Annotated in this window: 95 protein-coding genes, 1 tRNA gene and 1 pseudogene (2 of these 97 only partly in view); 65 read left to right on the top strand and 32 right to left on the bottom strand. The window is 68.3% G+C overall.

The window, feature by feature from the left end:
• Positions 1–253, bottom strand: a protein-coding gene (prfB, locus tag ACW4E8_RS07835; RefSeq protein WP_456803985.1) for a peptide chain release factor 2 whose coding sequence is annotated in 2 segments (ribosomal slippage) — positions 1–171 and positions 173–253 — 1,104 coding nt in all; it reaches 852 nt to the left of the window's first position. Because the reading frame shifts where the segments join, the coding sequence is not laid out codon by codon here.
• 192 nt (positions 254–445) lie between these two features.
• On the opposite strand from prfB, the gene ACW4E8_RS07830 reads away from it, so the two are divergent.
• Entirely contained in the window at positions 446–1,156 is a 711-nt protein-coding gene (locus ACW4E8_RS07830; protein ID WP_456803984.1) for a peptidoglycan DD-metalloendopeptidase family protein, read from the top strand.
• A 26-nt stretch (positions 1,157–1,182) separates the two neighbouring features.
• On the opposite strand, the gene recJ is transcribed toward ACW4E8_RS07830, so the two are convergent.
• Entirely contained in the window at positions 1,183–2,880 is a 1,698-nt protein-coding gene (recJ, locus tag ACW4E8_RS07825; protein WP_456803983.1) for a single-stranded-DNA-specific exonuclease RecJ, read from the bottom strand.
• Between the two features lie 51 nt (positions 2,881–2,931).
• Positions 2,932–4,041: a hypothetical protein gene (locus ACW4E8_RS07820; RefSeq protein WP_456803982.1), complete on the bottom strand. Its 1,110-nt coding sequence runs from the start codon at positions 4,039–4,041 to the stop codon at positions 2,932–2,934.
• A 136-nt stretch (positions 4,042–4,177) separates the two neighbouring features.
• Between ACW4E8_RS07820 and ACW4E8_RS07815 the strand changes: the two genes are divergently transcribed.
• The 4 genes from ACW4E8_RS07815 to ACW4E8_RS07800 all read left to right on the top strand — a co-directional run bounded on the left by ACW4E8_RS07815 (position 4,178) and on the right by ACW4E8_RS07800 (position 9,522).
• Positions 4,178–5,428: a lipoprotein-releasing ABC transporter permease subunit gene (locus ACW4E8_RS07815; protein ID WP_456803981.1), complete on the top strand. Its 1,251-nt coding sequence runs from the start codon at positions 4,178–4,180 to the stop codon at positions 5,426–5,428.
• A complete protein-coding gene (gene lolD / locus ACW4E8_RS07810) occupies positions 5,421–6,161 on the top strand; it encodes a lipoprotein-releasing ABC transporter ATP-binding protein LolD (protein WP_010809010.1) in 741 nt (246 codons plus the stop codon). Before ACW4E8_RS07815 ends, lolD begins: the two co-directional genes overlap by 8 nt.
• Positions 6,162–6,174: 13 nt before the next feature.
• Positions 6,175–7,035 (top strand): TatD family hydrolase, encoded by an 861-nt coding sequence (locus ACW4E8_RS07805; RefSeq protein WP_456803980.1) that lies wholly within the window; start codon positions 6,175–6,177, stop codon positions 7,033–7,035.
• A gap of 72 nt (positions 7,036–7,107) precedes the next feature.
• Positions 7,108–9,522 (top strand): DNA internalization-related competence protein ComEC/Rec2, encoded by a 2,415-nt coding sequence (locus ACW4E8_RS07800; RefSeq protein WP_456803979.1) that lies wholly within the window; start codon positions 7,108–7,110, stop codon positions 9,520–9,522.
• Positions 9,523–9,533: 11 nt separating this feature from the next.
• Here ACW4E8_RS07800 and ACW4E8_RS07795 read toward each other — a convergent pair whose 3' ends face one another.
• Positions 9,534–10,460 carry a MurR/RpiR family transcriptional regulator gene (locus ACW4E8_RS07795; protein ID WP_456803978.1) on the bottom strand — a complete coding sequence of 309 codons (927 nt, stop codon included), beginning with the start codon at positions 10,458–10,460 and terminating at the stop codon, positions 9,534–9,536.
• A gap of 254 nt (positions 10,461–10,714) precedes the next feature.
• Between ACW4E8_RS07795 and edd the strand changes: the two genes are divergently transcribed.
• The 12 genes from edd to ftsB all read left to right on the top strand — a co-directional run bounded on the left by edd (position 10,715) and on the right by ftsB (position 23,735).
• Entirely contained in the window at positions 10,715–12,610 is a 1,896-nt protein-coding gene (gene edd, locus ACW4E8_RS07790) for a phosphogluconate dehydratase (RefSeq protein WP_456803977.1), read from the top strand.
• Between the two features lie 149 nt (positions 12,611–12,759).
• The gene (locus ACW4E8_RS07785) at positions 12,760–13,266 is read left to right on the top strand and encodes a gluconokinase (RefSeq protein WP_456804108.1); all 507 of its coding nucleotides are present in this window, start codon (positions 12,760–12,762) and stop codon (positions 13,264–13,266) included.
• 333 nt (positions 13,267–13,599) lie between these two features.
• On the top strand, positions 13,600–15,075 hold the full coding sequence (locus tag ACW4E8_RS07780; RefSeq protein WP_456803976.1) for a circularly permuted type 2 ATP-grasp protein: 1,476 nt from the start codon (positions 13,600–13,602) through the stop codon (positions 15,073–15,075).
• Between the two features lie 67 nt (positions 15,076–15,142).
• Positions 15,143–16,096: an alpha-E domain-containing protein gene (locus ACW4E8_RS07775; RefSeq protein ID WP_340520102.1), complete on the top strand. Its 954-nt coding sequence runs from the start codon at positions 15,143–15,145 to the stop codon at positions 16,094–16,096.
• Between the two features lie 47 nt (positions 16,097–16,143).
• Positions 16,144–16,983 carry a transglutaminase family protein gene (locus tag ACW4E8_RS07770; protein ID WP_456803975.1) on the top strand — a complete coding sequence of 280 codons (840 nt, stop codon included), beginning with the start codon at positions 16,144–16,146 and terminating at the stop codon, positions 16,981–16,983.
• Positions 16,984–17,098: 115 nt separating this feature from the next.
• Entirely contained in the window at positions 17,099–17,920 is an 822-nt protein-coding gene (locus tag ACW4E8_RS07765; RefSeq protein WP_340520106.1) for a peptidase, read from the top strand.
• Between the two features lie 22 nt (positions 17,921–17,942).
• Positions 17,943–18,749, top strand: coding sequence for an alpha/beta fold hydrolase (locus ACW4E8_RS07760; protein WP_035822894.1), 807 nt, complete (start codon positions 17,943–17,945; stop codon positions 18,747–18,749).
• A 161-nt stretch (positions 18,750–18,910) separates the two neighbouring features.
• Positions 18,911–20,563: a CTP synthase gene (locus tag ACW4E8_RS07755; RefSeq protein WP_456803974.1), complete on the top strand. Its 1,653-nt coding sequence runs from the start codon at positions 18,911–18,913 to the stop codon at positions 20,561–20,563.
• 28 nt (positions 20,564–20,591) lie between these two features.
• Positions 20,592–21,461 (top strand): 3-deoxy-8-phosphooctulonate synthase, encoded by an 870-nt coding sequence (gene kdsA / locus ACW4E8_RS07750; protein WP_456803973.1) that lies wholly within the window; start codon positions 20,592–20,594, stop codon positions 21,459–21,461.
• Positions 21,462–21,553: 92 nt separating this feature from the next.
• A complete protein-coding gene (locus ACW4E8_RS07745; RefSeq protein ID WP_456803972.1) occupies positions 21,554–21,847 on the top strand; it encodes a DUF1330 domain-containing protein in 294 nt (97 codons plus the stop codon).
• Between the two features lie 88 nt (positions 21,848–21,935).
• Positions 21,936–23,225, top strand: coding sequence for a phosphopyruvate hydratase (eno, locus tag ACW4E8_RS07740; protein ID WP_456803971.1), 1,290 nt, complete (start codon positions 21,936–21,938; stop codon positions 23,223–23,225).
• A 168-nt stretch (positions 23,226–23,393) separates the two neighbouring features.
• Entirely contained in the window at positions 23,394–23,735 is a 342-nt protein-coding gene (gene ftsB, locus ACW4E8_RS07735) for a cell division protein FtsB (protein WP_456803970.1), read from the top strand.
• A gap of 55 nt (positions 23,736–23,790) precedes the next feature.
• On the opposite strand, the gene ACW4E8_RS07730 is transcribed toward ftsB, so the two are convergent.
• The 3 genes from ACW4E8_RS07730 to ACW4E8_RS07720 all read right to left on the bottom strand — a co-directional run bounded on the left by ACW4E8_RS07730 (position 23,791) and on the right by ACW4E8_RS07720 (position 25,883).
• Positions 23,791–24,213, bottom strand: coding sequence for a hypothetical protein (locus ACW4E8_RS07730; RefSeq protein ID WP_456803969.1), 423 nt, complete (start codon positions 24,211–24,213; stop codon positions 23,791–23,793).
• Between the two features lie 104 nt (positions 24,214–24,317).
• On the bottom strand, positions 24,318–25,319 hold the full coding sequence (gene hslO / locus ACW4E8_RS07725; RefSeq protein WP_456803968.1) for an Hsp33 family molecular chaperone HslO: 1,002 nt from the start codon (positions 25,317–25,319) through the stop codon (positions 24,318–24,320).
• Positions 25,320–25,358: 39 nt separating this feature from the next.
• Positions 25,359–25,883, bottom strand: coding sequence for a gamma carbonic anhydrase family protein (locus ACW4E8_RS07720; protein WP_010808992.1), 525 nt, complete (start codon positions 25,881–25,883; stop codon positions 25,359–25,361).
• Positions 25,884–26,020: 137 nt separating this feature from the next.
• On the opposite strand from ACW4E8_RS07720, the gene ACW4E8_RS07715 reads away from it, so the two are divergent.
• A complete protein-coding gene (locus ACW4E8_RS07715) occupies positions 26,021–26,902 on the top strand; it encodes a ferritin-like domain-containing protein (RefSeq protein WP_456803967.1) in 882 nt (293 codons plus the stop codon).
• Between the two features lie 17 nt (positions 26,903–26,919).
• Here the strand turns inward: ACW4E8_RS07715 and ACW4E8_RS07710 are convergent, their stop codons facing one another.
• Together ACW4E8_RS07710 and ACW4E8_RS07705 are read right to left on the bottom strand one after the other, a co-directional pair.
• The gene (locus ACW4E8_RS07710; RefSeq protein WP_456803966.1) at positions 26,920–28,125 is read right to left on the bottom strand and encodes an MFS transporter; all 1,206 of its coding nucleotides are present in this window, start codon (positions 28,123–28,125) and stop codon (positions 26,920–26,922) included.
• 39 nt (positions 28,126–28,164) lie between these two features.
• Positions 28,165–29,417 (bottom strand): annotated as a pseudogene (locus ACW4E8_RS07705) (serine hydrolase domain-containing protein).
• Positions 29,418–29,480: 63 nt separating this feature from the next.
• On the opposite strand from ACW4E8_RS07705, the gene ACW4E8_RS07700 reads away from it, so the two are divergent.
• Positions 29,481–30,404 (top strand): LysR family transcriptional regulator, encoded by a 924-nt coding sequence (locus tag ACW4E8_RS07700; protein ID WP_456803965.1) that lies wholly within the window; start codon positions 29,481–29,483, stop codon positions 30,402–30,404.
• Here ACW4E8_RS07700 and ACW4E8_RS07695 read toward each other — a convergent pair.
• A complete protein-coding gene (locus tag ACW4E8_RS07695) occupies positions 30,401–32,131 on the bottom strand; it encodes an acyl-CoA synthetase (RefSeq protein WP_456803964.1) in 1,731 nt (576 codons plus the stop codon). The genes ACW4E8_RS07700 and ACW4E8_RS07695 overlap by 4 nt on opposite strands.
• A gap of 168 nt (positions 32,132–32,299) precedes the next feature.
• Between ACW4E8_RS07695 and ACW4E8_RS07690 the strand changes: the two genes are divergently transcribed.
• The gene (locus tag ACW4E8_RS07690; RefSeq protein ID WP_456803963.1) at positions 32,300–33,199 is read left to right on the top strand and encodes an alpha/beta fold hydrolase; all 900 of its coding nucleotides are present in this window, start codon (positions 32,300–32,302) and stop codon (positions 33,197–33,199) included.
• A 16-nt stretch (positions 33,200–33,215) separates the two neighbouring features.
• Here ACW4E8_RS07690 and ACW4E8_RS07685 read toward each other — a convergent pair whose 3' ends face one another.
• Positions 33,216–34,301 carry an NAD(P)/FAD-dependent oxidoreductase gene (locus ACW4E8_RS07685; RefSeq protein WP_456803962.1) on the bottom strand — a complete coding sequence of 362 codons (1,086 nt, stop codon included), beginning with the start codon at positions 34,299–34,301 and terminating at the stop codon, positions 33,216–33,218.
• A 171-nt stretch (positions 34,302–34,472) separates the two neighbouring features.
• Between ACW4E8_RS07685 and ACW4E8_RS07680 the strand changes: the two genes are divergently transcribed.
• From ACW4E8_RS07680 to ACW4E8_RS07650, 7 genes are all read left to right on the top strand, one after another.
• The gene (locus ACW4E8_RS07680; RefSeq protein WP_456803961.1) at positions 34,473–35,318 is read left to right on the top strand and encodes a 3',5'-nucleoside bisphosphate phosphatase; all 846 of its coding nucleotides are present in this window, start codon (positions 34,473–34,475) and stop codon (positions 35,316–35,318) included.
• A gap of 71 nt (positions 35,319–35,389) precedes the next feature.
• Positions 35,390–36,013, top strand: a complete 624-nt coding sequence (locus ACW4E8_RS07675; protein ID WP_456803960.1) for an L-threonylcarbamoyladenylate synthase — start codon at positions 35,390–35,392, stop codon at positions 36,011–36,013.
• A gap of 79 nt (positions 36,014–36,092) precedes the next feature.
• A complete protein-coding gene (locus tag ACW4E8_RS07670) occupies positions 36,093–36,758 on the top strand; it encodes a site-2 protease family protein (RefSeq protein WP_013956158.1) in 666 nt (221 codons plus the stop codon).
• Between the two features lie 16 nt (positions 36,759–36,774).
• Positions 36,775–37,353: a class I SAM-dependent methyltransferase gene (locus ACW4E8_RS07665; protein WP_456803959.1), complete on the top strand. Its 579-nt coding sequence runs from the start codon at positions 36,775–36,777 to the stop codon at positions 37,351–37,353.
• A gap of 137 nt (positions 37,354–37,490) precedes the next feature.
• On the top strand, positions 37,491–38,375 hold the full coding sequence (dapA, locus tag ACW4E8_RS07660; protein ID WP_456803958.1) for a 4-hydroxy-tetrahydrodipicolinate synthase: 885 nt from the start codon (positions 37,491–37,493) through the stop codon (positions 38,373–38,375).
• A gap of 48 nt (positions 38,376–38,423) precedes the next feature.
• Positions 38,424–39,659 carry an outer membrane protein assembly factor BamC gene (gene bamC, locus ACW4E8_RS07655; RefSeq protein WP_456803957.1) on the top strand — a complete coding sequence of 412 codons (1,236 nt, stop codon included), beginning with the start codon at positions 38,424–38,426 and terminating at the stop codon, positions 39,657–39,659.
• A 67-nt stretch (positions 39,660–39,726) separates the two neighbouring features.
• On the top strand, positions 39,727–40,515 hold the full coding sequence (locus tag ACW4E8_RS07650) for an MBL fold metallo-hydrolase (protein WP_456803956.1): 789 nt from the start codon (positions 39,727–39,729) through the stop codon (positions 40,513–40,515).
• A 93-nt stretch (positions 40,516–40,608) separates the two neighbouring features.
• On the opposite strand, the gene ACW4E8_RS07645 is transcribed toward ACW4E8_RS07650, so the two are convergent.
• Positions 40,609–40,854, bottom strand: coding sequence for a hypothetical protein (locus ACW4E8_RS07645; protein ID WP_456803955.1), 246 nt, complete (start codon positions 40,852–40,854; stop codon positions 40,609–40,611).
• A 199-nt stretch (positions 40,855–41,053) separates the two neighbouring features.
• A complete protein-coding gene (locus ACW4E8_RS07640; RefSeq protein ID WP_456803954.1) occupies positions 41,054–42,259 on the bottom strand; it encodes a ribosomal protein uL16 3-hydroxylase in 1,206 nt (401 codons plus the stop codon).
• Between the two features lie 11 nt (positions 42,260–42,270).
• On the opposite strand from ACW4E8_RS07640, the gene ACW4E8_RS07635 reads away from it, so the two are divergent.
• Entirely contained in the window at positions 42,271–42,798 is a 528-nt protein-coding gene (locus ACW4E8_RS07635; RefSeq protein WP_456803953.1) for an FKBP-type peptidyl-prolyl cis-trans isomerase, read from the top strand.
• Positions 42,799–42,868: 70 nt separating this feature from the next.
• On the opposite strand, the gene ACW4E8_RS07630 is transcribed toward ACW4E8_RS07635, so the two are convergent.
• The 6 genes from ACW4E8_RS07630 to ACW4E8_RS07605 all read right to left on the bottom strand — a co-directional run bounded on the left by ACW4E8_RS07630 (position 42,869) and on the right by ACW4E8_RS07605 (position 49,711).
• The gene (locus ACW4E8_RS07630) at positions 42,869–43,909 is read right to left on the bottom strand and encodes a hypothetical protein (protein WP_456803952.1); all 1,041 of its coding nucleotides are present in this window, start codon (positions 43,907–43,909) and stop codon (positions 42,869–42,871) included.
• Positions 43,906–46,605, bottom strand: coding sequence for a DNA mismatch repair protein MutS (gene mutS, locus ACW4E8_RS07625; protein ID WP_456804107.1), 2,700 nt, complete (start codon positions 46,603–46,605; stop codon positions 43,906–43,908). Before mutS ends, ACW4E8_RS07630 begins: the two co-directional genes overlap by 4 nt.
• 234 nt (positions 46,606–46,839) lie before the next feature.
• Positions 46,840–47,274 (bottom strand): universal stress protein, encoded by a 435-nt coding sequence (locus tag ACW4E8_RS07620; RefSeq protein ID WP_456803951.1) that lies wholly within the window; start codon positions 47,272–47,274, stop codon positions 46,840–46,842.
• 51 nt (positions 47,275–47,325) lie between these two features.
• Positions 47,326–48,438: a polyphosphate kinase 2 gene (gene ppk2, locus ACW4E8_RS07615; protein WP_456803950.1), complete on the bottom strand. Its 1,113-nt coding sequence runs from the start codon at positions 48,436–48,438 to the stop codon at positions 47,326–47,328.
• A 13-nt stretch (positions 48,439–48,451) separates the two neighbouring features.
• Positions 48,452–48,667, bottom strand: coding sequence for a YdcH family protein (locus ACW4E8_RS07610; protein WP_456803949.1), 216 nt, complete (start codon positions 48,665–48,667; stop codon positions 48,452–48,454).
• A 225-nt stretch (positions 48,668–48,892) separates the two neighbouring features.
• Positions 48,893–49,711: an inositol monophosphatase family protein gene (locus ACW4E8_RS07605; protein ID WP_456803948.1), complete on the bottom strand. Its 819-nt coding sequence runs from the start codon at positions 49,709–49,711 to the stop codon at positions 48,893–48,895.
• A gap of 191 nt (positions 49,712–49,902) precedes the next feature.
• On the opposite strand from ACW4E8_RS07605, the gene ACW4E8_RS07600 reads away from it, so the two are divergent.
• A complete protein-coding gene (locus tag ACW4E8_RS07600) occupies positions 49,903–50,745 on the top strand; it encodes an RNA methyltransferase (protein WP_456803947.1) in 843 nt (280 codons plus the stop codon).
• Positions 50,746–51,050: 305 nt separating this feature from the next.
• Positions 51,051–51,794, top strand: coding sequence for a serine O-acetyltransferase (cysE, locus tag ACW4E8_RS07595; protein WP_456803946.1), 744 nt, complete (start codon positions 51,051–51,053; stop codon positions 51,792–51,794).
• Between the two features lie 30 nt (positions 51,795–51,824).
• Here cysE and ACW4E8_RS07590 read toward each other — a convergent pair whose 3' ends face one another.
• The 4 genes from ACW4E8_RS07590 to ACW4E8_RS07575 form a co-directional block, all read right to left on the bottom strand.
• Entirely contained in the window at positions 51,825–52,622 is a 798-nt protein-coding gene (locus tag ACW4E8_RS07590; RefSeq protein ID WP_456803945.1) for a UDP-2,3-diacylglucosamine diphosphatase, read from the bottom strand.
• Between the two features lie 66 nt (positions 52,623–52,688).
• Positions 52,689–53,189 (bottom strand): peptidylprolyl isomerase, encoded by a 501-nt coding sequence (locus tag ACW4E8_RS07585; protein WP_456803944.1) that lies wholly within the window; start codon positions 53,187–53,189, stop codon positions 52,689–52,691.
• Positions 53,190–53,212: 23 nt separating this feature from the next.
• Complete coding sequence (locus ACW4E8_RS07580; RefSeq protein ID WP_456803943.1) at positions 53,213–53,797, bottom strand: peptidylprolyl isomerase; 585 nt, start codon at positions 53,795–53,797, stop codon at positions 53,213–53,215.
• 71 nt (positions 53,798–53,868) lie between these two features.
• Entirely contained in the window at positions 53,869–54,588 is a 720-nt protein-coding gene (locus ACW4E8_RS07575) for a tetratricopeptide repeat protein (protein WP_456803942.1), read from the bottom strand.
• A 284-nt stretch (positions 54,589–54,872) separates the two neighbouring features.
• Here ACW4E8_RS07575 and cysS point away from each other — a divergent pair, with 284 nt between their 5' ends.
• From cysS to ACW4E8_RS07530, 9 genes are all read left to right on the top strand, one after another.
• The gene (gene cysS / locus ACW4E8_RS07570) at positions 54,873–56,261 is read left to right on the top strand and encodes a cysteine--tRNA ligase (RefSeq protein WP_456803941.1); all 1,389 of its coding nucleotides are present in this window, start codon (positions 54,873–54,875) and stop codon (positions 56,259–56,261) included.
• Positions 56,258–57,097, top strand: a complete 840-nt coding sequence (locus tag ACW4E8_RS07565) for a DNA-3-methyladenine glycosylase family protein (protein ID WP_456803940.1) — start codon at positions 56,258–56,260, stop codon at positions 57,095–57,097. The genes cysS and ACW4E8_RS07565 overlap by 4 nt, the downstream gene beginning before the upstream one ends.
• Before the next feature lie 115 nt (positions 57,098–57,212).
• Positions 57,213–58,184 carry an acetyl-CoA carboxylase carboxyltransferase subunit alpha gene (locus tag ACW4E8_RS07560; RefSeq protein ID WP_456803939.1) on the top strand — a complete coding sequence of 324 codons (972 nt, stop codon included), beginning with the start codon at positions 57,213–57,215 and terminating at the stop codon, positions 58,182–58,184.
• Positions 58,150–59,601 (top strand): tRNA lysidine(34) synthetase TilS, encoded by a 1,452-nt coding sequence (gene tilS, locus ACW4E8_RS07555; protein WP_456803938.1) that lies wholly within the window; start codon positions 58,150–58,152, stop codon positions 59,599–59,601. Before ACW4E8_RS07560 ends, tilS begins: the two co-directional genes overlap by 35 nt.
• 123 nt (positions 59,602–59,724) lie before the next feature.
• Positions 59,725–60,975, top strand: a complete 1,251-nt coding sequence (locus ACW4E8_RS07550; protein WP_316149028.1) for an aspartate kinase — start codon at positions 59,725–59,727, stop codon at positions 60,973–60,975.
• A 129-nt stretch (positions 60,976–61,104) separates the two neighbouring features.
• A tRNA-Ser gene (locus ACW4E8_RS07545) sits at positions 61,105–61,198 on the top strand.
• A gap of 514 nt (positions 61,199–61,712) precedes the next feature.
• Positions 61,713–65,087: a bifunctional diguanylate cyclase/phosphodiesterase gene (locus ACW4E8_RS07540; RefSeq protein ID WP_456803937.1), complete on the top strand. Its 3,375-nt coding sequence runs from the start codon at positions 61,713–61,715 to the stop codon at positions 65,085–65,087.
• A 52-nt stretch (positions 65,088–65,139) separates the two neighbouring features.
• Positions 65,140–65,787 (top strand): glycine-rich domain-containing protein, encoded by a 648-nt coding sequence (locus tag ACW4E8_RS07535; protein WP_456803936.1) that lies wholly within the window; start codon positions 65,140–65,142, stop codon positions 65,785–65,787.
• A gap of 627 nt (positions 65,788–66,414) precedes the next feature.
• Positions 66,415–69,918, top strand: coding sequence for a pyruvate carboxylase (locus tag ACW4E8_RS07530; protein ID WP_456803935.1), 3,504 nt, complete (start codon positions 66,415–66,417; stop codon positions 69,916–69,918).
• 85 nt (positions 69,919–70,003) lie between these two features.
• On the opposite strand, the gene ACW4E8_RS07525 is transcribed toward ACW4E8_RS07530, so the two are convergent.
• Positions 70,004–70,354: a hypothetical protein gene (locus ACW4E8_RS07525; RefSeq protein WP_456804106.1), complete on the bottom strand. Its 351-nt coding sequence runs from the start codon at positions 70,352–70,354 to the stop codon at positions 70,004–70,006.
• 290 nt (positions 70,355–70,644) lie between these two features.
• Between ACW4E8_RS07525 and ACW4E8_RS07520 the strand changes: the two genes are divergently transcribed.
• The gene (locus ACW4E8_RS07520; protein ID WP_456803934.1) at positions 70,645–72,375 is read left to right on the top strand and encodes a SulP family inorganic anion transporter; all 1,731 of its coding nucleotides are present in this window, start codon (positions 70,645–70,647) and stop codon (positions 72,373–72,375) included.
• Between the two features lie 42 nt (positions 72,376–72,417).
• Here the strand turns inward: ACW4E8_RS07520 and ACW4E8_RS07515 are convergent, their stop codons facing one another.
• The 6 genes from ACW4E8_RS07515 to ACW4E8_RS07490 all read right to left on the bottom strand — a co-directional run bounded on the left by ACW4E8_RS07515 (position 72,418) and on the right by ACW4E8_RS07490 (position 80,319).
• Complete coding sequence (locus tag ACW4E8_RS07515; protein ID WP_456803933.1) at positions 72,418–73,398, bottom strand: tripartite tricarboxylate transporter substrate binding protein; 981 nt, start codon at positions 73,396–73,398, stop codon at positions 72,418–72,420.
• A gap of 71 nt (positions 73,399–73,469) precedes the next feature.
• A complete protein-coding gene (locus tag ACW4E8_RS07510; protein ID WP_456803932.1) occupies positions 73,470–77,036 on the bottom strand; it encodes an indolepyruvate ferredoxin oxidoreductase family protein in 3,567 nt (1,188 codons plus the stop codon).
• Between the two features lie 90 nt (positions 77,037–77,126).
• Complete coding sequence (locus tag ACW4E8_RS07505) at positions 77,127–78,161, bottom strand: Ldh family oxidoreductase (RefSeq protein ID WP_456803931.1); 1,035 nt, start codon at positions 78,159–78,161, stop codon at positions 77,127–77,129.
• Entirely contained in the window at positions 78,158–78,862 is a 705-nt protein-coding gene (locus tag ACW4E8_RS07500) for a GntR family transcriptional regulator (protein WP_022534325.1), read from the bottom strand. The genes ACW4E8_RS07505 and ACW4E8_RS07500 overlap by 4 nt, the downstream gene beginning before the upstream one ends.
• Before the next feature lie 6 nt (positions 78,863–78,868).
• The gene (locus tag ACW4E8_RS07495) at positions 78,869–80,023 is read right to left on the bottom strand and encodes a UxaA family hydrolase (RefSeq protein ID WP_456803930.1); all 1,155 of its coding nucleotides are present in this window, start codon (positions 80,021–80,023) and stop codon (positions 78,869–78,871) included.
• A gap of 5 nt (positions 80,024–80,028) precedes the next feature.
• Complete coding sequence (locus tag ACW4E8_RS07490) at positions 80,029–80,319, bottom strand: UxaA family hydrolase (RefSeq protein ID WP_456803929.1); 291 nt, start codon at positions 80,317–80,319, stop codon at positions 80,029–80,031.
• Between the two features lie 216 nt (positions 80,320–80,535).
• On the opposite strand from ACW4E8_RS07490, the gene ACW4E8_RS07485 reads away from it, so the two are divergent.
• The 11 genes from ACW4E8_RS07485 (at position 80,536) to ACW4E8_RS07435 (ending at position 89,112) form a co-directional block, all read left to right on the top strand.
• Positions 80,536–80,997 (top strand): hypothetical protein, encoded by a 462-nt coding sequence (locus ACW4E8_RS07485; RefSeq protein WP_456803928.1) that lies wholly within the window; start codon positions 80,536–80,538, stop codon positions 80,995–80,997.
• On the top strand, positions 80,987–81,352 hold the full coding sequence (locus tag ACW4E8_RS07480; protein WP_456803927.1) for a hypothetical protein: 366 nt from the start codon (positions 80,987–80,989) through the stop codon (positions 81,350–81,352). Before ACW4E8_RS07485 ends, ACW4E8_RS07480 begins: the two co-directional genes overlap by 11 nt.
• Before the next feature lie 52 nt (positions 81,353–81,404).
• Entirely contained in the window at positions 81,405–82,376 is a 972-nt protein-coding gene (locus ACW4E8_RS07475) for a zinc-binding dehydrogenase (RefSeq protein WP_456803926.1), read from the top strand.
• A gap of 34 nt (positions 82,377–82,410) precedes the next feature.
• Positions 82,411–83,205 (top strand): TauD/TfdA dioxygenase family protein, encoded by a 795-nt coding sequence (locus ACW4E8_RS07470; protein ID WP_456803925.1) that lies wholly within the window; start codon positions 82,411–82,413, stop codon positions 83,203–83,205.
• 103 nt (positions 83,206–83,308) lie between these two features.
• Positions 83,309–84,427 carry a Re/Si-specific NAD(P)(+) transhydrogenase subunit alpha gene (locus ACW4E8_RS07465; RefSeq protein WP_456803924.1) on the top strand — a complete coding sequence of 373 codons (1,119 nt, stop codon included), beginning with the start codon at positions 83,309–83,311 and terminating at the stop codon, positions 84,425–84,427.
• Between the two features lie 22 nt (positions 84,428–84,449).
• Entirely contained in the window at positions 84,450–84,800 is a 351-nt protein-coding gene (locus ACW4E8_RS07460) for an NAD(P) transhydrogenase subunit alpha (RefSeq protein WP_456803923.1), read from the top strand.
• Positions 84,797–86,266, top strand: coding sequence for an NAD(P)(+) transhydrogenase (Re/Si-specific) subunit beta (locus tag ACW4E8_RS07455; protein WP_456803922.1), 1,470 nt, complete (start codon positions 84,797–84,799; stop codon positions 86,264–86,266). Before ACW4E8_RS07460 ends, ACW4E8_RS07455 begins: the two co-directional genes overlap by 4 nt.
• A gap of 23 nt (positions 86,267–86,289) precedes the next feature.
• Positions 86,290–87,078 carry an SDR family NAD(P)-dependent oxidoreductase gene (locus tag ACW4E8_RS07450; protein WP_456803921.1) on the top strand — a complete coding sequence of 263 codons (789 nt, stop codon included), beginning with the start codon at positions 86,290–86,292 and terminating at the stop codon, positions 87,076–87,078.
• Between the two features lie 29 nt (positions 87,079–87,107).
• The gene (locus ACW4E8_RS07445) at positions 87,108–88,169 is read left to right on the top strand and encodes a phosphotransferase family protein (protein WP_456803920.1); all 1,062 of its coding nucleotides are present in this window, start codon (positions 87,108–87,110) and stop codon (positions 88,167–88,169) included.
• A gap of 203 nt (positions 88,170–88,372) precedes the next feature.
• Complete coding sequence (locus tag ACW4E8_RS07440; protein ID WP_456803919.1) at positions 88,373–88,627, top strand: RNA-binding protein; 255 nt, start codon at positions 88,373–88,375, stop codon at positions 88,625–88,627.
• 83 nt (positions 88,628–88,710) lie between these two features.
• A complete protein-coding gene (locus ACW4E8_RS07435) occupies positions 88,711–89,112 on the top strand; it encodes a hypothetical protein (protein ID WP_456803918.1) in 402 nt (133 codons plus the stop codon).
• A gap of 15 nt (positions 89,113–89,127) precedes the next feature.
• Here ACW4E8_RS07435 and ppk2 (ACW4E8_RS07430) read toward each other — a convergent pair whose 3' ends face one another.
• On the bottom strand, positions 89,128–90,012 hold the full coding sequence (ppk2, locus tag ACW4E8_RS07430) for a polyphosphate kinase 2 (RefSeq protein WP_456803917.1): 885 nt from the start codon (positions 90,010–90,012) through the stop codon (positions 89,128–89,130).
• A 354-nt stretch (positions 90,013–90,366) separates the two neighbouring features.
• Here ppk2 (ACW4E8_RS07430) and ACW4E8_RS07425 point away from each other — a divergent pair, with 354 nt between their 5' ends.
• Genes ACW4E8_RS07425 through ACW4E8_RS07415 form a run of 3 tightly spaced genes read left to right on the top strand, consistent with a single transcriptional unit; the run spans position 90,367 to position 93,043 of the window.
• The gene (locus ACW4E8_RS07425) at positions 90,367–91,740 is read left to right on the top strand and encodes a DUF3300 domain-containing protein (protein ID WP_456803916.1); all 1,374 of its coding nucleotides are present in this window, start codon (positions 90,367–90,369) and stop codon (positions 91,738–91,740) included.
• A 20-nt stretch (positions 91,741–91,760) separates the two neighbouring features.
• Positions 91,761–92,678, top strand: a complete 918-nt coding sequence (locus ACW4E8_RS07420; protein WP_456803915.1) for a DUF2950 domain-containing protein — start codon at positions 91,761–91,763, stop codon at positions 92,676–92,678.
• The gene (locus ACW4E8_RS07415; protein ID WP_456803914.1) at positions 92,675–93,043 is read left to right on the top strand and encodes a hypothetical protein; all 369 of its coding nucleotides are present in this window, start codon (positions 92,675–92,677) and stop codon (positions 93,041–93,043) included. Before ACW4E8_RS07420 ends, ACW4E8_RS07415 begins: the two co-directional genes overlap by 4 nt.
• 31 nt (positions 93,044–93,074) lie before the next feature.
• On the opposite strand, the gene ACW4E8_RS07410 is transcribed toward ACW4E8_RS07415, so the two are convergent.
• The gene (locus ACW4E8_RS07410; protein ID WP_456803913.1) at positions 93,075–93,428 is read right to left on the bottom strand and encodes a hypothetical protein; all 354 of its coding nucleotides are present in this window, start codon (positions 93,426–93,428) and stop codon (positions 93,075–93,077) included.
• Between the two features lie 327 nt (positions 93,429–93,755).
• Between ACW4E8_RS07410 and ACW4E8_RS07405 the strand changes: the two genes are divergently transcribed.
• The 11 genes from ACW4E8_RS07405 to ACW4E8_RS07355 all read left to right on the top strand — a co-directional run.
• Positions 93,756–95,405 (top strand): ShlB/FhaC/HecB family hemolysin secretion/activation protein, encoded by a 1,650-nt coding sequence (locus tag ACW4E8_RS07405; RefSeq protein WP_456803912.1) that lies wholly within the window; start codon positions 93,756–93,758, stop codon positions 95,403–95,405.
• A gap of 67 nt (positions 95,406–95,472) precedes the next feature.
• Complete coding sequence (locus ACW4E8_RS07400; protein WP_456803911.1) at positions 95,473–97,233, top strand: DUF2341 domain-containing protein; 1,761 nt, start codon at positions 95,473–95,475, stop codon at positions 97,231–97,233.
• Between the two features lie 15 nt (positions 97,234–97,248).
• Positions 97,249–97,659 carry an ExbD/TolR family protein gene (locus ACW4E8_RS07395; RefSeq protein WP_035824108.1) on the top strand — a complete coding sequence of 137 codons (411 nt, stop codon included), beginning with the start codon at positions 97,249–97,251 and terminating at the stop codon, positions 97,657–97,659.
• An 11-nt stretch (positions 97,660–97,670) separates the two neighbouring features.
• Complete coding sequence (locus ACW4E8_RS07390; protein ID WP_456803910.1) at positions 97,671–98,375, top strand: energy transducer TonB family protein; 705 nt, start codon at positions 97,671–97,673, stop codon at positions 98,373–98,375.
• Positions 98,376–98,445: 70 nt separating this feature from the next.
• On the top strand, positions 98,446–100,230 hold the full coding sequence (locus ACW4E8_RS07385; protein ID WP_456803909.1) for a putative porin: 1,785 nt from the start codon (positions 98,446–98,448) through the stop codon (positions 100,228–100,230).
• 10 nt (positions 100,231–100,240) lie between these two features.
• Positions 100,241–100,984 (top strand): hypothetical protein, encoded by a 744-nt coding sequence (locus ACW4E8_RS07380; protein ID WP_456803908.1) that lies wholly within the window; start codon positions 100,241–100,243, stop codon positions 100,982–100,984.
• Between the two features lie 60 nt (positions 100,985–101,044).
• Positions 101,045–101,581, top strand: coding sequence for a YbjN domain-containing protein (locus ACW4E8_RS07375; RefSeq protein ID WP_456803907.1), 537 nt, complete (start codon positions 101,045–101,047; stop codon positions 101,579–101,581).
• A 231-nt stretch (positions 101,582–101,812) separates the two neighbouring features.
• Entirely contained in the window at positions 101,813–102,508 is a 696-nt protein-coding gene (locus ACW4E8_RS07370) for an STN domain-containing protein (protein WP_456803906.1), read from the top strand.
• Entirely contained in the window at positions 102,505–103,020 is a 516-nt protein-coding gene (locus ACW4E8_RS07365; RefSeq protein ID WP_456803905.1) for an RNA polymerase sigma factor, read from the top strand. The genes ACW4E8_RS07370 and ACW4E8_RS07365 overlap by 4 nt, the downstream gene beginning before the upstream one ends.
• Positions 103,021–103,107: 87 nt before the next feature.
• Positions 103,108–104,115 carry a FecR family protein gene (locus tag ACW4E8_RS07360; RefSeq protein ID WP_456803904.1) on the top strand — a complete coding sequence of 336 codons (1,008 nt, stop codon included), beginning with the start codon at positions 103,108–103,110 and terminating at the stop codon, positions 104,113–104,115.
• A gap of 190 nt (positions 104,116–104,305) precedes the next feature.
• Positions 104,306–115,343, top strand: partial view of a filamentous haemagglutinin family protein gene (locus ACW4E8_RS07355; RefSeq protein ID WP_456803903.1) — the 5' portion only. It continues 2,627 nt past the right edge of the window; the window shows 11,038 of its 13,665 coding nt (coding positions 1–11,038); the start codon lies at positions 104,306–104,308; the stop codon falls past the right edge of the window.

Raw genomic sequence — 115,343 nt, 5'->3', positions numbered from 1 at the left:
CTCGTCGGCGCCGCTGAGGTCGTCGGTGAGCTTGCTGAGCACGCTTACCACGCCCTCGATTGCCTTCTTTTCCTTGCCGAGGTCCTGGGCCCGCTTGGGGTTGTTCCAGACGTCGGGGTCTTCCAGCAAACCGTTGACTTCGTCCAGCCTTCCTACTTTGACATCGTAGTCAAAGATACCCCCGTAGATCTTCCGTCCGGGAACGGAGATCGGAGATGGCACCGGAGATGGCGTTGAGGCGTTCTGCTTCCATGATGTTCCTGCGCTTCGAAAACCTCGAATTATAGCGGATCGGCGCGGCAACCCGGGGCTTCCGGGCCGCCTCGGGCGGGCCGCGGACCGAACGGATTGGCCGCCGCGCGGTCTATCCGCCGGTGCCGGGCGACGCACGCGGCGATAATACGGGTCGCAAGCCGCTCCCCGGCGAGACAAAGAACAGGGACGAATGACGCAAACCAGACATGACATCGAGCCAGGCCGGCGCCGCGCGCTGGGCCTGCTGCTGGCCGCCGCGGCCGCGGTCGCGGCCGGCTGCGGCACCACGGGCGGGCCCGTGCCGGACGGCTACTACCGCGTTGAGCGCGGCGACACGCTGTATTCAATCGCGCGCAAGCACCGCCGCAGCGTGCGCGACCTGACCCGCTGGAACAGCGACATCACCAGCCCCAGCCAGATCGAGGTGGGCCAGCTGGTCCGCGTGCGGCCGCCGGGTGGCAGCGCCCCGGCCTCCACCGGCACCGACCAGACCGTGACCGATACGCCGCGCGTCGACAGCGGCTCGTCCAGGCCGCCCGCCAGCGGCATCCGCCTGCAGTGGCCGGCCGATGGCCGCGTCACCGGAGGCTACGCGCCGCCGGCCAGCAAGGGCCTGCGCATTGCCGTGCCGGCCAATGGCACCGTGCGCGCCGCCGCCGCGGGGCGCACCATCCATGTGGGCAACTTGCGTGGCTACGGCATGCTGGTGATCGTCAAGCACAACGACGACTGGCTGACCGTCTACGGCAACCTCGACCAGCCGCTGGTCACCGAGGGCGCCTCGGTCGTGGCCGGACAGGACGTGGGCCGCATGGGCGCCAGCGCGAGCGAGCTGCATTTCGAGGTGCGCGGCAACGGCAAGCCGGTCGACCCGATGGCCTACCTGCCGTCGCGCGGCTAAACGGGGGTAACGCCCCCCGGAGCACGCTACTGCGCGTGCTCGATCACCAACTGCACGCGGGTGACGCCGTTGAAGGTGTTGTTGTCGAGCCGGTAGGCCACCTGCGCGCTGGCGCCGAGCGAGTCGGCATGGTTGAACCAGATCGCGTCGAAGCGCTGGCTGCCGCGCCCGAGCTGCAGCTTCAGGTGCTTGCCCTTGAGCACGCTCTGGCGCAGCACGTCGAACTCGCCGCAGAAGGTCGGCGCCGGGAAGCCCTGGCCCCACACCTGCTGCTCCAGCAGGGTGACGAATTCCGGGCTGAAGCACTGGTCCTCGATATCGCCGTCGGTCTCGATCACGCGCGCCAGCTGGTCATCGGTCAGCCATTCGCGGCCGACCGCCTCGAAGGCTTCCTGGAACTCGGCAAAGCGCTCGGCGCGCACGGTCAGCCCGGCCGCCATGGCGTGGCCGCCGAACTTGAGCAGCATGCCGGGATGGCGCTTGGACACCAGGTCCAGCGCATCGCGCAGGTGGAAGCCCGGGATCGACCGGCCCGAGCCCTTGACGGTGGTCTCGTCGCCGGGGGCGAAGGTGATGGTGGGGCGGTGGAACTTGTCCTTGAGCCGCGACGCCACGATGCCGATCACGCCCTGGTGCCAGGTGTCGTTGAACACGCTTACGGTGAAGCGCGCCGACGGGTCCGGGCCGGCCAGCGGCTGCTCCAGGATCTGCAGCGCCTCCTGCTGCATGCCGGCCTCGATGTCGCGCCGCTCGCGGTTCATGCTGTCCAGCTCCTGCGCGATCTCCCAGGCGCGGTTGGCATCTTCGGTCAGCAGGCATTCAATGCCCAGCGACATGTCCGCCAGCCGGCCGGCCGCGTTCAGGCGCGGACCCAGCCCGAAGCCCAGGTCGAAGGTATTGGCGCGCGCCGCCTCGCGCCCGGCGGCGCGGAACAGCGCCGCCACGCCCGGCTGCATCCGTCCGGCGCGCATGCGGCGCAGGCCCTGCGCCACCAGGATGCGGTTGTTGGTGTCCAGCTTGACCACGTCGGCCACCGTGCCCAGCGCCACCAGGTCCAGCAGCGTCTGCAGCGGCGGCTGCGTGGCCGGGGTATAGACGCCGCGCTGGCGCAGTTCGGCGCGCAGCGCCAGCAGCACGTAGAACATTACGCCCACGCCCGCCAGGTTCTTGCTGGGGAATTCGCAGCCCGGCTGGTTCGGGTTGACGATCACCGCGGCCTGCGGCAGCTCCGACCCCGGCAGGTGGTGGTCGGTCACCACCACGTCGATGCCCAGCGCATTGGCCGCGGCCACCCCGTCGACGCTGGCGATGCCGTTGTCGACCGTGACGATCACGTCCGGCTGCTGCTTGGCCGCCAGCGCCACGATTTCTGGGGTCAGGCCGTAGCCGTACTCGAAGCGGTTCGGCACGATGTACTCCACCCGTGCGCCCAGCATGCGCAGCCCGCGCACGCCCACCGCGCAGGCGGTGGCGCCGTCGCAGTCATAGTCGGCCACGATCAGCAGGCGCTTGCCAGCGGCGATGGCGTCGGCCAGGTAGGCCGCGGCGTGGCCGATGCCCTTCATGGCCGCGGGCGGCACCAGTTCGGGCAGGTCGGTGGCCAGTTCGGCGGCGCGGGCCACGCCGCGCGCGGCCAGGATGCGGGCCAGCGTGGGGTGCAGGCCGGCGGCGGCTAGCGAGCTGGCGTGTTCGGGAGAGTATTGGCGGATGGCGATCCGGGTCATGGGCGGGGCGGCAGGTGATGTTTCGGTAGGGGCGGCGCTTGTCAGGCGGCTCTATGCGGCATAGGCGAGGTCGGAAAGCAGCGCGCGCCAGTCGCCGCGCTGGCCCATGCCGCGCCAGAACTTGCGCAGGTCGGCGCGCCGCACGGTGAACTCGGCAAAGTGGTTCTCGCCGCCCAGCACCAGCGTGATGGCGCCGACCTGACCGGCCACCAGCGCTTCCAGCGCCGGCGCGAACCAGTCGGCATCCAGCGCATGCATGCGGTCCAGCCACAGGCCCCAGTCTTCGGCGATATGCGCTTCGGTGGCGCTGTCGAGCATGGCCAGCACCGTGCCCTCCACCCCGGTGGCGCCAGCCAGGCCGGCCGGCACCGGCAGCACGCGGCTGCCGGCGGCCAACGCCAGCCCGCTCAGGAAGGGATCGTTGCTCAGCACCGTGTCGGCCAGCCGCGGCACCGGCTGCAGCGCGCCGCCGCCGTACAGCCAGACCGAATTGACTGGCGCCTCGCCGGCGGCCTCGCGGGCCTGGTTGACGCGGTGCTCATGCCAGGTCATCTGGATCTCGTTCTGCAGGCGGCGCCAGTCGCGGGCGCGCTCGCCGGCCTGCATCCAGATATCGATATTGCGGCCCGCCGCGCGCAGCGGCGTGGTCGCTTCCAGCGGGCCGAATGCGGCCTCGGGCAGGTACCAGCGCTGCGCGCAGGGCGATTCCAGCGCGATGCCGGATTCCAGCAGCAGTTCGTCGATGGCGGCGCGCAGGACCGTGGCTTCCTGCGGCCGGATGCCCAGCTGGGCGGGCGGCATCAGCACCAGGTGATCGCGCGCGGCGTGGATGTGCACCGGCTGCAGGCAGGTCCAGGACTGGCCATCGGAGCTGGCGGGGACGGCGCCGCCACTATCGGCCAGCCGCATATAGGGCGCCAGCGGCACCCGGACCGGGTCCAGCCCCGCCTTGCCGGCCAGCCAGCGCTCCTGCGGCAGGCTGCGCAGGAAGGGGTCGTCATGCTGCTCGCGCGGGCCGGGCTCGGCCCGGGTCAGCAACTTTCCGAGCGCCGGCAGCTCCAATTGCCGCAGCAGCGCGCCGGGAACGACATCGTCCCGGCCGTCGTCGCCGGCGCCCGGCGGGACGGAAAAGGGCACAATCAGGGTCAGGTGCGTCATCATGGTGGCGAGATTGTAAACTCCCGGCTGGCCGGCGCCAGTCTTGCGAGAGGCAGGCGGCGCACCCGACGGCCCGCATGCGTGCCGCCGGCGCCCCTCCACCGGGCACCGGCGCTTTCCCGAAACAACAGGAATCCTCTTGAACTTTCCCTACGAGTGGCAGATCGGCTGGCGATATACCCGCGCAAGCAAGCGCGCCAGCCGCAACACCTTCATTTCGTTCATCTCGATGATCTCGATGTTCGGGATCGCCCTTGGCGTGGCCGCGCTGATCGTGGTGCTGTCGGTGATGAACGGGTTCCAGAAGGAAGTGCGCGACCGCATGCTGTCGGTGCTGGCGCATATCGAAGTGATCGGTCCGTCGGCGCTGCCGGACTGGCAGAAGACCGCGGCCGAGGCCTTGCAGAACAAAGAAGTGGTCGGCGCCGCGCCCTATGTCGCGGCCCAGGCCATGCTGACCCGCGACGACGCCGTGCGCGGCGTGCTGCTGCGCGGCGTGGAGCCGTCGCAGGAGCCCAAGGTGTCGGATATCGGCAACCAGTTCCGGGCGGGCAGCATGACGGCGCTGGCGCCGGGCGGCTTCGGCATCGCGCTGGGCAACGAGCTGGCCAACGCCATGGGCGTTCAGGTCGGCGACAAGGTCACGTTGGTGGCGCCGCAGGGCACCATCACGCCGGCGGGCGTGCTGCCGCGGCTCAAGCAGTTCACCGTGGTGGGCGTGTTCTCGTCCGGGCATTTCGAGTTCGACAGCGCGCTGGCGCTGGTCAACATGCATGACGCCGAGACCCTGTTCCGCCTGAGCGGACCCACCGGCGTGCGCCTGAAGCTGCAGGACATGCAGCGCGCGCCGCAGGTGGCCAACGAGCTGGCCGGCACCATGTCGGGCGAGCTTTACTTGCGCGACTGGTCCAAGCAGAACCGCAACTGGTTTGCCGCGGTGCAGACCGAGAAGCGCATGATGTTCATCATCCTGACGCTGATCATCGCGGTGGCCGCGTTCAACCTGGTGTCCACGCTGGTGATGACCGTCACCGACAAGCAGGCCGATATCGCCATCCTGCGCACCATGGGCGCGCAGCCCGGCTCGATCATGAAGATCTTTATCGTGCAGGGCGTGGCCATCGGCTTTATCGGCACCATCCTGGGCGTGGCCGGCGGCACGCTGATCGCCACCAATATCGACGTGATCGTGCCTTTCATCGAGCGGCTGCTGCACGTGCAGTTCCTGCCGCGCGACATCTATTTCATCAGCGAATTGCCTTCGGATCCCCGCGTGAACGACATCGCCACCATCGGCATCATTTCCTTTGTGCTGGCCACGCTGGCCACGCTCTATCCCAGCTGGCGTGCCGCCCGCGTCAACCCGGCGGAGGCGCTGCGCTATGAGTGAAGCCGTGTTGCACGCCGATACCCCCACGCCCGCCGCGGACCAGCCGCGCACCGGCTCGCCGGTGCTGGTGGCCGAGGGCCTGACCAAGCGTTTCCGCCAGGGCGAACTCGACGTGGACGTGCTGCGCGGCGTCGATGTGCGCGTCGATGCGGGCGAGAAGGTTGCCATCGTCGGCGCCTCGGGCTCGGGCAAGAGCACGCTGCTGCATGTGCTGGGCGGGCTGGATGAGCCCGACTCCGGCCGCGTCGCGCTGCTCGGCAAGCCGTTCACGGCGCTGCGCGAGCGTGAGCGCAACGTGGTGCGCAACCGCCAGTTGGGCTTCGTCTACCAGTTCCATCACCTGCTGCCGGAATTCACCGCGCTGGACAACGTGGCGATGCCGATGCGCATCCGCGGCCTGACCCAGCATGACGCGCGTGGCGTGGCGCAGGCCATGCTGGAGCGCGTGGGCCTGGGCGGGCGCGCGAAGCACCGCCCGGGCGAGCTGTCCGGCGGCGAGCGCCAGCGCGTGGCCATCGCGCGCGCGCTGGTGGGGCAGCCGGCCTGCGTGCTGGCCGACGAACCCACCGGCAACCTCGACGACCACACCGCCGGCGGCGTCTATGACCTGATGCTGGAACTGTCGCGCACGCTCGGCACCAGCTTCATCATCGTCACCCACGACCTGGACCTGGCCGGACGCTGCGACCGCGTGCTGCGGCTGCGCGACGGGCACCTGCACCAGGAACGCTGAACCGGGCCGGCCCATGTGGATCGACACCCATTGCCACCTCGACGCCAGCGAGTTCGACGCTGACCGCCAGCAGGTGGCCGACTCGGCCGAGGCCGCCGGCGTGCGCGGCATCGTGGTACCCGCGGTGGCGGTGTGGAACTTCGATGCCGTGCGCGCGCTGGCGCGCCACGATGCGCGCTGCGTCTATGCGCTCGGCATCCATCCGCTGTGCTCGCCCGGCGCCGGCCAGGCCGACCTTGACACGCTGCGGCGCGAGGTGGCGGCCAGCATGGGCGACCCGCGCTTTGTCGGCATCGGCGAGATCGGGCTCGACTTCTTCGTCGCGGGGCTGGATGCGGAGCACCAGACCTGGCTCTACGCGGAGCAGCTGAAGATCGCGCGCGAATTTGACCTGCCGGTGCTGCTGCATGTGCGCAAGTCGCAGGACCAGGTCGGCGCGCAGCTGCGCAAGCTGGGCGTGAAGCGCGGCATTGCCCACGCCTTCAACGGCAGCAATGAACAGGCGCGGCGCTTGGTCGAGCAGGGCCTGAAGCTCGGCTTCGGCGGCAACGTCACCTTCAGCCGCGCGCGGCAGATCCGCCGGCTGGCGACGGAGCTGCCGCTGGAGGCGCTGGTGCTGGAAACCGACGCACCCGACATGGCGCCGGCGTGGCTGTCTGACGACCAGTTCGGCGAACAGCACAAGGCGCGCAACACGCCCGCGGAGGTGGCGGGCGTGGCGCGTGTGATGGCTGAATTGCGGGAAATCGATGCGATGACGCTGGCGCAGGCGACATGGCGCAATGCCGTGGATGCGATGCCGCGGCTGGCAGCGTTTGCGGACACCATGGCGCCCCCGGTTTCCGCCGGACACACAACTTCCAATTCTTCTTGACGGGCTGACAAGCTCGGCGCGCCCCGGCGCGGGTACAACTCCGGCTATGCAAGATCAGCCGGGGGAGGTGCCGTGCGTCGGTTCGTGGTGGCATTCGTCGCGGGATGCTGGATGCTGCAGCAGCAGTCAACGCTGCCGCAGCAGGATGGCTTGCGCCTGGGCGCCGTGGTGCTGGCGTTGGTCGCGCTCGGCATGGTCTTGTGGGGCAGGCGGCTGCATGTCGCGGCGCATGGCCTGGCGCTTGCCGGGCTGGCGTTCGGCGCCGCCTTCTGCTGGGCGGCCTGGCGGGCCGAACTGCGCATGCGCGACTGGCTGCCGGCCACGCTGGAGGCGCGCGACCTCGACGTGCGCGGCGTGGTGTCGGGGCTGCCGGCGGATGCCGCCACCGGGACGCGCTTTGCTTTGACTGTGGAGCAGGGGGAAGCGGGCCAGCCTCTGCCGCGCCGCGTGATCCTCAACTGGCGTGGTGCGCCGCCCGACCTGCGTCCCGGGCAGCGCCTCTCGCTGACCCTGCGCCTGCGGCGTCCGCGCGGGCTCGCCAATCCTTTCGGTTCTGACTACGCCTATTGGCTGCTGGCGCAGGGCTATGGCGCCACCGGCTATGTGCGCCGCGCACAAGGGCCGCCGCAGGACGCGTCCGCGGAGCGGCTGGCATGGCGCATTGAGGCCTGGCGCGCCGCCGTGCGCGATCACCTGCGCGCGGCGCTGCCGGCCGATGCGCGCTTCGGTGCGGTGCTGATCGCGCTGGTCATTGGCGACCAGCGCGGCATCGATGCGGACGACTGGCAACTGTTCCGGCGCACCGGCGTCAGCCACCTGGTTGCGATCTCCGGGCTGCATATCACCATGATCGCCGGCATGGCGGCGTCGCTTGCCGGGCTGCTGTGGCGGCATTCGTTCGGACTCGGCCACTGGCTGCGCCGGCCGTTGCCGCTGTGGCTGCCTGCCCGGCAGGCTGCGCTGGGGGCGGCCGTGGCCAGTGCGCTGGCTTACGGCTTGCTGGCCGGCATGCAGATCCCGGCGCTGCGCACCGTGGCCATGCTCTGCGTGGCGGCCATTGCGGTGTGGGGTGCGCGTGCGCCGCCCGCCTCGGTGGTGCTGGCCTGGGCGGCGCTGGTGGCATTGCTGCTGGATCCGTGGGCGGTGATGTTGCCCGGCTTCTGGCTGTCCTTCGGCGCGGTGGCGGTGATCTTCTTCGCGGCCCGGCCCGGCCGGGATGCTTCGACGGAAGGGCGTTGGCAACGCCTGCGGCCCACGCTCGCCGCCGGGGTGCGCACGCAGTGGGCCGTGACCATCGGGCTGGTGCCGCTGACCTTGCTGCTGTTCGGCCAGGTATCGGTGGTGTCGCCGTTGGCCAATGCGGTGGCGATTCCGGTCGTCAGCCTGCTGGTGACGCCGCTGGCATTGCTCGGCGCGGCCTTGCCCATGGTGCTGGCCGGGCCGGTGCTGGCGCTGGCCCACCTGGCCATGGTGGCGCTGTCCGCCGTGCTGGACTGGCTTTCCGCGCTGCCATGGGCGATGTGGGAAGCGGCCAGCGCGGGGCCGTTGGGGCTGGTGCTGGCCGCGCTCGGTGTCGGGCTGCTGGTCGCGCCGGTCGCCACCGCGCGCGTGCGCCTGCACGGCGGGCTGCTGATGCTGCCGATGCTGCTGGCGCGCGGCCCACCGGTTGCGCATGGCGAGTTCCGCGCCGTGATGCTGGACGTAGGGCAGGGCACGGCGGTGCTGGTGCGGACGCGTGCGCATGCGCTGCTGTACGACGCCGGGCCGGCCTACGCGTCGGGGTCCAGCGCCGGTGCGCAGGTGGTGGTGCCGTTGCTGCGGGGCGAGGGGATCGGCCGGCTCGACCACCTGATGGTCAGCCATGAGGACACCGACCATGCCGGTGGCGTGGCGGACATTGCGGCAGCGGTGGCCGTGGCCGCGCGCAGCACCGGAGCGCCAGTCGGTCACGTTCTGCTTGGGTCGGCGGCAAATGACTGGTCGCCATGCGCGGCGGGCCAGCAATGGGAGTGGGACGGTGTGCGCTTTACCGTGCTGCATCCGCTCGCGGAGCAGGCGCAGCAGGGCGCCATTGCCAGCAATGCGCGCAGCTGCGTGCTGCGCGTGGATGCGGCGGCGCACAGCCTGTTGCTGACCGGCGATATCGGCGTGGCGCAGGAGCGTGCGTTGATCGACAGGTTGCCGGCCGAGGCGCTGCGTGCCGACGTGCTGGTGGTGGCCCACCATGGCAGCGGCAGCTCGTCCGGCGCAGCCTGGCTGGAGGCGGTGCGCCCGTCGGCGGCGGTGTTCCAGCTGGGTTATGCCAACCACTATCGCCACCCGAGTGGCGAGGTGTGGGAGCGCTACGGCCGCGCCGGCGTCCTGCGCTACCGGACCGATGAAACCGGCGCGGTGACCATGGCCACCGTGCCTTCGGGATACACGTTGTCGATGTTCCGGCAGGCGCAGCCGCGCTACTGGCGGACGCGGCCGCCGGCGCCGCGCTAGGACACTAGGGGTCAGTTGACCTTGCGGCGGCGCGTGCGCGTGGCTGGCTCCGCCGCGGGCTTCGGGCGGCTTCGTGCCGGCGGGACTGGCCGCGCCGGCTCCGCACCGGCAATGCGCCGTTCGCGCAGATGCGCCTTGGCGCGCTGCAGGCGGGGGGCGACGGTGTCGGCGCGCGCCAGCGCCACGCCGGCGGCCAGGACGTCGCCCAGTACCAGGTGGCTGATGCGCGAGGTCATCGGCGTGTAGACCTCGCTGTCTTCCTCGACGTCGGAGAACACGCAGACGTCGGCCAGCCGCGCCAGCGGCGAGCCGCTGTGCGTGATCGCCAGCACGCTGGCGCCGCTGCTGCGCGCCAGCGTGGCGGCGGTCAGCATGTCCCAGGTGCGGCCGCTGTTGGAGACCAGCACGGCCACGTCGCCACGGGCGAGCAGCGCGGCCGACATGCTGAACACATGCGGGTCGGAATACGCAACGGTCGGCATGCCGAGTCGGAAGAACTTGTGCTGGATATCCAGCGCGACGATGCCGGAGTTGCCGCAGCCGTAGAACTCGATGCGCCGCGCGCCGGCGAGTAGCTGGATGCCATGCTCGATCTGGTCGGCGGAGAGCGCATTGCGCACGCTCATCAGCGTGGCAATGGTGCGGTCGAAGACCTTGCCGGCGATGTCCGCGGGGCGGTCGTCGGCCGCGACGTCCTGGTGCACGAAGGGCGTGCCGCCGCCGACGTTCTGTGCGAACTGCAGCTTGAATTCGCGGAAGCCGTCGTAGCCCAGCGCCGCGCAGAAGCGCGCGATGGTGGGCTGCGACACGCCGGCGCGCTCAGCCAGCTCGGGCATCGACAGCCGGATCACGGCGGCGCCATGCTGGGCGACATAGTCGGCCAGGCGGCGTTCAGAAGGGCGGAGCGTGTCGTAGACGGCTTGGATTCGGTCGCGCATGGCGGCGGGCGGCAGTGTCGGGGGTTGCGGGTATGTAGAGATTCTACATCGGATGGCGCCGCATCTTGCCCGAAATGGTGCGTCGCCCGCCCTCGGGGTTTGCCCTGATTCCGGGAATTTCTGCGCAATTGTGCTGCATGAGCGGGTCGACGGCGCGCTCATGCTCGGTATAATGGTGGCGATTTGTAGAAAATCTACATGCGATGGCGCGGCATTACCGCGCCGCCACCAAGCCCACAAGGAACGTCTCCGCCATGCCTTCTGCCGTCCATGCCGAGCTTCTTGCCGTCACCGAGCGCATCGTTGCGCGCAGCCGCGCCAGCCGCGCCGCCTACCTTGCCCGCTGCGAGCGCGCGCAGGCTGAACTGGGGCCGCTGCGCGGCATGTCCTGCGCCAACCTGGCGCACGGCTTTGCCGCACTGCCGGCCAACGACAAGCTGAAGCTGCGCGTCGACCATGCCCCCAACCTGGGCATCGTCACCGCGTACAACGACATGCTGTCGGCGCACCAGCCGTACGAGCGCTACCCCGCCGTGATCCGCGAGGCCGCGCGCGCGGTGGGCGCGGTGGCGCAGGTGGCGGGCGGCGTGCCGGCGATGTGCGACGGCATCACGCAGGGCAACCCGGGCATGGAGCTGTCGCTGTTCTCGCGCGATGCGATTGCCATGGGCACCGCGGTGGCGCTGTCGCACAACACCTTTGATGCGGCGCTGATGCTGGGCGTGTGCGACAAGATCGTGCCGGGCCTGCTGATGGGCGCGCTGCAGTTCGGCCACCTGCCGATGGTGTTCGTGCCGGCGGGCCCGATGGCCAGCGGGCTGCCCAACAAGGAGAAGGCGCGCGTGCGCCAGCTCTACGCCACCGGCCAGGTCGGGCGCGATGCGCTGCTCGAGGCCGAATGCCAGGCCTACCACGGCGCCGGCACCTGCACCTTCTACGGCACCGCCAACAGCAACCAGTTCCTGATGGAGATCATGGGCCTGCACCTGCCCGGCGCGGCCTTCGTGCACCCGGACAGCGGCCTGCGCGATGCGCTGACCGCGGCGGCCGCGCAACGCGCGATCGCCCTGCGCGCGCGCGGCGACGAATACCTGCCGCTGGCGCGCATCGTTGACGAACGCGCCATTGCCAACGCCATGGTCGGCCTGCTGGCGACCGGCGGCTCCACCAACCACACCATCCACCTGGTGGCGATGGCGCGCGCCGCGGGCATCGTCATCGACTGGAATGATTTCGACCTGCTGTCGCGCATCACGCCGCTGCTGGCGCGCGTCTACCCGAATGGCTCGGCCGATGTGAACCACTTCCATGCCGCGGGCGGCGCCGGCTTCGTCATCCGCGAACTGCTGCAGGCCGGTCTGCTGCACGAGGACGTGCAGACCGTGGTCGGCCCCGGGCTGGCCCGCTATGCGCAGGAGCCGGTGATGACCGACGGCGTGCTGCGCTGGCGCGACGGCGCGGCGCACAGCGGCGACGCGCAGGTGCTGGCGACGGCCGCGGAGCCTTTCTCTGCCGAGGGCGGGCTGCGGCTGATGCAGGGCAACCTGGGCCGCGGCGTGATCAAGGTCTCGGCGGTGGCGCCGGAGCACCGCGTGGTCGAAGCCCCGGTGCGGGTGTTCGATGCGCAGGAGGCGCTGCAGGCTGCCTTCGATGCGGGCGAGCTGACTGGCGACCTGGTCGCGGTGGTGCGTTTCCAGGGGCCGAACGCCAACGGCATGCCTGAGCTGCACCGCCTGACCCCGGTGCTGGGCGCGCTGCAGGACGCCGGCCACAAGGTGGCGCTGGTGACCGACGGCCGCATGTCCGGCGCGTCGGGCAAGGTGCCGGCGGTGATCCACGTCGGCCCCGAGGCGCTGGCCGGCGGCGCGCTGGCGCGCGTGCGCGATGGCGACCGCATCCGTGTCGATGCCGTCGCCGGCACGCTGCAATGGCTGGGCGACGAAGGCGAATTCGCGGCGCGCGAGCTGGCCGCGGCGCCGGACGACGATTTCGCGCAATTCAGCCTGGGGCGCGGCCTGTTCGGCCTGTTCCGGCGCCATGCGCGCATCGCGGAAGAGGGCGGCAGCGCACTTGACCTGTCCGAGGCGGATGCCGAAGCCGGAGCAGGCGGGCGCCAACGTACCGCAGCGGCGCAATCCGTCGCACAATAGCCAGGCCTGAGGCCGATTTTCCCCTGAAGTTCCCTGCGGGGCGGCAGCGCCCCCGGACGTCTTTGCGCCGCCGCAAGGACGTCCAGCTGGACCGATAAGGACAGACAAGGATGGCGACACCATCCGATACCAAGACCGACGGAGCAGACATGATCTATATCCTGATGGGCGTTTCCGGCAGCGGCAAGACCACGGTCGGCCAGTTGCTGGCGCAGCGACTGGGCTGCGGCTTCCATGACGCCGATGCATTCCACAGCGACGCCAACAAGGCCAAGATGCACGCGGGCATCCCGCTGACCGACGAAGACCGCTGGCCGTGGCTGGCGGCCATGCGCGCCGCCATCGACGCGGCCCGGGCCGAAGCCCGCACCCATGTCTTCACCTGCTCGGCACTGCGCCAGGCCTACCGCGACCGGCTGACCCCGCCCGACGGCGGCGTGACCTTCGTCTTCATGAGGGGCGATGCGTCGCTGATCGGCATGCGCCTGTCCGCGCGCACGGAACACTTCTTCAACCCCGACCTGCTGCAAAGCCAGTTCGATACGCTGGAAGAGCCCAGCGACGCGCTGGTGCTCGACATCCGCCAGTCCCCCGAGGCGCTGGTCGCCACCATCCTGCAGGCCACGGTGCCGCAGGGCGCCGGCGCGGCGCGCTGACCGGCTGACCGCGCCGACCGTTCCGGCCGGCCCGTTCCCGCGCAGCCCGCAAGCGGCCGCCAGCCTGGCTGGCGGCCGTTTTTGCGTGCGCTGGCAGACATCTTGCTAGTTCACTTTCCGTGCCGGCCGGCACCCGCCAGCTTGCGGGTTTCGCCGGTACGGGTATGCTGAAAGGGCCAGTGACTCGACAGTATCGCCGTGAGCGCCCCGAACGGGCAGGCGCGGCGGGCTGGGGACAGGAAAGCCAGGGCAAAACCAGGGCAGCCGGTAGCGACCCCGAAGTCGCAGTGAAGCGGTAGCACCGGAAGCCCGCGACATGGAGGAACGGCCATCATGGCGGGGCGGTATTTCGACGAGATGCTGGACTGGCGCACGGACGGGGCGCAATGGGTCATCCAGGCGGGGCAGGCATTGCCTGAAGGCGCGGTGCGCCCGCATTACCGGCATTTCGCTGACTGGCTGGCGCGGCAGTCTGAAAGCACGATGGGCAACAAGCGCGCCGAGGCCGACCTGATCTTCCGGCGCGTGGGCATTACCTTTGCCGTCTACGGCGACAAGGATGAAGCCAACAGCGGCACCGAACGCACCATTCCGTTCGACGTGATCCCGCGCATCTTCCCGGCCAGCGAATGGGCGCTGCTGGAAAAAGGCCTGCGCCAGCGCGTGGCCGCGCTCAACCGCTTTGTCCACGACATCTACCACGGCCAGGACATCATCCGCGCCGGCGTGATCCCGCCCGACCAGATCTACAACAACGCCCAGTACCGGCCCGAGATGCTCGGCGTCAACGTGCCGCACGACATCTATGCGCACGTGGCCGGCATCGACGTGGTGCGCGCCGGCGAGGGCGAGTTCTACGTGCTGGAAGACAACCTGCGCGTGCCCTCGGGCGTGTCGTACATGCTGGAAAACCGCAAGATGATGATGCGGTTGTTCCCGGACCTGTTCGCGCGCAACCGGGTGGCGCCGGTGGCCCACTATCCTGACCTGTTGCTCGACATGCTGCGCGGGGTGTCGCCGCAGGCCATTGCCGATCCCACCGTGGTGGTGCTGACGCCGGGCATGTACAACTCGGCGTACTTCGAGCATGCCTTCCTGGCGCAGCAGATGGGCGTGGAGCTGGTCGAAGGCAGCGATCTCTTCGTCGAGGACGATCACCTGTTCATGCGCACCACGCAGGGCCCGCAGCGCATCGACGTGATCTACCGCCGCGTCGACGACGACTTCCTCGACCCGCTGGTGTTCCGCCACGATTCCTCGCTGGGCGCGGCCGGCCTGCTGTCGGTCTACCGCGCCGGCAACGTGACCATCTGCAACGCCATCGGCACCGGCGTGGCCGACGACAAGTCGATCTATCCGTACGTGCCCGACATGATCCGCTTCTACCTGGGCGAAGAGGCGATCCTGAGCAACGTGCCGACCTATATGTGCCGGCGCCCGGACGACCTGCAGTACGTGCTGGACCATATGGAAGCGCTGGTAGTCAAGGAGACCCACGGCGCCGGCGGCTACGGCATGCTGGTCGGCCCGGCCGCGACGCGGGCCGAGATCGATGCCTTCCGCGAAGTGGTGAAGGCGCGCCCGGAGCAGTACATCGCGCAGCCGACGCTGGCGCTGTCGACCTGCCCGACCTATGTGGAGTCGGGCATCGCGCCGCGCCATATCGACCTGCGCCCGTTCGTGCTGTCAGGCAAGGAGGTGCGCATGGTGCCTGGCGGGCTGACCCGCGTGGCGCTGCGCGAAGGCTCGCTGGTGGTGAATTCCTCGCAAGGGGGCGGCACCAAGGACACCTGGGTGCTGGAACGATGAACGCGACCCCCTTGATGACCGCCGCAATGACCGCCATGGCGACCGCCGCCACGCCAGGAGAGCCCACATGCTGAGCCGCACCGCCGACCACCTGTTCTGGATGGCCCGCTACACCGAGCGCGCGGAGAACACCGCGCGCATGCTCGACGTCAACTACCAGACCTCGCTCCTGCCGCAATCGGCCGAAGTGGCCGAGCAGGGCTGGTGGGCCATGCTCGATATCTCCGAGCTGACCGAGGTCTTCGACCACAAGTACGGACTGCTGTCGCGCGATGATGTGATCGACTTCATGGTGCGCGACATGACCAACGCCTCGTCCATCATGAGCTGCCTGCGCGCGGCGCGCGAGAATGCGCGCGCGGTGCGCGGCTCGCTGACCACCGAGGTCTGGGAGACCGTCAACACCACCTGGCTGGAGGTGCAGCGCCTGATCGCCGACGGCGTGCTGAAGGAAGACCCGTCGCGCTTCTTCGAATGGGTCAAGTTCCGCTCGCACCTGGCGCGCGGGGTCCAGTTCGGCACCATGCTCAAGGACGATGCCTTCCACTTCATGCGGCTGGGCACGTTCCTGGAGCGCGCCGACAACACCGCGCGGATCCTCGACGTCAAGTTCCAGGCATCGGGCAGCGACGAGAGCGATGCCAACCGCGACCAGAATGATTTCTATCACTGGGCCGCGGTGCTGCGCTCGGTATCGGGCTTCGAGGTCTACCGCAAGGTCTATCGCGCGGTCATTACGCCGCAGCGCGTGGCCGAGCTGCTGATCCTGCGGCCCGACATGCCGCGTTCGCTGGTGTCGAGCATGGACGAGGTGGTGGCCATCCTCCACACGGTGCGCAACCAGCAATCGGCGGAAACTGAGCGCCAGGCTGGTAAACTCCACGCCGACCTGAAGTACGCGCGCATCGACGACATTTTCGCTGTCGGCCTGCACGCGTACCTGACCAGCTTCCTGGAGCGCATCGGCGATCTCGGCAATGGCATCAGCCGGGACTTCCTCGTGCCGCTGCTGGCTGCCTGAGATGGGCCGCCGGCAGCCTCCATGTGCCGCCGCCGCGCCCTGATACCGTGAAATACAAGATCCACCACCATACTGTCTACCGCTACGCCGAGCCGGTGCGCCGCAGCGTGCACGAAGTGCGGCTCGAGCCGCGTTCGGGCCCGCTGCAGACCGTGCACCGCTGGCAACTGGTCGCGCCTGGCAATCCGTCGGCGGCGCACGACGGCTTCGGCAACATCGTGCACAACTTCACGGTGGCCGGACCGACCAGCACCATCTCGATCGAAGCCAGCGGGGAGGTGGAAGTGCTGCCGCCGCATGGCGACCTCGACCGGGACGGCCACCATGCGTTCTGCGACGCCCCGCCCCCCGGCGAATCCCGGGTGTCGCCGCTGTACTTCCTCGGCAGCACGCCACTGACCTCGGCGCCGCCGGAGATGCAGGCGTTTGCCGCACCGTTCCTGGCGGCCGGGCACGAGATTCCGGCGCTGCTGGCGCTGGCCCAGGGGATTGCGGAGCGGGTGCGCTACAAGCCCAACACCACTGACGTCGGCACCTCGGCGGCCGAGGCCTTCAGCCTGGGCAGCGGCGTGTGCCAGGACCAGGCGCAGGTGATGGTGGCGGCGTGCCGGGCGCTGGGCATCCCGGCACGCTATGTGAGCGGATACTTCTACGATCCGGCCGCGATCGAAATGGCCAGCCATGCCTGGGCCGACGTATGCCTGGACCCGGCGCGCGAGGTGTGGTGCAGCGTCGACATCACCCACGGCTGCCTTACCGACGAGCGCCATATACGCCTCGCGGTGGGGCGCGATTACGCGTCGGCCGCACCAGTCAGGGGCATCCTGGAAGGGGGTTCCGGCGAGACGCTCGAAGTCGATGTGAGCATCACGCCGCTTTTCACCTGATTAGGTGCCTGATTCCAGACGGGGCGCGGTGCCGCGGTACGGGCGCTAGAATCCGGGGTATGCAGGCCATCGGCTGGCCACTTCCGGCTGCCGCAAAGCACACCAAAACAAGACCATGACTTACTGTGTAGCCATGCGGCTGGATGCCGGCCTGGTATTCCTGTCCGATTCCCGCACCAATGCGGGGGTAGATGCCATCTCCACGTCGCGCAAGATGACGGTGTTCGAAGAACCCGGCGACCGCGTGATGGTGCTGATGACCGCCGGCAACCTGGCGATCAGCCAGTCGGTGCGCCAGATCCTGGCCGAGAACCATGACGAGAAGCGCTCGTTGTGGACCGCTCGCGACATGTTCGAGGCCGCTTCCATCGTCGGCGAGGCGGTGCGCCAGGTGCACAAGCGCGACGCGCATGCGCTGCGCGATGCCGGCATCGAATTCAATGTCAGCCTGATCTTCGGCGGCCAGGTGCGCGGTGAGCGGGTGCGCCTGTTCAACATCTACGCGGCGGGCAATTTTGTCGAGGCCACGCCCGAGAACTGCTACTTCCAGATCGGCGAGGCCAAGTACGGCAAGCCCATCATCGACCGCGTGGTGCACCCGTCGCTGCCGCTGGCCGAGGGGGCCAAATGCGCGCTGATCTCGATGGATTCGACGCTCAAGTCGAATATCTCGGTCGGCCTGCCGCTGGACCTGCTGGTCTATGAGGCCGATACGCTGTGCGTGACGCGTTTTGTCAATATCGACGAGCGCAACGTCTACTTCCGCATGATCCGTGACACCTGGGGGCAGCGCCTGCGCCAGGTCTTCGGCGAGATCCACAACCCGGACTGGGATCCCGGCGCGCCAGCCGAATTTTCGCTGGCGCGGCCCGGCGAGGCCGACCGCTGGGGCCAGCCGGTGCGCGCCAAGCGCAATCCGTCGCGTACCCAGGACTGAGGGTCGGGCGAGGAAACAAGCGATGCGCGAGATCATTCATTTTTCCCATGCCAACGGCTTTCCGGTGACCACCTACCGCAAGCTGTTTGGCGAACTGGACGGCGACTTCGAATTCCGCGCCGTGGACCGCTACGGGCACAAGCCTGAATTCCCGGTGACGCGCGGCTGGCCGCACCTGGTGGAGGAGCTGCTCGGCGAGATCGACCGCCAGTACCGCGAGCCGGTGTGGCTGGTGGGCCATTCGCTGGGCGGCTTCCTGTCGCTGATGGCGGCGCTGCGGCGCCCGGAGCGCGTGCGCGGCGTGGTGATGCTGGATTCGCCGATCATTGCCGGCTGGCGCGCGTCGCTGCTGAAGACCGCCCAGATGTTCGGCATGGACGAAAAGCCCGGCCCGGCCGCGGTGACCAAAAACCGGCGCACCCACTGGCCGGATGCCGAGGCGGTCTGGGAACACTTCCGCGCCAAGCCCAACTTCGCGGTGTGGGACCAGGAAGTGCTGCGCGACTACGCCATCCACGGCACCGAACCGACCGGCAAGCACAACGAGCGGCGGCTGCGCTTTGACCGCGAGGTCGAATACTGGATCTACCGCACGCTGCCGACCAGCCTGGGGCGCAAGGTGGCGCGCGGCGCGCCGGTGCCGGTCGGCTTTGTTGCCGGCACGCGTTCGCGCGAGGTGCGCCAGTGCGGGCTGGGTGCCACCCGCAAGCTGGTCGGCCCGAACCTGCGCTTTATCGAAGGCGGCCATCTGTACCCGATGGAGCGGCCGCAGGAGACGGCGCAACTGGTGCGCGACCTGATCGGCGCGATGCGCCGCGAGGGGCGCTGAGGCGCGCATATGGGGGTCATGCAGGGGCTGTGCGGCGCATGCGCCGCAACACACCGGGATAGCCTGTTGCAGCCCCGCCGAGGAGGGGGCTGTCACAATTTCCGGGTCGGCGGGGATCGGGCTCTCATGTATAATCCCGATTTCCCCGGCAAGCTCGGTTTATGACCAAATTCGTCTTCGTCACCGGTGGCGTCGTCTCTTCTCTCGGCAAGGGCATCGCTGCTGCCTCGCTCGCGGCCATTCTTGAGTCGCGCGGCCTCAAAGTCACCCTCCTCAAGCTAGATCCCTACATCAACGTCGATCCCGGCACGATGAGCCCCTTCCAGCATGGCGAGGTGTTTGTCACGGAAGACGGTGCTGAAACCGACCTGGATCTCGGCCACTACGAGCGTTTCGTCTCGGCCAAGATGCGCAAGTCGAACAACTTCACCACCGGCCAGATCTACGAATCGGTGATCCGCAAGGAGCGCCGCGGCGAATACCTGGGCAAGACCGTGCAGGTGATCCCGCATATCACCAACGAGATCCAGGCTTTCGTCGAGAAGGGCGCCGCGGCGTCGCACGACGGCAAGGCCGACGTGGCGCTGGTGGAAATCGGCGGCACCGTGGGGGACATCGAATCGCTGCCGTTCCTGGAAGCCGCGCGCCAGATGAGCCTGCGCATGGGCCGCAACCACTGCGCCTTCGTGCACCTGACGCTGGTGCCGTTCATTGCCAGCGCCGGCGAGCTCAAGACCAAGCCGACCCAGCACTCGGTGCAGAAGCTGCGTGAAATCGGCATCTCGCCGACCGCGCTGCTGTGCCGTGCCGACCGCCCGATCCCGGACGACGAGCGCGCCAAGATTTCGCTGTTCGCCAATATCCCGCAGGAAGCCGTGATTTCGGTGTGGGACGCGGACACCATCTACAAGATCCCGCAGATGCTCAACGAGCAGGGCCTGGACCGCCTGATCTGCGAGGAGCTGCGCCTGGATCCCAAGCCGGCCGACCTGTCGATGTGGCAGAAGCTGGTCAACGCCCAGGAAAATCCCGAGCACGAGATCACCATCGGCATGGTCGGCAAGTACGTCGACCTGACCGAGTCGTACAAGTCGCTGATCGAGGCCCTGCGCCACGCCGGCATGCACACCGCCACGCGCGTCAACATCGAGTACATCGATTCCGAGGAACTGGAATCGGGCCACCTCGAGGTGCTGGCCCCGCTCGACGCCATCCTGGTGCCGGGCGGCTTCGGCAAGCGCGGCACGGAAGGCAAGATCCGCGCGATCCAGTACGCCCGCGAGAACAACATCCCGTACCTGGGCATCTGCCTGGGCATGCAGCTGGCCGTGATCGAGTTTGCCCGCCACCTGGCCGGCATGACCGATGCCAACTCGACCGAGTTCAACCTGGAAACCGAACACCCGGTGGTCGCGCTGATCACCGAGTGGGTGGACCGCGAAGGCAAGGTCGAGCAGCGCTCGGCCGATTCCGACCTGGGCGGCACCATGCGCCTGGGCGCCCAGCGCGTGCCGGTCAAGGAAGGCACCAAGGCATCGACGATCTACGGCGCCGAGGTCAACGAACGCCACCGTCACCGCTACGAGGTCAACAACCACTACGTGCCGACGCTGGAAAAGGCCGGCATGGTGATCTCGGCGCGCACGCCGACCGAGAACCTGCCGGAAATGATGGAGCTGCCCGAGTCGATGCACCCCTGGTTCGTCGGCGTGCAGTTCCACCCGGAATTCACCTCGACGCCGCGCGACGGCCACCCGCTGTTCAAGGCCTACGTCGAAGCCGCGCTGGCCAGCCAGCAGCGCAAGGGCGCTTGAGCCCCGGCGGCAAGCAGGAGAGACAGTCATGAAACTCTGTGGATTCGAGGCCGGCCTCGACAAGCCGTTCTTCCTGATCGCAGGTCCGTGCGTGATCGAGTCGGAGCAGATGGCGCTGGATACGGCCGGCGAGCTCAAGGCCATCACCGCTGAACTGGGCATCCCGTTCATCTACAAGTCGTCGTTCGACAAGGCCAACCGGTCTTCGGGCAAGACGTTCCGCGGCCTGGGGATGGAAAAGGGACTGGAGATCCTGGCGACCGTCAAGCGCGAGATCGGCGTGCCGGTGCTGACCGACATCCACGAGATCGACGAGATCAAGCCCGTCGCCGCCGTGGTGGACGTGCTGCAGACGCCGGCCTTCCTGTGCCGCCAGACTGATTTCATCCGTGCCTGCGCCCAGAGCGGCAAGCCGGTGAACATCAAGAAGGGCCAGTTCCTGGCGCCGCACGACATGAAGAACGTGATCGACAAGGCGCGCGATGCCGCGCGCGAAGCCGGTCTGCCTGACGATGTCTTCATGGCCTGCGAGCGTGGTGTCTCGTTCGGCTACAACAATCTTGTATCCGACATGCGCTCGCTGGCGATCATGCGCGAGACCAGCGCCCCGGTGGTGTTCGACGCCACCCACTCGGTGCAGCTGCCGGGCGGCCAGGGCACCAGTTCGGGCGGCCAGCGCGAGTTCGTGCCGGTGCTGTCGCGTGCCGCCGTCGCCACCGGCGTGGCGGGCCTGTTCATGGAAACGCACCCGGACCCGAGCAAGGCCATGTCCGATGGCCCCAATGCGGTGCCGCTGTCGCGCATGAAGGAACTGCTGGCCGTGCTCAAGGACCTGGACACGCTGGTCAAGCGCGCCGGCTTCCTGGAAGACAACTTCGGCTGGCCGGCCTGCGCCTGAGCGGGCCCGGTTTTGTCACCACCGCGCCCTTCGTGGAAGCCGGTGGTGACAAACCATATCGAAAGACAATACAAAAAATCGGGAGATTCTCCATGGCCGCGGGCTTTATCATCGCCTACGTCGACGTGACCGACCCCCAGCAGTACGAAGAATACAAAGTGCTCTCGAGCAAGGCCATGCAGATCCATGGCGCCGAGGTGCTGGTGCGCGGCGGCAAGACCGAGCCGCTGGAGGGCGAGTGGGCGCCGACCCGCGTCGTGGTGCTGAAATTCCCCAGCTATGAAGCCGCCAAGGCCTTCCACGACGGCGAGGCCTACCGCGCCGCCCGCAAGTCGCGCGAGCACGCGGCAAAGATGAACATGATCGTGGTGGAAGGCGCTGCCTGAGGGTTGTCGGGCAGTTTGACATGCGCCTGACACGGGCACAGGTTGAAGTAATCAGCAGCAGCAAGAATCAACAGTCAGAGAGGAATTCATGAGTGCAATCGTAGATATCATCGGTCGCGAGGTTCTCGACTCGCGCGGCAACCCCACCGTCGAATGCGACGTGCTGCTGGAATCCGGCGTGATGGGCCGTGCAGCGGTTCCGTCGGGCGCGTCGACCGGTTCGCGCGAGGCCATCGAGCTGCGTGACGGCGACAAGTCGCGCTACCTGGGCAAGGGCGTGCTGAAGGCCGTCGAGCACATCAACACCGAAATCTCCGAAGCCATCATGGGCCTGGACGCCTCCGAGCAGGCCTTCCTGGACCGCACCCTGATCGACCTCGACGGCACCGAGAACAAGGGCCGCCTGGGCGCCAACGCCATGCTGGCCGTGTCGATGGCCGTGGCCAAGGCCGCCGCTGAAGAAGCCGGCCTGCCGCTGTACCGCTACTTCGGCGGTTCGGGCGCGATGCAACTGCCGGTGCCGATGATGAACATCGTCAACGGCGGCGCGCACGCCAACAACAGCCTGGACATCCAGGAATTCATGATCATGCCGGTGTCGCAGACCAGCTTCCGCGAAGCCCTGCGCTGCGGCGCCGAGATCTTCCACGCGCTGAAGAAGATCCTGGCCGACAAGGGCATGTCCACCGCGGTGGGCGACGAGGGCGGCTTCGCCCCGAACTTCTCGTCCAACGAGGAATGCCTGAACACCGTGGTGCAGGCCATCGAGAAGGCCGGCTACCGCGCCGGTGAAGACGTGCTGCTGGCGCTGGACTGCGCCGCCAGCGAGTTCTATCACGAAGGTGAAGGTACGTACCAGCTGGAAGGTGAGGGCCTGAAGCTGACCTCGACGCAGTTCGCCGACTACCTGGCCAACCTGTGCGACAAGTTCCCGATCGTGTCGATCGAGGACGGCATGGCCGAAGGCGACTGGGACGGCTGGAAGACGCTGACCGAGAAGCTGGGCACGCGCGTGCAGCTGGTGGGTGACGACCTGTTCGTCACCAACACCAAGATCCTGAAGGAAGGCATCGACAAGGGCATCGGCAACTCGATCCTGATCAAGATCAACCAGATCGGCACCCTGACCGAGACCTTTGCCGCCATCGAGATGGCCAAGCGCGCCGGCTACACCGCCGTGATCTCGCACCGCTCGGGCGAGACCGAAGACAGCACCATCGCCGACATCGCCGTGGGCACCAACGCCGGCCAGATCAAGACCGGCTCGCTGTCGCGCTCGGACCGCATGGCCAAGTACAACCAGCTGCTGCGCATCGAGGAAGACCTCGGCGATATCGCCAGCTACCCGGGCAAGGGCGCGTTCTACAACCTGCGCTGACACCTTGCCCCGTCGTTCCCGCTTGCGCGGGAGCGGCAGCAAGCGAATGGAATGGCGGCGGCCGGGATTCCCTGGCCGCCGCCGTTTTTGTATCGAAATCTGCCTGGCAATTGCCTTCTAGGCTGAGTTCGCAGATCATTGTGCGGAATTTCCTGTCCGCAATCTTTCATGCGCCTGATTTCGCTGCTGTTGTTCGTGCTGCTGCTTGCCATCCAGTACCCACTCTGGCTGGGCAAGGGCGGATGGCTGCGCGTGTGGGACCTGAACCGGCAACTGACCGAGGAGGGCACCCGCAACCAGACGCTCAAGCTGCGCAACGCCAAGCTGGAAGGGGAAGTCGCCGACCTGCAGGACGGCACCGGCGCGATCGAGGAACGTGCCCGCTATGAGCTGGGCATGGTGAAGGAAGGCGAGGTCTTCGTGCAGTTTGTCGCGCCGGCGCCCAACGTCAGCGCCACGCCGCCGTTGCCGCCGCCGCCGAATTCGGTCGCCGGAAGAGGCGGCCACTAAGAGGCGTCTTGCCTCTCACTGTCGGTGGGCTTGGATCCAGCCCGCCGCCTGCCCGTCACCACCAGCCGTACGGATAGCCACCCCAGCCCCAGCCGGGCATGCCGACGCTGACGCCGCCGCCCCAGTGGCCGCCACCCCATCCCCCGTAATACAGGTTCCAGCTCGTGTTCGGATAGCCATAAGCCGCGCGCGCGGCCGCGGCCTGCTGGTCGAGCGCGATCGCGGCTGCCTGCTCGCGCAGTATCTGCTGGTTCAGCGTGTCGAGCTTCTGCTTGTCGTCGGCCGTCAGCGGCGCTGGCGGGATGGCGTTGGGCGCCAGCCGCGCCGTGGGCGGCGAGCCGTTGACGTCGCGCGGCAGCTCTGCGCAGCCGGCGGCCAGCAGCAGTGCGCCGATCGCGGCGCAGGCGGCAATGCCGCGCAACGCGGCCGGCACGATGGCGGGAGATTCAGGCAGGGAGGGGGTGGCTCGGGCGGACATGGCTGTTCTCAGGCTCGCTTGCGGCAGCTGGATGCTGCCATCGTACAGCCGTTGGACCGGACGGCAAGGCGGTTGTTTCCGCCGTGCCGCCCCGCGCCTGCCGCTCAGTGGTGCTGGTGCGCGCCGGCACCGGCGCCGGTGGCGATATGGGTGGCCGAGAACAGCTGGGCGCAGTCGACCGGATCAAACTCATAGCGCAGGCCGCAGAAGTCGCAGTGGATCTCGACCTGGCCGCGCTCGGCGATGATGCCTTCGATCTCTTCCTGGCCCAGCGACTGCAGCATGCCCGCCACCTTGGGGCGCGAGCAAGAGCAATGGAAATGCGGCGTCAGCGGCTCAAACACGCGCAGGCCGGCGGCCTGCAGGTCTTCCCAGAACAGGCGGCGCAGCAGGGTGTCGGGGGTCTCGGACAGCAGTTCGTCGGCCTTGAGCGTGGCGCCCAGCTGCACGGCGCGGTCCCAGGTGTCCAGGTCTTGCGCGCGGGCATGGCTGGCCAGCGGCGCGCCGGTCTCGCCGACTTCCGCGGTGCCGCCGTAGGCCGGCAGCTTCTGCAGCAGCATGCCGGCGGCGACATGGTCGTCCGCCGCCAGCCACAGGCGCGTGTCGAGCTGCTCGGACGCCTGCATGTAGTGCTCCAGCACGGCGCTGATCGAGGCCAGCGGGCCATGCGCGTCGGCCAGCGGCACGATGCCCTGGTACGCCTGCTGGCCCGGCAGCTTGTCCTTCGGGTCCAGCGTGATGGCAAAGCGGCCGTGGCCGTGGGCGTTGACCATCTGCGCCAGCGTGGCGTCGTCGGCGATGTGCGCGTCCTCGGCCAGCTTGGCGGTGGCGCGCATCGACAGGTCGGACAGGCATTCCACCACCAGCATGCGCACCGGGCCGTCGCCGTGCAGCTGCATCACCAGCGCCCCATTGAACTTCAGGTTGGCCGACAGCAGCGCCGCGGCGGCGATCATCTCGCCCAGCAGCCGGCGCACCGGTGCGGGGTAGCTGTGGCGGCCCAGCACTTCTTGCCAGGTGGCTTCCATGCGCACCAGCTCGCCGCGCACGGGGGCCGCGTCGAACAGGAATTTCTGCAGGGTGTCGGGGGTGGTGGTATCGGTCACAATAATCTGTCGATGATTCGGTAAGTGCCGCCGCGGTCGTCAGCCGATCCGCTTGAGCTGTTGCTTGTACATGGCCTGCCGGGTGGCGTAGGTCTCGGCGTTGCGGTACAGGTTGGCGACGTCGGCGTCGGTCAGCTGGCGCACCACCTTGGCCGGCGCGCCCAGGATCAGCGAGCGGTCCGGGAAGACCTTGCCCTCGGTCACCACGGCACCGGCGCCGACCAGGCATTCCTTGCCGATCACGGCGCGGTTCAGCACCACGGCCTGGATCCCGATCAGCGAGCCTTCGCCCACGGTGCAGCCATGCAGCATGGCCTGGTGGCCGATCGAGACCTTGTCGCCCAGCGTCAGCGGGCAGCCCGGGTCGGTATGCAGCACCGAGCCTTCCTGGATGTTGGTGTCCTCGCCCACCACGATCGGTTCGTTGTCGCCGCGGATCACGACACCGGGCCAGGCGCTGGCGCGGGACTTGAGGGTCACGTTGCCGATGACGGTGGCTTCGGGGGCCACGTAGGCATCGCTGTCGATATTGGGCTTGACGTCGCCGAGCTGGTAAAGCGCCATGAGGTCTCCTGCACGAAAGGCTTTTGTTGAAGTGGGGGTTGCCGCCGGACTTTAAAGGGCCAGGGTAGGGTGCGGGCGCGCGGCGCCACGGCGACTGCGCGGCTTGCCCGGCAGTCGGGCACCGGCCAGGCCCTACAATGGCGGCAGACCCGGATTTTACGCTCATGCCAGAAAAAACACCCGCCGCCGCCTTGCCTGAACCGTCACTTTCTCCGCGCCACCAGGCGCTGGCGGTGCTGTGCATGACGGATCCCCGGCAGAAGTCCGTGGCGGCGCGAGCACTTTACCGCCATGTGACAACGTTGCCGGACGAGGCGCTTGCCGCCGGCGAGGCGATCCAGGCCGATGCCGGCCAGGCCATCCCCGGCCGCCCCGCGCGGCCGCCGCTGGTGGCGCCGCAAGACGTCGAGCGGCGCCGCTCGCTGCATACCCCGGCCGGGCGCGCGGCGATGATCCATGCGCTGTGCCATATCGAGTTTAATGCCATCAACCTGGCGCTGGATGCGGCCTGGCGCTTCGCCGGCATGCCGCCCGGCTACTACCGCGACTGGCTGCGCGTGGCCGATGAAGAGGCGTACCACTTCACGCTGCTGGCCGGCCACCTTGGCACGCTGGGCGCGGCCTACGGCGACTTCCCTGCCCACAACAGCCTGTGGGAGATGACCGACAAGACCGCCGGCGACGTGCTGGCGCGCATGGCGCTGGTGCCGCGCACGCTGGAGGCGCGCGGGCTCGATGCCTCGCCGCCGGTGCGCGCCAGGCTGGCCGGCGCCGGCGACCACGCCGCCGCGGCCATCATCGACATCATCCTGCGCGACGAGGTCGGCCACGTCGCCATCGGCAACCACTGGTACCGCTGGCTGTGCGCGCAGCGCGGCCTGGACCCCGTTACCACCTACGCGCAGCTGGCCGAGCAGTACCGCGCGCCGAAGCTGCGCGGGCCGTTCAATCTCGATGCGCGGCGCGCGGCGGGCTTTGATGAAGATGAACTGGCCTGGCTGGAGGCATCGGCCGGTTAGACCTGCCGTCCAGTGCCTCAGCCGCGCGGCGGAAAGCCATGCTTGCGCGCCGACCAGACCGCCAGCCAGGTTGCGGCGAGCAGGGCAGCCAGCACGGGCGGGAATGCGCCGATCCCGAAGCCATCGAGCAGCAGCCCGCCGATGACGCCGCCGCCGGCGATGGCAATATTCCAGGCCGTGACCAGCATCGACTGGGCCACGTCCGCGGATTTGCCGGCGGTCTTTGCCAGCGCCGTCTGGAACAGCGTGGAGACGCCGCCGAAGCCCAGGCCCCAGATCGCGGCCGCGGCATAGACCACGGCCGGGTGCCCGCCCCCGGCCCCAAGCGCCAGCACCGCAAGCCCGAACAGCAGCGTGCTGGCCAGCGTCAGCGCCCGCAGCCACTTGTCGATCAGCACGCCGGTGATCCAGATGCCGGCGAGCGAGGCCACGCCGAACACGAACAGGACCAGATCAAGCCGTGCCCCGGCGTTGCCGGCTCGCAGGAACGGCGCGATATAGGTGTAGAGGATGTTGTGCGCCAGCACGAAGGCGAGCGTCACGAACAGCACGGGACGCACGCCCGGCACGGTGAATACGCGCGCGATCGGCAGCCGCTGGCCGGCGGGCTGGCCGGCAAAATCCGGCACGCTGGCCAGCACCCAGGCAATCAGGCCCAGCGTCAGCACGCTGATGATGCCGAAGCACGCGCGCCAGCCCATGAGGGCACCGAGGAAGGTCCCGGATGGCACGCCCAGCGACAAGGCCAGGGGGATGCCAACCATCGCGACAGCAATGGCACGACCCTTGAGGTGATCCGGAACCATGCGCGCGGCATAGCCAGCCAGCAGCGCCCACAGCAGTCCGGCCGAGACACCCGCAAGGAAGCGCGCCGCCATCGTCAGGACATAGTTGCCGGACCAGGCCGTCGCGGCGTTGGCGACGGCAAATCCCGCGATGGCAAGCAGCAGCAGCGGCCGTCGCCGCAGCCCTTGCGTGGCCGCCGTCAGCGGCATGGCGGCCACCAGTGAACCGAAGGCGTAGATGGTGACGAGCTGGCCGGCAAGCGGCTCGGAGATGGCAAGGCCCGCGCCGATCTGCGGCAGCAGCCCTGCCGGCAAGGCCTCGGTCAGGACGGTGATGAAGCCTGCGACGGCAAGCGCAAGCAGTGCCGGAAGCGGTAGCCGCGCAGGCTGCGCGCCCTGCTGTGCATCGTTCGCAAGCGTGTTGGTGGCTGTCGTCATGTTGGTGCCTTGATAAGGGGTGATGTGTTGCGTGGATGGTTACGCGGCAGCGGGGGCGACACCGTAGACCGCGTCACGCAGGTCGGTGACAAAGCGGCCGGACATGCCCTCGTACAGCGTGTTGGTGAACGCCACCACGCTCAGTCCCTGGCTGCGGTCGACGAACCAGGCGTGGCCGTAGGCGCCGCCCCAGCGCCAGGTGCCGGTGGCTTCCGGGGAACCCGCCCGGCGCGGATCGCGCAGCACCGAGAAGCCCAGCCCGAAGCCGGTTCCCGGCGCATCGGGCAGGTCCAGGCCGCCGGTCTGGTCGCGCGCCATGTCCTCGACCAGGGCGGATGGCAGCAACGCGCCGCCGCCCTGGCGCAAGGTCTCCAGCAGGCGCAGGAAGTCTTGCGCCGTGCCCGCCATGCCCGCGCCGCCGGAGGGGAAGGCCCGCGCATTGAAGATGCGGGCGGGGCTGTAGGGAATGCCAACCGTGCCTTCGACCACGGGCACAGCTTCGCTTTCGCGCAGGCGCTGCGGGTGCGGGTTGTCATTCACATACGGCGTCGGCACGCGGTGCGCATCGCGTGCCACGAAGCCGGTGTCGTCCATGCCCAGCGGGCCGGTCACCAGCTGGCGCACTGCTGTGTCCAGCGGCGTGCCATGGACGCGCTCGATCAGCGCGCCCAGCACGTCGGTCGCGAGCGAGTAGCCCCACGCGGTACCGGGTGTGTACAGCAAGGGCACGCTGGCGATGCGCCGCAGGTTTTCCGCCAGGCTGATGGTCGTGTCGTCCATGCCGTCGGAGACACCGGCGCGGGCATAGGGTCCGTCTTCGCCGGACTCGAAGAAGCGATAGCCCAGCCCCGCGGTATGGCTGAGCAGCTGCCGCGCCGTGATAGTGCCGGTCGGCCATCGGCCAGGCGCGGGCAAAATTCGGGCAGCCAACGGTCGATACCCTGGTCAAGGTCGAGATGGCCTTGTGCCACCAGTACCAGTGCAGCCACGGAGACGATCGGCTTGCTTGCCGAAGCCAGCCGGAAGACCGCATCCATGCGCATCGGCTGTCCGCTTTCCCGATCGGCCAGGCCTGCCGCCTGCTGGTGGACCAGTTCGCCGTCGCGGCTGGCCAGCACGACGGCGCCGACCAGTCGCCGTTGCTCCAGCGCCTGCCGGACCACGGCGTCGATGCGCGCATTCAGGGGCGCGCGGAATGCAGGGGACACACCTGGGCGCGGTGCAATCGCGGGGAGGGACACAGCGGATTCCTTGTTCAATAAGCGACCCGCCCACGATAAGGAACCAGCCATTAAAGAAAAAGTGGGCTACAGTTCCTTTTTCTCCGGAACTTTGTGTCCGCAATCGGGGGCATCATGGACAGCCTCAGTGGCTTCGCAGTGTTTGTGCAGGTGGCCGAGACCCGCAGTTTTGTCGCGGCGGGGCGCTTGCTGGGGGTGTCGGCCTCTGCCGTCGGCAAGAGCGTGGCGCGGCTGGAAGAAAGGCTCGGCGTACGGCTGTTCCATCGCAGCACGCGCAGCGTGACGCTGACCGCCGAAGGCACGCTGTTCCTGGAGCGCAGCCGGCGCGTGCTCGCCGAGATCGACGCGGCGGAGCTGGAACTGGCCGAAGCCACCGCGGCGCCGCGCGGCCGCCTGCGGGTGAGCTTGCCGCTGGTCAGCTCACTGGTCTTGCCCGTGCTGGGCGATTTCATGCGCGCGTATCCGGACATCGAGCTGGACCTGGATTTCACCGACCAGCTGGTCGATGTCATCGAGGAGGGCTTCGATGCGGTGGTCCGCACCGGCGAGCCCGCCGACTCGCGCCTGTCGGCGCGCAAGCTGGGTGCGTTCCAGGCGATGCTGGTGGCATCGCCCGAGTACCTGGCGCAGCGTGGCACGCCGAAGGTGCCTGCCGACCTGGCCGGCCATGCTTGCCTGCATTACCGTTTTCCCCACACCGGCAAGCTCGAGGCCTGGCCGCTGCGGCGCGCGCCCGGCGAGCCCGAGCTGGCGCTGCCGACATCGATGATCTGCAACAACATCGAGACGCGCCTGTGTTTTGCGCTGCGCGGCCTGGGCATTGCCTGCCTGCCGGATTTCGCCATCCGCGAGCAACTGGCCGATGGCAGCCTGTGCCAGGTACTGTCGGGCCATGTGGGGCCGGCCAAGGCCATTCATGTGCTCTGGCCGGCGAGCAGGCATCCCTCGCCCAAGGTGCGGGCGTTGGTTGATTTCCTGTGCGCGCGGGTTTTTCCTGCCGACGAGGCGCCGGCTGGGCAGGCCCGACGACGTGCCTAGGCGCGCTTGCCCGCGCGCTCTTCCTCCAGCAAGCGCAGCACGCGCCGCTGGATCTTGCCGGTGGTGGTCATCGGCAACTGGTCGATGAACTCGATTGCCTTCGGGTATTCATACGGCGCCAGCTGGCCGCGCACATGCGCCTGCAGCTCTGTGACCAGCGCCGCGTCGCCGTCGAACGAGCGCGCCACCGACGGCGTCAGCACCACGAAGGCCTTGACCACGGCGCCGCGCTCGGGGTCGGGCGAGGGCACCACGGCGCAGTTGGACACCGCCGGATGCTTGAGCAGGCAGTTCTCGATCTCGCTGGGCCCGATGCGGTAGCCCGAGGACTTGAACACATCGTCGGCACGCCCCTGGTACCACAGGTAGCCGTCGGCATCGACGCGTGCCAGGTCGCCGGTGCGGCACCAGCGCAGGCCGTCGCGCTCGGTGTACTTGCCCGCGGTGGCGGCCTCGTTCTTCCAGTAGCCGAGGAAGAACACCGGGTCCGGATGCCCGGCGCTGTCGGTCGCGCATACCGCCACCTCGCCGTCTTCGCCGGGCGGGCAGGGGCGGCCTTCGTCGTCGATCACCTGCACGCGGTGGCCCGGATAGGGGCGTCCCATCGGGCCCGGCCGTGCCGGCCAGCCCAGCTGGTTGTCGTCGTTCTGCGCGGTGCAGTTGCCGACGATGTAGTTGATCTCGGTCTGGCCGAACATCTCGTTGACGATCACGCCCAGCGCATCGCGGCACCAGCCGAACACGGTCTCGCCCACGGCCTCGCCGGCGCTCATCAGCGCACGCAGCCTGATGTCGTAGCGCTGCCGCGGCTCGGGGCAGGCCTTCATCATCTGCTTGAGCGCGGTCGGGAACAGGAAGGTGTTGGTGACGGCGTAGCGCTCCAGCAGCTCAAAGGCGCGCTCGGCGGAGAAGCGTCCCTGGTAGCCGACGATGGGCTTGCCGAAATACAGCGCTGGCATCAGCGCATCCCACAGGCCGCCGGTCCAGGCCCAGTCGGCGGGGCTCCAGAACACGTCGTCGTCCTGCGGATACCAGTTCTGCGAGCAGACAAAGCCGGTCAGGTTGCCGATCAGCGCGCGGTGCGGGATCAGTGCGCCCTTGGGCGGGCCGGTGGTGCCGCTGGTGTAGATCAGCACGGCGGCTTCGTCGGCCTTGGTCTGCTCGGCGGTAAAGGCGGGCAGCTGCGCGGCCAGCAGCACGTCCCAGTCGTAGTCGCCGCGGCCATGCGCGCCGCCGGCGGCAATCACGGTGGCCAGCGTCGGGCATTCCGGGCGCGCGGCCAGCACATTGTCGATGGAAGTCTCGTCGGCGATCGCCACGTTGGCTTCGCTGTGTGCGATGCGGTAGGCCAGCGCCTCGGGCCCGAACAGCATCGACAGCGGCATGGCGATGGCGCCGAGCTGGTAGATCGCCATATGCGCGATCACGGTCTCGATCCGCTGCGGCATCACGATCGCCACGCGGTCGCCACGCGCCACGCCCAGTGCGCGCAGCGCCGCCGACAGGCGGTTGGCTTCGGCCTGGATATGGGCAAAGGTATGCGCGTTGCGGCGGCCGTCCTCATGCTCGGTATAGACCGCGATGCGGTCCATCGTGGCCGAGTCGCGCGCCCAGCGCCCGCAGCAGGCCTCGGCGATATTGAAATGCGGGGGGATTTCCCAGCGGAAGGATTCATACAGGGCGCGGTAGTCGTCGCGCCGGCTTGCCGGCAAGGCAGCTGCGGCCATCCAAAGTCTCCGGTAGGTTCGGATCGCGGCAATCGCGGCCCCCGATATGGCGGTGGCAGCTATAATGCCCGCAAGCGAACGATCGTTCTATTTTGTGTGGGCTTCCCTCGCCAGCCCCCGTGGCGCCGCGCCCAGCGGCAGGAAGACCCACGCGCCAGGGTGGAGACAATGACAATCAAGGAAACCTCGCGGTCTGAATTTATCACGTTGCGCGGGCTGCGCTACCACGTGCGCCACTGGGGCAAGCCCGGCGCGCGCAAGCTGTTCATGCTGCATGGCTGGATGGATGTGGCCGCGTCGTTCCAGTTCCTGGTCGACCACCTGCGCGGCGACTGGCACGTGATTGCGCCGGACTGGCGCGGGTTTGGCGAGACCGACTGGCCCACGCGCTACCCGGGCACGCAGTCCTACTGGTTCGCCGACTATATCGCCGACCTGGAGGCCTTGCTCGACCATTACGAGCCCGACGGCCAGGTCGACCTGGTCGGCCACAGCATGGGCGCCAACGTGATCTGCCTGTATGCCGGCATCCGCCCGCAGCGCGTGCGCCGCGTGGTGGACCTGGAGGGCTTCGGCATGACGGCGACGCGGCCGGTGCATGCGCCGAAGCGCTTTGCGCGCTGGCTCGACGAACTGCGCGCCGGCTCGGAACTGAAGACGTATGACAGCGTGGACGGCGTTGCCGCCCGGCTGCAGAAGACCAACCCGCGCCTGCCCGACGACCGTGCCGCCTTCCTGGCCGCGCACTGGTCGCGCCGCAATGCGGACGGCCGCTGGGAGATCCTGGGAGACCCGGCGCACAAGCTGGTCAACCCGATGCTGTACCGGCTCGATGAGGTGACGGCGGTCTGGGAGCAGGTCAGCGCGCCAGTGCTGCATGTGGAAGCGCGCGATTCGGAGACGCTGCGCAATATCGCACACAAGCAGACCATCGACGAATTTAAGGAGCGCTTCCGCGCGTTCCGTGACTTCCGTGAGGCGGTGGTCGATGACGCCGGCCACATGCTGCATCACGACCAGCCCGCCGCGGTGGCGGAGCTGGTGGAGTCGTTCTGCAGCGCGGTGTGAGCGCTGCCGCCGCCGCTCAGGCGTGCGTCAGCTTTTCCTTCAGCGCGGCGTTGTTGCTGGTGTGCACGTGCACCAGCGCCTTTTCCGGGAAGGCGTAGTGGTAGGCGCGGCGCAGCGCCAGCGCGGCCTCGTGGAAGCCTGACAGGATCAGCTTCTGCTTGTTGGTGTAATAGGCGATATCGCCCGCGGCAAAGATGCCCCGGCGCGAGCTTTCATAAGTGGTGGTGTCGACCAGGATGCGGCCGGCGCGCATGTCCATGTCCCAGTGCGCGATCGGGCCCGGCTCGGACACCAGGCCGTACAGCGCCACCAGTTCATCGGCGGGCAGCACCGTGCTGCCGTCGCGGGTGCGCACCTCGACCTCGGTCAGCGGGCCGTCCTGGCCTTCGGTGCGCAGGGCGCCGAGCATGCCGACCACGAAATCCATCTCGCCGGCCGCCACCGCCTCGTGCATTTCCGCGACGGTGCCGTCGGCCGCGCGGAAGCCTTCGCGCCGGTGCAGCAGCGTCACGCGCGCGGCCACCTTGCGCAGCGCCAGCGCCCAGTCCAGCGCCGAGTCGCCGCCGCCGGCCACCACCACGCGCTTGCCGGCAAAGCGCGACACATCGCGCACGGCATAGTGCACGTGGCGGCCTTCCAGCGCCGGCGCTTCCGGCAGCGCTACGCGCTGCGGCGCAAACGCGCCCACGCCGGCGCAGACCAGCACCGCGGCGACGTCGAAGCGCTTGCCGCCGTCGGTGGTCACCAGCAGGCGTTCGTGCGCGGCATGTTTCTCCGGCGCGGGCTGTGCCGGGATTTCAGACACGCTTTCCGCGCGCTGGCCGAAGTGCATCGGGAAGGCGAACGGCGCGCATTGCTCCAGCAGCCGGTCGACCAGGTCCTGCGCCAGGCAGCCCGGCACGGCGGGGATGTCGTAGATCGGTTTTTCGGGATAGAGCTCGGTGCACTGGCCGCCGGCGCGGTCCAGCACATCGATCAGCTCGCATTTGAGGCCGAGCACGCCGGCCTGGAACGCGGCAAAGAGCCCGACTGGGCCGGCGCCCACGATCAGGACATCGGTGGTGGTGACGGGGGCGGCTGCGAGGGGGGTAGCGGTGGGCATTGGGCATGGCGGGCACGCCAGGTGCCCGCAAAAAGACGGTGCAAGGCCCGACTATACCCCGCACATCGCCCGTTTCCGCCGACGCCAGCGTTGCCGGCAGGGCTTTGGCATGGCTTCCCCAGGGTGCGCCGGCGTCACGCATGGAGGGGGCGACGGGAGTAGAATGGCCCCATGCAAAACGCCCACGCCATCAATGCCGACCTGCATTGCCATTCCACCGTGTCTGACGGCACGCTGGCGCCGCGCGCCATCGCGGAAATCGCCCGCGACGCGGGTGTCGCGTTCTGGGCGCTGACCGACCACGACGAACTGGGCGGGCAGGCCGAGGCGCGTGCCGCGGCCGAGGAATTCGGCATGCGCTATGTGCCGGGCGTGGAAATCTCGGTGACCTGGGCCGGGCAGACCGTGCATATCGTCGGGCTGCAGATCGACCCGTTCTGCCCGGAGCTGATCGATGGCCTGACCGATACCCGCTCGGGCCGCGCGCGCCGCGCGCGCGATATCGCTGACGCGCTGGCAAAAGTGGGCATCACCGGCGCCTATGAAGGGGCGCTGCAGCACGTGGGCAACCCGGACCTGATCTCGCGCACGCACTTTGCGCGCTGGCTGGTCGACCAGGGCCGTTGCGCCACCGTCGGCGACGTCTTCAGCAAATACCTGTCGGAGGGCCGCCCCGGCTATGTCGGCCACCGCTGGGCCAGCCTGGGCGACGCAGTCGGCTGGATCCGCGCCGCCGGCGGCATCGCCGTGATCGCGCACCCGGGCCGCTACAACTACACCGATACCCAGCACGACGCGCTGTTCGATGAATTCACCGCCCTGGGCGGTGGCGCCGTCGAGGTCGTGACCGGCAGCCACACGCCCGACCAGTACCGCCGCTATGCCGAGGTGGCCCGCCACTACGGGCTGCTGGCCTCGCGCGGCACGGACTTCCACGGCCCCGGCGAAGGGCGCGTTGAGCTGGGCAAGCTGCCGCCGCTGCCGCCGACGGTGACGCCGGTCTGGCACGACTGGTAGACGCAAGCCCGGCCTGGCCGGGGTACCCCCCAGATTCCGCTCCGATCTGTCTGAATCCGCCACCCTGGTCCATGTCACAGTACTTCGAGATCCATCCGCTCAATCCGCAGTCGCGCCTGGTCAAGCAGGCCGCCCAGATCCTGCAGAAGGGCGGCCTGATTGCGCTGCCGACCGATTCCAGCTATGCGCTGGCCTGCCGGCTCGACGACAAGGGCGCCGTCGAGCGCCTGCGCCGGCTGCGCGGCATCGATGACCGCCACCACCTGACGCTGATGTGCCGCGACCTGTCCGAGCTCGGCAACTTTGCCCGCGTCGACAACCGGCAGTACCGCTGGCTCAAGGGCGCCACGCCGGGCCCGTACGTGTTCATCCTGGAAGCCACCAAGGAAGTGCCGCGGCGGCTGTCGCACCCGGCGCGCAAGACCATCGGCGTGCGCGTGCCTGAACACGCGATTCCGCTGGCACTGCTGGGCGAGACCGGCGAGCCGCTGATCTCGGCCACGCTGCAGATGCCGGGCGACGAAGAGCCGCTCAACGACCCGGCGGAAATCCGCGCGCGGCTGGAGAAGCAGCTTGACCTGGTGGTGTGCGGCGGCCCGGCGCCGGCGCAGCCGACCACGGTGATCGACCTGACCGGCGGCGAGCCCGAGCTGATCCGCGCGGGCCGCGGCGACGTCGAGCGCTTCGGGCTCTGAGTTCCCCAGGCGCTGCCACCCCGCTTGTCGGGTGCACAAGCGTGCGCCCGGGAGGCGCCGGGCCGTTACAATAGGGACCATGGATTCCTCCCTTATCCAGACCTTCGCGGTCTATGCCCTGCCGGTGCTGTTCGCCATCACGCTGCATGAGGCGTCGCACGGCTACGTGGCCAAGCTGTTCGGCGACGACACGGCCTATGCGCTCGGGCGCGTCAGCCTGAACCCGATCCGCCATATCGATCCGATCGGCACAATCGCGGTGCCGCTGCTGCTCTACATCATGACCAGCGGCCAGTTCGTGTTCGGCTATGCCAAGCCGGTGCCGGTGGCGTTCGAGCGCCTGCGCAACCCGCGCTGGCACGGCATGTGGGTGGCGCTGGCCGGGCCGGCCAGCAATGTGGTGCAGGCCTTCGTCTGGGTGCTGCTGGCCATCGGCCTGACCTGGGGCGGCGTGCGCGAGCCGTTTTTCGGCGAGATGGCGCTGGCGGGCGTGCGCGTCAACCTGGTGGTGGCGGCCTTCAACCTGTTCCCGGTGCCGCCGCTGGACGGCGGCCGCGTGCTGACCGCGCTGCTGCCGCAGGGCATTGCCCGCGCGGTGTCGCGCATCGAGCCATACGGCATCTTCGTGGTGCTGGCGCTGGTGGCCGCGGGCGTGATCACCACGGTCTGGATGACGCCGGTGGTCAATGTGCTGATGTCGCTGATCGAGCTGCTGCTGCGCCCGATTGTGATGCTGCTGCATTGACGTGCCGGGGAACGCCATGACGCTATCGCATGCCGGGCTTTCGGCCCCTTCCGCCTGGGTTGCCCGCTGGGCCCGCCTGCTGCGCCCCGGCGCCCGCGTGCTGGACCTGGCCTGCGGCAGCGGCCGCCATGCCGCCTGGCTGGCGGCGCGCGGCCATCCGGTGCTGGCCGTCGACCGCGACGCCGAGGCCATCGCCGGCCTGCCGGCCGGCGTGACCGGCCGGCAGGCCGACCTGGAGCAGGGCGCCTGGCCGCTGGCCGGCGAGGCGCCGTTCGACGCCATCGTCGTCACCAATTACCTGCACCGGCCGCTGTGGCCACACCTGGCGGCGGCGCTGGCGCCGGGCGGCGTATGGATCCATGAGACCTTTGCCGCAGGCAATGAAACCGTCGGCAAGCCGTCGCGGCCGGATTTCCTGCTGCGGCCGGGCGAATTGCTCGAAGTGGCGCGCCAGTATGGCCTGCGTGTGGTCGCCTATGAGGATGGCCTGGTCGAAGTGCCGAAAACAGCCTTCGTGCAGCGGATATGTGCGGTGCGCGAGGCGGCTGCGGGCGCCGATGCGCCTGCGCCGGCACGCTACCGGCTCGACGCCTGAGCCAGGCATGGCGCTGTCGGCGAGAATGCCGCTGCACACGTTGAAACAGTTGGTATCAACCCCTGTCCGGGCGGCGGTCGAAGCGGCCTGCGGTTCCGGTACAATCCCGTTATTCGCATCCCGAATTCCTTAACCTTATGACACAGATTACCGGCAGCATCGTCGCCATCGTTACCCCGATGCATGAAGACGGCAGCCTGGACTTCCCGGCCCTGCGCGCACTGGTCGACTGGCACGTGGCCGAAGGCACCGACGGCATCGTGATCGTGGGCACCACCGGCGAGTCCCCGACGGTTTCCGTCGAGGAGCACTGCGAACTGATCCGCGTTGCCGTGGAGCAGGCCGGCAAGCGCATCCCGATCATCGCGGGCACCGGCGGCAACTCCACCAGGGAGGCCATCGAGCTGACCGCCTTCGCCAAGAAGGTGGGCGCCGATGCGTCGCTGCAGGTCGTGCCGTACTACAACAAGCCGACCCAGGAAGGCATGTACCGGCATTTCCGCACCATCGCCGAAGCGGTGGAGCTGCCGGTGCTGCTGTACAACGTGCCGGGCCGTACGGTCGCGGACATGAACAACGAGACCATCCTGCGCCTGGCGCAGGTGCCGGGCATCGTCGGCGTCAAGGAAGCGACGGGCAATATCGACCGCGCCGCGCAGCTGATCAAGGACGCGCCGGAAGGCTTTGCCATCTACAGTGGCGACGACCCCACCGCGGTTGCGCTGATCCTGCTGGGCGGCCACGGTAATATCTCGGTCACCGCCAACGTGGCACCGCGCAAGATGCACGAAATGTGCGTCGCGGCGCTCAAGGGCGACGTCGTCACCGCGCGCCGCCTGCACATGGAGCTGATCGGGCTGAACCAGGCCATGTTCATCGAGGCCAACCCGATCCCGGTCAAGTGGGCGCTCCAGCAGATGGGCAGGATGGAAGGCGGTATCCGCCTGCCGCTGACCCCGCTGTCCGAGGGCAACTATGACTATGTACGCAAGGCACTGGCCGCCGCCGGCCTGCTGGCTTGATCTTTCGCGGCGTCCTGCTGTCGCTCCACCTACTAGGATTGCGTGTCAATGAAACTGAAGCTTAACCGCCGCGGCGCGACGCAAGTCCGCCGCGCCGCCCTGGTTGTGCCCGTGCTCGCCGCTGGCGTGATCACCGGCTGCAGCAGCATCAACGAAGCGATGCAGCCGGACAAGATCGACTACAAGTCGTCGGCCTCGAAGCGCACGCCTACGCTGGATATCCCGCCCGACCTGACCAAGCTGGAGGGCGATCGCCGCTATTCGGTGCCCGATGCGAACGGCACCTCGACGCTGTCGACGTACAGCCAGGCCACCAAGGTGCGCGAGCAATCCCCGAGCGAGAACGTGCTGCCCTCCGCCCAGGGCATCCGCATGGAGCGCGACGGCAACCAGCGCTGGCTGGTGATCAGCAACGGCATGCGCGGCGATCAGCTGTGGCAGCAGCTGCGCGGCTTCTGGCAGGAAAGCGGTTTCCTGCTGGTGCAGGACTCGCCCGAGACCGGCATCATGGAAACGGACTGGGCCGAGAACCGCGCCAAGATCCCGCAGGACATCATCCGCAACACCATCGGCAAGGTCTTCGACGGCCTGTACTCGACCTCGGAGCGCGACAAGTTCCGCACCCGCGTCGAGCGCGCGCAGAACGGCACGCTGGAAGTCTTCATCAGCCACCGCGGTGCGCAGGAGCAGCTGACCGGCATCGACAAGTCGAGCACGGTCTGGACCCCGCGTCCGGCCGATCCTGAGTTGGAAGCCGAATTCCTGTCGCGCCTGGCCCAGCGCCTGGGCGTGCAGAAGGAACAGGCCGACCGCATGGCCAAGAACCCGGCGGCGGCGGGCAATACCGCAGCCGCTGCGGGCACGGCCGCCGCTGCCGGCACCGCAGCCGCCGCTGCTGGTGCCGATGGCGCCGCGCCGGCCAAGTCGTACCTGGCCCAGGTCAACGGCGCCCCGGCGCTGCAGCTGCCCGAACCGTTCGACCGCGCCTGGCGCTCGGTCGGCCTGTCGCTGGACCGCGTGAACTTCACCGTTGAGGACCGCGACCGCGGCCAGGGCCTGTACTACGTGCGCTATGTCGACCCGCGCACCGTCGCCGACAGCCGCGGCTTCTTCTCCAAGCTGTTCACCAAGCCGGACGATGGCAAGACCGCCAAGAAGTATCGCGTGGCGCTCAAGGGCACGGGCAGCGGCACGCTGGTGACGGTGCTCAACGATGCCGGCCAGCCTGAGAACGGCGAAATCGGCAAGCGCATCCTGTCGCTGATCGACGAGCAACTGCACTGAGCCGGCGCATGACTGCTGGCTTGCCAGCCGGCCGTCCTGGCCGGTGCCTGGCGGGGAGGGCGCAGCCATGATGCGCTTCGCCTTCCTCGGCAGCGGCAGCGAGGGCAACTCGCTGCTGATCGAATCCCGCGAAGACACCACCACCACGCGCGTGCTGCTGGACTGCGGCTTCGGCATCCGCGAGACCGCCCGGCGCCTGGAGCGCCTGGGCGTCGCGCCGGACCAGCTCGACGCCGTGCTGGTCACGCATGAGCATGGCGACCACGTCGGCTCGGCCTATGCCTTTGCCGCCCGCCATCGCCTGGCGGTCTACACCAGCCACGGCACCTGGCTGGCGACCTCGCACCTGCGCGGCGCCGATGCGGCCGACGTGCGCGTCTGCTGCGCCGACCATGCCATTGCCATCGGCGGACTGCAGGTGCTGCCGTACACCGTGCCGCACGATGCGCGCGAGCCGCTGCAGTTCGTCTTGTCGGACGGGCAGGCGAGGCTGGGCGTGCTGACCGATGCGGGCATGGAGACGCCTTACGTGACGGCGCGCCTGGCAGGCGTGGATGCGCTGGTGCTGGAATGCAACCATGACCGCGAGATGCTGCGCAATTCGGTCTACCCGGCTTCGCTGAAGCGGCGCATCGGCGGGGACTTCGGCCACCTGGCCAATGAAGTGGCGGCCAGTATCCTGGCGCAAGTTGCCCATGCCGGCCTGAACCGCGTGGTCGCGGCCCACCTCAGCAAGCAGAACAATACGCGTGAGCTGGCAACCGGGGCGCTGGCGGTGGCATTGGGTGCGCTGCCGACCGAGGTGCTGGTGGCAGACCAGGACGAGGGCCTGGACTGGCAGGCGGTGCGCGCCTGAGGGATACCTGGATGCAGCAGGGCGCAGTGCGGTAGCGGCGCCCAAATAAAAAAACCGGCCCGAAGGCCGGTTTTTTCATCGGTCAGGAACCGATTACTGCTTGGCAGCCGGAGCCGAAGCGTCAGCAGCCGGAGCAGCCGGGGCTTCAGCAGCGGGAGCCGAAGCGTCAGCAGCCGCAGCAGCCGGGGCTGCAGCAGCGGGAGCCGAAGCTTCAGCAGCCGGAGCGGCAGCAGCCGGAGCAGCCGTGTCAGCGGCCGGAGCGGCAGCTTCTTCCTTCTTGCCGCAAGCGGCGAGAGCAACAGCGGCCAGCAGCGATGCGATCAGGAGAGACTTCTTCATTGTTCGTCCTTTAACTTGTAATAACGGAAAACAGGCGATGAATAATTACCGGTAATTATCGCTCTTGAACTGCAAAATAGAGGCCCTCCCGGGTCCCGACAAATGCAATGGTCCACAGTACTAGCCAGCCAACGATTATATCCGCGTTTTCCCGGCTTGTGTAGCGCCGAAATTTACTGATTCGCAATGTTACGCATTATTACAGCCGCGGACCCAATTGCAGCCATCCTTCCAGCGTCCAGTGATGGAAAGTTTCCATCAGATCGGGTAGATCCGCGCACGCCGCAACATCTTCGCCACTAAGCTGCCGATAATCGGCCAACTTTTTCAGCCACTGCATCAGTTCGGCCGGCGGCTCGTAGGCTTCTCCATTGAGGAAGAAATTCGCGCGGTCGTAAAGAGCAATCGATGCCGATGGCAGTACGACACCATGGTGGGCCGCCAGTGTCGCATAACGGCGCAACGGCATGTCAGGTATCTCTGCAAATTCAACGCCAGGTTTGGGTTCGGACAGATGGCTGCCGAGGAATTCAGACACCATCTGGCTATTCCATTGGAGCGCCTTGAGCCGCTCGGCGACTGCCTTGGCCATGCCGGCGGGCAACTGCGCGGGCCGCGTGGCGGCGCGCTCGCCGGCGTCGGCATAACGGCCGCCGAGGTCTTCGTTGTCTTCGACCGTTTCAGACAGCCAGGCCAGGAAATGCCCGGCCAGCTCGCGGTAGGCCGGCGCGCGGAAGCCGATCGAGCAGGTCATGCATTCGCCCTCGGCAATGCCATCGTGCGCATATTGCGGGGGCAGGTAGAGCATGTCGCCGGGTTCGAGCACCCATTCCTGTTCCGCGTTGAAGTCGGCGAGGATCTTCAGCGGCATGTCCGGGATCAGCTCAAGGCTGGTCTGCGACGAAATGCGCCAGCGACGCCGGCCCGAGACTTGCAGCAGGAACACGTCGTAGGAGTCGAAGTGCGGGCCCACGCCGCCGCCGTCGGTGGCGTAGCTGATCATCAGATCATCCAGGCGAGCGTCGGGCACGAAACGGAAGCGGCCCATCAGTTCCGCAGCGCCGGCGTCGTGCAGATTTACCCCTTGCACCAGCAGGGTCCACTGGCGGGCCTTGACGCCGGGCAGGTTTTCGCGCGCAAATGGGCCATGCGCGAGTTTCCAGCGGTTGCGGAAGTGCGTCACCAGGCGCGATTCGACGTCGTCGCTGTCGGCCAGGTCGAAAAGAGCCTCGCGCGACACAGGCGGCACGATTCCGGGTACTGCCTGTCGAATCAGCAGGGGCTTGCGATGCCAGACATCCCGCATGAATGCAGCAGGCGTCATGCCACCAAGCAGGTCGAGCGGAGTGTCTGGATCGACGGGGCCAGGGGGCAGGGCCTGCGCGTATAATGCGGAATCGTTCATGGAGTCAAGAATTGAAAATCGCTAAGAATACTGTGGTGTCCGTGATGTACAAGCTATCGGACACGCAAGGCAATCTGATCGAGGAGTCAGATGAAGCCATGGTCTATTTGCACGGCGGGTATGATGGCACGTTCCCCAAGATCGAGGAAGCGCTCGACGGTCATGACGCGGGCTTCGAGACCCAGCTGCAGCTGGAGCCGGAAGACGCGTTCGGCGACTACGACGCCGATATGGTGAAGGTCGAGCCGCGCAACCGCTTCCCCGAGCCGCTGGAAGTCGGCATGCAGTTTGAAGGCATGCCCGAGGACGGCGACGAAGAGGACTCCGTCATCTACACGGTGACCGACGTGGCCGAGGACAAGGTCGTGCTGGATGGCAACCATCCGCTGGCCGGCATGGCGCTGCGCTTCTGGCTGAAAGTTTCTGAAGTCCGCGAGGCCACCGCCGACGAAATCGAGCACGGCCACGCCCATGGCGCCTCCGGCGTTGAAGTCGTGGATGAGGACGAGGACGACGACACGCCGCGCACGCTGCACTGATCGTATTTCCGCACCCCATGAAAAAGCCGGCCGCAGCCGGCTTTTTTTGGTTTTCGGGCGGCAAGCCGTCTCAGTGCAACGCCGGTGCGTCCTTGAGCATGACCGCGAATGGTGACGCCGCGCCAGGCGTGATCACCAGCTCGGCCCATTGCGAGACCGTGCTGGTGGGCAGCGACACGCGCGTGAAGTTCTGCATGACCTTGCCGGCCGCATCGCGCAGCGGCTTGTCGATGCCGAAGCCGTTGTCGGCCCCGTTTCCGCCCGCATGCACCAGCAGCACCTGGCCGCGGAAACGACCGGCCAGCTCGCGCAGCTGGCGCTTGAATTCCAGGTAGCCATCGCGGGTGCGGTGGCGCATGAAGCCGTCCAGCAGCGTCAGGCGGCCTTTCTTCTCCCAGCCGTTGGCAAAATGCGGGTCGCCGTGGACCACCACCACGATGCCGTTCATGTCGCGTTGCCGCGCCACCGAGAACGCGCGCGCCAGCCACTGGCGGTTGGCCTCGCGCCGGTCCTCGAACTCGCCGTTGCGCCCGCCTTCGTTGCGGTAGTGGTTGTTGTCGCCCGGCAGGTTCATGCCGACGAGCAGGATATCGCCCACCTCCATGCGCATGTTTTCGCGGAAGCTGCGGAACAGCGCCTGGTCCGACTGCCGCAGCAGCGGCCGCGGATGCCGGCCGAGCGTGGCGTCCTCAGGGAAGAACAGCTCACGCAGCCGGTTCAGGCGCTCGACCGCGTCAAAGCTGCCGTTGACCGGCAGCCGGCATTCGGACCAGTCGGTCTCGCCGGGCACGTAGACCAGCGGCAGCGGCGACTGGTCCAGCAGTTGCTGGCGGCTGCCCAGCACCGCATCGCTGCACGATTCCGTATCGCCCTTGATGCCGCCGGCATGAATGACCAGGTCCAGCTTGCGCTCGCCGAAGTAGTCGAGCAGTGCTGCCGCGTTGGCCTCCGCGGCCGGCCACTGGGGCAGGTCGGCGATCAGCGCGATGCGTGTCAGCTGTGGCCGGGCCGGTGCCTTGGCGCCGCGGCCCGCGGGCGCGGCCCATGCCATGCCGGCCGTGCAAAGCAGCGGCAGCAGCATGGCAAGCAGGGCACGGCGTGCAGCGTTCATGCGGCGTCGAGCGCCTCGCCTGCCAGTGCCTTGAGCCGGTACAGCGCCTCCAGCGCGGCGCGCGGCGTCAGGGTGTCGGGGTCCAGGCCGGCCAGCGCATCGACCAGCGCGGCCGGTTCGGGTGCGAGCGCGGGTGCCAGCGGCGCGGGCACGGTCGCCGGGGCGGCGCCGAAGTCGTCCTCGTCGTCCTCGGGCGTTGGCGGTGCCGCGAACAGGTCCAGCTGCGGCGTGGGCGTGGCGTCGGCCGATTGCTGCTCCAGCCAGGCCAGGTGCTTGCGCGCGGCGCGGATCACCGGCTGCGGCACGCCGGCCAGCTGCGCTACCTGCAGGCCGTAGCTCTGGCTGGCGGGGCCGTCCTGCACCGCGTGCAGGAAGACAATGCCATCGCCATGCTCGACCGCCGACAGGTGCACGTTGGCTGCCTGCGGGAACTCTTGCGGCAGCTGCGTCAGCTCGAAGTAATGTGTGGCGAAGAGTGTATGGCTGCGGTTGTGCGACAGCAGGTGGCGCGCGATTGCCCAGGCCAGCGCCAGCCCGTCGAAGGTCGAGGTGCCGCGTCCGATCTCGTCCATCAGCACCAGCGAAGCCGGGGTCGCGTGGTGCAGGATGCCGGCGGCCTCGGTCATCTCGACCATGAAGGTGGAGCGACCGCCCGCGAGGTCATCGGCGGCGCCGATGCGGGTAAAGATGCGGTCGATCGGCCCGATCACCGCGCGCCGTGCCGGCACGTAGGCGCCCACGCAGGCCAGCAGCACGATCAGTGCGGTCTGGCGCATGAAGGTCGACTTGCCGCCCATGTTCGGGCCGGTGATCAGCAAGAGCTTGCGCGCTTCATTGAGCTGGCAGTCGTTGGCGATGAACGCCACCGACTCCGCTGCGAGCTGCCCTTCGACCACCGGATGGCGGCCCTGCACGATGTCGACCACGTTCTCGGCGACGCGCTCCGGCGCGGACCAGTCCAGCGTCTGCGCGCGCTCGGCCAGCGCCGTCAGCACGTCCAGCCGCGCCAGCGCGCCCGCCACCCGCTGCAGCTCGCCGATATGCGGCAACAGCGCCTGCAGCAGGCCGTCGTAGAGCTGCTTCTCGCGCGCGAGCGCGCGGTCCTGTGCCGACAGCGCCTTGTCCTCGAAGGCCTTCAGCTCAGGCGTGATGTAGCGCTCGGCATTCTTCAGCGTCTGGCGGCGGCGGTAGTCGTCGGGCACCTTGTCGGCCTGGCCGTTGGTGACCTCGATATAGAAGCCATGCACGCGGTTGAACTCGACGCGCAGGTTGGCAATGCCGGTGCGGGCGCGTTCGCGCACTTCCAGGTCGATCAGGAACTGGCCGCAGTTCTCGGAGATGTCACGCAGTTCATCCAGGCCGGCATCGTAGCCGCGCGCGATCACGCCGCCGTCGCGCACCACGGTGGCCGGCTCTTCGGCCACGGCGCGCACCAGCAGGTCCAGGCAGTCCTGCGGCACGGCCAGGTCGTGCAGGGTCTGCGCCAGCAAGGTGCTGCCCTGGTCATCGCGGATGCAGGCCTGCACGTCCGGCAGCGCGCGCAACGTGTCGCGCAGCGAGGACAGGTCGCGAGGCCGCGCATTGAGCAGCGCCAGCCGCGAGGTGATGCGCTCGACGTCGGCCAGCCGGCGCAGCGCCGCGCGCAGGGCATCGGTGCCCTGGTCGATCAGCACGCCGATGGCCTGCTGGCGTGCCTGCGGCAGCGCCGGGTCGCGCAGCGGGTGGTGCAGCCAGTGGCGCAGCGCGCGGCTGCCCATGGCCGTACAGCAGGTGTCGAGCAGCGAGAACAGCGTCGGCGACTCGCCGCCGCGCAGGGTCTCGGTCAGTTCCAGGTTGCGCCGCGTGGCGGAATCCAGGCCGACATATTCCGATTCGCGCTCCACCTTCACGCCCTGCACATGGCGCAGCGACTGGCCCTGCGTGGTGGCGGCGTAGTTCAGCAGCGCGCCGGCCGCGCCCAGCGCGGCACCCAGCCCGGCACAGCCGAACGGGTCCAGGCTGGCCACGCCCAGCTGCTCGCGCAGCCGGCGCGTGCCGGCGTCCTGGTCGAAATGCCATTCGGGCAGGCGGGTACGCGCGCACGCCAGCGCGGGCAGCTCGATGCCATCGGCGTACAGCAGCTCGGCCGGGCGGATGCGCTCCAGCTCGCGGCCCAGTTGCGCCGCCTCGCATTCCATCAGGCGCAGCTCGCCGCTGGCCAGGTTCAGCCATGCCAGCCCGGTCTTGCTGACGCCGCGGCGCGTGGTCTGCTGGTGCACCGCCATCAGGAAGGTATCGGCCTTGTCCGGCAGCAGCGCGGCATCGGTCAGCGTGCCCGGGGTGACGATGCGCACCACCTTGCGCTCCACCGGCCCCTTGCTGGTGGCCGGGTCGCCGATCTGCTCACAGATCGCCACGGATTCACCCAGCTTCACCAGGCGCGCCAGGTACTGGTCCGCCGAATGGAAGGGGATGCCGGCCATGCGGATCGGTACCCCGTTGGAGGCGCCGCGCGCGGTCAGCGTGATGTCCAGCAGGCGCGCGGCCTTTTCGGCATCGTCGTGGAAGAGTTCGTAGAAGTCACCCATGCGGTAGAACAGCAGGGTGTCGGGGTGGTCTGCCTTGATGCGGAGATACTGCAACATCATTGGCGTGTGACGGCTCGCGGACGAATCTGCCTGCGCCTGTTCCGGGTCGGTTTTCTTCTGCAATCCCATTGCCATTTAGCCTGTCTGGCGGTGGGCCTGCGTGATGCTGCCCGCTCCGCTCGGATCACCGCCTTGCGCAAGCCGGATGGCGGCCGCGCGGGGCGTCCGGGCGGTCATCCGGCGGCCTGGGGCCAGGGCGCGAAGGGGCGTTTTCGAATATGGGCGATATGGTACAGCACGGGGCACCGGTTGCCGCGCCGCGTGGGCCGGATCTGGCACGGCGGCGGGGTCAGCGGCGTGCCGTCAGCGGAACACCAGCACCGGCACGTCGCTGTGGGTCAGCACCTTCTGCGTCTCGCTGCCCAGCAGCAGCCCGCTGATGCCCTTGCGGCCGTGCGAGGCCATGAAGATGACGTCGCAACCCAGGTCCCGGGCAGCGTTGATGATGCCGTGATACGGGGCGCTGGCGGCCGAGACGTGGCCCGCGCAGGGGACGCCGGCCATTGCCGCCGCAGCCTCGATCTTGACCAGTTCCTGGCGCGCCAGTGCTTCCACGCGTTGCTGGAACACGTCGCGCCTCTCATGGGTGCTGTCGCTGCCCACCATGTAGGGGTAGGTCTCCACGCACATGTAGGGCGTCAGGCGCGCCGCGGCGGTGCGGGCAAACTGGATGGCGGCGGACACGGCCTTCTGGGAAAGCTCGGAACCGTCGACGGGCAGCAGGATGTGCTTGAACATAGGGGCCTCGGTAAAGGGAAAACGGAAGAAATGCGGGAGTAGGGGGCGAGTTCAGTTGGCCAGCGCGCGTCCCACAATCAGCGGATCGGGCTGCCCGATGGCAGTGGTGTCCCGGTTGCCGTAGGGGAAGCGCGACAGGATGGAGCGCAGCGCATTGAGCCGCGCGCGCTTCTTGCAGTCCGAGCGGATTACCGTCCACGGCGCATCGGCGGTGTCGGTGTGGGCGAACATCGCCTCTTTGGCCTGGGTGTAGTCGTCCCATTTGTCCAGCGAGGCAACGTCGACCGGGCTCAGCTTCCATTGCTTGAGCGGGTGGATCTCGCGCTCGCGGAAGCGCCGGCGCTGTTCCTTCTGGCTGACCGAGAACCAGAACTTGAACAGGTGGATGCCACTGCGTACCAGATGCCGCTCGAAGTCCGGCGCCTGCTGCAGGAAGTCCTGGTATTCGCGCTGCGAGCAGAAGCCCATCACGTGCTCCACGCCGGCGCGGTTGTACCAGGAGCGGTCGAACAGCACGATCTCGCCGGCCGACGGCAGGTGCTGCACATAGCGCTGGAAGTACCATTGCCCGCGCTCGGACTCAGAGGGTTTTTCCAGCGCCACCACGCGCGCGCCGCGCGGGTTCATGTGTTCCATGAATCGTTTGATGGTGCCGCCCTTGCCGGCGGCGTCGCGGCCTTCGAACACGATCACCACGCGCTGGCCGGTCTCGCGCACCCAGGCCTGGAACTTGAGCAGCTCCACCTGCAGGCGGTACTTCTGCTTTTCGTAATTGCGCCGGGACATCAGGTTCTGGTACGGGTACGCGCCTTCGCGCCAGCCCGCGGACAGCTCATCGTCCGGATGGCGCTTGCGGCCGGCTTGCCACGTGGCGGGATCGCCCTCGAGGATCAGGCTGCGCAGCTGCGCGGCCTCGTCGGGCGCCAGGCCGTCAAGCAGCGTGCGCATGGCGTCGAGCATGTCGGCGCCGTGGCCGGCGCGGCTGGCCAGGATGTCCTGCATGCTGCTGGCCGCCAGCTGCACCGCGGCATCGACGGCGCTGTCGACTTCATTGCGCTGGGCGGAAAGCGCCGAGTTGGTGGGCAGCACGTCGCCCCTGGCCGTGGCGCGGGCACGTGGCGGGGTGGCGGCGTGGGAGGACTGGATGGTGTCGCGATCGGTCATCTGCGGTCCTCCGTCAGGCTGCGGTGTTGCGCAGGATCTCGTAGAGCTGGTCCTTGAGCAGGAGCTTCTCTTTCTTCAGCCGCTCGATCTCGAAGGTGGAGGCCGGCACCAGCCCGGACTCCATGTTGTGGATTTCCTGGTCCAGCGCGTTGTGGCGGTGGAACAGGCGCGCGAAGCGGGCATCCTGCGTCTTCAGGGTGGTGATCTGGTCGCGGTATTCGGGAAACATGCTGGCTCTCCTGTGCTGGATCCGCGCGCACGGGGCGTGGCGCATGGTTTCATTCTGGGGAGGGCAGGGTGGAGCGACCTTGACGAGGATCATGGTCGTCTGGGGAATGAGAAAGGTCTGCAGTGCAAGGCGCGGTGGCGGGCGGGGCGCGCCATGCAAAACGCCCGCCGGGGTGCGGCGGGCGTCGGGGTATGGCTGAGTTGGCCGTCAGGCCATGTGCCGGTATCAGGCGGCGGGCTTGGCGTTGTCCAGCGAGAACGGCGACAGCAGGCGCACCATCTGGGCGAACGCCTTGGGGTTGCCGGCCAGCACTTCGCCCTGTTCCATCTGGCGCGGTTCGCCGGCGTAGTTGCCGACCAGGCCGCCCGATTCGGTGATCAGCAGCATGCCGGCAGCCATGTCCCACGGCTTCAGGCCGCGCTCGAAGAAGCCGTCCAGGCGGCCGCAGGCCACGTAGGCCAGGTCCAGCGCGGCGGCGCCCGGGCGGCGCAGGCCGGCGCAGCTGCGCGTCATCAGCGCGAACATTTCCAGGTATTCATCCATGCCTTCCAGGTCGCGGAACGGGAAGCCGGTGCCGATCAGGCAGTCGGCCAGCTTGTCGCGGCGCGTGACGCGGATGCGGCGGTTGTTCAGGAAGGCGCCGGCGCCCTTGCTGGCGGTGAAGAGCTCATCGCGGGTCGGGTCGTAGACCACGGCCTGCACGGGCGTGCCGCGGTGCAGCTGGGCGATCGAGACCGCGTATTGCGGGAAGCCGTGGATGAAGTTGGTGGTGCCGTCCAGCGGGTCGATGACCCAGGTGTACTCGCGGGCGTCTTCGCCCTCGGCCCAGGACTGGCCGGATTCTTCCGCTAGAATGCCGTGTTCCGGGTAGGCCGTGCGCAGGATCTCGATGACCGCGGCTTCGGCGGCGCGGTCCACCTCGGTGACAAAATCGTTGTGTTGCTTGCGCGAGACGCGCACCAGATCGACGTCGAGTGACGCGCGGTTGATGATGGATCCCGCCTTGCGGGCCGCCTTGATGGCGATATTGAGCATCGGATGCATGAATCTCTCCAGGCCGGCCACGACGACGCGGCGGGGCGCAAAAGCGCCGCACGCCCGCTCATGGGCAGCTGACAACACAACGGATTGTAGAAGAACGTCGGGCGTCGCCGGTTCTGCTGCAAATGTGCCGCGAGAGTCTCGCGAGCAAGCAAAAACCTGGCGCCGCGCCAAAGAAGAACCCCGAATTGTATATGAACCCGGCAATTGATACGAGCCAGCCCGCTGCCGATGGCAACAGCGATGGCGCAGGCGGTGACACCGGCAGCAACGCCTTCGGCCGCGTGCGCTTCGTGCTGGTCGAAACCAGCCACCCGGGCAATGTGGGCTCGGTGGCACGCGCGATCAAGACCATGGGCTTTGGCAGCCTGGTGCTGGTCTCGCCACGTGAGCCGGATGTGCTGCGGCACCCTGACGCCATTGCCATGGCCAGCGGTGCCGACGATGTGCTGGCGGGCGCGCTCATTGTCGACCAGATCGACGCGGCGCTGGCCGGCGCCGCGCTGACCGTGGCGATGACCGCGCGCCACCGCGAGTTCGGCCCGCCGCGGCTGCTGCCGCGCGCGGCCGCGGAACGCGCGCGCCAGACGCTGTCCGGCAGCGGCGGCGTTGCCTTCGTGTTCGGCAACGAGCGCTACGGCTTGCCCAATGAAGTGGTCGAGCGCTGCAATGCCGTCACCCATATCCCCGCCAATCCCGCCTATACCTCGCTGAACCTGGCGCAGGCAGTGCAGCTCATCGCCTACGAGATGCGGCTGGCGCTGCTGGAGGCGGCCCCGGACGCCGGCGCCAATATCGGCTATGCTGGTGAGCCGGCCACGGCCGAGCAGGTCGAGGCCATGTTCGGCCATCTGCAGACGGGCCTGGAGGCGATTGGCTTTCTCGATCCGTCCCACCCGCGCAGGCTGATGACCCGGCTGCGCCGGCTGCTGGCACGCAGCGGCCTGGAGCGCGAGGAAGTGAATATCCTGCGCGGCATCGCCAAGCATATGCTGATCGCCGCGCAGAACCAGCCGGGCCCGCACAAGGACCGGTGACAGGAGCAAGGACAGTGGCAGCAAACCGGAGCGATTCGATGCAGGGCGATGCAGGCACGCGCGGCAAGCGCGCGCGCTGTCGTCCCGCGGCTGCGGGTTTGCGCTTGCCCGCGCGATGTTGATCGCAGCATCGCCGCAATGTCCCTGACGGATCAGGGGCCAAACACCGGCACCCGAAGCGGGTCCGGCAAATCACTTACACTCCCTGATCCCGTTCCCACCGGCCACTGACCTCGCCGGCGACCCTGCCCCGGGCACCAGCCCGCGTGGCGCGGCGCACGGCGCGGCAACACGACACGACCAAGATGTTCTCTCGCCTGAAGGAAGATATCGACACGATCATGCTGCGCGATCCCGCCGCGCGCAGCCGCCTGGAAGTGCTGACCTGCTACCCCGGCCTGCATGCCGTGGTGTTCCACCGCTTTGCGCATGGATGCTGGAACGCGGGCTTCCACTGGCTGGGGCGCTGGATCTCGCACTGGTCGCGGTTTTTCACCGGCATCGAAATCCATCCGGCGGTCAAGCTGGGCCGGCGCGTATTCATCGACCACGGCATGGGCGTGGTGATCGGCGAGACCGCCGAGATCGGCGATGACTGCACCATCTACCAGGGCGTGACGCTGGGCGGCACCTCGCTGTACAAGGGCCAGAAGCGGCACCCCACGCTGGGCGCCAACGTGGTGGTGAGCGCGGGCGCCAAGGTGCTGGGCGGATTCGTGGTGGGCGACGGCGCGCGCGTGGGCTCCAACGCGGTGGTGCTCAAGCCCGTGCCGCCGGGCGCGACCGCCGTGGGCATCCCGGCCCGCGTCATCCTGCCGGATGCGCCGTCCGCGCAGCAGGGTGCCAGGCAGGAGTTCTCGGCCTACGGCATCACGCCCAACGCGGACGACCCGGTGTCGCTGGCGCTCAAGAGCCTGATCGACAATGCGGCGCGCCAGCACGACCGCATCGAGACGGTGCTGGCCGCGCTCGACCGGCTTGGCGAACACCTGGAGAACACGCCGAACGATCCCTTCGACGCGAGCGAACTGCGCAGGCTGATGAAGTGAGCGGGGCAGGGACTGGGCCGGCGCTGCCGCTCAGTCCGTCTGCGGCAACAGGCGGAAGCCGTCGCGATCCAGTTGCAGCACCGCGGCGCGCGGATGGGCGCCATCCAGGTCCCAGTCAGTGAGCACCCAGCGCACGCCGGCGGCGTCTTCATGCCGTGCCGGGCGGTGCGTGTGTCCATGCACCAGCAGCGACGCACCGGCGGCGCCGAGCAACTCGGCCGCGGCGGCGGGCGCCACATCCCCATAGATCACCGGCACGGCCGCACCCGCGCTCAACTGCCTGGCGCGGTTGCCTTCACTGTCTGCCCGCAGCTTGCGGGCGATCGACAAACGGGCGCGCAGCGGCAGTGCCAGGAACACGCGTTGCACCCAGCCTTTGCGGGTCCAGCGGCGGAAGCGGTTATAGCGTTCGTCGTCGATGCACAGCATGTCGCCGTGGCTCAGCACCACGCGCTGGCCGGCACAGTGGATCACGGTGGGGTCGGGCAGCAGGCTGGCACCGGCAGCGCTGGCGAAGCGCTTGCCCAGCAGGAAGTCCCGGTTGCCGTGCATCAGGTACACGGCCACGCCGCGCGCGGCCAGTGCGCGCAGGGCGCCGGTCACGCGCTGCGCGAAGGGCGAGTCGGTTTCTTCGTCGCCGATCCAGAATTCAAAGAAGTCGCCCAGGATGAAGAGCGTGCGCGCGTGCTGCGCGGCGCGCTCGAGCGTGCGCTCGAAGGCCGCCAGCGTGCGGGGCATGCCGGGCGTCAGGTGCAGGTCTGAAATGAACCACGCCGGCGCCTGTGCCTCGAAGGGACCGGCCACCGGCGTGTGGGGGATTGAGGTCATGCGCGGTGTCGGAAGGGGAATGCCGGCACGTGGATGCGCACGGAACCGCAATCGGCAGGCATCGGCTTACTCGACGATGACGGCCTTCTCGATCACCACGTCTTCCAGCGGCACGTCCTGGTGGAAGCCCGAGCTGCCGGTGCGCACGCCCTTGATCTGCTCGACCACGTCGGTGCCTTCCACCACCTTGCCGAACACGGCATAGCCGAAGCCCTGCGGCGTGGGCGAGGAGAAGTTCAGGAAGTCGTTGTCGACCACGTTGATGAAGAACTGCGCGGTGGCCGAGTGCGGGGCGTTGGTGCGCGCCATGGCCACGGTGTAGCGGTCGTTCTTCAGGCCGTTGCCGGCTTCGTTCTCGATCGGGGCGTCGGTGCCCTTTTGCTTCATGCCGGGTTCGAAGCCGCCGCCCTGAATCATGAAGTTCTTGATCACGCGGTGGAAGACGGTGTTGTCGTAGTGGCCCTTGCGCACGTACGACAGGAAGTTCTCGACCGACTTCGGGGCCTTTTCGGCGTCGAGTTCAATGGTGATGACACCCTGGTTGGTGTGGAGCTGGACCTTGGACATGGAATTTCCTCTGTTCGGTAATGTTATTTGACGACGGTGGCCGACTCGATCACGATCGGCGCGGCCGGCACATTGCGCATGGGGCCGTAGGCCGTGGTCGGCACGCTCTTGATCTTGTCGATCGTCTCCATGCCTTCCACTACCTTGCCGAAGACTGCGTAGCCGTTGCCGTCCGGCTGCGGGTAGTCGAGATTCGGATTATCCACCACATTGACGAAGAACTGCGCGGTGGCCGAGTTGGGGTCGCTGGTGCGTGCCATGGCCACCGTGCCGGCCTTGTTCTTCAGGCCGCCGCGGGCTTCCAGCGGGATCGCCGCACGGGTGGGCTTTTCCTTCATGTCGCGGTCAAAGCCGCCACCCTGCACCATGAAGCCATTGATCACGCGATGGAAGATGGTGCCACTGTAGAAGCCGCTCTTCACATATTCCAGGAAGTTCGCGACGGTCTTGGGCGCGGCCTCGGGGTAGAGCTCGACGGTGAACTTGCCGGCACTGGTGACGAACTGGACGCGCTCGGCGGCCTTTTGCTGAGCCAGCGCGCTGAACGAGGACAGTGCCAGGGCGCCTGCGGTCAGGCCGGCCAGGACGATGCGACGGGAACGGATCATGAGGGAACTCCGGTAAGTCTGGATGCACATGGCCCGGGCGTGCCGCGCCCGGACCTTGGGATGGGTGGCCGTCAGTTGGCGGCAGGGGCGCTGGCAGGTGCCTGGCGCTGCGCTGGCGTCGCCTTGCGGCCAGTGCCGGTGGGCGCAGCCGGCTTGGCCGGCGCCGCCGGCGACGCGGCATCAGGGTTCAGCTGGCGCAGGCCGGCGCTGGCGCGGGCATCGCCCGGATTGCGGCGCAGCGCTTCGGTGTAGGCCTGCTCGGCCAGGCGGCGGTAGACGTCGCCCAGGTTGGTGTAGCCGATGGCAAAGCCCGGCTTGACTTCGGTGGCCAGCAGCAACTCGGCCTCGGCGCGCTTCAGGTCGCCGCGCTTGGCGTAGAGCAGCGCCAGGTTGTTATGGGGCTCGGGCAGTTCCGGGAAGTCCTGCGCCATCTCGGCAAGGGCCTGGATGGCGGCGTCCTCGCGGCCGGACTGGGCCAGGGCCCAGGCGCGCTGGAAGCGTGCCTGCGCATTGCGTGGGTTGGCGGCCAGCACGCGGTCGAAGCCCTTGATGGCTTCGTCGTAGCGGCGCGCATTGGCGGCCTGCTGGGCCTCGCTCATGCCAGGGTCGGTCGACTGGATGCCGCCGACCGGCGCTGTCGGCGCGGCCAGCGACAGCGGGCCGTTCTGCGCGTAGGCAGGGGCCGCCAGCGCGGCGGCCAGGGCCAGCAGGGGCAGTACGGCGCGATGGCCGCGTCGGCGCGCGGGGGCGGCGAACATGGCAGAAGACGGGGAGGGCAGCGGCAGGCTCATTGAGGACAGGTCCGTTATACTCCGCGGCATTCTAGCAAAGCGGCAAGTCCGGCACGAAGGGCGATGCCACCGGGGCAGCCGGCGCGGCATCTCGCGCGGCCTGGCAGCGCCGGATCTGGGGGCAACCAGCGCACCGCCTTCCGGTAAGATATGGGGCGCGACGGAATTGCGCCAGTGGCCGCGTTGCCGCCGGCGGCCTGCCAGGCGCCGGGCAACCGGCGCCACGGCCCGCGCTGCCTGCTGTGCGAACCCCGGCAGTCTCCTCTCACCACTCACTTCGTTTCATGCAGCTTCTGAACATCTACAACACGCTCGCGCGTGAGAAACAGCCATTCGTGCCAATCGAACCCGGCAAGGTCCGCATGTATGTGTGCGGCATGACGGTGTACGACTACTGCCACGTTGGCCACGCTCGCGTGATGGTGGTGTTCGACATGGTGCACCGCTGGCTGCGTGCCGCCGGCTACGAGGTGACGTATGTGCAGAACATCACCGACATCGACGACAAGATCATCCGCCGCGCGGCCGAGAACGGCGAGACCATCGGCGAGCTGACCACGCGCTTTATCCAGTACATGCATGAGGATGCCGCCGCGCTGGGCGTGATCCGCCCTGACCACGAGCCGCGCGCCACCGACTACGTGCCGCAGATGCTCGACATGATCGGCAAGCTGGAAGCCAAGGGCCTGGCCTACCAGGCCAGCGACGGCGACGTGAACTATTCGGTGCGCAAGTTCAACGGCTACGGCAAGCTCTCGGGCAAGTCGCTGGAAGACCTGCGCGCCGGCGAGCGTGTCAGCGCCAACGACGCCAAGCAGGACCCGCTGGACTTCGTGCTGTGGAAGTCCGCCAAGGCCAGCGAGCCGCCCGAGAGCAAGTGGGACTCGAAATGGGGCGCCGGCCGCCCGGGCTGGCACATTGAATGCTCCGCCATGAGCTGCACGCTGCTGGGCGAGCATTTCGACATCCATGGCGGCGGGGCCGACCTGCAGTTCCCGCACCACGAGAACGAGATTGCGCAGTCTGAAGGCGCCAGCGGCAAGCCCTTCGTCAATATGTGGATGCACAACGGCTTCGTGCGCATCAACGACGAAAAAATGTCCAAGTCGCTTGGCAATTTCTTCACCATCCGCGAGGTCCTGAAGTCGTACGACGCCGAGGTCGTGCGCTTCTTTATCCTGCGCGCGCACTACCGCAGCCCGCTGAACTACAGCGACGCGCACCTGGACGATGCGCGCCACGCCCTGACACGCCTGTACACGGCGCTCAAGGACAGCCAGCCGGGCGGCTGCGCGGTGGACTGGGACGAGCCGCACGCCAGGCGCTTTGCCGAGGCCATGGGCGACGACTTCAACACGCCGATCGCAATGTCGGTGCTGTTCGACCTGGCCAGCGAGATCAACCGCACCGGCTCGACCGCGGCCGCGCGCCAGCTCAAGGCGCTGGCGGGCACGCTGGGCCTGCTCGAGCGCGATCCGCATACCTTCCTGCAAGGCGGCAGGTCCGACGACGGCACCTCGCCGGAACAGATCGAGACGCTGATCGCCGCGCGCAAGACCGCCAAGGTGGAGCGCAACTTTGCCGAAGCGGACCGCATCCGCGCGCAACTGCTGGAAGCGGGCATCGTGCTGGAAGACAAGCCGGGCGGTGCCACCGAGTGGAGGCGTGCTTGAACGCTGCCGCGCGCAAGCCCGCCACCGCCACGCCGCCGGCCACGCCTCCCGCCACGAGGGGCCGGGTGAAGGCGGCCGGTCCGCGCCCGGGCAAGGCTGGCGCCAGCGAGGCGCCGCTGCCTGATGGCAAGGACACGGCCAAGGGCACACGCAACGCAAAGGCCGTGCTGCCCGAGGCGGATGCGGTGCCGCTGCCGGTCGAAACCGTCATCGATGCGGTGCGCCCCGCCTACTGGGACGAGGCCTGCGCCGACCTGATGAAGCGCGATCGCATCCTGCGCAAGATGATCCCCACCTACGGCCCGGCGCACCTGGTGTCGCGCGGGGATCCGTTCGTCACGCTGGCGCGCGCGGTGGTGGGCCAGCAGATCTCGGTCAAGGCGGCGCAGTCGGTGTGGGAGCGGCTGCATGCCCTCTGCCCCAAGCTGACCCCGGCACAGTTCCTGCGCGCCGGTCCCGAGAAGCTGGCTGGCTGCGGCCTGTCCAAGCGCAAGGGGGAATACCTGATCGACCTGGCCGACCACTTCAAGGCGGGCACGGTGCATGTCGCCGAATGGGCGCAGATGGACGACGAAGCGGTGATCGCGGAACTGACGCAGATCCGAGGCATCGGCCGCTGGACCGCCGAGATGTTCCTGATGTTCAACCTGATGCGGCCCAATGTGCTGCCCCTCGATGACATCGGCCTGATCAACGCGATTTCCGCCAACTATTTCAGCGGCGAACCCGTCACCCGCAGCGAGGCGCGCGAAGTCGCGGCCAACTGGGAGCCGTGGCGAACCGTGGCCACGTGGTATATGTGGCGCAGTCTCGACCCGCTGCCAGTGACGTATTAGGCATCGGGGCAAGAAAATTTAGTGGCAGGTGCAGTCCGGGCTATCTGGCAGGCGCTAAGATAGCGACCAAATTCCGGTAGAATGCGCCCCTTCACAGACAGGTACGTGTGATTTTATGAAAACCACCTTCCTGGATTTTGAGCAGCCCATTGCCGAACTCGAGGCAAAGATCGAAGAACTGCGCTTTGTGCAGGACGATTCGGCTGTCGATATTTCCGAAGAAATCTCGCGGCTGGCCGGCAAGAGCCAGCAGCTGACCAAAGACATCTACGCCAACCTGACCCCGTGGCAGGTTGCGCAAATCGCCCGCCACCCCCAGCGTCCCTATACGCTGGACTACGTGCGCGAGATCTTTACCGATTTCCACGAGCTGCACGGCGACCGCACCTTTGCCGACGATCTTTCGATCATCGGCGGCCTGGCGCGCTTCAATGGCCAGGCGTGCATGGTCATCGGCCACCAGAAGGGCCGTGACACGAAAGAGCGTGCCCTGCGCAATTTCGGCATGCCCAAGCCCGAGGGCTACCGCAAGGCCAAGCGCCTGATGGAGCTGGCCGACAAGTTCGGCCTGCCGATCTTCACCTTCGTCGACACCCCGGGCGCATTCCCCGGCATCGACGCCGAAGAGCGCGGCCAGTCCGAAGCCATCGGCCATAACCTGTACGTGATGGCCGGCCTGAAGGTGCCCCTGATCGCCACCATCATCGGTGAAGGCGGTTCGGGCGGCGCGCTGGCGATTGCCGTGGGCGACGTGGTGCAGATGCTGCAGTTCGCCACCTACGCGGTGATTTCGCCGGAAGGCTGCGCCTCGATCCTGTGGAAGACGGCCGAGAAGGCACCGGAAGCCGCCGAGGCGCTGGGCCTGACCGCGCACCGCCTGAAGGCGCTGGGCCTGATCGACAAGATCGTGAGCGAGCCGCTGGGCGGCGCGCACCGTGACTACAAGGGCATGGCGGCGATGCTCAAGCGCTCGCTGGCCGAGTCGCTGCGCCAGTTCCAGGGCATGAGCGTGAAGGAGCTGCAGGCCCGCCGCTACGAGCGCCTGCTCGGCTATGGCAAGTTCAAGGAAACCGGCGCCCAGGACTGACCCGTCCGCCCGGCTGACCGACAAGGTCGCACAGGCCCTCCAGGCCGGTGCGGCCTTTGTTGTTTCTGGCGGCGGCGCGGGCGCGGCGACGATCGCGGTGGCCCTCTCGGGCGGGCGCGATTCGGTCGCGCTGCTGCATGCCGCCCGCGCGGCCGCGGCAGAGTGGGGCGTTGGCGCGCGCGTGGTGGCGCTGCATGTCCACCACGGCCTGCAGGCGGATGCCGACGACTGGGACCGCTTCTGCGCCGCGCTGTGCGCGCAATGGCAGGTCGGCTATTTCGTGCGGCGGGTGTCGGTGCAGCCAGAGGCGGGCGAGGGCGTTGAAGCGGCCGCGCGCCGTGCGCGCTACGCCGCGCTGGCGGCGATGTGCGCCGACAGCGGCGCGCGCCTGCTGCTGTTTGCCCACCACCAGGACGACCAGGTCGAGACCGTGCTGCTGCGGCTGTTTCGCGGCGCCGGCGTGGCCGGCATGGCTGGCATGCCAGCGCTGCGCCCGCTGGACGACCGCAGCGGCGTGACGCTGCTGCGCCCCTGGCTGGACGTGGCCCGCGCCGAGATCGAGGCCTACTGCGCGGCCAACGCGCTGCAATGGGTCGACGACCCGTCCAATGCCGATGACCGCTATGCGCGCAATGCCTTGCGCGCGCACCTGCCGGCGCTGGTGGCGGCCTTTCCGGCGTTGTCGGCCAATGTGGTGCAGGCGGCCGCGCATTTCGCCCAGGCAGGCGCACTGATCGACGAGCTGGCAGCCGCCTCGCTGGCGGCGCTGGCACGCCCCGGCCGCGATGCCGACACGCTTTCCGAACTCGACCTGGCAGGGCTGCGCGCCTTGCCCGTGGCACATGCCGATGCCGTGCTGCGCTTCTGGCTGCGCGACCTGGGCGTGCGCGCGCCGTCCACCGCTCGGCTGGCGGCGATGCGCGAGCAACTGGTCACCCACGCTGGCGGCGAGCCCGCAATCGCGCATGAGGGGCTGGTCCTGCGCCGCTTCCGCGACCGCGTGCTGGCCTGCACGCCGCCACCGATCGCTGCGCCGGCACCGGTGATGCTGGACTGGCGCGGCGAGGCCCGTATCGTGGTGCCCGCCTGGCGCGGCGAACTCCATTTCTTCCGCGATGACACCTTCGGCGTGCCCGAAGCGGTGCTGCGCCAGCCCTTGCGCCTGGCCGCCCGCAGCGGCGGCGAGCGTATCGTGCTGCGCCCGGGCGGTCCGGCCCGGGCCCTGAAGCAAGCCTGCCAGGAAGCCGGCATCCCGGCCTGGCGCCGCGCCTGGCTGCCGCTGCTGTGGTCTGGCGATACGCTGGTGCTGGCCGCCGGCCTGGGCATGCACCGCCGCTGGCCGGATGCCCCGGCGGCGCCGCGCTGGCGCGTCGAATGGCATCCGCAGCCGCCGGCAGTGGCGATGCCGCCGCACTGAAGCCCCCGGATCGCCGCCGGCATCACTTCCGATCTGCAGCCGGAACCCCGCTCGCGCCTTGCCTGACGGGGCTTGTTCGTGTATTTTCAAGGGCTTTGCACAATCGCTGGCGTCGACAAGAAGATGGCTCTCATCGTTCACAAATACGGCGGCACTTCGATGGGTTCCTCGGAACGCATCAAGAATGTCGCCAAGCGCGTGGCCAAGTGGCACCGCGCCGGTCACCGCGTAGTCGTGGTGCCTTCGGCCATGTCGGGCGAGACCAATCGCCTGCTGGGACTCGCCAAGGAAATTTCGCCGCAGCCCAATCCGCGTGAACTGGACATGCTCGCCTCGACCGGCGAACAGGCCAGCGTGGCACTGCTGGCGATCGCGCTGCACGGCGAAGACATCGACGCCGTCAGCTACACCGGCTGGCAAGTGCCGGTGAAGACCGACTCGGCCTATACCAAGGCCCGTATCGAATCGATCGACGACGAGCGCATCCTGGCCGACCTCGACGCCGGCCGCGTGGTCGTGATCACCGGCTTCCAGGGCATCGACGACGACGGCAACATCACCACGCTCGGCCGTGGCGGCTCGGACACCTCGGCCGTGGCCATTGCCGCTGCGATCGAAGCCGACGAGTGCCTGATCTACACCGACGTCGATGGCGTGTACACCACCGACCCGCGCGTGGTCGAAGACGCCCGCCGCCTGGACCAGATCACCTTCGAAGAAATGCTGGAAATGGCCAGCCTCGGCTCCAAGGTGCTGCAGATCCGCTCCGTGGAGTTCGCCGGCAAGTACCGCGTGAAGACCCGCGTGCTGTCGTCGCTGACCGACCCGCTTATGCCGCTCGAGCAGGAAATGCACTCGGGCACGCTGATCACTTTTGAGGAAGACTCCACCATGGAAGCAGCCGTCATCTCCGGCATCGCCTTTGCCCGTGACGAAGCCAAGATCACCGTTCTGGGCGTGCCGGACAAGCCGGGCATCGCCTACCAGATCCTGGGCCCGGTCGCCGACGCCAACATCGACGTCGACATGATCATCCAGAACCAGTCCGTCGACGGCAAGACCGACTTCACCTTCACCGTGCCGCGCGGCGAGTACCAGCGTGCGCTGGCCATCCTGAACGATGGCGTGAAGTCGCATATCGGCGCCGCCAGCGTGTCGGGCGACCCGAAGGTGTCGAAGGTGTCGGTGGTGGGCGTGGGCATGCGCTCGCACGTGGGCATCGCCAGCAAGATGTTCCGCACCCTGTCGGAAGAAGGCATCAACATCCAGATGATCTCCACTTCGGAAATCAAGATCTCGGTGCTGATCGACGAGAAGTACATGGAACTGGCCGTGCGCGCGCTGCACAAGGCCTTCGAACTGGAACAGGCGTGATCCGTTCGTGAACACTTCTGGCGGGGCCGCGGAATTTGTGTTGAGTGATCGATTTTTCGTTGACCAACACGGGCGGCGCCGCTAGAATACGCGCTTCGTTGTGTGGCTCCCTCACACAACGCAAGTTTGGGAGACGTGGCCGAGAGGTCGAAGGCACTCCCCTGCTAAGGGAGCATCCGGGCCAAAACCTGGATCGAGGGTTCGAATCCCTCCGTCTCCGCCAGTCATGGCGGCGAAACCCCGGAAGATCGCGGTCTTCCGGGGTTTTGTTTTTTGCGGGTCAGGATTCTTGTTGTCCGAACAGATACCCGCCACTTCTCTGCTGCTGCCCGTGCCGTTGCGTTGGGCGGCGCCAACGATCCCACCCTCGAAGTCCATATTGCAATCTGGCGACGAAAGAGCGCCAGTTTCTGCAGATGCTCCCGTTAAAGCCGTTGATCTGATTTCGGAGCCCACGGCCAGCGCGTGCCTGGATAACTCGCGAACGAAGTCAGTATTTACGCTTGCGGCTAGCTTCTGCCAGGCCACTGTCCCCCCTAAACTGCCACCCCACTTAAGTTGGGTGTTTACGCCGCGATAATCAGGGCCCGTTTTTCCCCGCTTGTTATAGATTGTTAAGACATATAAGAGGGTGGGTTTCGAATAGAACCCCAGCCAATAAGTGCACTTTTAGCATCAGTCGTTGGTGGCGGCCGCTCAGGCGCTTGCCTGCCATCAACATCCGGGGGGAAACAATCTTGCGCCAGACGCTTGCGCGCGTGCTGCGCCCGCTTGGACGCCTTGGGTCGCGCACCATCACCGCGGGCACCTTGCTGCTTGGCGTGATGACGACGGCCGTCGTCTATGCGTTCTGCACCGACCTGCTGGAAAAGGATGTCCGCCTGCGTTTTGAGAACGATACTGGCGACGTCATCCAGCAGATCGATACACGGATCCGCCTCTATACCGATGTACTGGTGACCATGCAGGCGCTGTTCGGCGCCAGCGACCATGTCTCGCGCGGCGAGTTTCGCGATTTTGTCAGCGGCTTGAACCTGCCGCAGCGCTATCCCGGTTTCCAGACGCTGAACTACGCGCCGTACGTGCCGGCGGCCGAGATCGACGCCTTTGTCGCCCGGCAGCGCAGCGATCCGATCCTGCGCGAGGCGGGCGTGACGTTCAACGTCCGGCCGCCCGGCCGGCGGCCGGGCCATTTCGTGCTGACCTATGTCGAGCCGCTCGACATCAACCTGGCGTCGATCGGCATCGACATGGGCGCCGAGCCACGCCGCCTGGCCGCGCTTGAACGCGCGCGCGATACCGGGCAGTCAGTCAGCAGCGGGCGCCTGATCTTCAGCGAGGCAAAGAACCCGCATGTGGGCATCGCCCTGCGCCTGCCGGTGTACCGCAAGGTGCCCGACCTGGATTCCTTGGAAGCGCGCCGACGCGCCTATGTCGGCTCGGTTGGCGCGGGGATCCGGGTGGACGACCTGCTGAAGGACCTGGTCAGCAATGAGAACCTGCGCCGGATCCGGTTCCGCGTGCATGACGCCGGAGACTTCGCGGAGGCGGCGGTTCCGCCCTCCGCGGCCAACCTGCTCTATGACAGCGTGACCGGCCTGGCGGCCAGGGAGCGCAGCCGGGGCGCTGGCGGCAGCGCCGTCCACGCCAGTGCCGCGCATGGCGCGACGGCACTGGCGGAAGGCCAGGCAGCCCCGGGCCAGCATGACCTGGCCAAGAGCGTGGTGCGGAATTTCGGCGGACGGCGCTGGGTGATTGCATTTGCGGCCGATGCCAAGGCCATCAGTGGTCCGCAGCGCTACCTGCCGGCGCTGGTGGTGATCTCCGGCCTGATCATCAGCGTGCTGCTGGGGTGGCTGGCCTATGCGTTGTCGAGTTCGCGGGCGCGCGCCGTGGCCGTGGCCGACCAGATGACGCACAGCCTGCGCGACAGCCAGGCCGCGCTTGCCGAGGCGCAGCAGATTGCCCACCTGGGCGACTGGCGCATCGACCTGGACCAGGACATCGCGCATTTTTCCCGGGAAATGGCGCGCCTGCTAGGCTTGCGCGTCGACAAGCCGACTCCGGAAGCGCTGTTCCAGGCGATCGACGCCGGCCATCGCGCCATGCTGCGGGAACGGATGCGGGCAGCCCTGCAGGATCGCCAGCCGTTCGAGTTCGAGTGCCCCTACCGGTCGCGGCGCGGACGCCGGGGCTGGCTGCACCTGATCGGCCACGCGCATGGGGCGGCGGACAGCGCCGTGCTGCGGGGCACCGCGCAGGACATCAGCCAGCGCAAGTCCGCCGAGCAGGCCAGGATGCAGGAACACCAGATTGCCCTGCACCTGGCCACCGCCACCAGCGAAATCGAGGTGCTGGAGGAGATTGTCCACACGCTGCTCGAAGGCATGGACTGGGAGGCCGGTGCCTTCTGGCCGGGCGATGACAGCCAGGGACTGAAGCTGCCGCCGGTCTACCTGGCCCGCGTCAAGGCGCTGCAGCCCTGGCTCGCCGAGCGCCCCGCAGGGCCGGCCGGCGCTGCGGTCTTGCAGGCGCCGCAATGGTATGCAAGCCGCAGCGCGATGGCCCGGCATCCGCAAGCCAGGTGGCTCGACGCGGGCGGCATCCGGACGGTGTTCGCCTTCCCGCTGAGCAGGGGCCACGTGACGCTCGGCGTGGTCGAACTCTATTCCCGTAGCAAGCGCAGCCCCGATACGCATGCGCTCGCGATGGCGAGCGGCATTGCCAATCAGACCGGGCACTTCCTGCTGCGGCGCCAGGCCGAGGAGAACCTGCGCTTCATCGCCAATCACGATGCCCTCACCGGCCTGCCCAACCGCCTCATGTTCAAGGCCGAGTTCGAGCAGGCGCTGACCCGTGCCCGCGCCAGCGACCAGGCCCTGCATGTCATTTTCGTGGACCTGGACGAGTTCAAGGTCGTGAACGACACGATCGGCCACAACGCCGGCGACATCGTGCTGCGCGAGATGGCCGACCGGTTGCGCGGGAGTCTGGAGGAGGTGGAGCTGATCACCCGCTTCGGCGGCGATGAATTCGTCGTGCTGCTGGACCCCAAGGGCGATTCGACGATCCTGGACCGGACCATCGCCAGGATCCAGGCTGCGCTCGCGCCAGGCTTCGTCGTCAACGAGTCGGAGCTGCGCATGACGGCAAGCATCGGCATCAGCTCCTTCCCCGAGGACGGCAACGATTGGCAGACCCTGCTCAAGCATGCCGACCTGGCCATGTACGGTGCCAAGCAACTCGGCAAGAACGGCTACCAGTTCTACTGCCGGGGCATGAGCGCGTCCCTGCAGCGGCGCATCGACATGGAGTCGCACCTGCACCGCGCGCTCGAGCAGGACGAATTCATCCTCTACTACCAGCCGCGCATTGCGCTCGCGTCGGGAGCGTGCACGGCGGTCGAGGCACTGATCCGCTGGCGCCACCCGGAACTGGGCCTGGTCATGCCCGGAGATTTCATTCCCTTCGCGGAGCAGAGCGGCGCCATTGTCGAGATCGGCGCCTGGGCCCTGCGCGAAGCGTGCCGGCAGAATGCCGCATGGCGCGCGCAGGGACTGCCGCCGGTGCGTGTTTCAGTCAATCTCTCAGCACGGCAGTTCGCCGACAAGTCGCTCAGGCTGACCATCATCGATGCGCTGCGGCAAGCCGGGCTGCCTGGCAACCTGCTGGAGCTTGAACTCACCGAGAGCATGGTCATGCGCGATGCCGAGCAGGCGTCCAGCTGGCTCTCGCGCCTGAAGCGCACGGGTGTTCGACTGGCGATCGACGACTTCGGCACCGGCTACTCCTCGCTCGCCTACCTGAGCCGCTTCCCGATCGATACGGTCAAGATCGACGGCAGCTTCGTCCGCTACATACCGGAAAGCCGCAGCGACACGCAGATTACCAGCGCGGTGATCGGCCTTGGCCACCGGCTTGGCCTCGAAGTGGTCGCCGAAGGCGTGGAGAACGAGGTGCAACTCGAATTCCTGCGCCGCGAAGGCTGCGACGAAGTGCAGGGCTACTACTTCAGCCATCCGCTGCCGCCGGCGCAGATCACTGCCTTCCTGGCCAGCCGCGTGGAGAACGGTCCCGCTTTCGAGCATGGGCCGCAACCGATGCGCGCCTGACTGCTGCCAGTCCGGTGCGTGCTTAAGCAGTCCAATAACAGGGAGCTAAATCATGCAGGACCGTACTATTGAAATCATGTGGCGGGCCATCGACGCCCTGGACTTTTCCAGGATGAAGGCCAAGCTGCTGCACCAGAAGCATGCGCATTGGTCGCCAGAATCGCTGGAGCAGGCGGAGAGCGGCTACCGGCAATTCCTCAAGCTGGCGGCGAAGCATCCGGACACGCCCGCCGTCCCCAGCGAGCAGGTGGATGCCTTCTGGCATGCCCACATCCTGGATACCAGGCGCTATGCCAGCGATTGCGAGCACATCTTCGGCTATGTCCTTCACCACGACCCCTACGTTGGCATCGACGGTCCGGAGGATGAGGCCCGCCTCCTGCAAATGGCCGCGGCGAGCGATGCGCTGAGCATGCGCGAGTTCGGCAGCCCGCTGACGTCTGCCGCATATTGCGCCCGGGCAGCAGCCGACGAGGCCGCGTACTGTGCGCGCATGGCCAAGGCGGAGGAACCTGCGTACTGTGCGCGCATGGCCAAGGCAGAGGAACCTGCGTACTGCGCACGCATGGCCAAGACGGAAGAACCGGCGTACTGCGCCCGCATGGCCAAGGCGGAAGAACCCGCGTACTGCGCACGCATGGCCAAGGCCGGCGCCCCCGCATACTGCGCACTGGCTTCGCCCCAGGCCGCGGCCTGCTGAAGGCCTGGCATTCGTGGCCGGGCGGGTGTCGTCTGCCCGGCCACGTTGCTCACGCCGGCACTATCGGTTGCCGCGCGGCACAGGTGCTGCATCGCGCATTGGCCGCGGCATCGATGAAATGAAAAATTTCATTTCTGAAATTCGATAGGCTGGCCTCGGAAGAAAATCCTCCACCAAATCAAAGGGATGGTGCCTGAATCGGCCGTGGCCCGCTTCTTGCGGCAGCAGGCCGGGATGGGCGCGTATTTCATCGTGCCTGCAAACCTGCCGTCGCCCTGGCCATCGCGCTGCGTCGTGGGCAGGCGAACCTGGTCTTGAAGAGGAAGGCACCACGATGTACTACGGAAGAAATGGAGCCCGCGCGCACAGCCGCGAGCTTGCCGGAGATGGCGATCAGCCGCTTGCCGGCCAGAACCGAAGCGAGCATGGCGATCGGGACCAGCCATCGCCAAAGCGAGCCAACTGGGCGTGGGCCGCTGCATCGGCGCACTATGACTGGATGGACTCGCACGCCCCATTTGCCCATTGCGACTAGCGGCCCGGGCAAGCCTTGCGCCCGTGCTGCATCCCTGATCACCTGACCCTGCCGTGGCGGTTGCGCACGGCTGGTTCGTTTCCCTGCATCCCATGGACTACGCCCCTATCCGCTCCCTGCTGATTGCCAACCGTTCCGAGATCGCGATTCGCGTGATGCGCGCGGCCGCCGAGATGAACGTGCGCACGGTGGCGATCTATTCGAAGGAAGACCGCCTCGCGCTCCATCGCTTCAAGGCGGATGAGAGCTACCTGGTCGGCGAGGGCAAGAAGCCGCTGGCGGCTTACCTCGACATCGACGACATCCTGCGCATTGCCAGGCAGGCGAAGGTCGACGCCATTCATCCGGGCTATGGCTTCCTTTCGGAAAACCCGGACTTCGCGCAGGCCGTGATCGACGCGGGAATCCGCTGGATCGGCCCGTCGCCCGAGGTCATGCGCAAGCTTGGCAACAAGGTGGCGGCGCGCAACGCGGCGATCGAGGCGGGCGTGCCGGTGATGCCGGCAACCGATCCGCTGCCGCATGACCTGGAAACGTGCAAGCGCCTGGCCGCCGGCGTCGGCTATCCGCTGATGCTCAAGGCAAGCTGGGGCGGCGGCGGGCGCGGCATGCGGGTTTTGGAAAGCGAGCAGGACCTTGAGGGGGCGCTCGCCGCGGCGCGGCGCGAAGCGCTGGCCGCGTTCGGCAACGACGAGGTGTATGTCGAAAAGCTGGTGCGCAACGCGCGCCATGTCGAAGTGCAGGTGCTCGGCGACACGCACGGCAACCTCGTGCATCTCTATGAGCGCGACTGTACCGTGCAGCGGCGCAACCAGAAGGTGGTGGAGCGCGCGCCCGCGCCGTACCTCGACGATGCCGGCCGGGCCGCGCTGTGCGAATCGGCCCTGCGGCTGATGCGCGCGGTCGGCTACACCCATGCCGGTACGGTCGAATTCCTGATGGATGCCGATTCCGGCCAGTTCTACTTCATCGAGGTCAACCCGCGCATCCAGGTGGAGCACACGGTCACGGAGATGGTCACCGGGATCGATATCGTCAAGGCGCAGATCCGCGTGACGGAAGGCGGCCATATCGGCATGACCGAGAACACGCGCAATGAAGCCGGCGAGATCGTCGTGCGCGCCGCGGGCGTGCCGGTGCAGGAAGCGATTTCGCTCAACGGTCATGCGCTGCAATGCCGGATCACCACCGAAGACCCGGAGAACGGCTTCCTGCCGGACTACGGCCGCCTCACCGCCTACCGCAGCGCGGCAGGCTTCGGCGTGCGCCTGGACGCCGGTACCGCCTATGGCGGCGCGGTGATCACGCCGTACTACGATTCGCTGCTGGTCAAGGTCACCACCTGGGCGCCGACCGCGCCCGAATCGATCCGACGCATGGACCGTGCGCTGCGCGAGTTCCGCATCCGCGGCGTCGCGTCCAACCTGCAGTTTCTCGAGAACGTCATCAACCATCCCGCGTTCCGGTCCGGCGACGTCACCACGCGCTTTATCGACCTGACGCCGGAACTGCTGGCGTTCACCAAGCGCCTGGACCGCGCCACCAAGCTGCTGCGTTACCTGGGCGAGGTCAGCGTCAACGGGCACCCGGAGATGAGCGGCCGCACGCTGCCATCGCTGCCGCTGCCCACACCGGTCCTGCCCGCCTTCGACACCAGCGGTGCGCTGCCCTACGGTACGCGCGACCGGCTGCGCGAGCTGGGCGCGGAGAAGTTCTCGCGCTGGATGCTGGAGCAGAAGCAGGTGCTGCTGACCGATACCACCATGCGCGACGCGCACCAGTCGCTGTTCGCCACGCGCATGCGTACCGCCGACATGCTGCCGATCGCGCCGTTCTATGCGCGCGAACTGTCGCAGCTGTTCTCGCTGGAGTGTTGGGGCGGCGCCACCTTCGACGTGGCGCTGCGCTTCCTCAAGGAAGACCCGTGGCAGCGCCTTGAGCAACTGCGCGAGCGCGTGCCCAACGTGCTGTTCCAGATGCTGCTGCGCGGATCCAATGCGGTCGGCTACACCAACTATGCCGACAACGTGGTGCGCTTCTTCGTGCGCCAGGCGGCCAGCGCCGGCGTGGATGTGTTCCGCGTGTTCGATTCACTGAACTGGGTGCGCAACATGCGGGTCGCGATCGATGCCGTCGGCGAAAGCGGCGCGCTGTGCGAAGGCGCGATCTGCTATACCGGCGACCTGTTCGACAAGTCGCGCGCCAAGTACGACCTGAAGTACTACGTCGGCATCGCGCGCGAGCTGAAGCAGGCCGGCGTGCATGTGCTGGGCATCAAGGACATGGCAGGCATCTGCCGTCCGCAGGCCGCGGCGGCACTGGTCAGGGCGCTCAAGGAAGAGACCGGGCTGCCGGTGCATTTCCATACCCACGACACCAGCGGCATCTCGGCCGCTTCGGCACTGGCCGCGATCGAGGCCGGCTGCGATGCGGTCGACGGCGCGCTCGACGCCATGAGCGGGCTGACCTCGCAACCCAACCTGTCGAGCATCGCCGCGGCCCTGGCCGGCAGCGAGCGCGATCCCGGCCTCAGCCTGGAGCGCCTGCACGAAGCGTCGATGTACTGGGAAGGGGTGCGCCGCTACTACGCGCCGTTCGAATCCGAAATCCGCGCCGGCACTGCCGACGTGTACCGCCACGAGATGCCCGGCGGCCAGTACACCAACCTGCGCGAGCAGGCGCGCTCGCTCGGCATCGAGCATCGCTGGACCGAGGTGTCGCGTGCCTATGCCGAGGTCAACCAGATGTTCGGCGACATCGTCAAGGTGACGCCGACGTCCAAGGTGGTCGGCGACCTGGCATTGATGATGGTGGCCAACGACCTGAGCGCCGCCGACGTGTGCGATCCGGCCAAGGAAACCGCCTTCCCTGAATCGGTGGTGTCGCTGTTCAAGGGCGAACTGGGCTTTCCGCCCGACGGCTTCCCCGCGGAACTGTCGCGCAAGGTGCTGCGCGGCGAGCCGCCCGCGCCGTACCGGCCCGGCGACCGGATCCCGCCGGTCGACCTCGACGCGGCGCGCGCCGCGGGCGAAGCAGCGTGCGAACAGCCGCTCGACGACCGCCAGCTGGCTTCATACCTGATGTACCCGAAGCAGGCCGGCGAGTACCACGCGCATGTGCGCAACTACAGCGATACCTCGGTGGTACCCACGCCGGCATACCTGTACGGCCTGCAGCCGCAGGAAGAAGTGGCCATCGACATCGCCGCCGGCAAGACTTTGCTGGTCTCGCTGCAAGGCACGCACCCCGATGCCGAAGAGGGTCTGATCAAGGTCCAGTTCGAGCTGAACGGGCAGTCGCGCACCGCGCTGGTCGAGCAGCGCAGCACCACGCAAGCGGCGGCGGCGCGCCACCGCCGTCCGGTTGCCGAGCCCGACAACCCGCTGCATGTCGCCGCGCCCATGCCTGGCTCGATCGTGACGGTCGCGGTGCAGCCGGGGCAGCGCGTGGCCGCGGGCACGACGCTGCTGGCGCTGGAAGCGATGAAGATGGAAACCCATATCGCGGCGGACCGTGACTGCGAAATCGCCGCGGTCCATGTTCAACAGGGGGATCGCGTGGCTGCGAAGGATCTGCTGATCGAACTGAAGGATTGACGTTGGCTGGCAGGCGCAGGCTCCGATTCGCATCCTGCAGGGAACCGTCCGGCACTTCCACCACGCGGTGCAGATAGATTCCCGGCTACGTGCAGTTGTCGCGGTACGCCTGCTGCAGTTGCTTGCGCGTCTTGTCGCGTTCGATCTTGGGGATGGTGCGGCCCTGCGCGGTCTGGGTGCCAGGGCCGGATGATTGGTAGGAGCGCTTCTTGGAGGTGGCGTTGTATTGCTCCTTCAGGGCTTCGCACTTGGCGCGCGCGGCCTCTTCAGGATCGGGCGAGGCAGCTGACGGGGGGCGATAGGGACTGGCCCCGCCTTGCACCGCTTCCGATATGGCGCCGGCGGCACCGTCTGCCGGTGCGGGCTGCGCCAGGGCAGGCGAGGCCCACACCAGGGCCAGCAGGCCGGTTGCCAGGCATCTCGTCGATATCGGCATCATGTCTCTCCCCGGTGCAAAGGCATTCCGCTGGGCGCGGGAACCCTGTCGGACTACAGGCTGGCTTGCCAGACCATCATATGTCCCATTACCGGGATTGTCAGAAGCGAATGACCCAGGCTAGCCAGGGCGGGAGCGCGGTGCGGCAAGCAGGCAGCATTGCATTGCAGCATCCGAGGTGCTTCGCGGCATCCCGACCAGGGCGTTCCAGGGCAGACTGATCCACTTCTTTCTTTGATCCGGCGGGGCGGTACCTTCTATAGTCCATGTATGCCAAGGAGATGCCCCCCATGGAGCCTCAGAACCTGACCCCCGCCGCGGAGCGTGAAGCCGACAAGGCACCCGGGTGGTTGCGCTGGCTCCCCGGGGTCCTGGTATTGAAGTCATATCAACCGGGCTGGCTGCCGAAAGACCTCGCCGCCGGGCTGGTGCTCACGACCATGCTGGTGCCGGTCGGCATCGCCTACGCCGAAGCCTCCGGCGTGCCCGGTGTCTACGGGCTCTACGCCACCATGATCCCGCTGCTGGTGTATGCCATGCTTGGCCCGAGCCGGATCCTCGTGCTGGGCCCGGATTCGGCCCTGGCGGCGCCGATCCTGGCGGTGGTGTTGCAGGTCTCCGGTGGCGATCCGGGGCGCGCCATCATGGTGGCCAGCATGATGGCGATCGTGTCGGGCGTGGTCTGCATCGTGATGGGACTGATGCGCCTGGGCTTCATTACCGAACTGCTTTCCAAGCCTATCCGCTATGGCTATATGAACGGGATCGCGCTCACGGTGCTGGTCAGCCAGTTGCCGAAGCTGTTCGCCATCAAGCTAGAAGAAGCCGGTCCGCTGCGGGACATGCTCAACCTGGCCAGCGCGATCCTGGCCGGGCAAACCAACTGGTACAGCTTCGCGGTTGGCGCCGGCAGCCTGGTGCTGATCCTGTTGCTGAAGCGCTTCGAGCGCGTTCCCGGCATCCTGATTGCCGTGGTCCTGGCCACGCTGGCGGTCAGCCTATTCAACCTGGACCAGGCCGGCGTGAAAGTGCTGGGCAAGACCCCGCAAGGCCTGCCGGGCTTTGTCGTGCCCTGGGTGAGCGGTGCGGACCTGGTGGCGATCCTGCTGGGCGGCATTGCCGTCGCGCTGATTTCGTTCGCGGATACCAGCGTGCTGTCGCGCACCTTTGCCGCCCGCACCAACACCCGTGTCGACCCGAACCAGGAAATGGTCGGCCTGGGCGCCGCCAACCTGGCCGCGGGATTCTTCCAGGGCTTTCCGATCAGCAGCAGCTCGTCCCGGACGCCAGTGGCCGAAGCCGCGGGCGCGAAGACCCAGCTCACCGGTGTCGTGGGCGCACTGGCCGTGGCGCTGCTGCTGATGTTCGCGCCCAACCTGCTGCAGTACCTGCCAAACAGCGCGCTGGCCGCGGTGGTGATCGCGGCGGTCATCGGCCTGTTTGAGTTCGCGGACCTGAAGCGCATCTATCGCATCCAGCAGTGGGAGTTCTGGCTGTCGATGGTCTGCTTTGCCGCGGTCGCCGTGTTCGGGGCGATCCCGGGGATCATCCTGGCCGTGGTCCTCGCCGTGATCGAATTTCTGTGGGACGGCTGGCGGCCGCACTACGCCGTGCTCGGCCGCGTCGAGGGCCTGCGGGGATACCACGACACCAAGCGCTACCCTGATGCCGAGCGCATCGACGGCCTGCTGCTGTTCCGCTGGGATGCGCCGCTGTTCTTCGCCAATGCCGAGCTGTTCCAGGAGCGCCTGATCGAAGCGATCGACGAATCGCCGACAGCCGTGCGCAGGGTGGTGGTGGCGGCCGAACCGGTGACCAGTGTCGATGTCACCTCGGCCGACATGCTGCGCGAACTGAGCCGCACCCTGCGCGAGCGTGGCATCGCCCTGCATTTTGCCGAGATGAAGGACCCGGTGCGCGACAAGCTCAAGCGCTTCGAGCTGATGGAAGCGATTGGCGACAAGAATTTCCACCCCACGGTGGGCAGTGCGGTGGATGACTATCTCGGCGAACCAGCCTGAAGCCGCGCGGGCGCGGCCCAGGCTGGTTGCGCCGCGCGCCGGCTATTCCAGCCGGAACCCGGTCTGCTTGATGGCGAGCGCCCATCTCTTCTGCTCGGCCGCCATGAAGCTCGCAAACTGGTCCGGAGAGCTCTGGCCGGCCGGCTCATAGCCCTTGCTGAGCAGCTGCTGGCGCACGCCCGGCGCATTCAGGGCCTTGTCGATCTCCTTGCCCAGCAGCGCCACGATCTCCTTGGGCGTGCCGGCAGGCGCCACCAGGCCATACCATTCGCTGGCCTCGATGCCCGGGAAGCCGGCTTCGGCCATGGTCGGCACGTCGGGGAACAACGGCAGCCGCTGCTTGCTGGCCACGGCGACGCCCTTGAGCTGCCCGCCCTTGACGAACGGCATCACCGCCGGCACGCCGTGGAACATCATCTGGATATGGCCGCCCACCATGTCGGTCAGCGCCTGCGGTCCGCCCTTGTACGGCGCGTGCACGATGTTGATATGGGCGGTTTCCTTGAACACCTCGCTGATCACGTTCTGCTGGGTGCCCGGGCCGACCGATGCATAGCTGAGCTTGCCGGGCTCCGCCTTGGCACGCGCCACCAGTTCCTTGACCGAGCCGCCCACGGACGGTTTGACCACCAGCATGTACGGTGAGCTTGCCATCAGTCCAAGGGGCGCGAAGTCCTTGCCCATGTCGAAGGGCAGGTTCTTGTGCAGGCTGGCATTGATCGCCATCGGCGCGCTGGCGACCAGCAGCGTGTAGCCGTCGGGGGCGGCCTTGGCGCCCATGCCGGCGCCGATATTGCCGGTCGCCCCGGGCCGGTTGTCGACCACGACTTGCTGGCCCAGGCTGGCCGTCATTTTCTCGGCCACGGTGCGGGTGACGGCATCGACGCCGCCGCCGGCCGGCCACGGCACGATGATGCGGATCGGCCGGTTGGGATAGCCGCCTTGTGCCAGCGCGCCGGTGGCGCAGGCAGCCAGTGCGATCGCGCCCAGGGTACGGCCAAAACGGTTCAGTACGGATTTCATCTGTTGTCTCCTCGCTGTCTCTGACGGGCCCCGGTGAAGGTGACGGGGCCTTCGTTGGTTCAGTCTTTGGTTTATGCCGCTTCAGTGGCTTTGATTTGTCCCGGCTGCGCGCCCCCTTGCTGCCATTGCGCCATCAGCCGATCCCAGCGCGTGCGCGTGGCCGCCAGGTTGCGCGCCTTGATGTGGCCGTAGCCGCGGATCTCCTGCGGCAGCCGGGCAATCTCCAGCGCCAGCTCGAGGTTGTGCGCGGAAAGTGCCGGCAGCAAGGCTTCCACGCTGCACCGGAATTCACCGATCAGGGCCCGCTCCTCCTTGCGCTCCAGGGTGTAGCCGAAAGGATCGAATGCCGTGCCGCGCAGGCCCTTGAAGCGGGCCAGTACGCCGAACGCGGTGCGCATCCACGGGCCATAGGCGCCTTTCACCAGTTCGCCGGCCTGGTTCTTCCTCGCAAACAGGGGAGGGGCCAGGTGGTGCACCAGCCGGACCTTGCCTTCGAACATCGAGGCGATCTGCTGGCGGAATGCGGCGCCGGTATGCAGGCGAGCCACCTCATATTCGTCTTTATAGGCCATCAGCTTGAACAGCGAGCGGGCCACGGCTTCAGTCAGGCGGGTGCCGCCGACGACCGATTCCGCCGCCTTCACGCGGCCCACGAACGACTCGTATTGCGCCGCATAGGCCCGGTTCTGGTAGCCGGTCAGGAATTCGGCGTGCTTCTTCATCAGTTCCTCGACCGGGACCTTGCGCACGAACTGGATTACCTGAGAGCCGGCTGGCTGCGCGGGTATCTTCGACATATCGTGGGCGCACAGCCGGCCCCATTCGAAGGCAGCCTTGTTGCTGTCGACCTGCACGCCGTTGAGCTCGATGGCGCGCATCAGCGCCGCGTGCGACAGCGGCACCTTGCCCTTCTGCCAGGCATAGCCGAGCAGCAGCAGGTTGGCGTAGATCGACTGGCCAAGCACCTGTTTCGCCACCTGTTCAGCATCGAAGCTGGCCAGCTGGCCGTCGCCGACGGACTGCGCGATCCGGGCCACGGCTTCGCCGGTCTGCGGGTCCCAGTCCGGGTTGCGGACAAAGGCCGCGGTCGGGGTGAGATGGCTGTTCAGCACCACATAGGTCCGCGCCGGCGACATCGCGGCCAGCGAGGTCTTGCTGGCGGCGACCACGGTATCGCAGGCGATCACCAGGTCGGCCATGGCCATGTCGACGCGGCTCGTATGCAGGGCGTCCGGGCTGGCGGCGATCTGGATGTGGCTCCAGGTGGCGCCGCCCATCTGCGCCATGCCGGTCGCGTCCTGGGTGATCACGCCCTTGCCTTCCAGGTGGGCGGCCATGCCCAGCACGCCGCCGATGGTGACGATGCCGGTGCCGCCGATCCCCGCCACCACGATGCGCTGCGGCTTGCGGGCATCCGGCAGCGTGGGCATCGGGATGGCCGGCGGCGTGGCGCGGTCGCTCGCGGTGGTGGCGGGCGTCTTCAGCTGGCCGCCTTCGACCGTGACAAAGCTCGGGCAGAAGCCCTTGGTGCAGGAGAAGTCCTTGTTGCAGGTGTCCTGGTTGACCTTGCGCTTGCGCCCGAAGTCGGTTTCCACCGGGTGCACCGCCAGGCAGTTGCTTTGCACGGAGCAGTCGCCGCAGCCTTCGCACACCAGTTCGTTGATGACCACGCGCTTGGCCGGATCGACCATGGTGCCGCGCTTGCGCTCGCGGCGCTTCTTGGTGGCGCAGGCCTGGTCGTAGATGATCACGGTTACGCCCGCCACCTCGCGCAACTCGCGCTGCACGGTATCGAGCTCGTCGCGGTGGCGCACGGTGACGCCGGCGGCGAGGTTGTCGACACCCTTGTACTTGCCCGGCTCGTCCGTGACCACGACGATCTGCCGCGCGCCTTCAGCGGCCAGTTCGCGGGTCATCGCCGGTACGTCGAGCTGGCCGTCCACCGGCTGCCCGCCAGTCATGGCCACGGCGCTGTTGAACAGGATCTTGTAGGTCAGGTTCACGCCGGCATGGATCGACTGGCGCACCGCCAGCAGGCCGGAGTGGTTGTAGGTACCGTCGCCCAGGTTGGCGAACATGTGGGTGCGCTTGCTGAAGGGCGCCTGGCCCATCCAGTGCACACCTTCGCCGCCCATCTGCGACCAGGACGTGGTCGAGCGGTCCATCCACACCACCATGCCGTGGCAGCCGATGCCGGCGGTTGCGACCGAGCCTTCCGGCACCTGGGTGCTGGTGTTGTGCGGGCAGCCCGGGCAGAACCAGGGCAGGCGGTCGGTGGCGCGCGCATCGCCCAGGCCGGTGGCGCGTTCCTTTGCTTCGATTTCCTGCAGGCGCACATCCATGCGCGCGGCCACGTCGGCCGGCACGCCCAGCGCCTTGAGCCGCTGCGCGATTGCCTTGGCTACCAGCGCGGGCGAGAGATCGGCCTTGGCGCGCAGCAGCCAGTCCTCGGCGGGCTTGCGGTGGCTCCATTCGCCGCCGGCGCCGTCGGCGTGGTGGTACTTGCCGAAGACGGCCGGGCGCGCCGCGGGCGGGTAGTGGTACAGCTCGTCCTTCAGCTGCTGTTCGATGATGGGACGCTTCTCCTCGACCACCAGGATTTCGCGCAGCCCGCGCGCAAAGTCGCGCACGCTGTCGGGCTCCAGCGGCCATACCACGCTGACCTTGTGCAGCCGGATGCCGAGCGCGCGGCAGGTGGCATCGTCAAGCCCGAGGTCGAGCAGGGCCTGGCGCGTGTCGCTGTAGGCCTTGCCGCTGGCGATGATGCCGAGGCGGTCGCCGGATCCCTCGATCACGTTGCGGTTCAGGCGGTTGGCGCGCACATAGGCGAGCGCGGCCGGCCACTTGAACTCCATCATGCGCGCCTCGGCCGCGAGCGGATCGTCGGGCCAGCGGATATGCAGGCCGCCATCGGGCAGGGCGAAGTCTTCCGGCAGCAGGATGCGCACGCGATCCGAGTCGGTGATCACCGAGGCGCCCGATTCCACCACCTCCTGCACGGTCTTCATGCCGGCCCACAGCCCGCTGAAACGGCTCATGGCCAGGGCATGCACGCCCAGGTCGAGGATGTCCTGCACATTGGACGGGAAGAACACCGGCAGCCCGCACGCCATGAAGGTGTGGTCGCTCTGGTGGGCCAGCGTGCTGCTCTTGGAGACGTGGTCGTCGCCGGCGAGCGCGATCACGCCACCCAGCGGCGAGGTGCCGGCGAGGTTGGCATGCTTGAGCGCATCGCCGCTGCGGTCGACGCCGGGGCCCTTGCCATACCAGATGCCAAACACGCCGTCGTAGCGCTTGCTGGCGGCATCGAAGTCCAGTTGCTGCGAGCCCCAGACCGCCGTGACGCCGAGTTCTTCGTTGACGCCGGGTTTGAAGACCACGTGGTTGTCGGCAAGATGCTTCTTGGCCTGCCACAGCGCCTGGTCATAGGTGCCGAGGGGCGATCCGCGGTAGCCGGAAATAAAGGCGGCGGTGTTGTGGCCAGCCGCGACATCGCGCTTGCGCTGCAACAGCGGCAGGCGTACCAGCGCCTGCACGCCACTCATGTAGGCACGGCCGGCATCCAGCGCGTACTTGTCGTCGATCGACACGGCTTGCAGGGCCTGCCGGGCTGCGTCGGGGAGGATTGGAGCATTCATAAGGGCGGTTTCAGGCAAACAGGGTTGAGCGGGGGCTGCCGGCGTGCGTTGGCACCCGGATTCCTGGCAATACTGGTGACGGAAGCGGCGCTAGCCGGGGAGGGGGATGCCGAGGGCCCGGCCGAGCGCGCCCAGTTCCCGCACGACCGCGTCGGGCAAGGCGATGCCCTGCTCGCGGCCTTCGCGTTCGAGCGCTTCGCCACGGTGTCCGGGTAGCCGGGCGTCGGCGCCGCCGGCGGCAAGATAGTTGCCGGTCCACTGCGCCATGTAGTCGGCGAACAGCTCCTTGCCGGCGAAGGCGTCCGGCTTGACCAGCCAGACAAAACCGCCCTGGCGGCCAACCGCGCCGGCGCCGGAGACGGTGTTGCGCGCGGGAGAAAGCGAGTCCGCGGTGGCGGCCATGGCGCCGGCCAGGCACTCCACCATCATGGCGATGCCGATGCCCTTGTGCCCGCCAGTGGGCAGCAGCGAGCCTTCCAGCGCGCGCTGTGCATCGGTGGTCGGGTGGCCGTCGGCGTCGAGCGCCCAGCCCGCGGGAATCGGCTTGCCTTCTCGGGCGGCCAGCAGGATGTGGCCGCGGGCGGCGACGCTGCAGGCGACGTCGAACACGATCGGCGCCGCGCCCGGCAACGGGCAGCCGAAGGCGATGGGGTTATGCCCGATCGCGGCGCGGGCAAAGCCTTCCATGCCCAGCACCGGCGGCGTGCGCTGTCCGACCATGCAGAAGGCACCGGCCTCTGCGGCCAGCAACGCGGGGATGCCCAGCGCGCCGAGATGGCCGCACGATTGCACGGCAACCAGCACTGACGCGCTCGATTGCAGCGCCTCCAGCCCCAGTTGCACGGCGCGCGGGCCCGCGATCTGGCCCATGGCGCCGTCGGCGTCAAGCACGATGCCGCCCGGGAAGGCCTTGTGCGAGATACTGGGGCGCGGGTTGAAATCGCCGGCACGCAGGCGTTCGACGTAGGAGGGGACCCGCGTCAGGCCATGCGTCTTGTAGCCGCGCAGTTCGCTGCGCACCAGCGCGGCGGCGGCTTCCGTCGCGTGGTCGGGCGCGACGCTGCACGACTCGAACACGGCGGCGGTCCAGCGCGCAAGGCTGTCGGTGTTCCAGCGGATACTCATGTCGATTTCTCCCGCACGATCATCAGGCGCTCCGCGAACGGGGCGGCATAGACCGACTGGTAGTAGAGCGGCTGGTCGCGCAGCGTGTAGCCACGCAACTCCATGATGAATGCCGGCGCCTCGGGGTCGAGCCCAAGTTCCTGCGCGGCCACGGCCGGGGCCGGGCCGAAGCGGATCCACTGGTCCACGCGCAGCGTCGGCAGCGACAGGCGCTGGCCGATCAGCTCGCGCAGGTTCTTCTCCAGCGCATCGCGGTCCAGCCCGCCGAGTTGCGCGAAGTCTTCCTCGCGCAGCCAGAACTCGCTGTAGAGGTCGAAGTGGCCGCCGACGCTGATCACGCGCTCGATGCGCACGTAGCCGTCACCGGCGAGGAACTCCGACCACGGTCCCTTGCGCTTGATCCGCTTCACCGAGCGCGCGTGGACGTAGGACGGCAGCTCGTTGCCCTGTTCGTCGCGGAAGCGCAGGTAACGGACATCGGCCGGCGCTACGCGCGTCCCGGAGACAAAGGTGCCCCGTCCCTGTTCGCGCGTGATCAGTCCGGAGTGCGTCAGCCGCGCCAATGCCTTCTGGATCGTGCCGACGCTGACCCCATGGAAGCTGGCGAGCTCGCCTTCGGAGGGCAGGCGGTCGCCCTCGCGCAGTGCGCCGGATTCGATGGAGCGGATGATCGCGTCGGAGACGCTACTAAGTTTGGTCATGGTTGTTCAGAGGCTCAGTGCGAATCGACTGACCGCGGTCTCCCGGATATCGAGCACCTCGCTGGTCAGCCGCGTGCCGGATGCGACGTCCATCGCATAGCCATACAGCTGCTCGCCGAGGTCGGCGATCTTGTCCCCGTTCTGCAGGACTCCGCTTACGTCGAAGTCAATGTTGTCGGCCATGGTGTGCAGGGTATTGACGTTGCCGCACACCTTGACGGTCGGTGCCACCATGCTGCCGATCGGATTGCCCACCCCCGTGCCGAAGAAGGTGAGCTGGCATCCGCCGGCAGCCAGCGCAGTGAGATTTTCCACTGCCGCGGCCGGCGCGTCCATGAAATGCAGCCCCTTCTTCTGCGGTGCCTCGCCGTAGCGCAGCACGCCCACCAGCGGGCTGGTGCCGGCCTTGGCCATCGCGCCCAGCGCCTTCTCCTCGACCGTGGTCAGGCCGCCGCGCTTGTTGTCGGGCGATGGCTGGTCCTCGCGCATGTCGACGCCGCGCGAGATCGCCAGGTTTTCCATGTTGCGCACCGCCGTGACGAAGGCCTCGCGCACCCGGCCATCGGCCGCGCGCTCGGCGAACAGGTGCTCGGCGCCGATGAACTCCGAGGTCTCGGAAATGATCACGGTGCCGCCTCCGGCGACCACCTTGTCGGCCATGCGGCCGATCACCGGATTGCAGCTCAGCCCGGAAGTGGTATCGGAGCCGCCGCACTCGACGCCGATCACCAGCGACGACACCGGGCACGGCACGCGGCGCGCTTTCGACGCGGCCAGCGATAGCCGGCTGGCCTTGCGCGTGCCTTCGGCAATGCACGCGACCGTGCCGTCGGGCTGCAGGTGCACGCATTCGACCGGCTTGCCGGTGCTGCGGATGCGGCGTGCGACCTCTTCCGTCGACGACTCCTCCAGGCCAACCAGCAGCACTGCGGCGATATTGGGATTGCGGCCCAGGCCGGCCAGCGACTCGAACGCGAAATCCAGGTCAGCGCCGAACTGTCCGCGCACGAACAGCGTCGTGACCGGGATGCAGCCGCCCACGGTGCGGGCAATGGTGCGGGTGACCGGATTGCAGTTGTCCATCACGGAGACCACCGCGACCCAGTTGCGCACACCGACCGCGCCGTTCTCGCGCGGGTATCCGAGGAAGGTTGTTGTCATCTGCATTACCCCTTTTGCAGGTCGCCGCGGGCGCGCGCCGACTCGATGTTGTGAACGTGCATGTGTTCGCCGGCGCGCACCGCGCGGCTGGCGCGGCCGATGACCTGGCCGTACTTCAGGATGGTTTCTCCCTCGACCGTGTCGGCGATGCAGATCTTGTGGCCGAACGGCACGTCTTGCAGCAGCACCAGCTTGCCTTGGCGCTCGCCTTGCAGCGCGCAGGCGTCGCCGGCCTGGCCGGCGTCCAGCAGGGTGGCCACATTGTCGGCCGGGTTGAGTACGATGGCTCGGGGCATTGATCAACTCCTGTATAGGTGTTGAGATCAATGTAGGGAGTCGACCGGCATGTAGTCAAGGTTAAATAGGGAAACTCAGCGAAAACCACTACTCCTGCAGTAAAAGTCCTATATAGAAGTTTGTTGACTTCGACCCAGCCGCTGTCTATTGTCATGACAACGGCGATGTTGTCAGCGCCGGAGCCATCGACGCAGTGAACCTAGGAGAGGGCGGACATGAACGTCATGTCACACAAGGAGAAGGTCGCGAAGCTGCAGGGCCTGCGCGCACGGCTGGATCCGCTACAGGACTTCGGCCTGTGGTTCTGGGCGGGCATGACCGCCGGCACCCATGCCGTCAATGCAGCACTGCATCAGGCGGGCATCACGCTTGACGACGACAGGTTCCCGACGCAACCGGGCGTCTACCTGGTGCCGCAGCCCGACGGCAGCCTGAAGCCGGCGTTCCGGCCGCTGGGCGACGTACTGCATGTCGGCCGCCCGAAAGTGGAGGGGCCGGTGCCTGCCGATATCGCCGAGATGATGGAAGCGATGGAGCACATCGAGCACTACCGCGATCCCTGCCTGCGCGAGGGGCTGGCGCCCACCGCCGAGATTGCCGAGGGTTGCGATGCCGCACTGCGCCGCTGCCTGGACTTGCTGGAAGCGCGCCTGGACGGAGACCGCCATGGACATTGAGCAGCACATGGCGATGGCGCGCAGCCTCGAGGCATCGCTGCAGAAGTGCACCAGCGCCGACTACGAGATGACCATCGAAGGCGCGATGCTGGCGGGCACGCACTGGTTGAACGCGCTGCTGCACAAGCTGGGCGCGACGCCGCCGCAGGCAGACGTGTTCCACACCTACTTGCTGACGGTCAATGAATTCCGGCGGCTGGCGGTGGCGGCGGAGAAGCCGCTGCACGCGCTGGCCGCCATTGAAGACACGCGGGCGCCGTTCGTACGCGGCAATCACCCGGGTGGCGAAGCTGCCGCCGAACGGGCGCTGGAGCTGCTGTCGCTGATCCGCGCGACGGCGCTGGGCGTCGCATAGCAAGTACAGACACAGCAAGAGATACGTCGAGAGACAGGAAAAGGAGACAGCAGTGAAAGCAGTCCGTGTAGTGCCGGGCCCCGAGGGCGGCAAGGTCGAAGTGCAGGATATCCCCGTGCCGGTGGCGGCAGCGGGGCAGGTACTGGTGAGGGTGCGCGCTGCGGGCCTTAACCGTGGCGAGATCAACCAGGCGAAGGAGCTGCGCTCGGGCAACACGATCACCACCGGCGTTGAATTTGCCGGTGAGATCGCGGAAGTCGGCGAAGGCGTCGGCGGCTGGAGCAAGGGCGACCGGGTGATGGGCCATGGCCGCGGCTGCCAGGCGGAGTATGTGGTGGCCGACCCGATGGCGCTGATCCCGGTGCCGGACGGCCTGTCGTGGATCGATGCCGCGGCGTTCCCCAACGTCTTTATCACCGCGCATGACGCACTGGTCACCAACGGCCGGCTGGTGGCGGGCGAGTCGGTGCTGGTCAACGGCGCCTCGGGCGGCGTGGCGATGGCGGCGATCCAGATCGCCTCGCTGATGGGTGCCCGGCCCGTGATCGCGTCGTCGCGTTCGGCGGCCAAGCTGGACAAGATCAGCCAGTTCGGCGTGGATGTCGGCATCGACGCCTCGCAGGACGACCAGGTCGAGGCGGTCTTGCAGGCCACCGACAACAAGGGCGTCGACATCATCATCGATACCGTCGGCGGCCCGGTGTTCGAGGCCAATATGAAAAGCCTGGCGGTCAAGGGCCGCCTGGTGAATATCGCGCGGCTGGGCTCGGCAACCGCCCAGATCGACCTGACGCAGCTCTGGCTCAAACGCCTGCAGCTGATCGGCGTGACCTTCCGCACCCGCACGGAACAGGAGCGGCTGGAATGCATCCAGGCCTGCGCGCGCGACCTGCTGCCCTTTTTGCGCGCGGGCCGCGTGCGCCTGCCGATCGACCGGACCTTTGCCATGACGGACATCGACGCCGCGCATGCGTACATGAAGCAAGACCAGCACGTCGGCAAGATCGTGTTGCTGGTCGACTGATTACACAGAGAAGCGATAGATAAGAGGAGACATGATGACGATCCAGATCAAGCCGCTGACCGGCTCCGTGGCTGCAGCCGTGACCGGTGTCGACCTGAACCAGCCGCTCGACGACGCCAGCTTCGAGATCCTGCACCAGGCATTCCTGGAGCATGGCGTGCTGGTGTTCCGCGGCCAGCATCTGCAGCCTGCCGCCCAGGTCGCGTTCGCCCGGCGCTGGGGCAAGCCGGTGCAGGGCAACCCCCTGCTCAAGGGCCTGACCGAGTTCCCGGAACTGGCGCAGGTCACCAAGATCCCGAAGGAGACCGCCTCGACCGAGGCCTGGCATTCCGACTCGATCTATACCGAGGTGCCGCCCAAAATCTCGATCCTGTCGGCGGTCACCATCCCCATCGGCGGCGACACCATGTGGTGCAGCCAGTACGTCTCGTACGACCGCCTGTCGCCGGCGATGCAGCGCATGATCGAAGGGCTGCGGGCCCGCTTCTCGGGCGCGCGGCTGGCCAGGATGACCGGTTCGGACAAGGTGCCGACCGCGGTGCACCCGATCGTGCGCACGCACCCGGAGACCGGGCGCAAGGCGCTCTATGTCGGCCACCCCGACACCGCGCAGTGCATCGACGGCATGACCGAAGCGGAGAGCCGCCCGCTACTCGACTTCCTGTATGAGCACTCGGTGTCGCCGGACAACGTCTACCGCCATATGTGGCAGGAGGGCGATGTGGTGATGTGGGACAACCGCTGCACCATGCACTACGCCGTGCACGACTATGGCAATGCCGACCGCGTGCTGAACCGCGTGACGCTGGAAGGCGAAGTGCCCCGCTGAGTAGTACTGCCACACCCGGCGCCGCACCGGCCTCAACCGGCATGCGGCGCCCGGCACACAGGTTGCCCGTCCACGCAGACGCACGGGACCAAAGGAGATTGAAATGCAGATAGGGATCCCGACTGAGACGCGGGCGGGGGAGGCGCGCGTTGCCGCAACGCCGGAGACCGTGAAGAAATACGTGGCACAGGGCCACCAGGTCGTATTGCAGGCTGGCGCGGGCGTTCGTGCCAGCCAGACAGACAGCGCCTATGAGGCCGCTGGCGCGCGCATCGGCACCGCTGCCGAGGCGCTGGGCGCGCAACTGGTGCTGAAGGTGCGCGCACCGGACGAAGTCGAGTTGGCGCAGATGAAGCCGGGTGCCGCACTGGTCGGCATGCTCAATCCCTTCGATGCCGAGAACAACGCGCGCATGTCCGCCGCGAACATCACCGCCTTTGCCCTGGAAGCCGCACCCCGCACCACGCGCGCGCAGAGCATGGACGTGCTGTCGTCGCAGGCCAACATTGCCGGCTACAAGGCCGTGCTGGTGGCCGCGCATCACTACCAGCGCTTCATGCCGATGCTGATGACCGCCGCGGGCACCGTCAAGGCGGCGCGCGTGCTGATCCTCGGCGCCGGCGTGGCCGGGCTGCAGGCCATCGCCACCGCCAAGCGGCTGGGCGCGGTGATCGAAGCCTCCGACGTGCGCCCGGCGGTCAAGGAGCAGATCGAATCGCTCGGCGGCAAGTTCCTCGACGTGCCATTCCTGACCGATGAAGAGCGCGAGATCGCCCAGGGCGTCGGCGGCTATGCCCGCCCGATGCCGCCGGACTGGATGAAGCGCCAGGCCGAGCTGGTGCACCAGCGCGCGGTCCAGGCCGACATCGTCATCACCACCGCACTGATCCCCGGCCGCAAGGCGCCGGTGCTGCTGCACGAAGCGACCGTACAACAGATGAAGCCGGGTTCGGTGGTGGTCGACCTGGCCGCCGCGCAGGGCGGCAACTGCCCGCTGACGGTGGCCGACGAAGTGGTCGAGCGCCACGGCGTCGTGCTGATCGGACACACCAACCTGGCCAGCATGCTCGCGGCCGACGCCTCGGCGCTGTACGCGCGCAACGTGCTGGACTTCCTCAAGCTGCTGATCGACAAGGACGGCAAGCTTGTGATCAACACCGACGACGACATCGTCGCGGCCTGCCTGATGACGCGGCGCGAAGAACTGGCGTTGGCCAGCTGATCGGGCAATCAAGGAGATATCGATGGAAATGGTTAGCCACACGGTGATCAACCTGATCATCTTTGTACTGGCGATCTACGTGGGCTACCACGTGGTCTGGACGGTAACCCCCGCGCTGCACACGCCGCTGATGGCGGTGACCAATGCGATCTCGGCCATCATCATCGTCGGCGCCATGCTGGCCGCGGGCCTGACCGACGGCTACGTTGGCCGCGCAATGGGCACGCTGGCGGTGGCGCTGGCGGCCGTGAATGTGTTCGGTGGCTTCCTGGTCACGCAGCGCATGCTGGAGATGTTCAGGAAGAAGGCACCCAAGGTGCAGCCTGAAGCCAAGGGGCAGCCCGGCGGAAAACTGGCGGAGGTAGCGCAATGAATGGCCTGTCGATGAATATCGTGACGCTGTCCTACCTGGGCGCGTCTGTGTGCTTTATCCAGGCGCTCAAGGGGCTGTCACACCCGACCACGGCGCGGCGTGGCAATGTCTTCGGCATGGCCGGCATGGTGGTCGCGGCACTCACCACGGTGGCGCTGATCTTCAAGCTGAAAAGCGAGTTGTTGTCCGGCGGGGCGCACCTGTCTGCGCCGGGCACCGGCCTGGCGCTGATCCTGGCCGCGCTGGTGGTAGGCGGCGGTATCGGCGCCTATGTGGCGAAGAAGGTCCAGATGACCAAGATGCCGGAACTGGTGGCGGCGATGCACTCGCTGATCGGCCTGGCCGCGGTGTTTATTTCGGTGGCGGCAGTGGCCGAGCCCGCTGCCTTCGGCATCACGGCTGCCGGTTCGCGCGACATTCCGCTGGGCAACCGCATCGAGCTCTTCATCGGCTGCTTCGTCGGTGCCATCACCTTCTCGGGCTCGGTGATCGCCTTCGGCAAGCTCGCCGGGCGCTACAAGTTCCGCCTGTTCCAGGGCGCGCCGGTGGTGTTTGCCGGCCAGCACTGGCTGAACCTGCTGCTGGCGGTGGCGATGGTGGGCTTTGGCGTCGCGTTCTTCCTGACGCAGGCGTGGATGCCGTTCCTGGTCATGTTGGCGCTCGCCTTCGTGCTGGGCGTGCTGATCATCATCCCGATCGGCGGCGCCGACATGCCGGTGGTGGTGTCGATGCTGAACTCGTACTCGGGCTGGGCGGCGGCGGGCATTGGCTTCTCGCTGAACAACCCGATGCTGATCATCGCGGGTTCGCTGGTGGGTTCCTCCGGTGCGATCCTGTCGTACATCATGTGCAAGGCGATGAACCGCTCATTCTTCAACGTGCTGCTGGGCGGCTTCGGCAGCGACGCCGCAGCCGCGAGCGGTCCTGCAGGGCAGGCGCAGCGCAACGTGAAGTCGGGCTCGGCCGACGATGCCGCCTTCCTGATGGGCAACGCCGAGACGGTCATCATCGTGCCGGGCTACGGCCTGGCCGTGGCGCGCGCCCAGCACGCGCTGAAAGAACTGACCGAAGCGCTCACTGAGAAGGGCGTGACCGTGAAGTACGCGATCCACCCCGTAGCAGGGCGCATGCCCGGCCATATGAACGTGCTGCTGGCCGAGGCCGAGGTGCCGTACGACCAGGTCTTCGAGATGGAAGACATCAACAGCGAGTTCGGTCAGGCCGACGTGGTGCTGGTGCTGGGCGCCAACGACGTGGTCAACCCGGCGGCCAAGAACGACCCCAAGTCGCCGATCGCCGGCATGCCGATCCTGGAGGCGTACAAGGCCAAGACCATCATCGTCAACAAGCGCTCGATGGCGGCCGGCTACGCCGGGCTGGACAACGAGCTGTTCTACATGGACAAGACCATGATGGTGTTCGGCGACGCCAAGAAGGTGGTCGAGGACATGCTGAAGGCCGCCTGAGCCCGATGCAGAGGAGACAAGCAATGAACCAGCAAGAACGCAACCTCGGCCTGTTTGCCGACCTGGAGGGCAAGGTGGCGCTGGTGACCGGGGCTTTTGGCGGCCTGGGCCTGCATTTTGCGCAGACGCTGGCGCGCGCCGGCTGCAAGGTGGCACTGGCGGGCCGGCGCGTGGCCGAAGGCGAGGCCGTGCTGGCGGAACTGCGAAAGCAGGGCGGGCAAGGCTGCGTCGTTGCGCTCGACGTCAGGGATCCGGCGTCGGTCGGTGCGGCGTTTGAGGCAGCGCGCCAACAGCTCGGCCCGGTCCAGGTAGTGGTCAACAGCGCCGGCATCGCCACCACCGGGCCAGCCATGGAGGTGGACGAGGCCGCCTGGCAAAGTGTGATCGACACCAACCTGAACGGCGCGTGGCGCGTGGCGCAATGCGCGGCGCGGATGATGCGCGAGGCCGGCAGCGGCGGCAGCATCGTCAATATCGCGTCGATTCTCGGCCTGCGCGTGGCGCAGCAGGTCCCGGCGTACACCGCGGCGAAGGCGGGCCTGATCCACCTGACGCGCTCGCTGGCGCTGGAATGGGCGCGGCACGGGATCCGCGTCAACGCGCTGGCACCGGGCTACTTCGAGACCGACATCAACCGCAGCTTCTTCGAGACCGACAGCGGCCGGGCCATGATCGGGCGCATTCCGCAGCGCCGGCTCGGCCAGCCCCGCCAGCTCGACGGCTCGCTGCTGCTGCTGGCCTCGGATGCTTCCGACTACATGACCGGTACGGTGCTGCCCGTGGACGGCGGCCATGCGGTCAGCTCGCTCTGAGCCCACCCGCAATCGAGGAGAGCGATCCGATGCAACAAGCCCTTGCAGTTCCCGCCGCCACTGGCGGTTCGAGTTTCGACAGCGCAGCCCTGGCAGCGCTGCTGCACGCAGAAGGCCTGATCGACCGGCCCGAACTGACCCTGGAGCGCCTGGCCGGCGGCCAGTCCAATCCGACCTACCGGCTGGCCTGCGGCGCGCAGCAGTACGTGCTGCGCACCAAGCCGCCGGGGCAGTTGCTGTCGTCTGCCCATGCCATCGACCGCGAGTACCGCGTGATGCACGCGCTGCGCGACAGCGACGTGCCGGTGCCCCGGGTCTACCTGTACAGCGAAGACACCTCGATCCTTGGCACGCCCTTCTACCTGATGGCGTTCCTGCAGGGCCGCGTGATCTATGACCAGTCCCTGCCGGACCAGTCCCCGCAACAGCGCGCCGCGATCTACCGCGAGATGAACCGCGTGATTGGCGCCCTGCACCGGGTGGACTACCGCGCCGCCGGCCTGGCGGACTATGGCAGGAGCGGCGGCTACGTGGCGCGCCAGGTTGCCCGCTGGGCCGGCCAGTGCCGCGACACCGGCATGGACGGCAACACGGCGCTGGCGGCGCTGGCAGAGTGGCTGCCGCAGCACGTCCCGGACGCGGAGCAGACCAGCGTGGTGCATGGCGACTACCGCATGGACAACCTCGTCTTCCATCCCACCGAGCCCCGCGTCATCGGCGTGCTCGACTGGGAGCTGTCTACGCTCGGCCACCCGCTGGCGGACCTGGCCTACCACTGCATGAGCTGGCATATTCCGGCCGACCTGTGGCGCGGCATCGGCGGGCTCGACCTGCAGGCGCTGGGCATTCCCGACGAGGCGACCTACCTGCGCTGGTACGGCGAGACCAACGGCACGCACGCGCTCGAACACTGGGACTTCTATCTCGCCTACAACTTTTTCCGGCTGGCGGCGATCATGCACGGCATCGGGCAGCGTGCCAGGAGCGGCAACGCCGCCGCGGCGGATGCTGTGGAGACCGGCAGGAAGGCGGTGCCGCTGGCCGAGCTGGGGTGGCAATTCGCCATGCGCTACCGCGCGGCAGGGCGCTAGCGTCGACGTACGGTCCGGCGCCGGCCGGATCGAAGCCTCCGCGGGTGACGGAATCTGCCCTGGGTTCCTTATCGGGAATCAAAGTTTGCCTTCCGATCCGGCCTAGCTTAAAGATAGGAAGGGGAGATGGCCCGCGGATTCATGGCGGCATCGGAACCGGTTACCCCACGCTGTCTGGCATCCCGAGCCTTCAGGAGACGTCAATGAGTGTGCTGATGCTAACGAATATCGACGCGGCGACCACCGACGAGGAAATCCAGGAATTCATCGGTCGCTACGGCTTCCCGGCCTGCGATGAAATCGAACGACTGCCGGGAGACGGCACCCGCCCGGCGGTGTCGCTGCATTTCAATGCGGTGGAGGATGCCGCGCTGCGGCTGCTGCAGCCGCGCATCAACCACCTGTTCTGGAAACAGCGCAAGGTGGACGCGATGGTGCTCACCGAGCGCTTCGAATAGGCCGCTGCAGCGGCTGGCGGGCACGTGGGTCCGGTGCTCCCTCGCTTGCCCGCCTCGGGGCATGCCGTGGCGGAGGAGGCGAGATGAACAGGCGATACAGGATCCTGCACGCGCTGGCATGCAGTGCCGCAATGCTTGCGGGCGCAATGTCGGCAGGGCCGGCCGTTGCCTATTTTGACCACTACCTTGGCGGCACCATCGTCGGCACGCTTACCCAGGACCAGCTCACGGCGTTGACGGATGTCTTCCGCAGGACCCTGGAGCAGGGCGCCGACGGCGCCCGCATGCCGTTCAGGCTGCCACCCGACACGCGGGCGCGGCAGGTCGAAGGTTCCTTCACGCCATTGCAATCCCGGCGGGACCGCGGCGACCGGTGCCGGCAACTGCGCAGTGAATTCCGCCGGGCCGGCGAAACCGAAGCCTGGACCGGGTGGTACTGCAAGGAGAAGGACGGGAGCTGGAAGTCGCGCAAGCTGCCGAAGTAGGGGCCCCGGGGCGGCCTAGTACCGCTCTTCGACAAACCGATAGGGATAGTCGGGCTCCCGGTATCCGCCCGCCTTCTGCCTGGCAGGCAGCTTGACTGGCTTGCGTTCGATCGCCTTGTACGGGATCTGTGCCAGCAGGTGCGTGATGATGTTCAGGCGCGCCCGGCGCTTGTCATTGGAATTGGCCACATGCCACGGGGCATAGTCGGTATCGGATGCGGCAAACATGGCATCGCGCGCGCGTGAATAGTCGTACCAGCGGCTGTACGAGCGCAAGTCCATGTCAGTGAGCTTCCAGACCTTGCGGCCGTCCTTGATGCGCCCCTGCAGGCGGCGGGTCTGCTCCTCCGGGCTGACCTCGAGCCAGTACTTGATCAGGATGATGCCGGAATGCACGATGGCGCGTTCGACCAGTGGGACGGCGCGCAGAAACTCGTCGGCCTGCGCTTCGGTGCAGAACCCCATCACGCGTTCGACGCCGGCGCGGTTGTACCAGCTCCGGTCGAAGATGACGATCTCTCCCGCGGCGGGCAGGTGCGGCAGGTAGCGCTGCACGTACATCTGGCTCTTTTCGCGGTCGGTCGGCGCGGGCAGGGCGATCACGCGGAAAATGCGTGGGCTGACGCGTTCCGTGATGGCCTTGATGGTGCCGCCCTTGCCGGCTCCGTCGCGCCCTTCGAACACCACGCAGACCTTGCTGCCGCTGGCCTGCACCCATTGCTGCAGCTTGACCAGCTCGACATGAAGGGCGAAGAGCGCCTTCTGGTATGCCTTCTCCGACATGCGCTCGCGCGGCTGCTGGTCCGGCTTTTCGTCGAGGCTGTCGGCCGGGTCTGGTTCGCGCGGCGGCTCCGTCTGGCTCTCGTTGTCGTCGTGGCGCTTCCCTTTTCGCTTGGCCATGATCTTCCTCCACTGACGTACCGGTGCCTTGAGGGTCCGGTCATGCATTTTCAAACCTGGGGGATACCGCTTGCATGCGCACAGGCGGCTCGTTTCTACGATAGAAACAAAATCGGGGGAAATCCTCATGCCGATCCGTTTTCCTGTCGAAACCCTTGCCGGCTGGCCTGCCGGGCGGTGACCGGAATTCGGTTGAATTTCAATGTGTTCCGTACTACCTTCGTAGCGCGTATGGAGCAATATCCGCTCCGTATATCGTCTGGCAATGGCACGCGGCAGGAGAACTTCCTCCGGCCCCGGCGCGCTGCCCCAGTACGCCTCGGATGGCTCCGTCACCGGCTGCAAGGAGGGAACATGGCCTTTCTGGTCAGGCGGTTGCTTCAGTCCGGCTGCGCGTGGCTGTTGGTCGCGCTGGTGGCGGCAGCGGGCGGCGCCGCTGCCCAAGACGTACCGAAGCCGCCACCCACCTTCAAGCCCGAGGAGCTTGAGGCGCTGGTCGCGCCGATCGCGCTCTATCCCGATTCCGTGTTGTCGCAGGTGCTGATGGCCTCCACCTATCCGCTGGAGATCGTGCACGCGGCGCGCTGGGTCAAGGCCAACCCCAAGGTCAAGGGCGACGCCGCGGTCAAGGCCGTGGCCGACCAGCCCTGGGATGTCAGCGTGAAGTCGCTGGTGGCCTTCCCGCAGGTGCTTGAGCCGATGAACGACAAGCTCGACTGGACGCAGAAGCTGGGCGATGCCTTCCTGGCCCAGGAGAAAGACGTGCTCGCCGCGGTCCAGCGGCTGCGCAACAAGGCCCAGCAATCCGGCAACCTCAAGACCACCGAACAGCAGAAGGTCATTGTCGAGCCCGCAACCACCGCGGCGCCGGGCGTGCAGACCGTGGTGCGCATCGAACCGGCCGACCCGCAGGTGATCTACGTCCCGGCCTACAACCCCACCGTGGTCTACGGTTCCTGGGGCTATCCGTCTTACCCGCCGTACTACTGGCCGCCTTATCCCGCCTACTATCCGGGCGCCGCGCTGGCCACGGGCTTTGCCTGGGGCGTCGGGCTGGCCGCCGCCGGGGCGATCTTCGGCAACTGCAACTGGGGCGGTGGCGACGTGAACATCAATGTCAACCGGGCCACCAATATCGACCGCAACTTTGACCGCACCAAGGTACAGAGCGGCGGGCGCTGGCAGCACGATGCCAGTCACCGGCAGGGCGTGGCCTACCGCGACAATGCCACCCGCGAGAAATTCTCCCGCGATGTGCCGGGCGGGGACCGGCGCAATGAATTCCGGGGCCGCGAGGGTGGCGCCGGCGTGTCTGACCGCGCGGCGCGCGACCGGGCCGGCGGGCAGGACCGGCCGGGTGCCGGAGATCGGGCCGGAGACCGGGCGGGTGATCGCGCTGGCGAACGGGGCGGTGATCGGGCCGGGGTCTCTGACCGGGCCGGAGTCTCCGATCGAGGCGGCGTATCCGACCGGGCCGGTGTATCGGACCGCGCAGGGGCCGCCGATCGGTCGCGGGGCGGCGGTGAACGGGCCACCACCGTAGCCGACCGCGGCGGCGGTGGCGGGCGGGACAACGCATTCCAGGGCGTGGGCGGCGGCGCGGCGTCGCAGCGCGACTTTGATCGCGGACGCTCCAGCATGCAGTCGGCCGGAGGCCGCGCAGGCGGCGGCTTCAGCGGCGGCGGCGGGGGCCGTGGCGGCGGCGGCGGACGCGGTGGCAGGCGCTAGCGGACCAGGGAGCCTCGATCATGACGTCACCACTAAGCCTTGCCCGATCCCTGCCTGGCCGCCTGGCCTGCGCGCTGGCGCTTGCGCTCGCGCTGACCGTTGCCGGCATGCACGCCGCGCACGCGCAGAAGCCCTTCAAAACCCCCGAGGCCGCCATGAACGCCTTTGGCGAGGCGGTCGCCACCAGCGACGACGATGCCATGAAGGTGCTGCTGGGCGCCAGGTTCCACGACCTGATCCCGCCAGTCGGCGCCGACATCCGGTACCGCTTTCTCGAGGCCTGGCGGATCTCGCATGCGGTCCGGCCAGAGGGCGACAGCCATGCCCGCATCGCCGTAGGCAATGACGGCTGGACCCTGCCAGTGCCGCTGGTGAAGACATCGAAAGGCTGGCAGTTCGATACGCGTGCAGGGGTCGACGAGACGCGCATACGCCGCATCGGCCGCAATGAACTCGCGGTGATCCAGGCCATGCTCGCGGTCTATGACGCCCAGCGCGAATACGCCCGGACCGATCATGACGGCGACGGCCTGCTGGCCTACGCGGGCAAGCTTGCGAGTTCGCCGGGCAAGCAGGACGGGCTGTATTGGCCGACGTCGGATGGCGCACCGCACAGCCCGCTCGGGGCCGCATTCCTGACGGCCGGCAAGCGCAATCCGGGGCAGGGCGGCTATTACGGCTATCACTACAAGCTGCTGACCGCGCAGGGGCCCAACGCACCCGGCGGCGCGTACAGCTATGTCGTCAATGGCAAGCTGTTCGGCGGCTTCGCCGTGCTGGCCTGGCCGGTGCGGTATGGCGATACCGGCGTGAAGAGCTTCATGGTCAGCCACGATGGCCAGGTCTATGAACGTGACCTGGGGCCCGACAGCGCCGGCAAGGCCGCGGCGACCAAGACCTTCGATCCCGGCCCTGGCTGGAGCAAGGTGACACCATGAAGCATGGGCTCCGGCTCCTGGCGGGCGTTGCCGTGTTCGCCGCAGTGCCGGTGCTGACGGCATGCTATCCCTACCCTTACCCTGCCGAGGTGGTTCCGACCACCTACCCGGGGCTGCAGCCCAGCCGCTACGACCGCGCCTTTGCCGCGGCCGCCGGCGCCATGCGCGACCAGGGCGTGGCGATCAGCATCGAGGATGCCGTGGCCGGCACGGTGGAAGGGACCCGCAACAACCTGCCGGTGAGGGCCAGCGTGCGCCGCCAGGCCGACGGCACGGTGCGGGTGCAGTTCGACGGCACCGACCCGTCGGATCCCCGCCTGCTCGAGCGCATCTCGCGCAGCTACGACACGCGCATGGGTCGCTGAGGCGCGCTGCGCAGCCCTTGCCGCCAGCCACTCAAGGCTGCGCGCGCGGAATGACCGGCGCCCCCGGCGCCGGACTGGCCGGGCGCTGCGGATACACCGACGTGCCGAAGGTGTTGCCCATGCGATGGCTGGTGGCCGCCTCGTTATAAAGGCCGAGCTGGTTCGAGGGCCGCTGCGCGATCGCCTCGGCCGCCAGTCCGCTGTCAGGCCGTGCCGGCTTGCCTGCGTTGGCGGGTTGCAGCTTCTGCGTCAGGCAGGGGAACGAAGGCGCGCGCTCGCCGTTGACCTCGACTTCGACGCAGGGCGCGGGTCCTGCAGCGGCGGCGGATGCCATGTCGACCAGTCCAAGCGCCGCAACGGCGCATAGCATCAGCCAGGTCCGCATCCGATACCTCCTTCGTTGGCCGCCAGGCAGGGCGCTGGCGAAGCCGCTGCAGTATAGCCAGCATGCTGCGCTCGCGGGAACCATCCTCGCGCAGGGATTTGCCGTTGACGCGCTGTCCCCGCGCCTCCCTCTTTCTTCTTCGATGAATCTTTTGTGACAAACGACAGGCGGCGCCAGTGCCGTCCGTCTAGGCACCGTGCGCAATGCTGACATGAGGGCACGCCATCATGTCCTGCGATCGGATGCGCGCCTGCCGTGCCCTTGGTCAGGGCGTTGCGGCAGGGGCGCGGCGGCAATCGATTCGAACAAGAAGCTTGAGTCAATCCAATGCATGACGTGAAGAAGAGCGGCCCGCCTTCGTGCTGGCGGGCGGTGTGGCTGGCAGTGATTGGACTGGGAACCCTGGGAACGGCGGCGGCGCAGCAGGCGGCAGCGGAGCAGGCCGCGGCCGCTGCGCCGGCAAGCGCGCAGGCCGCCGAGGCCGAGCGGCGCGTCAACGTGAACGAGTACATCGTGCGCGGCAATACGGTGCTGGATGTCCGTTCGATCGAGCGGGCGGTCACGCCTTTCCTGGGCCCGGCCCGCACCATGAAGGATATCGAGGGCGCCCGCGACGCATTGCTGGCGGTCTACCAGGCCAAGGGCTATCAATCGGTCTACGTCGACTTGCCGGAACAGCAGGTCACCGACGGCATCGTGATCCTGCAGGTCAGCGAGACCCGCGTGGGCCGCGTGCGCGTGGTCGGTGCCGAGTACAACTCGCCGCTGGAGGTGCGCGAGCAGGTGCCGGCGCTGGCGGAAGGCGTGGTGCCTGATTTCACGCAGGCGCAGACGGAGCTGACCGCGCTGAACCGCAGTGCCAAGCGCCAGGTGGTGCCGCTGGTGCGGCAGGGCGCGATGCCGGGCACCATGGACGTCGACCTGAAGGTCGACGACAGCAGTCCGTGGCGCGCCAGCGTTGGCCTGAACAACGACTACAGCGCGGATACGAAGGAGCTGCGGGCGTTTGCCTCGCTGGGCCATGACAACCTCTGGCAGCTGGGCCATAGCGCATCCGTGAGCTTCTTCGGCGCGCCGCAGGACCTGAACCAGACCCAGGTGTGGTCCGGCTCCTATGTGGCGCCGATCCGCGGCAGCAACTGGAGCGTGGAGGCGTCGGGCTACATGTCCGACAGCAATGTGGCCACGGTGAACGGCACCAGCGTGCTGGGCAAGGGCCACGCCGTCGGTCTGCGCGGTACCTATACCGTGCCGGACACCGGGGCATGGTGGCATACGCTGAGCCTGGGCGTGGACTTCAAGGACAACGAAGAGGTCACGCGCCTGGGCAATGCCGGCGACACCGTGCCGCTCAAGTACGCGCCGATCACGCTTGCCTATGCGGGCTTCACCCAGACCGAGCGCGGCCAGCTGGGCATCAACGCAGCGCTGGTCGCCGGCACGCGCAGCTTCCTGGGCTACGGCAGCAACTGGGAACAGTTCGACTACAAGCGCTACAAGGCCTCGCCCAGCTTCCTGCTGCTCAAGGGCGATACCAGTGGCACCTACAACTTCAAGGGCAACGCGCAGCTCGCCTGGCGCCTGGCCGCGCAGATCACCGATTCGCCGCTGGTGTCCAGCGAGCAGATCGCGGCCGGCGGCATGAATTCCGTGCGCGGCTACCTGTCGGCGGAAAGCACCGGGGACTACGGCGTGGTGGGCTCGGTGGAGCTGCGCTCGCCGCCGCTGGACTTCTTCGGCGGCGTGGTCGAGGACTGGCGCGTCTATGCCTTCGTCGACGCCGGCCAGGTGCGCCTGCGCGAGCCGCTGCCCGAGCAGGACAGCCGCTTCTCGCTGGCCTCGGTGGGCCTGGGCACGAGCTTCCGGCTGGCGCGGCGCGTCAGCGGCCGGCTCGACCTGGGCTACCCGCTCAAGGACGGACAGCGCACCGAACGACACGACCCGCGCCTGAATTTCAGCGTGACCGCGAGCTATTGACGACCACGGCCGCGCGCCACGCCTCACCACCTTGCATTCCGATACAAGCCAACGGAGAACCATTGTCATGCGACGTTCCCTTCTGCTGCTGCTCGCGCTGGCGAGCATGCTCCTGCCGGGCCTGGCCCAGGCCTGGTGGCAGCCCGACTGGGCTTACCGCAAGCCCGTCACCATCGATGCCGGCCCGCAGGGCGGCGCCATCGGCGGCGATGCCGGCCGCACCCCGGTGCTGCTGCGCCTGCATACCGGCAACTTCAGCTTCGAGGGCGTGAGCGAGACCGGCGCTGACCTGCGCTTTGTCGCCGGCGACGACAAGACCGTGCTGAACCACCAGATCGAGCAGTTCGATCCGCTGCTGGGCATCGCGCTGGTATGGGTGGATGTGCCCGCGGTCTCTGCGGGCGCCAAGCAACAGCTGTGGATGTACTACGGCAATCCCAAGGCGCCTGCATCCGGCAACGGCCAGCGCAGCTTCGATCCGGACTTCACGCTGGTCTACCACTTTGCCGAAGGCAATGCGCCGGCGCGCGACACCACTGCCTATGGCAACCACAGCCAGACCGCCGTGACGTCGCTGGACGGCACCGTGATCGGCAAGGGCGCGCAGCTTGGCGTCGCCGCGCTGGCGCTGCCGGCGTCGCCTTCGCTGGCGCTGCAGGCGGGCGCGCCGTTCGCGTTTTCCGCATGGGTGCGGCCTGACCAGCTTGGTCCGCAGCAACTGGTCTATGCCCGCCGCGACAGCGCCGGCGAACTGCTGGTCGGCATCGACCAGGGCGTTCCCTTCGTGCAGGTCAATGGCCGGCGCAGCAATCCGGGCCAGCCGGTGCAGGCCGGGCAGTGGTCGCACCTGGCGCTCAACGCCGACGGCAAGACCGTGACCCTGTTCGTGGCCGGCAGCGCCGCGTCCTCGCTGGAGGCGGCGCTGCCCGCCATGAACACCCCCGCCTTCATCGGCGCGGACAGCGCGGGGCAGGGGGCCTTCACCGGCGCCATCGATGAAGTGCGGGTGTCGAAGGTGGCGCGCCCGGCCGCGCTGCTGCTGGCCGACGCCGTCTCGCAGGGCGCCGATTCGCGCCTGGTGGTGTTCGGTCCGGACGAGCAGCAGGCGGGCAAGAGCCACTTCGGCTATATCCTCGCCGCCATGCCGCTGGACGCCTGGATCGTGGTGGGCGTGCTGGGCATCATGATGGCGCTGTCGTGGGCCATCATGATCGGCAAGGGCCGCAACTTCGGCGCGGTCTCGCGCGCCAACGCGGCCTTCATTGAGCATTTCCGCGAGGCCTCCGGGGTGTCGCTGGACCACCTGGCCAAGACCAACCGGGTGCCGGCCGAGGTCCGCGAGCATTCGTCGCTGTGGCGCCTGTATGAAGTCGCCGTGGACGAGCTGCACCGCCGGCACCAGCTGGGCTACGACCTGAACGCGGTCACCGATGCCACCATCAGCGCCATCCGCGCGTCCATGGACGGCGTGATGGTGCGCGAGAACGAGCGCATGGCCAGCCGCATGAACTGGCTGTCCACCACCATCGAAGGCGCGCCCTATGTGGGCCTGTTCGGGACGGTGATCGGCATCATGCTGGTGTTCGTGGTGGCGGCCATGGCCGGCGCGGTGGACATCAACTCGGTCGCGCCGGGCATGGCGGCGGCGCTCCTGTGTACCGCCGCGGGCCTGGGCGTCGCGATTCCGGCGCTGTTCGGCTACAACTGGCTGGCCTCGCGCTCGGACGCCATCGGCGCCGACATGGCCGTGTTCGTGGACGAGTTCGCCACGCGGCTGGCTGAAGAGCAGGGCGAGGGCCGGCGCGCCCCGGTCCTGCAGCGCGCCTGAGCGGGGCCGGCAATCATGGCAAACGCAGCCAAGTTCGGCGTCAGGAAGCGCACGGGCGGCATCAATATCACGCCCTTTGTCGACGTGCTGCTGGTGGTGCTGGTGATCTTCATCCTCACCAGCAACGCCAGCATCCCCGGCATCAAGGTAGACCTGCCCAAGGCCAGCGCCTCGGTCGCGCTGGAAAAGCCCAAGACCAAGGCCATCACCATCGATAACGCGGGGCAGGTGTTCCTGGACGCCTACCCGGTCACGCTGGCCGAGCTGGAGGAGCGCCTGCGCACCGAGAAGGCGCTGTCGCCGGATTTCCCGGTGATCGTGCGCGGCGATGCCTCGGTGCAGTACGCCAAGGTGGTGGAGGTGCTCGACCTGCTGCGGCGGATCGAGCTGAACCAGATCGGTCTGGTGACCGGCAAGCCGGCATAAGGAGCGCAGCCGTGAACCATCGCGAACCCATGCCCGTGCCCGCGCAGCGCGCCGCCGCGCTGTGGCGGCGCTGGGGCGGGCTTCTTACCGGCGCGCTGGTGTTCGCCGCGCTGGCCTCGCTGATCTGGTACCTGCTGTCGGATACGGCAGCCACCCGGCGCGAGGCACCCGCCACGCCCACGCTGGTGCTGCCGCCTCCGCCGCCGCCACCGCCCGAGCCGGAGAAGCTGCCCGAGCCCGAGCCGGTCAAGCCCGAAGTGGTGGAACCCGAGCCCAAGCCCGCGGAGCCGGCCGAAGCGCCGCAGGACGACAGCCCGCCCAGCCCCTCGCAGGACCTGGGCGACCCGGTCACCATCGACGGCGCCGCCGAGGCCGGCACCGATGCCTTCGGCATCCGCGCCGGCGGTGGTGGCGGCATGACCGGCGGTGGCGGCGGGCTGGGCAGCCGGTCCTATTCCGCCTATGTCTCGAGTGCCTTGCAGCAAGCCTTTGTGCGTGACCAGCGCACCCGCCAGCTGGCCTTCGACGACATCCGCATCGAGCTCTGGCTGGACGCGGACGGCCGCGTCACCCGGGTCGAACTGGCGGGCAGCTCGGGCAATGCCACGACCGACCAGGCGGTGCTTGCCATGGTGCGGGATTTCCGTGCCGACGAGCGGCCACCGGCATCGCTGCGGTTCCCGATGCGCATGTCGATCAAGGGCCGGCGGCCATGAATGTCCTGAAGGCCTGGCCATGCGCCGGGCCGACGTTTCTCTTCATCCCAACAGATTTCCGAACAAACCGATGAACCACTTTGTCCATCCCCATCGCCATGCGGGCCGCGCCAGCGTGCTGGCCGCCGCCGTGGCAGCCGTGCTGCTCGGCGCCGCGGGTGCCAGCCATGCGCAAGCCGCGGCGCCGGCCGACAGTGCCATGGTCAAGCTGATCCGCGGCCTGATCCAGAGCGGCGCGCTCGACAAGAACACCGGCGAGGCCCTGCTGGCGCAGGCCCAGACCGAAGCCATGGCTGCGCAGCAGGCGCAGCGCGTGGCGGCGGCGCCCGCCGCGGGCGCTGCCGCTGGTGCCGCAACCGGTGCCGCCACTGCCGGTGCCGCGCGCGCCGCTGCGGGCGACGTGCGCGTGCCCTATATCCCCGAGACCGTGCGCGACCAGATCCGCGACGAGGTCAAGGGCGAGGTCATGGCCCAGGCCAAGGCCGAAGGCTGGGCCGCGCCCAACGAAACGCCGGAATGGACCAAGCGCATCCATATCGAGGGCGATGTGCGCGTGCGCAACGAATCGCGCTTCTACTCGGGCAATAACAGCGACATCCAGATCGACTGGGCCGCCATCAACGACGGCAGCGGCTTCGATGTCAACCCGAACACCAACCTCACGCTGCCGCCGCTGCTCAATACCCGCCAGAACCGCACCAACCAGTGGCGCGCGCGCGCCCGCCTGGGTGTGCTGGCCGACATCTCGGACAGCGTCAAGGCAGGCGTGCGCATCGCCACTGGCAACGACGACAGCCCGGTCTCGACCAACCAGACGCTGGGCGGCGGGCTGGCCAAGAAGGATGTGTGGCTGGACCAGGGCTGGCTGTCGTACCGGCCCGCGGAGTGGGTGAACCTGACCGGCGGCCGTTTCGGCAATCCCTTTGTCTCGAGCGACACGCTGTTCTCGAACGACCTGAACTTCGACGGCATCGCGGCGCAGTTCGACAAGGCGATTCCCGACAAGGATGTCTCGCTGTTCGGCACGCTTGGCTTCATCCCGCTGGAGTACTCGGCCGACAGCACGCCCAAGCACAGCCAGCAGAAGATGAAGAGCGAGAACAAGTGGCTGCTCGGCGCCCAGTTCGGCGCCAGCTGGAAGGTGAACACCGACAACCGACTGCGCGGCGCGTTGGCCTACTACGATTTCCGCAATGTCAGCGGCCAGGTCTCCGAGCCCTGTGCGCTGTACGCCGGCGCCGACGGCTGCAGCACCGACTGGACCCGGCCGGCCTTCATGCAGAAGGGCAATACCCTGATGCTGTTGCGCAATATCGCGCTCAACCCGCTCGATCCGGCCAACACCCCGCAGCCGCAGTACGTGGGCCTGGCCTCCGAGTTCCAGCTGATCGACCTGAACCTGCGCTGGGATACCAAGGTGGCCGGCTACGGCCTGCGCCTGGACGCCAACTACATCCGCAACCTGGCCTACAGCGAAGACGACATGTGGACGCGCGCCAATGGCGGCATCGTCAACAACTTCGGCGGCAGCGGCGGCACCACGCGCGCGGATTTCCGCAGCGGCGGCAACGCCTATATGTTCCAGGCCACCTTCGGCAAGCCCAGCCCGGCGGCGCGCGGCGACTGGAACGTGCTGGCCGGCTACAAGCGCATCGAGCCCGATGCGATGCCCGACGGCTACAACGACCCGACCTTCCACCAGGGCGGCACCAATGCCCGTGGCTATTACCTGGGCGGCTCCTATGCCTTCGACAAGAATGCCTGGGTGACTGGCCGCTGGATCTCGACCAAGGAAGTCTTCGGCCCGCCGCTGTCGATCGATACCCTGCAGGTCGAAGTCAATGCGCGCTTCTAAGGAGGATGCTGTGTCCACAACGCTCCTTTGCCGCATGAAGGCCGTGGCGCTGCTGCTGGCGCTGGCGGCAGGCGCCGCCCATGCCCAGCAGGGCCAGAGCATGGAAGAACGCCTGCGCAACCAGCTGCGCATCACCACCACGCAGCTGCAGCAGGCGCAGAACGAGCTGGCGGCGCTGAAGGCGGGCCAGCCCCGCGGCGGCGCGGGCGGCGATGCCGGGACGCTCAGGAAAGAGCTCGACGCCGCGCGCGCCCAGCTTGCCGCCGAGCGCGACGCGCGCGACAAGCTGGCCGGCAGCGCCCGCCAGGCCCAGCAGCACAGCCAGGCCGTGGCGGAGAAGGCCGGCAGCCAGATCGCGCAGTACCGCGGCGCCTACGACGAGCTGCTGCGCATGGCGCGCGGGCTGGAAGCCGAACGCCAGCGCCTGGCGGCCGAGGCCACCGCGCGGCAGACCGCACTGTCGCGTTGCGAGGTGGCCAATGCCCAGCTCTACGCAGTCGGCCAGGACATCCTGCGTGCCTACGAAACCGTGGACCTGGGCACCGTGCTGGCCGCGCGCCAGCCGTTCGCGGCGCAGAGCCGCGTGCGCTACGAGCAGATCGCACAGGAGTATGGCGACAAGCTCTACCAGGGCCGCTTCGACGCACGCAGCACCGGCGAGGCCGCAGCGCCGCAGGCGGATGCTGCGCCGGCAAAGGCCGCGGCCGAGCCCCAGCCCAAGGCCGAAGCCGGCACCGCCGCGCCGGGCCTGTGACATGAATCGCGGCAAGACGCCTTGCCTTGCCGCGCCACGTTTTGCTTTCAAGGAATTGCCATGACCGAATCCGTTTCCCTTGCCGCCGAAGCCACCGCAGCTGCCGCGCCGGCCCTGCTTGCCTCCGTCAATGCCGAACAGGTCGCCCAGGCCATCCGTGCGGCCGGCTGCGCCGTCAACATCATCGAGGAGGAGGGCGTTGCGCGCCTGCATAGCGCCAGCCACGGCATCGGCTTCCAGGTGCTGTGGGGCAACCGGCTGGCGACCGGCCAGTACCTGGACTTCACGCTGAGCTGCCCGCTGCGGGTCGAGGGCGGCACCTTGCCCGATGCGCTGCTGGCCGAATGGCATCGCAGCCGGCGCTTTGCCCGCGTTGCCGCGCACGGCGATTTCATCGTGCTGGAGATGGACGTGATGGTGACCGGCGGCGTCAGCGAGGAATACCTGTCGGTATCGCTGCAGCTGTGGACGCAGATGATGGGCCAGTTCTTCCTGCACCTGCGCAACTACCGGCCGGAAGCGCCGGAAGCGCCGGAAGGGGCCGACGGGCTGCAGCCTGCCGCCTCCGCCGGCTCCCCCGCCGTCGCCGAGGCCTGACCGCGGCAGCGGCCAGGCAGGCGCACGGCTTCGAGGGCGGCGCGAAGGAAAAGGTGTTCCGGGGGCGCGCTGTCCTCCCTTTTTGCTTTGTAATCCCAACGTCATACGGGGTCTTTACGATCCCAGTCGATATCGCGCCGGCCACACCGCCGGCCGCATCGAAGGATCCGGGCGGACACAACGCCTGCGCCGGACCGGCACGCACCCCTATGAACAGGTCACCCGATCTCCATGGCATGTCTGGTTGCCTCCACCGGTGCGCGCGCACTGGCAGGGTGCGCCGCCGCCATCGCGCTGGCAATGAGCCTGGCGTGGCCAGGCGTGGGCAGGGCCGCGGCGGAGATGGCCTTTGACCTGCCAGCCCAACCGTTGAAGGCGGCGCTTTCGCGCTACGACGCGCAGACCAATATGTCTGTCTTCTATCCCTCCGAACTGGCCGAAGGCCGCACCTCGCGTGCCGTGCATGGCACGCTGACGCCGGAGCAGGCACTGCACCGGCTGCTGCAGGGCACGGGTCTTGCCGCCCGGGCCGCCGCCGGCGACGCATTCGTGCTGGTGCCGTCCGGCGAGGAGCCGGCGTCGTCCGATGCGCAGGGCGAGCCGTCCGCGCGTCAGCCTTACGACGGCCTGGTGCAGGCGCATGTCCGCCAGGCGCTATGCGCGCGCCCGGCGCTGGCGCTGGGCACCTACCGGCTGGCGCTCGCGGTGCAGATCGATGGCGCCGGCCGCGTGCGGCGCGCGCGCTTGCTGGACACCACCGGCGACCGCGGCCGCGATGCCGCGATCGTGCAGGCCGTGCGGCAGGTCGACATCGGCCACGCGCCGGCCGAGCCGGAAAAACCGTTCGTGCTGCTGGTGCGGCCGGTGCAGTGCGAGCAGGGCCAGGCATGCGCCTCGCCATGCGAAGCGCAGCGGGACAGCCGATGAGCGAGAGCATCCGTTCCAGCCTGCGCGAGCTGCTCACCCAACGCTACGACGACCTCAAGCGGCGCCTGACCTGGCGCCTGGGCTCGGCGGAACTGGCCAGCGACGCGCTGCACGACACCTGGGTCCACCTGGAAGACCGCAACGACGCCAACGGCCCGGTCGCCAGTCCCGCGGCCTACCTGATGCGCATGGCCACCAACCTGGCCCTGGACCGGCTGCAGCGCGACCGCCGCTACATGAGTGCGGACGAGCTCGAATCCCTGATGACGGAGATCGTCGATCCCGCGCCTGGCCCCGCCCAGACGGTCGCGGCACGCGGCGAGGTCGAGGCGCTGGCAAGCCTGATCGACAGGATGCCGCCGCGGCGGCGTGCGATCTTCCTGGCGGTGCGCGTCGAGGAGCTGTCGAACCAGGAGGCGGCGGTGCGCTTCGGGGTGTCGGCGCGGCTGATCGGGCTGGAGCTGAAGCGTGCCCACGAATACTGCGTGGCCCACATGGAAAAGCATGACTGAAGAAACCGTGCCGATCCGTGGCTCCAGAACCGTCTTGTATGCAGGCGATACAGGACGGGGAGCTTGCGCAACGCCATGACATCCACCATGAATCCTCCGCTACAACAGCCACGCGGCCTGAGCCGGGTCGAGCGCGAAGCATTGCGCTGGGCGCGCCAGATTGCGACGGGAGAGATGACGCACGCCGACGGCGATGCGCTGCGGCGCTGGTGCCGCGCCGATCCCGCGCATGCAGCGGCCTTGGCTTCTGCGCAGCGCCGCTGGGAGCAGCTTGCAGCGGCCGGCCGGCTGGTGCTGGAGCGCGACCCGGACGCGGCACGCGCCGATGCCAGGCCGGCACCGGCACCGGCACGCAGGGCCACGCCGGTGCGCTGGCAGCGCCGCGCCTTTCTCGGCGGGGCGCTTGGCGCCGCGGCGGCGACCACCGCCGCGCTGATCCACCCGCCGCTTGGCCTGTGGCCGTCGGCGCGCGAACTGCGCGCCGACTACCGTACCGTGGCCGGCGAGCAGCGCCGGCTGGCGCTGGCCGGCGATGTCACCGTCGAACTCAATACGCGCACCAGCATTGCCGTGCGCCAGCAGGGCCGCGTGCCCGGCATCGACCTGATCGCGGGCGAGACCGCCATCGACATGGCCGAGGCCCGCCATCCCTTTGCGGTGGTGGCGGGCGTGGGGCGAACCATTGCCACGCACGCGCGCTTCGAGGTGCGCCACACCACCGCGGGGGTTTGCGTGACCTGCCTGCAAGGGCTGGTGCGGGTGGCACATCCAGCCGGCATGGCCACGCTGTCGGCGCGGCAGCAGGTGGCCTACGACGACCGCGCGCTGGCGCGCGTGGTCAGCGTCGACGATGCGCGCATGCCAGCCTGGCGCGAGGGCTACCTGCGCTTTGCCGACACACCGCTGCGCGATGTGGTCGATGAACTCAACCGCTACCGCAGCGGCAAGCTGGTGCTGATGAATGAACAACTGGCCGCCAGGCCGGTGACGGGCCGCTTCCAGATCCGCGCGCTCGACAAGGCCATCGCGCAGATCCAGCAATCATTTGGCCTGAGCGCGCGCCACCTGCCCGGTGGCGTGGTGCTGCTCTCCTGAACGGGTGATGCCCCGGCGGCGCTGTCACGAAATCTTCAAGGAAAAGCTTGCCGATTCGGGCGCGCCAAAAAGTCTAGATCCCAGGAGCACCGGCGGCAGGCGCCGCCGGTGGCAATGACGACAGGACCGGGCCGCATCGTTCCGAAGCGTGCACTGGTCCGCCAACTTGCTTGACGGGATTGAGGGCACCATGCAGATGCGCGTTGACGACAGGACCATGCTTTCGCGGCACAAGGCCAGGTTCAGGCTGGCCGTACCCGAGGCGAGGCCGCTGGCCCGGGCCGTGGCCTTGCTGGTGGCGGCGGGAGGAATGCTAGCCAATGCGCATGCCGCCCAACCGTTCAGCCGCGCCTGGATGGCGCAGAAGAACATGATGCAGGACAGCGCGGCCGCCACCGGCCGCCTGCCCAACGGCACCCCCGCGGCGGCGCTGACCAGCCCGCAGGCGCAGCAGCAGCGCGCCAATGAACAGCTGCAGCGTTCGATCCAGAACCTGGGCCAGGCCGCGCAGGGCATCGCCGCCATGCAGGCCGCGCAGGAAGCGGCGCGGCAGGCTGCGGCCCGCGAGCCTTCGGTGCCCGATGGCCTGGTCGAAGGCGGCCTCAAGGTCGACACCAACAGCCTTACCGCCGGCTGGATCAACGCGAACAAGCCAAGCCCGGCGGTGGTGGACGGCAAGACCCACGTCACCATCGAGCAGACCGGCGAGCGCGCCATCCTGAACTGGGAAACCTTCAACGTGGGCCGAAATACCACGGTGGAGTTCCAGCAGCGGCCCGACTGGGCGGTGCTCAACCGCGTCAACGATCCGCAGGCACGGCCCAGCAAGATCCAGGGGCAGATCAAGGCCGACGGCACGGTGATGATCGTCAACCGCAACGGCATCGTCTTTACCGGCACCAGCCAGGTCAACACCCGCAACCTGGTCGCGGCCGCCGCCGGCATGACCAATGCCCAGTTCGACAAGGGCCTCTACAGCGAGGCCAAGGGCAACGGCCATGTACCGACGCTGGCCAACGACCTGGCGGTGTCGAGCACCTCAGTGACCCATGGCAATGCCACCGCCGACGTGGTGGTGGAGGCGGGCGCGCGCATCGAGACGCGCAAGCCGCAGTCCGTCACCGAAGGCGGCGGCTACGTGCTGCTGGCCGGCCGCGAGGCGCACAACCGCGGCACCATCGTGACCCCGGCCGGGCAGACCGTGCTGGCCGCGGGCGACAGCTTCGTCATCCGGCGCGGGCTCGGGACCGACAGCAACCAGAATTCAAGCACGCGCGGCAACGAGGTCGACGTGCTGCGCCTGCCCGGCAGCGAGGCCGGGCGCGTCAGCAATAGCGGCCTGATCCAGGCCGCCACCGGCGACATCACGCTCAAGGGCCATATCGTCGAGCAAAAGGGCGTGCTGCTGTCCAGCACCTCGGTCAACACGCGCGGCACGCTGCACCTGCGCGCCGAAGGCGATGCCAGGAGCCAGGTGGTGCTGGCGCCGGGCAGCGTCAGCGCCATCCTGCTCGATGACAGCAACGCCACCGCGCTCGACGTGCAGCGCGACGCGCTGCTGGGCGATTCCGCCAGGGTCAGCGAAGGCGGCTACAACCGGCGCGACCAGTCGCTGGTGCAGATTGCCTCGGCCGGCGACGTGCTGTTCGAGGCCGACTCGCTGGCGCTGGCCACCGGCGGCCAGATCAGCGTGGCGGCAGCGCGCCGCACGCGCCTGGCCGACCGCGCCATCCTCGACGTGGCTGGCGCAGTGGGCGTCAACGTGGCGATGGAATCGAACAACGTTGAGATCAACGTCCAGGGCAACGAGCAGCGCGACGCGCCTGGCAACCGCGATTCCAAGACCCTCAACAACAACACCATGTGGGTCGACCGCCGCTATCTGGTGCGCGTGCCGGCGGGCACCAACGGCTACACCACCGACCGCTGGTACACCGGCGGCGGCCTGCTGGAGGTGAGCGGCTACCTGAACACCAGCGGCCACGGCATCGGCGAATGGGCGGCGCTGGGCGGAACCGTGCGGTTCGATGGCGGCGAACTGGTGACGCAGGCCGGTTCGGCCATTAATATCTCGGGCGGCTCGCTCAACGTGCAGACCGGCACGATCCGCCAGAGCTGGCTGCGCGGCGCCGACGGGCAGCTCTACAGCCTGGCCACGGCGCCGGCGGACATCCGCTACCTGGGCCTGTACCGCGGCTACGAGAACGAGCACAAGCGCTGGGGCAAGAGCGCCACCGAGCAGTTCTACAACCCGCTGATCGCGCCGCAGGAGCGGCTGGAGAACGGCTATACCGTGGGCCGCGACGCCGGGCGCGTGCTGGTCGGCACCGGCACGGCGGTGCTGGAGGGCGATATCCAGGCCAGGGTGTACCAGGGGCCGCGCCAGGGCGAAGCGCGCGACGCCGGCCTCGATGGCTACCGGCAATCGCAGGTGGCCGCGCCGCTGGCCGGGGAGCTGGTGCTGGGCAAGCTGGTGCCGGTGTTCGACACTGGCACCGGCATGCTGCGCGAGAGCCCGTCGGCGGTGGCGGGACAGGTCGATATCGGCGCGGTGCAGCGCATCGCGCAGGGGTTCGCGGCTGAAGATGCCCTGCCTGAAGACCTGGTTGGCAACGTCCGCCTGGATGCCGGCTGGCTGAACGGACTGGGGCTGGGCGCGTTCAGGGTCTTCGCCAGCAAGGGCATTGCGGTCGATGCACCGCTGTCGGTGGCGCCGGGCGGCACGCTGGCACTGCACGCGCCCAAGGTCGAGGTGAAGGCTGGCCTGGCCGCGCGCGGCGGCACCATTGCGCTGGGCGACATCGTCAGCAGGATGGGGCCGGGCGGTACGCTCAACTGGCTCGACATGCCCATTGCCGCCACGACGGCCGGGCTGGCGGTGGTGACGGTCGCGCCGGGCGTGACGCTGGATGCGCGCGGACTGTGGACCAACCTCAGGCAGGACGCGGGCGATATCGGCGGGCTGCCCTATGTCAACGGCGGCACCATCGCGCTCAGCAGTTCGGGCGATGTCCTGCTTGGCAGCGGCAGCGTGCTGGATGTGTCCTCGGGCGCGGCGCTGATGGCCAACGGCTCGCTGCAAGGCGGGCGCGGCGGCAATATCGCGCTGCGCTCCAACCAGTATGACATTGACGGCAACGGCTCTGGCACCCTGCGCATGGACGGCGAGCTGCGCGGCTACGGCGTGCGCGGCGGCGGCACGCTGACCATCGATTCGGGCCTGGGCGTGGCCATCGGCGGCGGCCTGCTGGCCGAGGCCGGGCGGCTGAAGGCGGGCGAGTCGGTGCCGGTGCACCTGACGCTGGATCAAGCCTTCACCATTGCGGCAGGCACGGTGCTGCCGGTCGACTATACCTATGCGTCGGATGTCGCCGCGCCGGGCGACATGGCGCCGGGGACGATCCAGATCACGGCCGAGCGCACGCTCAAGCTGGGGGCGGACTGGGTGGTGCCGCAGGGCGTCAACTGGAACCCGTTCGTGGTCTATGACGAGTCGGGACGCTGGTATTCATCGGGCATGACAGTGCCCGCGGGCACGGTGCTGACGCGCACGCAGAGCGATATGGCGCCGGGCTATGTCGTGCCCGCAACCGTGTTCCCCGGCGGCATGCCGGTGGCCGAATTCAGCACCACCATCAAGGCCGGCACGCCGTTCGGCAAGGGCCGCGTGCTGGCTGCGGGGGACCGCCTGCCCGCCGGTGTGGTGCTGTCCGCCGATGTCGCGGTCAAGCCGCTGCTGGTGCTCGATGCCAGCCTGTTCCAGACCGGCTTCGGCCGCTATGAGGTGGCCGGCCAGCAAGGCGCGCAGGTCGCGGCAGGCGCCACCATCGACGTGAACATGCCGGTGCTGCGCCACGACCAGGCCAGCGCCCACGCGGTGCCCACCGGGGCCGCGCCGGAACAGGCGCTGTGGCGCGAGCTGCCGCCGCTCTGGGAGGAGGATGCCGGGAACGCCGTGCTGACGCAGCGGCGTGGCGCCGACCTGGTGCTGACCGGCGGCAACGTGTACGGCCAGGCCCCCGTGGTGGTTGGGCGGGGCGCCACCGTGACGGTGGATCCGGGCCGCGCGCTGAGCTTGCGCGGCAATGGCCAGATCACGGTCGACGGCACGCTCAATGCCTGGGGCGGCAAGATCGCCGTGCTGCAGACCGCGCTCGGTGCCACACCCGACACCGTGGCGCCGAACGGCCAGCCCGATACCAAGTCGATCTGGATCGGCAGCGGCGCCGCGCTCGATGTGGCGGGCCGCGCCGTCACCGCGCGCGACACGCAGGGCCGCACCTACGGCGTGGTCGCCGATGGCGGCACCATCGAGATCGGCGCACGCCATGTCGAAGGCGCGCGCGAGGTCGATGCCGCCGATGCCTTTGTGATCGTGCGCCCAGGCGCGCGGCTCGACGCGTCCGGCGCCATGGCGGTGCTGGACGTGCCCGGCATGGGCGCGACCCGGATTGCCGGCAACGGCGGCGTGATCGCGGCCAGCTCGATGCGCGGGCTGTACGTGGAAGGCGATGTGCGCGCGGCCGCGGGCGGGCAGGGCGCCGCCGGCGGCACGCTGGCGCTGAACCTGGAGACGCCGGTCTACCTGAACGTGGACCGCAACACCCTGAAGGGCGCGGCGGCGGATGACGAGGTGCGCGTGCCGCGCGAGCTGGTGCTGGCGCAAGTGCAGGGCGACAGCGGACTCGCCGCCGAGCTGCGGCCCGGCATGCGCGACGACGCCCTGCGCTATGGCACCGCCCGCATCGGCGTGGACCGCATCCAGGCCGGCGGCTTCGACAACCTTGCGCTGCTGGCCAACGGCCTGATCAGCTTCGAGGGCGATGTGAACCTGGCCATGGGCCAGAGCCTGCGCCTGACCGCCAGCGCCATCGGCCTGGCGGACCAGGCCGCGCCCGCCACGCGCGTCAGCCTGGCGGCGCCCTATATGCGGCTGGCCGGCGATACGCGCAAGCAGGCGGACAACACCATCATGCCCAACCCGGTGCGCGGCTCGAAGAATGCGGGCGCGGCCGCCGGCACGCTGGGCGTGCCGCTGGTGGCCGAGGGCTCCAGCTTGCTCGCGGATGCGCAGTTTCTCGACCTGGTGGGCGAGCTCGGCATCGGCGCGCGCGGCGAGATCATCCGCAACGCCGGCGACCCGCTCAAGGTGGAGCGCGGCGCGTTCGACCAGATGACGCTGCGCAGCGCCTCGGATATCCGCCTGTCCGGCGCCGCGGTGCTGTACCAGCCCGGCAACCTGACGCTCGCCGCCACGCAGGTCTACCCGGCCATGCACGACAGCGGCAAGGTCGTGGCCGGCCTGCGCAACATCATCGATCAATGGGGCAATCCGGCGCGCGGCTTCGACCCCACCCGTAGCCTGACAATCGAGCGCGTGGGCGAGGCGCTGCCCGCCATGCCGTATTCGGTGTTCGGCAGCCTGATCCTCGCCGGCCCCACGGTCAACCAGGGCGGGGTGCTGCGGGCCCCGCTGGGCACCGTCTCGGTGGGATCCAAGCTGCATGGCGAGGAAACCGGCCAGGTCAACCTGCTGCCGGGCAGCGTGACCTCGGTCAGCGCCAACGGGCTGGTGATGCCATACGGCGGCTCGCTCGACGGCCTGAGCTATATGCACAACGGCACGGATGCGGAGTTCGACCGCGTGGGCGCGGGGCCGGCCATCGTGCTGTCGGGCCACGCCATCGACGTGCAGAAGGATGCGCTGCTCGACCTGCGCGGCGGCGGCGAGCTCAAGGGTGCTGCCTTCCTGGCGGGCCGGGGCGGCTCCACCGACGCGCGCCTGCATCCGCTGGCGCAGGTGTCGCTGAAGGGCGGCTTCACGCTGCCGGGGCTGGCCACCAACCCGGTCTATGCCATCGTGCCGGGGGTGCAGGCAGGCTATGCGCCGATCGTGGTCGAGAAGGGCGCCAGCGATCCGGCCATCGGCCGGCAGATCACCATCGGCGCGGGCGTGCCGGGCCTGCCCGCCGGCACCTATACCCTGCTGCCTTCGACCTTCGCCCTGTTGCCGGGCGCGTTCCGCGTCGAGCTCAACGGCATCGGCAGCAAGGCCGTGCCGCCAGACCAGGCGTTGGCCATGCGCAATGGCTCGTATGCCGCCGGCGCGCAGCTCGGCACGGTCAACACCGGCATCCGCGACGCCCTGCCTGTCCAGGCGCTGGTGACGTCCGCCGATGTGCTGCGCCGGTATTCGCAGTACAACGAGATGAGCTACGCCGATTTCGGCGTGGCCCGGGCCGAGCGCGACGGCGTGCCGCGCAGCATGCTGGAGCGCGACGCCAAGACACTCAGGCTGGACTTCATTCCCGACACGTCGAAGGGCAAGCTCGGCGACGCGCCGCCGCTGCGCTTCGCTGGCTCGACCGACTACGGCACGCCGCAGGGCGGCCACGGCGGCAGCGCGCTGGTCCTGAGCGACAGCGGCAACTACGAGATCCTGGCCGCGGGCGCCGCGCCCACCCCGGTGGCCGGCACCGGCCTGATGAGCCTGATTTCCCTGCGCGCGGACGACCTCAACGCCATCGGCGCGAACCGCCTGGGCATCGGCGGCCTGCCCGCGGTGGCCGTCAGCGCCACCGGCAGCACGCAGCGCGACAACGTTGCGGTCTTCTCCAGCAACAGCAGGAACATCATGCTGCGCGAAGGCGCGGTGCTCAGGGCGGGCGAGGTGTTCCTGGTCACCAGCAACAAGCAGGGCGGCATCGTCATCGAGCAGGGCGCGGGCATCAATACGCTGGGCCGGGGCAAGGCAGCCTGGGATTCGACCCATGGCTATGTGTACGAGCCCGGGCCGATTTCGGTGCTGGCGGTATCCAACGGCTGGCTGGACGTGCTGGCGCCCACGGCCTCCAACGATCCGGACCGTGGCCCGGGCCGCATCGACATCGGCGCCTGCAAGCCCGGGGCCGTGTGCAACGGCACCACGCAGCTGTACTCCGAAGGCACCATCGCCGCCGTCACCGATCAGAGCTTCGACTTGCGCGACACGGCGCGCTATGGCACGCGCAATCTGTCGCTGGCGGTTGGCGGCATCAATGTCGGCAGCGAGGCATCGCTGGCCGCGGTGGCGGCGCGCAATGCCCTCGCGCCCGGGCTCACGCTCAACCAGGGCGTGCTGGACCGGCTGCTGCGCGGCGACACCAGCACGGGCGCGCCGGCGCTGGAAAACCTGGTGCTGACCGCGCGCGATGCCGTCAATTTCTACGATTCGATCGAGCTGTCCACCATCGATCCGGCCACCGGCAAGTCCTCGCTGGAGCGCCTGGTGCTGACCTCGCCGGCCATCTATGGCCTGGGCGATGCCGATGCGCAGGCGCGCATCCGCACCGACGTGCTGGTCTGGAACGGCGCCAATGCCGCGCCGGGACAGGTGGCGGCCGGCGGCGCCGGCACGGGCAGCGGGCGTCTTGCCATCGACGCCCGCCGGATCGAATTCGGCTACGGTCCGGGCTCGCGGCCCGATACCGTCCACGACATGGACCGGCTGGTGCTGGGCTTCGGCCAGGTGGAACTCAATGCCAGCGACCGCATCACGGCCAACCAGAAGGGCTCGCTCTCGGTCTACCAGGCGCGCGGCGCATGGGATGCGGCCACCAATGGCTACCAGTACAGCGGCGGCAGCCTGCAGGTCAACACGCCGCTCCTGACCGGCCAGGCTGGCTCGGTCAACAAGATCCGCGCGGGTGAGGAGATCCGCGTTGCCGCGCCGGCCGGCGCGGCCGCGGCGGCGCTGTCCAGCCAGGAACTGGCGGCGGCGCTGGGCGCCGAGGTGGCGCTCGACGGGCGCAGCGTGGTGCTGGACACGGCGGTGGCGCTGCCCAGCGGCAAGCTCACGCTGTCGGCCACGGGCGACGTGGTGCTCGGCGACCGCGCGCAGCTCGACCTCGCCGGACGCAGGATCGATTTCTTCGATGTCAGCAAGTACAGCTGGGGCGGCGACGTGGTGCTGGAAAGCCGGGCCGGCGATATCCGCCAGGCGGCGGGCTCGCGTATCGACCTGTCCGCCCAGGAGAACCGCGCCGGCAAGCTCACCGCCGTGGCCGTGGGCAGCGGCGCCGGCACGGTGGACCTGCAAGGCGCCATCGCGGGCGCCAGCACGGGCCACTACGATGCCGGCGGCACGCTGGTGCCGTTCGCGGCCGGCGGCGCCGATATCCGCGGCCAGCATATCGCCGACTTCGCCGGGCTCAACCAGCGCCTGAACGAGGGCAAGGTGCACGGCAGCCGCAGCTTCCAGCTCAAGCAGGGCGACCTGACGGTGGGCGACGAATTGAAGGCGCGCGAGATCAGCGTCTCGGTGGACGGCGGCCGCCTGGTGGTGAACGGCACGGTCGACGCCAGCGGCGAGCAGGTCGGCAGCATCCGCCTGGCCGCGCGCAACGGCGTCACCATCGGTGGCGCGGCGCTGCTCGACGCGCACGGCCGCGTGCTGCGCGTGGACAGCTACGGCAAGCTGATCGAGGCGCCCAACCGCGCCGTGATCGACATCAACGCCGGCCACGGGCGGCTGCTGCTGGCAGACGGCGCGCGCATGGATGTGCGTGCCGGCACCGACGGCGCGGCGCAGTCGCTGGGCACGGTGGAGCTGAGCGCGCGCCGCCTCGGCGGCGCCACCGGCAACGATATCGACATCGACGCGGCCGGCACGGTGCGGATCGACGGCGCACGCGCGGTCACGGTCAACGCCTTCCATACGTACAACGATGCGCCGCTGGTCACCGGCGGCACCGCCGACGGACGCGGCTACCAGTCCGTCACCCAGGCCTACCTGAACGAGAAGCACGACGACAGCGTCGGTTTCATGGCCCACGCGCTGGCCAACGGCGACCTGATGAGCCGCAGGCTGGCCGGCCTGCGCCGCTACGCGGACGCCTTCCATCTGCGCCCCGGCGTCGAGATCGTCAGCGCCACGCCGGACGGCGACCTGCATATTGACGGCGATATCGACCTGTCAGGCTTCCGCTACGCCAGCGTCAATCCGCATACGCAGCAGAGCGCCGCGCGCGGCTCGGGCGAGGCGGGCGCGCTGGTGCTGCGCGCCGGCGGCGACCTCAAGATCTTCGGCAGCGTGTCGGACGGCTTCGACGGCGCGGCGCTGCCGGTCACGCCGGACGACCAGGGCTGGATGCTGCTCAAGGGCCGCGTGCCCTGGGGCGGCGACGTGGTGGTGCCGGTCGACGGCACCGTCACGCTTGCCGACGGCACCTTCTTCAACCCAGGCCGCGCGCTCAACTACGCCTTGCCGATGCAGGCCATGAGCCTGCGCGCCGGCACCGAGCTGGCCACGCGCGCCACGCTCACGGCCGACCTGCTGCTGCCGGCCGGCACGGTGCTGGGCGGCGCCATCCGCGATGGCCAGGGCAATGTGATCCACGCCGCCGGCACGGTATTGTCCGCGGCGCTCACGCTCACGAGCGGCATGCAGCTCGATGCGGGCAACCGCCTGCCGGGCGCGGCCAGGGTGGCCGCGATGACCTGGCCGGCCGGCGTGCCGCTGCCTTTCCCCGACGGCGCCGTGAGCGACTCGGGCGCCTGGAACCCCGTCAACGGCGTGGTGCTGGCGGGCGACCTGCCGCTGCGCAAGGGCGCGATGATCCCCAGCGAAACCGTGGTGAAGCTGCCGGGCGATGCCCAGAGCGTGCTGCTGCGCCCCGCCGATGCCAGCGGCAACCAGGGCCGCACCTGGGCACTGGCGCCGATGCTGGCCGAAGGCTCGCAATCGTGGTCGATGCGGCTGGTGGGCGGCGCCGACACGGCGGCGGCCGATACGCGCGCGCTGCTGCCGCGCAGCACGCGCGGGCAGATCCTGCTGGCCGATACGCACTACGGCCCCGGGCCGGAACGGGTGCTCAGGCCGGGCACTGGCTTGCCGGGCCAGTACGTCTGGGGGCCGGACGCCGAACCCTTTTTTGGCGAGCCCGCGGGCACGCCGATCAACCTCGACGACTGGGGCGGCGAAGCGTCGGTGGCCGACTTTAACAACGCGGGGCTGGGGGTGCTGGTGGTCAAGGTGGCCGACGGCACGCCGCCCGAATACGACGACAAGATGACACCCGCGCGCCAGCAGCTGTTCAGCGTGCTGCGCACCGGCACCGGCGACCTGGACCTGCTCGCCGCCGGCGACTTCACCATGACTTCGCCGTTCGGCGTCTATACCGCCGGCACCCAGGCCGCGGGCGTCGATGCCGCCTACAACCAGCGCCGCGCGGTCGGCAACGGGGGCACGCTGCTGGGCGCCAACGGCGGCTTCCTCGAACCCTTCATCGACGGCGGCAGCCAGAGCCTCTACCGCGCCTGGTATCCCGAGCATGGCGGCAACGTGCTGGTGCGGGCCCAGGGTGATGTGCGCGGCGACGTGATCGGCGTCAAGCCCGGTACGCAACGCATGGACGATGCGCTGGGCGTGATGCGTGGCCACTTCGACACCTCGGCCGTGGGCGGATGGCTGTGGCGCCAGGGTACCGGCAGCGCAGCGGCGGCGGGGGAGGGCGTGCCCACGGCGTGGTGGATCAACTTCGGCAGCTATGTGGAGGCGATTCCGGACACCAGTGCGCTGCATGGCACCGCGCCGTTCCTGGTGGGCTTCACCGGCATCGGCACGCTCGGCGGCGGCAACCTCGTGCTGGAAGCTGGCGGCAATGCCGGCATGCTGGAGTCGCGCATGGGCAATGGCGCCGGCTTCCTGTCGCGCAGCCAGGGCCTGAACCTGGCCGTGGCCAGCACCGGCCGCGTTTCGGCCGATGGCAGCCAGCTGACGCTGACCGGCGGCGGCGACCTGGACATCCGCATCGGCGGCGGCCTGAACCCGGTGGCGGAAGTCCGCGCCCAGCCCGATTCCGGTGGCGAAATCCGGCCCGAGACCCGCTTCCAGAGCCCGCGGCTGGACCTGAACAGCACCTTTGTCAACCTGCGCGGGGCGATGCGCCTCGAAGCCGGCGCGGTGGGCGGCATCGAGCTGCGCTATGACCGTGCCGATCCGATGGAGTCGCGCGCCTACCAGCCTTATGTCTCGACCTCGGCGATCGCGGGCGGCGGGCCGGTGCTGGTGCCGGGCGACGCCGGCGTGCGCATCGACGCGCGCGGCGACCTGGCGCTCGGCGGCGTGGGCGATCCCGGCCGCGTGCCCCAGTTCCACAACGGCACCCCCTTCACGCTCAGCGGCACCGCCCACGATGGCGAAGGCTGGAGCTGGTTCTCGCTGTGGACGCCGGCCACCGCCATCGACC

Source organism: Cupriavidus sp. CP313 (assembly GCF_054072015.1).
Note: the sequence above shows the minus strand (reverse complement) of the source record. Positions and strands in the feature narration are given on the sequence as shown.

Excerpts from the sequence above, each read along its gene's own strand:
- eno (WP_456803971.1), top strand. The coding sequence starts at position 21,936 with ATGAGTGCAATCGTAGATATCATCGGTCGCGAGGTTCTCGACTCGCGC.
- ACW4E8_RS07410 (WP_456803913.1), bottom strand. The coding sequence starts at position 93,428 with ATGCGGACCTGGCTGATGCTATGCGCCGTTGCGGCGCTTGGACTGGTC.
- ACW4E8_RS07585 (WP_456803944.1), bottom strand. The coding sequence starts at position 53,189 with ATGTCCAAGGTCCAGCTCCACACCAACCAGGGTGTCATCACCATTGAA.
- ACW4E8_RS07485 (WP_456803928.1), top strand. The coding sequence starts at position 80,536 with ATGAACGTCATGTCACACAAGGAGAAGGTCGCGAAGCTGCAGGGCCTG.
- ACW4E8_RS07425 (WP_456803916.1), top strand. The coding sequence starts at position 90,367 with ATGGCCTTTCTGGTCAGGCGGTTGCTTCAGTCCGGCTGCGCGTGGCTG.
- ACW4E8_RS07550 (WP_316149028.1), top strand. The coding sequence starts at position 59,725 with ATGGCTCTCATCGTTCACAAATACGGCGGCACTTCGATGGGTTCCTCG.
- ACW4E8_RS07780 (WP_456803976.1), top strand. The coding sequence starts at position 13,600 with ATGGCGGGGCGGTATTTCGACGAGATGCTGGACTGGCGCACGGACGGG.
- ACW4E8_RS07775 (WP_340520102.1), top strand. The coding sequence starts at position 15,143 with ATGCTGAGCCGCACCGCCGACCACCTGTTCTGGATGGCCCGCTACACC.
- ACW4E8_RS07505 (WP_456803931.1), bottom strand. The coding sequence starts at position 78,161 with ATGAGTATCCGCTGGAACACCGACAGCCTTGCGCGCTGGACCGCCGCC.
- ACW4E8_RS07400 (WP_456803911.1), top strand. The coding sequence starts at position 95,473 with ATGCGACGTTCCCTTCTGCTGCTGCTCGCGCTGGCGAGCATGCTCCTG.
- ACW4E8_RS07440 (WP_456803919.1), top strand. The coding sequence starts at position 88,373 with ATGAGTGTGCTGATGCTAACGAATATCGACGCGGCGACCACCGACGAG.
- ACW4E8_RS07650 (WP_456803956.1), top strand. The coding sequence starts at position 39,727 with ATGATGCGCTTCGCCTTCCTCGGCAGCGGCAGCGAGGGCAACTCGCTG.
- ACW4E8_RS07785 (WP_456804108.1), top strand. The coding sequence starts at position 12,760 with ATGATCTATATCCTGATGGGCGTTTCCGGCAGCGGCAAGACCACGGTC.
- edd (WP_456803977.1), top strand. The coding sequence starts at position 10,715 with ATGCCTTCTGCCGTCCATGCCGAGCTTCTTGCCGTCACCGAGCGCATC.
- ACW4E8_RS07415 (WP_456803914.1), top strand. The coding sequence starts at position 92,675 with ATGAAGCATGGGCTCCGGCTCCTGGCGGGCGTTGCCGTGTTCGCCGCA.
- ppk2 (WP_456803917.1), bottom strand. The coding sequence starts at position 90,012 with ATGGCCAAGCGAAAAGGGAAGCGCCACGACGACAACGAGAGCCAGACG.
- lolD (WP_010809010.1), top strand. The coding sequence starts at position 5,421 with ATGAGTGAAGCCGTGTTGCACGCCGATACCCCCACGCCCGCCGCGGAC.
- ACW4E8_RS07580 (WP_456803943.1), bottom strand. The coding sequence starts at position 53,797 with ATGATCCGTTCCCGTCGCATCGTCCTGGCCGGCCTGACCGCAGGCGCC.
- mutS (WP_456804107.1), bottom strand. The coding sequence starts at position 46,605 with ATGGGATTGCAGAAGAAAACCGACCCGGAACAGGCGCAGGCAGATTCG.
- ACW4E8_RS07600 (WP_456803947.1), top strand. The coding sequence starts at position 49,903 with ATGAACCCGGCAATTGATACGAGCCAGCCCGCTGCCGATGGCAACAGC.
- ACW4E8_RS07520 (WP_456803934.1), top strand. The coding sequence starts at position 70,645 with ATGGAGCCTCAGAACCTGACCCCCGCCGCGGAGCGTGAAGCCGACAAG.
- ACW4E8_RS07620 (WP_456803951.1), bottom strand. The coding sequence starts at position 47,274 with ATGTTCAAGCACATCCTGCTGCCCGTCGACGGTTCCGAGCTTTCCCAG.
- ACW4E8_RS07665 (WP_456803959.1), top strand. The coding sequence starts at position 36,775 with ATGACGCTATCGCATGCCGGGCTTTCGGCCCCTTCCGCCTGGGTTGCC.
- ACW4E8_RS07460 (WP_456803923.1), top strand. The coding sequence starts at position 84,450 with ATGGAAATGGTTAGCCACACGGTGATCAACCTGATCATCTTTGTACTG.
- ACW4E8_RS07730 (WP_456803969.1), bottom strand. The coding sequence starts at position 24,213 with ATGTCCGCCCGAGCCACCCCCTCCCTGCCTGAATCTCCCGCCATCGTG.
- ACW4E8_RS07700 (WP_456803965.1), top strand. The coding sequence starts at position 29,481 with ATGGACAGCCTCAGTGGCTTCGCAGTGTTTGTGCAGGTGGCCGAGACC.
- dapA (WP_456803958.1), top strand. The coding sequence starts at position 37,491 with ATGACACAGATTACCGGCAGCATCGTCGCCATCGTTACCCCGATGCAT.
- ACW4E8_RS07640 (WP_456803954.1), bottom strand. The coding sequence starts at position 42,259 with ATGAACGATTCCGCATTATACGCGCAGGCCCTGCCCCCTGGCCCCGTC.
- ACW4E8_RS07455 (WP_456803922.1), top strand. The coding sequence starts at position 84,797 with ATGAATGGCCTGTCGATGAATATCGTGACGCTGTCCTACCTGGGCGCG.
- ACW4E8_RS07830 (WP_456803984.1), top strand. The coding sequence starts at position 446 with ATGACGCAAACCAGACATGACATCGAGCCAGGCCGGCGCCGCGCGCTG.
- cysE (WP_456803946.1), top strand. The coding sequence starts at position 51,051 with ATGTTCTCTCGCCTGAAGGAAGATATCGACACGATCATGCTGCGCGAT.
- ACW4E8_RS07365 (WP_456803905.1), top strand. The coding sequence starts at position 102,505 with ATGAGCGAGAGCATCCGTTCCAGCCTGCGCGAGCTGCTCACCCAACGC.
- ppk2 (WP_456803950.1), bottom strand. The coding sequence starts at position 48,438 with ATGACCGATCGCGACACCATCCAGTCCTCCCACGCCGCCACCCCGCCA.
- ACW4E8_RS07675 (WP_456803960.1), top strand. The coding sequence starts at position 35,390 with ATGTCACAGTACTTCGAGATCCATCCGCTCAATCCGCAGTCGCGCCTG.
- kdsA (WP_456803973.1), top strand. The coding sequence starts at position 20,592 with ATGAAACTCTGTGGATTCGAGGCCGGCCTCGACAAGCCGTTCTTCCTG.
- ACW4E8_RS07795 (WP_456803978.1), bottom strand. The coding sequence starts at position 10,460 with ATGCGCGACCGAATCCAAGCCGTCTACGACACGCTCCGCCCTTCTGAA.
- ACW4E8_RS07630 (WP_456803952.1), bottom strand. The coding sequence starts at position 43,909 with ATGAACGCTGCACGCCGTGCCCTGCTTGCCATGCTGCTGCCGCTGCTT.
- ACW4E8_RS07405 (WP_456803912.1), top strand. The coding sequence starts at position 93,756 with ATGCATGACGTGAAGAAGAGCGGCCCGCCTTCGTGCTGGCGGGCGGTG.
- ACW4E8_RS07420 (WP_456803915.1), top strand. The coding sequence starts at position 91,761 with ATGACGTCACCACTAAGCCTTGCCCGATCCCTGCCTGGCCGCCTGGCC.
- ACW4E8_RS07525 (WP_456804106.1), bottom strand. The coding sequence starts at position 70,354 with ATGCCGATATCGACGAGATGCCTGGCAACCGGCCTGCTGGCCCTGGTG.
- recJ (WP_456803983.1), bottom strand. The coding sequence starts at position 2,880 with ATGACCCGGATCGCCATCCGCCAATACTCTCCCGAACACGCCAGCTCG.
- ACW4E8_RS07370 (WP_456803906.1), top strand. The coding sequence starts at position 101,813 with ATGGCATGTCTGGTTGCCTCCACCGGTGCGCGCGCACTGGCAGGGTGC.
- ACW4E8_RS07710 (WP_456803966.1), bottom strand. The coding sequence starts at position 28,125 with ATGACGACAGCCACCAACACGCTTGCGAACGATGCACAGCAGGGCGCG.
- ACW4E8_RS07690 (WP_456803963.1), top strand. The coding sequence starts at position 32,300 with ATGACAATCAAGGAAACCTCGCGGTCTGAATTTATCACGTTGCGCGGG.
- ACW4E8_RS07435 (WP_456803918.1), top strand. The coding sequence starts at position 88,711 with ATGAACAGGCGATACAGGATCCTGCACGCGCTGGCATGCAGTGCCGCA.
- ACW4E8_RS07480 (WP_456803927.1), top strand. The coding sequence starts at position 80,987 with ATGGACATTGAGCAGCACATGGCGATGGCGCGCAGCCTCGAGGCATCG.
- ACW4E8_RS07670 (WP_013956158.1), top strand. The coding sequence starts at position 36,093 with ATGGATTCCTCCCTTATCCAGACCTTCGCGGTCTATGCCCTGCCGGTG.
- ACW4E8_RS07385 (WP_456803909.1), top strand. The coding sequence starts at position 98,446 with ATGAACCACTTTGTCCATCCCCATCGCCATGCGGGCCGCGCCAGCGTG.
- ACW4E8_RS07765 (WP_340520106.1), top strand. The coding sequence starts at position 17,099 with ATGACTTACTGTGTAGCCATGCGGCTGGATGCCGGCCTGGTATTCCTG.
- ACW4E8_RS07470 (WP_456803925.1), top strand. The coding sequence starts at position 82,411 with ATGACGATCCAGATCAAGCCGCTGACCGGCTCCGTGGCTGCAGCCGTG.
- ACW4E8_RS07530 (WP_456803935.1), top strand. The coding sequence starts at position 66,415 with ATGGACTACGCCCCTATCCGCTCCCTGCTGATTGCCAACCGTTCCGAG.
- ftsB (WP_456803970.1), top strand. The coding sequence starts at position 23,394 with ATGCGCCTGATTTCGCTGCTGTTGTTCGTGCTGCTGCTTGCCATCCAG.
- ACW4E8_RS07490 (WP_456803929.1), bottom strand. The coding sequence starts at position 80,319 with ATGCCCCGAGCCATCGTACTCAACCCGGCCGACAATGTGGCCACCCTG.
- ACW4E8_RS07760 (WP_035822894.1), top strand. The coding sequence starts at position 17,943 with ATGCGCGAGATCATTCATTTTTCCCATGCCAACGGCTTTCCGGTGACC.
- ACW4E8_RS07375 (WP_456803907.1), top strand. The coding sequence starts at position 101,045 with ATGACCGAATCCGTTTCCCTTGCCGCCGAAGCCACCGCAGCTGCCGCG.
- ACW4E8_RS07500 (WP_022534325.1), bottom strand. The coding sequence starts at position 78,862 with ATGACCAAACTTAGTAGCGTCTCCGACGCGATCATCCGCTCCATCGAA.
- ACW4E8_RS07820 (WP_456803982.1), bottom strand. The coding sequence starts at position 4,041 with ATGATGACGCACCTGACCCTGATTGTGCCCTTTTCCGTCCCGCCGGGC.
- ACW4E8_RS07755 (WP_456803974.1), top strand. The coding sequence starts at position 18,911 with ATGACCAAATTCGTCTTCGTCACCGGTGGCGTCGTCTCTTCTCTCGGC.
- ACW4E8_RS07680 (WP_456803961.1), top strand. The coding sequence starts at position 34,473 with ATGCAAAACGCCCACGCCATCAATGCCGACCTGCATTGCCATTCCACC.
- ACW4E8_RS07720 (WP_010808992.1), bottom strand. The coding sequence starts at position 25,883 with ATGGCGCTTTACCAGCTCGGCGACGTCAAGCCCAATATCGACAGCGAT.
- ACW4E8_RS07695 (WP_456803964.1), bottom strand. The coding sequence starts at position 32,131 with ATGGCCGCAGCTGCCTTGCCGGCAAGCCGGCGCGACGACTACCGCGCC.
- ACW4E8_RS07745 (WP_456803972.1), top strand. The coding sequence starts at position 21,554 with ATGGCCGCGGGCTTTATCATCGCCTACGTCGACGTGACCGACCCCCAG.
- cysS (WP_456803941.1), top strand. The coding sequence starts at position 54,873 with ATGCAGCTTCTGAACATCTACAACACGCTCGCGCGTGAGAAACAGCCA.
- ACW4E8_RS07535 (WP_456803936.1), top strand. The coding sequence starts at position 65,140 with ATGCAGGACCGTACTATTGAAATCATGTGGCGGGCCATCGACGCCCTG.
- ACW4E8_RS07465 (WP_456803924.1), top strand. The coding sequence starts at position 83,309 with ATGCAGATAGGGATCCCGACTGAGACGCGGGCGGGGGAGGCGCGCGTT.
- ACW4E8_RS07495 (WP_456803930.1), bottom strand. The coding sequence starts at position 80,023 with ATGACAACAACCTTCCTCGGATACCCGCGCGAGAACGGCGCGGTCGGT.
- ACW4E8_RS07605 (WP_456803948.1), bottom strand. The coding sequence starts at position 49,711 with ATGCATCCGATGCTCAATATCGCCATCAAGGCGGCCCGCAAGGCGGGA.
- ACW4E8_RS07510 (WP_456803932.1), bottom strand. The coding sequence starts at position 77,036 with ATGAATGCTCCAATCCTCCCCGACGCAGCCCGGCAGGCCCTGCAAGCC.
- ACW4E8_RS07715 (WP_456803967.1), top strand. The coding sequence starts at position 26,021 with ATGGCGGCAGACCCGGATTTTACGCTCATGCCAGAAAAAACACCCGCC.
- ACW4E8_RS07645 (WP_456803955.1), bottom strand. The coding sequence starts at position 40,854 with ATGAAGAAGTCTCTCCTGATCGCATCGCTGCTGGCCGCTGTTGCTCTC.
- ACW4E8_RS07395 (WP_035824108.1), top strand. The coding sequence starts at position 97,249 with ATGGCAAACGCAGCCAAGTTCGGCGTCAGGAAGCGCACGGGCGGCATC.
- ACW4E8_RS07685 (WP_456803962.1), bottom strand. The coding sequence starts at position 34,301 with ATGCCCACCGCTACCCCCCTCGCAGCCGCCCCCGTCACCACCACCGAT.
- ACW4E8_RS07445 (WP_456803920.1), top strand. The coding sequence starts at position 87,108 with ATGCAACAAGCCCTTGCAGTTCCCGCCGCCACTGGCGGTTCGAGTTTC.
- ACW4E8_RS07610 (WP_456803949.1), bottom strand. The coding sequence starts at position 48,667 with ATGTTTCCCGAATACCGCGACCAGATCACCACCCTGAAGACGCAGGAT.
- ACW4E8_RS07360 (WP_456803904.1), top strand. The coding sequence starts at position 103,108 with ATGAATCCTCCGCTACAACAGCCACGCGGCCTGAGCCGGGTCGAGCGC.
- ACW4E8_RS07575 (WP_456803942.1), bottom strand. The coding sequence starts at position 54,588 with ATGAGCCTGCCGCTGCCCTCCCCGTCTTCTGCCATGTTCGCCGCCCCC.
- ACW4E8_RS07560 (WP_456803939.1), top strand. The coding sequence starts at position 57,213 with ATGAAAACCACCTTCCTGGATTTTGAGCAGCCCATTGCCGAACTCGAG.
- ACW4E8_RS07450 (WP_456803921.1), top strand. The coding sequence starts at position 86,290 with ATGAACCAGCAAGAACGCAACCTCGGCCTGTTTGCCGACCTGGAGGGC.
- ACW4E8_RS07805 (WP_456803980.1), top strand. The coding sequence starts at position 6,175 with ATGTGGATCGACACCCATTGCCACCTCGACGCCAGCGAGTTCGACGCT.
- ACW4E8_RS07590 (WP_456803945.1), bottom strand. The coding sequence starts at position 52,622 with ATGACCTCAATCCCCCACACGCCGGTGGCCGGTCCCTTCGAGGCACAG.
- tilS (WP_456803938.1), top strand. The coding sequence starts at position 58,150 with ATGGCAAGTTCAAGGAAACCGGCGCCCAGGACTGACCCGTCCGCCCGG.
- ACW4E8_RS07515 (WP_456803933.1), bottom strand. The coding sequence starts at position 73,398 with ATGAAATCCGTACTGAACCGTTTTGGCCGTACCCTGGGCGCGATCGCA.
- bamC (WP_456803957.1), top strand. The coding sequence starts at position 38,424 with ATGAAACTGAAGCTTAACCGCCGCGGCGCGACGCAAGTCCGCCGCGCC.